Origin of the sequence: Vibrio sp. Vb1026, from assembly GCF_033338745.1 — a bacterium.
In the GTDB taxonomy this organism is placed as follows: Bacteria; Pseudomonadota; Gammaproteobacteria; order Enterobacterales; family Vibrionaceae; genus Vibrio; species Vibrio alginolyticus.
Genome location: NZ_JAWOTH010000001.1, coordinates 473,985 through 589,327, shown reverse-complemented (window position 1 = coordinate 589,327; position 115,343 = coordinate 473,985). Strand labels below are relative to the sequence as shown.

Here is a 115,343-nt window from a genome sequence, read left to right as displayed (position 1 = left end):
ACAATATGGAATAACGAGTCATTAAAGTAGCCAGCAAATAGAGATCCCATCGTAGCTGCCGTCGCTGCGAATAAAAGGTTAACGTCAGGAATATTTACTAAAACTGGGGCAGATATAGAAGCAGCGGTTATCATGGAGACTGTACCAGAGCCCTGAATAATACGAACTAACGTCGCAATAATAAATGGAATCATAACCGCAGAAATAGGAAGCCCTGCAACTTGGTTAGCAATCTCTGCGCCCGCACCCGTTTCACGCAATACGGCACCTAACGCGCCACCAGCTCCTGTTACTAACAAAATGATGCCACAAGTGGAGATTCCTTGTTCCATCTTTTCATTCGCTTCTTCTTTGGTAAGGTTATTACCCAATGTGTAAACCGCTAATAACGTCGCTATTGATAGTGCAATAGTAGGGCTGCCGATAAAAGCGATAAATTGACCAAATGTTGTTGCAGTCAGCCCTTCGAAACCGAAAGTCCCCTCTAATAAACCCATCACTGATTTCGCAAGTATAAGTAAAATAGGGATAATAATTGGAGCGATAGATTTACTTAAAGATGGTAGGTCTTTCGCTTCTTTACTTGCAATGTACTCTTTGTGATCATTAATCAGTTGCTCACTAGACTTCGAGAAATGTTCGGTTGGAATGAATTCAGGAAACTGCTTTTCTAACCATCTTGCATACCAAACAATACCCATGACACAAGGCGCTGCGATCATCAAACCAAAACCTAACATGCTGGCGAGATCGACACCAAAGATACCAGCAACGCCCAAAGGCCCTGGAGTCGGCGGAATAGCGTGATGTGCTACGACCAAGCCGCCCGCCAGAGCAACCGTAAGCGTTAAAATCGAGCGATTGGACGTTTTTGACAAAGACTTCGCAATTGGATAAAGAATGATAAGCGCGCTATCCACAAAGATTGGGATGCTAACAATATAGCCAGTTACAGCAAGAGCGGCCTCTTCTTTCTTTTTTCCTAACCACTTTATAAAATTATAGGCAATACTTTCTCCTGCTCCAGAAGCCTCTAAAATAGCCCCCATCATAACGCCGAGACCGATGACAATCCCTATACCGCCTAATGTTCCACCAAATCCTTTGCTAACGGTCGCAATCGTGTCGTCAACACTTAACCCACCAATAATACCTGCGATACATGCCGCAATTAACATCGCAATTAACACATGTACTTTTGTACGTAATACAAGAAAAACAAGGACTGATACGGCTACTATTAGTCCAATTACTGAGGTTGGTAACATTAGACAATCTCCATATTGTTAACAGAAATAAATTGTTGTAATACATCCTTGAAATTACTGTCTGCTTTAAATCCAAGCTCCAGTTCTTTAGTACAATCAATTTTTTGTGGCCAACTACTCACAATACGATCAATACCCGCATCATGCTCATAAGTAATATAATTAGAAAGTTGTTTACCCATTAGAGTGTCCATTGTTTGAATCATCTCAGCTGGTGTAGCTTGAATACCAGGTAAATTAAGCGTTCTATAGGACAGATTATTTAACTGCTCATAAGGCATTAGCCCTGCATATTGAATATTGTCCACCACTCTAGACGGACTCGATATCCAAAGTTTTAGCGTAGGGTCTACAGGACAATTTGATTCTTGAGCATTCAAAGGCTCACGAATAATTCCGCTTACGAAAGAGCTAGCGGCAAGGTTTGGTTTCCCAGGGCGAATACAAATAGTCGGTAAACGTACGGATACAGCTTTAACAAAGCCTTTACGGGCATAGTCGTTAACCAATAACTCACCTATGGCTTTTTGCGTCCCGTAGGATGACTGAGGATGAAGTGCTGTTATTGGTGTAATCGTTTCCGGAAGATCACCACCAAAGACAGCTAAAGATGAAGCAAACGTAAAACGAATATTAGGGTTTACTTTACGGCAACGCTCAAGCAATAACTGTGTGGTCGTCAGGTTTACAGCTACGCCTAAATCAAAATCTTGCTCAGCATGGCTCGATACAATTGCCGCTAAATGAAAAATGTGTGTCGTTTCGGCAGTAATAACTTGGTCTATATTTTCTCGCTTTGTCATATCCATGACTAAAGAAACGACTCGGTCATCAATGCCCTCTAAGCGCGACTTTTGAATGTCGACAATAGTAATACTTTCAGCTTTGTTTTCTTTTAGTAGTGATTTGGCAAGTAGGGTTCCGAGAAAACCCGCCCCTCCAGTTATGATAATATTCATAGTCACGACCCTTTGTTTTTGTAATTGGTTTCAAGTTATTTATGGATAGAAATTAAAATTGTTATAGGTATGGTTTAACCCAACTAAGGCCCAGCTGCGTGCTATGCCTTGGGTTGTATTCACAACCGATCCAGCCTTGGTAACCAGAGTCATCCAAAACATTGAATAGGTGTGGGTAATTCAGTTCGCCTTCCGATGGTTCGTGCCTTTCAGGCACAGAAGCAATTTGAATATGGCCTGTGTATGGCGCCACATCGCGAATCAACGTACTCAGATCACCGTCCATAATTTGTGCGTGATAGAGATCGAGCTGCAATTTCACGTTTGGACGAGCCACTTGTTTGATGAGTTCCACCGCTTCACGTTGATGTGCAACAAAGTAGTTCGGTACATCGCGATTGTTGAGTGGCTCAATCATCAGCTCAACACCATGTTCGGCAAACTTATCCGCTGCATAACGAATGTTTGAGATAAAGGTTTCAATATGCTGATCACGAGTGAAGCGTGAATCAACAATGCCAGACATAGCGTGAACCTTTTTACAGTTCAGTGCCTTGGCGTACATCAACGCAGTCTCGACGCTCGTTTTAAATTCATCCTCACGCCCCGGAATAGCTGCAAAACCTCGTTCACCTGCATCCCAATCACCTGGAGGCATGTTGAATAACGCTTGCTCAAAACCAAACTGCTGTATCTTGCTTGCTAGTTCTTGCGCTTCGAATGCGTATGGAAAAAGGTATTCCACCGCTTTGAAGCCCGCTTGGTGTGCTTTTTCGAAACGATCTAGAAAAGGAACTTCTGTGAATAACATTGTCAGATTTGCCGCGAATTTAGCCATTACTTACCTCTCCCTTTTAGGTCTTGAATCTCAGTATCCGTTAAATAGCGGATGTTGCTTTCTTTAAGAATGAACGCTAGCTTCGCTGTCTCTTCTAGCTCTTCTGCGTTATCCACTGCATCTTCAAAGTCCGTACCCGTGATCACTGGACCATGGTTCGCCAGGAGGAAAGCTCGGTAGTCACTAGCCCGCTGCGCAAGTTCTTCAGCAATCTGAGGGTCGCCCGGGCGCAGGTACGGAATCACTGGCAGTTCGCCAATGCGCATTACAAAGTAAGGTGTGAAAGCTTTGATGGCATTCTCGCGGTCTAGACCTTCAAGACAAGAAAGCGCCGTCAAGTAAGTAGAATGCAGATGCACAATCGCATTACACTTTGAGTTATTTCGATAAATCGCCAGATGAAAAGCCACTTCTTTTGATGGCTTTTCACCAGAGATATGGTTGCCATCAATATCCACAACCGAAAGCTCTTCAGCAATCAAGCGGCCGAACGAGGAACCAGTTGGCGTTGCCAGAAAGTGTCCATTAGGCAGCTTTAGAGAAAGGTTGCCAGCGCCGCCAGTCGCATAGCCACGTTCAAACATAGAGCGAGCCATAGTGACCATTTGCTCTCGCAGTTGTTGTTCTGTCATCAATTCTTTATTCATCACAACCTCACCTATTCAAAAAACGACTGTGCTTTGGCAAAGAAGTGTTCATCGCCGAAGTTGCCCGATTTCAGAGCCAAAGAAAGCTCGCCTTCAAGTGACTTCACCCAAGGTACACCTGGTGCGATTTGAGGACCGATATGAAAACCTTTTACGGCTAGGCTTTGGGTTACAACCCCTGAGGTTTCCCCACCCGCAACGATGAAATTTTTCACACCGTGCTGCTGAAGTTTGATTGCAAGTTGGCTAAAGAATTGTTCAACCGCGTGACTTGAAGAATGCGCGCCAAACTCTTGTTGAATCGCTTTTAACGCCGCTGCATCTGCGGTTGCGTAAACCAGTGGTGCGAACTCGCTTTCGATGTTGGTCATGACCCAATCAAACACTTGATTTGAGTAATCTTCTTCCGTCAGACACGCCTTCACATCAATAGCAAAGTGTGGCGCTTTTTCTTTGTAAACAGCGACCTGTTGGTTGGTCATGACAGAACAAGATCCAGATAACACAACGGTTGGTGCCTTTTTAGGGTTCCCCTCTTGCTTCGCATCACTTTGATCTTCAAGGTTCTCTATCCAGTTCTTAGCAATACCCGCAGCCAAACCAGAACCACCAGTTACCAGTTTTAGAGACTTCGCCGCTTGGCCAAGTGTGACAAGATGCTCTGCATTGAATGCATCAACCACTGCATAGCGGTTGCCTTGTACTTTTAGCTCTTCAAAGCGCTCAATTACCGCTTTTGGACCTTGTTCAATTATTTGGAAGTTCACCAGGCCAGATTTGCCTTGAGATTGAGCATCCATCATACGAACTAGGCTTGAATCAGTCATTGGGGTCACAGGGTGATTACGCATACCTGAGTCGCTTAGCAAGTCTTGGAATACAAATAGATGGCCGTTGTAAACTGTGCGACCATTCACTGGTAATGATGGGCATACAATGGTGAACGCTTCACCTAGCTCTGCAAGCAGTGCATCCGTTACAGGACCAATGTTACCTTCTGCTGTGCTGTCAAACGTTGAGCAGTACTTGAAGTAAAACTGCTGACAGCCATTTGCTTGCAGCCACTTAAGCGCAGCTACTGAATCCTCGATTGCCTCATCTACAGGACAAGAGCGAGATTTAAGACTGATCACGACCGCATCTGCGTTTACATCAATCTCTTCTTTTGGAATACCGTTAAGCTGAACTGTGCGCATGCCGTTTTCTACAAGAAAACCTGCGATGTCTGTTGCGCCAGTAAAGTCGTCTGCGATAACGCCTAATAACATCATTTTTTCTCCGTTTTACGTGCGCTTACTTCTGTTTGTTTTCTACACCTGGAAGCTCAATACCATCAAAAATCTTGATAACGGCACTGTCGTCTTCCTGGCCAAAACCAGCATTGCTTGCACTCAAAAACATGTTTAGTGCTGTGCTTGATAGAGGAAGTGGAAATTTGAGATCTTTTGCTGTGTCCGATACGAGGTTTAGATCTTTCACAAAGATGTCGACCATAGATTTAGGGGAGTAGTCACCATCAACTACATGCTTCATGCGGTTCTCAAACATCCAAGAGTTACCCGCTGCATTCGTCACCACGTCGTACATCAGGTCAAGAGGAATGTTTGCACGTGCCGCTAATGCCATTGCTTCAGCGCCAGCTGCGATATGAACACCTGCTAGCAATTGGTGGATAATCTTCACAGTTGCGCCTAGGCCAATCGCTTCGCCGATGTTGTAGACTTTAGCTGCCGTTGCGTTGAGTACTGGTTCAAGTGCATCAAATGTGCTTTGCGCTCCCGACGCCATAATAGTCATCTCACCTAATTCTGCTTTTGCAGCACCACCAGATACCGGTGCATCAAGCATCACAAGATTGTGTTCTGCCAATTTCGCTTCAATTTGTTTTGCGTCTTCTGCTGAGATGGTTGCTGAAACCATTACTGGCGTATTCGGCTTAAGCGCTGTAGCAAGACCGGTTTTGAACAAGACCGTGTTAACTTGAGCTACGTTCACAACAAGAACTAGAACCGAATCAAGCTTATCTGCAAACTCAACTGCATTTGTAGAAACAGCTTTTGCACCGAATGAACCTAACTCTTCAAGCGCTTGAGAATTTAAATCGAAACCATAGACATCTAGGCCTGCACGCACACATGACTTTGCGGCGCCCATTCCCATAGAGCCTAAACCGATAACACCTACAGATTGAACTTCACTCATAAAAACAATGCCTTCTGGTCTATTAAACTTTGTTAATTCTTGTTTGGTTGATGTGATTATATGTGAAGATTAATACTAAGACCTCGCTTTGAATCACATTTTTTCACACAAATTAACAATGTCGTGATATATACCTCTTTATGGGCAGAGATATTCCGAGCAGTTAACACAAGCGAAGGCTGTTCTTACAACGTTGAGAACATAATTCACAGATATTCACAACAAATGAAAAGATTGGTAGGATACTGAAAAACAAGAATATAGAAGTGAAACTATGATCCCAGCAGAACGTCAAAGAACCATATTATCCCTGTTATCACATCAAGAAGTGTTAAGCATTTCAGATTTAACCGACCACCTTGGCGTATCACATATGACCATTCGTCGTGATATCGTGAAGCTTGAATCCTCAGGTAAAGTCGTTTCTGTTTCTGGTGGAGTGCAACTCGCTCAAGCTCTACATTCCGAACTTTCCCATGATGCGAAGGTCGAGCAACAAGCGGATGAAAAAATTCAAATTGGTAAGCTGGCGGCTACGTTAATTGGTCAAGACGCTACGATTTACTTGGATGCGGGAACAACCTCTCTAGAAATCGCCCATCAAATAGCAAATCGTAATGATCTTTTAGTGATCACCAATGACTTCTCTATTGCTGCTTTCCTTATGACGCACAGTGAATGTGAGCTTTACCACACTGGGGGAAAAATTGACCGCGAGAACCAATCCACCATTGGAGGAAAAGTCGCAGAGTTCTTGAATGGGCTAAATATTGATATCGCCTTTATTTCGACTTCATCTTGGAGCTTGAAAGGCTTATCAACACCTAATGAAAATAAAGTCCTCGTTAAAAAAGCAATCATCAAGGCGGCACAAACCAATTATCTGATCTCAGACTCAACTAAATACGGTCAGATAGCGAGCTTTCATGCATTAGACATCGAGCAATTGGACGGAATTATTACCGATCGAAACCTATCCGAAGTGGTCACTAAAGAATTAACGGATAAAGGATTACGTGTGTATAAAGAGTAACACTACCTAAACATCTGAGTTCGCGTAACTTTTATACTCGTTAATTTATAGGTGCTTCCAATATACATAGACCGTGCTGTGTACTTTCTGGCAGAAAACACATCCTCTTGTTTTCTAAATTACCAAATTACTGATTACATCTGGGATATGGAAGCTCACTTCACTTTATCGCTGCTCGTCACTTGTCATCAAAAATCAAATTCACCGCAATTGCCATCAAAACTAAGCCTGAAATTGGCAGCAAAACACCTAATGGTGAGCGCTCTATGTAAGGCAAGTTTTCCGCAATCAATAAGCCCCACTCAGGTTCTGGCGGCTTAACGCCAAGTCCGATAAAACTCAGAGACGTCAGGCTGAGCGTAATGTATGGCAAACGCAGAAACGCGTGACGAATCAATGGCGGCAGCACATAAGGCAACAAGTAGTAACGGAGTACTCGCCACTGACTGGTTCCCCAAATGGGCGCAAGATGCGTGTAAGGCTGCGCTTTGGCTTCCATCAACAAACTTGCACAGTGCGCCGCTAATGGTGCCCATGACACCATAACAATCGCAATCAAGGCACTGTTTGGGTTCATCCCCGTTAGACCAGCAATCAGCAGACCCGCCACAATGTATGGCACACCTTTGGTGATCTCAATTAAGCCTTGGCTATAACGAGTCACGAAGCCGAGCAACAAACCAATCACCAAACTTAGGAACGTTGCGATGATGCCCATTTTGATTGTCGACATCATACCGCCGCCAACGCGAGCAAGCAGATCTCGCCCGACCGCATCGGCACCAAACGGTGCTGCTAAGCTTGGCGATTCAAGGCGGGTAAATTGGATAGTGTAAGGATCGCGCATTAACGCCCATCCCGCACAACCAATCAGCAAGGCAAAGATTGTCGCACTGACAATACGTTTGGTGGTGCTTTGGGTAAAACGGAACGTGCTGTGACTGCTGATCAGCTTGCCACTTGTGACACTGTGCCCGAGTAACCAACGTTGCAATAAGATGCTCGCACTGCTGATCAACATCGAGAACACCAGCAACACCAACAAGCCACCTTGCAGCATCGGCAGATCTTGTGACTTCGCCGCGCCTAAAATTAGTCGTCCGATACCTGGAATGGAGAACACCTGTTCCACAGCAACCGCACCGCCGGTTAAACCAATCACCGTCATTGCGATTTGAGGAATCAAGTTACTAACGGCACGCCACAAGGCAAAGCGTAAGATTTGAAACTGACTGACGTTCGCCGATAGCCAAGTGATCACCCAAGGCTCATCTAGTACACGCTTGAGGCTGTCATTGAGCAAGCGCCCGAACAAGCCAGCAGCAGGCAATGCCATTGCCAAACTGGGTAGCCAGAGGTTTTGCACACCTTGCCAACCATAAGGCGGGAACCAGCCCAACCAGATGGAAAACACCATGATCAGCAACGAAGCAATCACGTATTCAGGCAATGAAACCAACACCGAACTGAGCGTGTCATGATGCTTATCTAAACGATTCTGTTGCCAACGACGCACAGTGTAAAGCACACTCGCCATGCACATTACAAATGCCATGCCTAGCGCTGTAAGCATCAGTAATAGCGACGTTTTTGCGGTTTGTTGAACGCTCTCCATGACGGATGCCCCGCTCACCCAAGAGACACCTAAGTCACCTTGCATGGCAAGCGTCAACCAATCCCACAGTCGCTCAGCAGCGCTGCGGTCAAGTTGAAGATCTTCTCGAATTGCTTGCAGAGCTTCCGCCGTCAGCAATTGTTGAGCACCCGCACGGGCACGCAGGATTGATTGGCTTGGGTCAATACCTGCAATATCCGGCATCAAACCCACCAGCACAACCACTACCCCGAGTGACAGGAAGCGCGACAAAAAACGCGTAAACCATTCAGGCATACAAGCGCTCCAACGAGAGCGCATGTTGGCAACAGACGACATCGAGTTAGTTCACCTCAGTAAACTGGTCGATCAGGCGACGCTCACGTGGGTCACGTTGTGCATTCTTCACGCGATCACTCTCACCTTGGATTACACGCTCGTGAAGCAGTGGAATCACAGCGTATTGCTCAAGGATTTTGCTTTCTGCTTCGATGATCGCTTGTTGGCGTTTCTCACCCAATGGTTGACGGTCAGCGTGTTTCAATGCTGCGTCCACTTCTTCAGAGCAGAACTGACCTAGGTTGTAAGAACCTTTACAGCTAAAGTCACTTTGCATGTACGCCACTGGGTCACCAGAATCCAACACTGTTGCACGTGACAACAAGAACGCATCGAACTTACCTGCTAGTGCATCGTTTTCGATTTGTGCGTATTCACGAACGTCTAGTTCAACCACAAAGCCAGCCGCTTCAAGTTGTTGCTTTAGCAGCACCGCTACTTCTGGCAACTCAGCACGGTCGGTAAATGTACCGATGGTGATCTTCTCACCGTTCGCGTGGCGCATTTCCATGGTTTCCATACGAGGGTTCGCGTCACGAATTGGTTGAGCCCATGCCAATGCTGGACCTAACAGACCTTTCGCTGAATCGGCGTGGTTCTCGTAAACCGTTTTGATGATTTGCTCACGGTTAACCGCTTGAGCCGCTGCTTTACGCAAACCGAACTGGCTAAACACATCTGATTTGTTGTTTAGGTAAAGCGTATTGGTACGTGGCATTGCAACTTCGTGCAGCTGTGAAGATTCCATCATCGCGATTTGCGAAACAGGAACCGCTTCAACGACATCCGCCTCACCGGTACGCAGCGCTGCAGCACGAGCAAAACCGTTTGGTACGTATTCAGCAAAGATACTGTCTACTTTTGCTTTTTCGCCCCAGTAACCGTCAAAACGCTTCAATTTAGCGCTGGTTGTACCGTTGATTTCTGTCAGAACGAATGGACCGGTACCCGCATTAATTGGCACAACGCGACCGTTTTCTTGATATGCAGCACCAGAAAGAATCGCTAGCTGTGGGCTAGATAGACGGCTTGGCAACAATGGATCGTTAAAGGTCGTTTTGATTTCAACAGTGAAGTCGTCCAGTGCGCTAACTTGCGATTCGATACCATCCAAAATGCGTGGTTTTGGTGCAGCATCTAATGCTTTTTGTAGAGAGTTCACAACCGCATTGGCATCAAGGTCAGAACCATCGTGGAATTTCACGCCTTTACGTACCGTAAACTGCCACGTCATCGGGTCAACTTGTTCCCACTCTGTTGCCAGCATAGGTTCTGCTACCGACTGATCGTTTAGGTTCACTAGCGTTTCTGCTGTGCTCCAACGTGACAGTTTGAACGCGTCATCTGAAAGTGGTGACAAACCTGTGCGTGGTGGTTGCATCATCGCAACGCGAATTTCCGCTGCTTGCGGTGCAGCTGCTTTTTCCGCTTCTGGCTTGCTTTCGCCAGAGTCAAAACAACCCGTCAGCAGTGCGCTTAAAGCCAGCGACAAAGCTAACTTGGGAGTACTAAGGTGCATAAGAAACCTCTCCAATGGTTTTTGTGAATTCATTACTTTTGTGTTGAGCGCTCATCAAGGCTCTCGTGATCAAGTGTGATGGGTTATTTGTCACGTTCTGTGCTGTGCCGTGCTCGACAACACGTCCTTTGTCTAACACTAGGATTTCATCGCATAGGGTTTGTGCCGCATCGAGGTCATGCGTCACCAAAATCAGGCGCATCTGACGACTCTTTTGAATGCCTGCCAACAGGTCAAGAACCTGTTTACGACTGACGGGGTCTAGGCTGCTGGTTGGCTCATCGGCAACCAACACACAAGGCTCGACAATCAAAGCTCTAGCGATAGCCACACGTTGGGCTTGCCCAACTGATAATTGCTGCGGGTTACGATCTAACAATGTGAGATCCAAACCGACATCCGCCAAAACCTTTTCCACCTTCTCGTTAAGCTCTTGCGTTAAACCAATATTGCTTAGCGGCTCCAGTAAGATCTGGCGAACGGTGTAGTACGGATTCAAGCTCGATTGCGGCTCTTGTGGGATCAGCTGAATGTGCTGACACAACTCTTGTCGCTGCTTAGCCGAGCTACGCGATAACGGATAACCACACACATACACTTCACCAGATGTGGGTTTACGAAGACCAAACAGAAGCTCAATCAAAGTCGATTTACCCGCACCAGAAGGACCAACAATCGCAATGTTCTTTGTGTCGATGGCAAGATCCAATTGTTCGAGCGCTTTGAACGGTTTGCCCCCTAACCAACTTGGTTTGGAGTAATAGTGAACACTGGCTTGCTCAAAGCGAACTTCCGCCGATTTAGGCTGTGTGTGCCCGCTCAAGTTGTGCTTAGTCAAAATAGGCTCCAGAGATGAGGTTAAGGCAGCAGTTGCGCAAGTTGTTGGCAGAAAGGATGCGAACTTTGCTGAATGGCTTGCCACGGTGCGCCATAAGCCACCATGGTGTTGTCCGCAATCACCAAGACTTTGTCACACGCCAAAGCCGCAGACAGATCGTGCGTGATCAACAAACTACTGATGCTGCGTTGCTGAACACTGCAGCGGAACAACTCAAGGATCTCCGCTTCGGTGATTGGATCGAGCGCACTGGTGGGCTCATCAGCGATGATCAAGTTGGCACTACCAAGCAATGCAATGGCAATACAAATACGCTGACGTTGACCACCAGATAGCTGACTTGGATGCTGCGCTAATGCTGCTTTTGGATCCGCAAATCCGAGTTGAGACAACAAGGTCGTCACCGTTTCTCGGTTTGCTGAAGACAAGCGTGTTTTGTTGCCCGTCAATGCCAAACACAGTTGTTGTTCGACAGACGCCAATGGATTCAGCGCTTTAAGTGCATCTTGGAAAATGACCGCGGGACGCTGTGATTGACTCCGTTGCAGCATGGCAGTTTGTGCGACTTCACTGCTGTTAAGCTGGATACTTCCGTCTACCCAAATATCAGACGGCAAAAAACCTGCGACCGCTTTCGACAACATGGATTTACCAATGCCGGAAGGTCCCATAATGGCAAGAGCTTCACCTTGAAACAGCTCAAAAGAAATGTCTTTGAAGAGTGTGCGTTCTGAGTCTGTAAGGCTGAGATTATTAACGGAGAGTACTGGTTGAGAAATCACGGCATCAAACTAAATGTAATAATATAACATCACAAATAATATCATGCGGGTTAAAGCAAGGAAACCAGTCGGAGGGGTTATTTCATCACCTTTTTCAGATTTATCAACAAGGGCAGATGGCTCCACCCTTGTTATAAGAACATCTAAATTAGGTCGTTTGTGACAGTGTGAATTACTGACACTTTTGTTTGACTTGTTCGAGGTATGGGAACAAGAAGACAAAGCGCCCAACGTAGAACAGAGTGAATGCCAGCCATAAACCGTGGTTGCCCCAATATTGCACCGCAATAAATTGAGTCACTAAGAACAACACCATGGTTAGAAAGGTAGAGTTACGCACTGGTCGCGTCGTCCCTGTACCGGTAAAGATGCCGTAAAACGTAAGACCAAAACCAGCAACCAACGGGAATGCCAATAACCAAGGGCTCATGTCTAGATACAGTTCAACAAGGTTTGGCAAGGTGGTAAACAACATCACCACTTGGTGTTTGAACAGCACTAACAGCAAGGTCAAGACAACAACAAACGCCGCGGTCCATTGCGTGTTTAGCTTAATCACGTTATCAAGCAATGTCGGATTCTTCTGCCCTACCGCTTTACCGGCAAAGACGCTCGACGCATTCGCCACACCGTCGAACATGTAGCTGACGATAAAGGTCACTTGCATCAAGATTGCGTTCGCAGCAAGCACATCAGAACCAAGCTGAGAGCCTACACGCGCCATCATGTTGAAGAACACCAATAGACACACAGTACGAAGCAGCAGATCCATATTGGAAGACGCAATGACTTTGAGATCTTTACGCGTCATTTTTGCGGTCTGAATGTGATCAAACAGCGGGAAGCGACAGATTTTCAACACCAGCACCGCACCAATAACAAACGTCGAGATTTGCGCGATAAGTGTCGCCACCGAAACACCAGCAATGCCCATATCAAAGTACAACACAAAGACGATATCCAGCACGATGTTCAGAACGTTACCAAACACTTGCGTGAACAAGGTTGCTTTAGCTTTCGCTTGCCCCATCAACCAACCAATCACGGTGTAGTTCAGCAGTACAAACGGCGCACCAAAGATCATGATATCGAAGTAAGTCTTAGCGTTTTCTGCCACGACTGCATCAGGGGAGATAATCAGCTCTGCCCCCATCCAAATCACGGACTGCAACGCAATGAAAATCAAGCCAAGGCAGAGCGAAAGCACGAAAGGACGGAATAAGCTGCTCGCTTGATCTTCCGGGCTATTTTTACCTAATGCGATTGCACTTTGCCCAGTAGTACTGACGCGGAAAAAGCCAAACAGCCAATACAAGGTATTCATGATGACGGTGCCTATCGCTACACCACCAATCATCTCAGCCACACCGAGTTTACCGATCACCGCGGTGTCCACCGCCCCCAATAATGGTTGGGTAACAATAGAAACGATGAAAGGAAATGCGATTTTAAAATAGTCTTTATGAGTCAGGGACATCTTAAATTATGAACAGGATTAATTTTTATAAGGTCGCTATCATATGCGAATGGCGCCCGAACATGAACCAAAGTTCGCCAGCAAGGAATAGCATTGATAATTGATACAACCAGCAAACGTATTCTCATACCAAAGCTTGAAATAGGATAACGACTTATGAGAAAAGCCAAGTTAACTGCATATAAATGAGTTTCTAGTTTGGAAAGATTAGCGTTTGGTTGAGCATGGCAGATCAGAATGTATCTGCCATGTCATGACGGTAGTGATTGGTGAAAAGAGACCGTACAGATGATATTCAATGCTTGTGGGTTTCATCTGACAATGTTTAGGTAGATACCAAGCCTTATGTTCTGTAAAGCACCTTTACAACATGCCAACCGAACTTGGTTTTAACTAAATGCGGCGTTAACACTTCGCCAGAAAAGCACACTTTGTCGAATTGAGGTACCATTTGACCACGGCGGAATTCACCAAGGTCACCACCGCGTTTGCCTGACGGGCAAGTTGAATACTTCTTCGCTAATGTCTGAAACTTTGCGCCTTTTTTCAGTTGCTTGATTATGTCTTCCGCTTGCTCTTTTTGCTTCACAAGAATATGTAATGCGGCTGCTGTATTTGCCATTGATCTATCTCTCACTATTCTGGTCGCGCAAGTGTACCCAATCCTTTTTAACAGACCAAACATTTCTTAATAATAGCTCAGCGGTAAAGGCCCCAATACACGAGGAATATAAAATCGTCTACATAATGAGTTTAAAATACAAACAAGTTTTGCTCAGTTAATCACTATGTCTCTAAAAGATTGTCTAAAAAGCTCACATTTGTCTCTCCGATGGTTGAAGCCTTCGTCTGATAAGATTAGATTAGACACAATTCGGTGGTGTTTATAAGGTTATTTTCATGGCAAAAGTCATTAGCAAAGCGAATCAATCTCAGGGCATGTTGATGTTTAAGCTCACCCTGCAACAGAGTTTCGCTATCGGTACGCTAAAAGTCCGTGAAATCGTCCCGTACATGCCAACGACAAAGATCCCTTACTCGCATCATCACGTCATTGGAACCGTTACGATACGTAACTTAACAGTACCAGTGATCGATATGTCAGCGGCTGTTGGCTTTCGTCCTATAAGTGAAGAAGAATATAAAAGCTGCTACTTGATCGTGACAGATTGCTTGCGAACCGTGGTTGCTTTTATGGTTCGTAGTATAGAGAAGATCATTGAGTGCGATTGGAAAGCTATTGAAACGCCACCTCCGAGCGCTGGAAAAAATATTTTCGTGACTGGAATTACTCGCTACGAGGACAAAACTGTTCAAATGCTGGATGTGGAACTGCTACTTTCCAAAATTTATCCGCAGTACGAGAATTCAAAGATCCCAATGCTGACAGATATTGAGCGAGAACGCCTAAAAGCACTCAGTATTCTATTGGTGGATGACTCTTCCATCGCTCGTAAACAGCTGTGTGACGCACTCGATAGCATCAATATTGGGTATCAAATCTGTAAAAATGGTTTAGATGCATTGGAACTGATGAAAAGTGACGCTGCGGCTCATCGCCCAATTGATATTCTGGTCAGCGATATTGAAATGCCCGGATTAGACGGTTATGAATTAGCATTTGAAGTTCAGAATAATTCCTCTCTGAACCATTCATACCGCATTTTACATACATCGTTATCGAGCGAAATCTGTGTAGACAGAGCTCACCAAGTTGGCGCGCATGAGGCACTTGAGAAATTCAATGCAGGAGAACTAATCGAAGCGATGCTTCGCGGAGCAAAAGAGCTAGAAGCCAAAGCTATGACTTCTTAACTCTTATTGGACGAGTTGATTTGAGAATATAATGCAGTACTTGTCCTATCCCTGATGCTCACATCCGCTAATTTCTCAGCTCACTTCTTTGGCATCGCGTAACTACGAGAAACGAATTCCGTCTCTTTGACTTGGTGAGCATGATTAATATAAGAAGCTAGGCTGTAAAGTACATTCGCTAATAAGTTCGCGTAACGAAACAAAATAGGTGCGGGCTGCTTCTTACCTGTATGTTCAACGGCAACTAATGCTCGTACCGTTTTTTTAGCTTGGCAACGGCACAAATGCAATTGACTGGCTGCCGGGAGCCCTCCGGGTAGAACAAAGCCTTTGAAGCCGCCATCAATACGTTGCTTGAGCAAAGCATAATCAGCCTTTAACTCTTCAACTTCCGTCTCTGTAATCGCTAATTTTCCGCGAACCGAACCATTTAGATGATAAACATTAGGCTGCATTCTTGTCAGTATATCGCGGCTAAACTCGTCCAACTCCATAGCGAGAACAAGGCCAATACGACTACAAAGTTCATCTGCTGTAATTTCAAAGTCACAAACCGGACTGTCCTCGTAAATAAACGGATAGCAAATCTCGCTCAATTCCTTTCTTACAGGTTTCATGCTTTTGTTCCAATATAAAAAAGGGAGTCAGTATAACCTAACTCCCTTTAAACGTTCATTATGCCAAATGATCGACATTCATATGATCGGTTTACAATCAGGCACTTTCGACTTTCTTGTGACCTTCTTGAAGGTGAACAAAATCTACTAAATCATCACCAGACACTTGATACGCCTGACCAAAACCTTTAACAAATAGCCCCGATTCTGGCTTTAAGTTAAACAAAACGAAATCCTCTAGCTGGCTTAGACCATCAATAATCTCACCAAAACGCTCTTTCATTTGTTCAACAACTTGTTGCCACATCTCTGTGTCTCGCTCAACTACATTTGCTACCGCATCAAAAGTTAAGCGCTTACGAGCAAACAGCTGCTTTGAAGACTCTTCATCTTCGATCATCATCAATGAAACATTTGGATTTTCTAAAAGGTTACGGGCATGACGAGCGATTTTAGAAATGAGAACGAAATAACCTTCCTGGTTTTGGACATAAGGCGCGTAGCTTACATTCGGGCGACCTTCTGCATCGACAGTTGCAAGCTGAAGTGTACGACGCTCCTGACGGAACTCTTTGATCTCTGGCCCTAAACGACCTTGCAAACGCTCTTGTTTAACTTGTTGATCCATATTGATACCTGACTTTACTAATTAGTATTCGAGTTAAGCCTCGATTATGTTTGTGATTACTTTTTTAATTCGGCTTGTAGGGCGCGAAATGCGGTGACTTGCTCTTCAATCAACTCGCGCTTTTCGTTACGGCCTAAATAAATCTTGAAAATATTGCTTCCGCACTCTGAGAAAAAACCAAAATAGTGACTCTCTCTACCCATAAACGGTTTACTGACTAATGCGACATTTTTAACGTTATCTAATTTAAGGTGGCCGTGCAGTTCACCTTCTCTACCCATTAAATTGTAATAGCCACGCGCCACTTTTCCTTTTGGAAACGGCGCTTTAACTTCAAAGATAGAACCAAAAGAGTGGACGATGGTCGTCACCGGGCCAAAACCAACCAAACTTTCTAAGATGCTTTGCGCTTGCTCTCCTGGTGCAATAGCCACCATTTCCTGAGGTAGAGCCGCAACAACCTCAAACTCGGAAATGCCAAGACGCTCTGCCATCGCAGCTGGCAATAATTGTGCTTCTTGCTCTAGTAATACTTCAACTTGTTGCTTGATTGATTCCATTGTGTCTTCCGTTTTTGTTCAATTTGTTTTCATTAATTATTGGATGCTTTCGGTACGGTTTCGTGCATCTCTGACGTGAGTACCTGAATACAACTTTGAGCCAGTGACACTGCCCAGAAGCTGCCTGCAAGAGTAAGGATTGCGCTACGTTCATGTAGTTGTACTAAGCCTTTCGCTTGCCACACTTTAAATAGAGGCAATAAAAACCCGAACGCGTCCTCTCCCATAAATGATGGAAGTTGATTTGCTTGAACAATGCCACGGTCAAACGCAGATTTGAGTGCAGAAAAAAGTGGTTCTAGAGGGCTTTGCTTCATCATCATCGCGATGGTGCTTTGACCTTCTTTGACCGCTTTAATATAGGTCTCTAGTGTGCGGTGTTGCATCATCCCGTAGCCACCGATATTACCTCCAGCACCACAGCCAATTGGCAATACCTCTGCATAAGTCTTGGCTAAACTATTGTATAAACTACGCTCGCGGTTATCGATTGCCCAATGGTTCACACTCAGTTGCTTCATATGGTGTTTGGCCATAAAGTTCACACCGAGCTCATACATTCCCGCTTTTTCTGGTGTGGTCGCAGGTGGCGGGATTTTTCCCTTTTCTACGAGGTTGAGCATGGGAGCTGACCCGCCAACCACTAACTGATACAAATCCAGTCCGTGTGCGCCAGTCGAGAGGAAATCATTTAAATCTTGCTCTAACACTTCTTTGGTTTGATAAGGTAAGCCATAGAGTAAATCGATAATGACCGGAATTTTGTCTTCTTTGGCGATCTCGCTCACTCGTTTGAGGACATCTTCCCTATCATCTAAACGTTTTGCGCTGCGGCGCACTTGTGTATTAAAACTTTGCACACCAAAAGAGAAACGATTAAACCCACCGTCTAAAGCGCCTTGATACAACTCATCAGAAAAACGATTGATGCGACCTTCTAAGGTGATTTCGCAGTCTGCGGCCAAAGGAAAGTGGTCTCGGATAGCCTGGCCTAACACACGAACCTGTATTGGAGATAAATCCGTTGGCGTTCCGCCCCCGATATATACGGCGTGAAAAATACCATTTTGTGTCCAAGGTAATGCCGCTTTCTCTCTAAGCTCCTGCATTAATGCTTCAAAGTACTCATCAACCAGTGTGCGACTTGCAGCATTTTGAAAGAAGTTACAAAAAGTGCAACGAACGCGACAAAACGGAACATGAATATAAAGACAGCGCTTATTGGTCGCTTTAATTGAGTTAGCCGTAATACTCGAAAAAATCGCCTGTTGTTGAGACGAGGGCACAGGTACGCTCGCTCCCCCGGCATGTGCAGAATGCTTCTTAACAAAAGCAAATCGCAATGGATCAGGACTATCACTGCCCAACACTGATTCATCAAGCTTATCGATATCGACGCTCATATATACTCGCTTAACTCCCATCATGTAAGGGATGGAAGCTGATCTTAAAAATTCTGCAAGAATCATAATTTGAGCGTAATGATAATGCAATTGATAATTGATCTTATTTCCATTGTAAGTAATAATCTTCCCAAGTTTTCATAGTTTCCCGAGATATTCCGTGAACGTACAAAGATATGTCATTGCAGGAGGTGCTTCCCTTGTCATCCATGCCGCACTTCTTTTTGTTTCTCAAGAGACAAAGGTGTTCGCGATGCCGGCTGGAAACCCAGCAAGTTCGGTAAGTCTAAATCTTGTGTCTGCTCCTCCCGCTGTCGAAAAATCTACACCAGAAAATGTAGCGCCATCAAAAGAGCAGCAGCCTCAAGACCAACCTGAACCAGAAAAGAAAATTGTAAAAAAACAGGTCGTCAAGAAAGACGCTGTTAAGAAGAAGGTAGTAGAGAAAAAACCTGAACCGGTTAAACAATCTAAACCTAAAGCGGTCGAGCCCACCAAAACCGTAACAAAGCAAAAGGTTCAGCCCGAAGCGAAACCAAAGAAAAAAACGGAACCAGTGAAGAAAGAGACGGTAGCTCAACAATCCGCACCTGCGAGCCAATCCAAAGGGGCAACGTCTCAGCCTGTCTTGGTCGACAAACCAACGTTTGTGAGTCAACCAACACAACCCCGTTACCCAAGATCTGCACAAAGACGCGGTATTGAGGGTGTAGCCTTGTATGAGATATGGCTAGATGAGAATGGTAACCAGATTAAACAGGTTTTGATTGAGTCTTCCGGCACAGAGTCGCTAGATGCCTCAGCACTTCGTGCGATCAAACAGTGGCAATTTACACCACATATTTCAGGTGGGCTAAAAGTCGCTCACCGAGTACAAGTACCTGTTCGTTTTAAGTTGGATGGATAATGGAACAACTACAAGAATTACAAACTCAATTTGGGCTGATGACATGGCCTTTGATCATTTGCTCAGCTCTAACGGTGATGATCATCGCCGAGCGATTATTCCATGTGTTAATTAGCCTTGGTGTAGGAAAGCGAGCCATTCGCCAAAAGCTCACAGGATTAGACCCAACAAATGGGAGCGAGCTTGAAGCACTTGCTGAAGAGTTGTCGAATAAGCGGCCGCTTCTGTACCGTGGTGTTGCGATGTTGCTTGCTCATCATTCTTTCTCGAAATCTTTAAGAGAGGATGCCGCAGGTATTTGGCTGCAAGAAAAACGCCATCAGCTGCATTCCGGCCTTCGTTTGCTGACGCTGATTGGCGTCATCAGCCCTTTAATTGGCTTGCTTGGTACGGTACTTGGCTTAATTGACATGTTTAAAGGCATCGCGGTTTCAACGGGGAATATCACTCCGAATGATTTGGCTGACGGCCTAGGTCTTGCTATGCGCACCACTGCCGCGGGTCTCATTATCGCACTTCCTGCCATTTCAGGAGCGCAGATCATTGGTTTGTGGGCGGATCGTGTAATCGCCAAGCTTGAGCACACTTTAAACTACGTCAACTTATGGCTTGAAGGTATCTCGTTACAGCATGTCTCGCCAGACCACTCAAAAGTAACACTGCGCTCTTCTGAGAAGATTGAGGCTGCAACTCAATGATTAAAACACCACAAGAAAATAGTCGTAACGGTTTAACCCCCGATTTAACACCGCTGTTAGACATTATTTTTATCGTCATGGTTTTCCTGATGTTAACCGCAGCGGTCAAACTCGATTCATTAGACGTCAATTTACCGAGCACAGAATCTCAGGCTGTTGCAGATGTCGATAAGCAATCCATCACGGTAAATATTCTTAAAGACGAGCCTTACTGGGCTATTAACGGCAAGACATATATCGATTGGGACAACTTTACCCTCGCGCTGTTAGAAGAGAGTAAGTCAAGCGATAAACCGATTGTAATTGGAGCAGAAAAAACCGCGAATATTCAGTCGCTAGTACAACTTCTCGGCTTTTTACAAGAAAACGGAATTCAAGCAACTCAGTTACTCACTGAAGAGCCATCATAAAAATAAGTAAGATAGAGATCCTTTCAAAATGAAGAACACACGCATCACTATTCATGCTGTTGTCACGGCAGCTATTTCCCTACTTGCGAGTAGTCAACTTTTTGCCAATGAAACGCCATCCTCAGAGCGCATTGTTAGCGCAGGCAGCGCCGTCACTGAACTCTTGCTTGAACTCGACGCTAAAGATAGCTTGGTTGCTATCGACGTCACCAGTCAATTACCAAAAGAAATGGAACTGCCTAAAGTGGGCTACCATCGTCGTCTTTCAGCGGAGGGGTTGCTCGCCTTACGTCCGACAAAAGTCATTGGTTCTGATGAGATGGGGCCGAAAACAACATTGAACCAATTGAAATCGGCTGGCGTAGATGTAGAAATCGTTAATACTGATGCAAATGTCGAGGGCCTTTATCAACGTATTGATCAAATTGCGAACCTTATGGATCGCAAAGCTCAAGCTGAAAGCTTAAAGCAAGATGTCCAGGCGCAAGTACAAGCACTCAATGCAAACCAACCTGATCAAGCGAAGAAAAAGAAAGTGCTCTTTCTGCTGATCCATGAAGGGCGACCTGCAAATGTTGCGGGCTCACAAACAACACCCGATGCAATTATTCAACTCGCCGGCGGACAAAACCCAGCCGCTACACAACTCTCGTCTTACAAGCCTCTATCCACAGAAGCGATGGTAGAGATGCAGCCTGACGTGATTCTTGTTAGTGGTCGCAGCTATGAAACGTTGGGTGGTGCCGATGCAATTTTAAAAGCAATGCCGCTTCTTGCTGCAACACCCGCTGGAAAGAACAAAGACATCATAACGATTGATGGCCATGCTCTGGTAGGTGGTTTGGGCCTTAAAAGCCTTGCAGAAGCTAAACGCTTGAATGCACTGCTTTACCCATAGAGACATGACATGTTGTTAAGACGCATCCCCCTTTCAACGACGTTATCAGTGCTTAGTGGATTTTTAGCATTTATTGCTATCGCCTCTATTACCGTTGGCCCAATGAACATTAGCTTTGCTGACAGTTTGCGTAGCCTAACGGGAGGCAGTTCTGATCTCGCTCCTCACATTCAGTTGGTCATTAACGAAATCCGATTGCCTCGCACCATTTTGTGTATGTTCATCGGCGCCATTTTGGCAATTTGTGGTGTGGTTATGCAGGGCTTGTTCCGTAACCCATTAGCCGAGCCTGGTATCATTGGTGTGTCTGCTGGCGCTGCTCTTGGTGGTGCATTCGCTATTGTTGTATTTGCTGAATTTAGCCAAAACTATCCGCAACTAATGAACTTAGCGGCTCTGCCTCTTTTTGCTTTCCTTGGCGGTGCACTAACGACTATTCTCGTTTATAAACTCGGCACAAGTAAGTTTGGTACCTCAGTTACAATTATGTTGTTAGCCGGCGTTGCCATCAGCGCGCTCTCGGGTGCTGCGATTGGCTACATGAACTTTATCGCAGATGATCAGATGCTGCGAGACTTGACGCTTTGGTCGATGGGCTCATTAGCTGGTGCAAATTGGTCAGGGATTGCTCTATCTGCTGTAACACTCATCATCCTATTGCTCTGGTTTCAGAAGAAGTCGATGGCGCTGAATGCTCTGTTGTTAGGGGAATCAGAAGCAAGACACTTAGGAGTTCCGGTTCAAAAACTCAAACGTCAGCTTATTTTACTTTCTGCACTGGGTGTTGGTATTACGGTGAGCATCAGTGGTGCAATTGGCTTTATTGGGCTCGTGATTCCACACTTAGGGCGCATGCTCGCTGGGCCTGACCATCGAACGCTATTACCAATATCTGCCTTAATGGGAGCACTGCTTCTTACTGCCGCAGATATGTTTGCTCGTGTTGCCGTGGCACCAGCTGAATTACCAGTTGGAATCGTGACCGCATTGATTGGCGCGCCCTTTTTCATCTACTTATTGTTCCAGCAAAAAGGGAAGATTTTGTAATGAACCAGATCGTTTTATCGGGGAAAAACATTTCGATGACGTATGGCAACCGTGTGGTGCTCGATGACATCAACATTGATATCCGAGCTGGTGAAGTGACCGCCCTACTCGGCCCCAATGGCGCAGGTAAAAGTACTTTGCTCAAGCTTCTATGCGGTGAGATCTCTTCGAATCATCACATCACCTACTTCGGTAAACAAAAGCATGATTGGGAGCCTGAAAAAAGCGCCAAACATATTGCAATGCTCCCGCAGCACAGCACCTTAACCTTCCCATTTCTAGCCAGAGAAGTAGTAGAGCTGGGGGCAATACCGCTATCACTATCCAATAAAGAAACCACTAAACTGGCTTTACATTACATGGAACAAACCGACGTATTGCATTTAGCAGAAAGCCTGTACCCGTCTTTATCTGGTGGAGAAAAGCAACGACTGCATCTAGCACGAGTGATGACACAACTACATCAATCTGGCGAAAAACGAATCTTAATGCTTGATGAACCTACCTCAGCGTTGGATCTCGCCCATCAACACAACACGTTAAAAATTGCTCGTGAAACGGCAAAAGCACAGAACGCTGCGGTGGTTGTGGTGTTACATGACTTGAATCTAGCCTCTCAGTACGCAGACCGCCTTGTACTCTTGCATAACGGGAAACTAGTTTGTGATGACACGCCATGGAATGCACTAACGTCAGAGCGCATTGAGCAAGTTTATGGCTATCGCTCTATTGTGACAAAACATCCGACGCTAGACTTCCCTCAAGTGCATGCCGCAGCATAAAGCGTATCTCCTCTAAGCCGTCTCGAAAACACTTTGATACGACAAAGGCCCGCAATATGAGAGTTGCGGGCCTTTGCTTTTATATTGGCAGAATTTGTTGCTTTAAAGGCTATTACTTGCTCATTTGGATCAATGAACGACCAATCAACCACTCAAGCTCTTTGTCACCACCCGCACCAAACTGGCTTTCAACCATTTTGTATAAGCGGTCAATACCATTAGCAGCAAATTCTTGCGCATTTTCAGCGGTGACAATGTGATGGAATAGCAGTCGTAAAATCGCGAGGAACTCAGCATCTTCCAGCGCTTTAATCCAACTTTGTGAAAATGCATTTAATCCTTTATCAAACTCTAAGTGTTCAATAAACATTTTAAAGATACGGCCATCCAGTGCGGCGGTGAAGTCCGTTTTCTTAGGGAAGTGATGGCTAATACCGGTACGCGATATACCTGTCTGCTGGCTTAGCGTCGTGTACGACATTTTGTCGTAACCTAATCTGAGTAGCTGATCAATAACGGCATCCATGATCTTTTGGATAGTGATTTCGGTATCTTCTTTACTACGCTTTGGCATATTTTAAGCTCTTCTCTTTGTAAATCCATCTAACTCACTATTAAATGAGGCCAGAATGAAATCATTCTTAGCATTATACCCGGCTCGCCGATGCGGTTCGATTAGCGAAAACCTAGAAATCAGGTTGCTAAGCGCTGCACTTGAAAGCGCTTTGGGTATATGTATTGCGACTATTTAATATCATGTCGAGTTCCAAACCATAACGTCTTTACACTGCGTAATGTGTAATTTTCAGTTATGTTTTTGTCAATACATGCTACTCAAAATAAGGCGAAAAGTTAGTCTCATCAAAACCTTGCGCCAATTATTCATCGAAACTATTCAAAGACCAAGAATGATAATTATTAAAAATAATCAATCAAGAAATAGTCTTATAAATTAACCATTAGTTCAACTGGACTGAGCAAAATCTCGTCACTATGTTCGTTAATTGATTTTAAATGTTGATATATATCACATTAACGTTCTTGATGATTTAGTAATCCAATCTTTAACCCTTACTTAACAAGTGCCTATTCTGTTCCTTTTTTACGCAAAAGTCGTCATTTTTGTAGATACAGATCAAATACCTGATAGAATACCCTTAGTATTTACAAGAGGATTCGTTATGAGTGTCGAATTAGAAAAAAACCAAGTATGTGAGGCCTGCGGCTGTGCTGGCGAGATAGGCTTTATCATCAAAGAAGGTGACGAAGTTGCCGACGTAACGGTTTTCGCACAGACAAAAACAGAGCTAGAGTCTGAACTACAAAAATACATCGAGCTCGCTAAATCAGTATGTGCTGATGTTGAATACAATGTTTCAGAAATAACCGAAGAATCGAACCAAGCGACAGCTCGATTCAAATTTGAAGTAAGTGCTGAAAAACTTATCTTTGAATTAAAAACTCGCTCACTCGCGCGTTAATGAAAAAAGCGAGCATGATGCTCGCTTTTTATTTTTCCAATCTCTTAATCTTAAACCGCTCTAAATGAAACAGACAACTTCGGCGCGTTTATTTATCTTTTTTGAACACGACCCACTTTAACGAGCCATTGGTTTCAAAATCGTTCTCAGCGGTACACATCAGTAATACGCCTTCAACATTAATCACGGCCCCTGTGGTGTAGGCTTTATCATCGTAGTAACAGATACGCTGACCTACCTTACCGTCAGCAACTATTAGCGCTTTGTTTTCTGGTGTACTGTATGATTTAGCAAAAACGGAACCCGACAGCAGTACTGCAAAAACACCAGCGGTAAAAATAGATACACTTTTTAACTTCATGAAAATCTCCCTCAAACCTCAATAATACTAACAAGGACCCTTGTGAAGTTCTTGGAAGAATCTCATATTATTCAAATATCTACTGATATTTTTCTCACCTCTACACTTGGGTCTGCTTCACATTCAATCATTTAATTTATCTCATTTTAGTAAGCTTGAAGTTACTTAGCGCAGTAAAGAAGCGCACACTTTTAGCGTGCATCTCTAATTTGAATATTTAAGTTATGAATCAAAAACTGTAAGCAAAAAATGCATAATAGGTTTATTTAAGTATAAGATAAGTACCTGTTGATCTCGGTATTTAACTAAATCTTTGACTATGCGTTTTGTTTCCCTATGCCTTACTTCAATCCTGCTCTGCTCGTCTCCTTTGGCATATGAGCTAGATTACTATTCTAAGTTTGGTCACATCGATAATTACGGCAATCTTGATCTTAGAAACAAGCCTTACACCCAACTACCCTCTGGCCTAGTGGTAAAGGGCAACTTAAACATCTCACAAACCCCTATCAAAGCCTTGCCTAAAGGGCTTGATGTTGAAGGCAGTCTGGAAGCAACTAACAGCGCACTCAAATTTATTCGCTCAGGAACAAAGATAAAAGGCTATGCAAACCTACTAGGTAGTAAGATCGAAAACTGGCCTAAAGGTATCAAACTAGGCGGTTACCTAAATCTGACGGATACACCGTTAAAATCGCTTCCAGCTAAACTTCGAGTAAAAGGTGATCTAAGTGTTATTCGCACTCCCATTTCTGATCTTCCTGAAGGATTGGTGGTTGATGGTAATCTCTATATTGGAGGATCAGCGCTGAAAGTATTTCCAGACACAATGACGGTGAAAGGGAATATCTATTTAGGTGGTAACAGGATCACAAAATGGCCCAGCAATTTAACCCTTGTTGGCGCCGTCGCACCTTAAAGAGCAGATAAACAAAAGCCCCGGCAGACCGAGGCTTTAAGGCATTCTGAATCAACGAGTTCAGTGACGAAGATTACTCTTGGTTATTCACAGGATTAGCATAGCTCGCCACCAAATAAGGTCTTGCGCCTTCAGGTAGCTGATCCAACTTATCCGCGAGATGACGCTTAACCGCTTCCGTAATGATGCTCGAATCTTCATGCCCAGCAGCTAACAAGTTGATTGGGTACAACTTGTAGTTGTTGTGAATTTGGCGGTCGATTTCACCAGCAAGAGATTCCGGCGTTTCAAACTCTTGCTCAATCACATCACCAAACGCAACATGTACACGGCCTTTATAGCCAACGATACCTTGAATGATGCTTTCGATATCTTCAAATTCGCCTTTTTCATAGCGGCCATTTTCTGCTTTTTCGTACAGCTCTTTTGCTTTGGCAATGTCACATGGATCATTTTCATAGGCAATCGAGACAGGAACGATTTTCAGAGAACGCGTGTACTCACCAAAGCTGATCTTTTGTTTACGACCTTCAACATGGAACATTTTTAAAATCGCAGGATCAGTAAAGTCGTTTCCATCTTTAGCACGGCCTTCCTTTTGGGCAATCCAAATTGAATTGCCAGTATCAAGCGAATGTTTGATATAGCTTGACAGTTGTCCCAATGCTTTCATCATTTCTCTAGGCGCTTTAGCAGAGCGCTTAACGATGAAGCTCTTATTGAGTCGCATCAATTCTGTCGCACATGGCTTCTTCAGCAGGTTATCGCCAATCGCTATACGAACTGTACGGTGCCCACTTTGGTACAAGCCATAGTTTACGAGCGCAGGGTCCATCGCAATATCACGGTGGTTAGAAACGAATAGGTATGACGTGTTTTTATCCAGCTTATCCAAACCAGAAAAAGTGACGCCATCCGTTGTCTTATTCAATGTATCTTTCAGATACTTCTTCACTTCAATCTGAATTGCTTCGACAGAATCAAGCTTGCTCCACTTGGCTTTCAGGTAGATGCGCAGGATCGGGCTCATTAGCGTTTTGAACCACGCTGCTTTATTAGCAAAGCGATGTTCTAGGATAGCAGTGATAAATTCATCATCTTGGATTAGACGATCCAGCGCTGCTGGAATTTCTTCGTCGTTGTAAGGACGAATTTCAATATAAGGATCGGTATTGGCTGTCATTGTTCATTACATATCAAAAAAAGCTGGCACATTTTACGCATAGTTTTGCTGACAAGCAGCATTTCAACCCATACTTTTAACATGGTCATACCAGTTAAGCCACCATTTATCATGCTAAAAAATTCTCTCAGCAGGTTGGAATCGTATGGGTTTAACGTTACCCTTAGCGCCAAAAAACACTGGTACTCATAATGAACTACGCAATTGAATTTCACGACGCTAAATACCCCTTTCTTGATGTAGCTGCGCGTAAAAAAGCACTGAAGCACAGTCTATTGTCTGTGATCGAAGGGTTAGCCGTCATTAAATTGGGTAAGCAGGAGTATGCCATTGAACCAGGCCAATATTTTTGGATTCCTCAAGGATGTTTGAGCTCCCTCACCTTTTTACCTAATTCTCGTGTATATCGTTGTGATTTTTCTGTGCGTTTAAATGACGACTTCTCACAACAGGCGGGCTTTGTGAAGCCTTCACCGCTACTAAAAGCGCTCGTCGAGAAGCTAGCAACAACAGCCGAACGCTCGGATCTGCAAACCGATCTACTGACAGTATTAAGGCATGAAGTATTGACGCTGTCTCCTAAACTAGCGCACTCAACATTAACAAGAACCATCAATCAGTGGACACCTGGCTGTGACATGAATATTTCTAAAGAGCTTTGCTTGGTACTAACACTACGTGAAGCAAGAAAAATGAAACTGTCGGGGAAGAAGGAAGAGCAGATTGTTGACTCTCTTTTTGCTGGTAACACCGAAGAATATGAACAGCTTTGCTTTTTAGTCTTTGGAGAAGCGCTATAACTTGCTCTTTAACAAGCTACGTTTTCAGCATTACGTAGAGTTACGGATACAGAAAGTAGAGATTCAAGTAAAAACAAAAAGGGCGTACATTGATAATGTACGCCCTTTTTTCATTTGCTTGAGGTGTCTAGAAAGGTACTTCTATCTGCATCATCCAGTCAGCGTCATAATATTCGTGCCAACGATAATCAAACCGCATTCTTGGCTGTCCGTCGGATTTATCACCAAAACCAACGCTGAACATCAACCCGTGACTACGAAGCCACTCTTCTGTATCCATTTTACTCTCTTCGTCTCGGAGCTCTTCCGGCATCCAAAAACCAAGACCAAAGTAATTCTTTTCTAAGTTTTGAGTTAGAAGTGGGGTGTCTTCCGGCTTAATCGCCCACTCCTCCCAATAGTTTTCTGTTGGTCCTTCAAGCTTCGCTTCCGCTGCATACCAAATCAATGCTTCAGTACTTAACACGCCGATGGAATCTAAAATTTCTTCACAGATTGGAAGCGTGTTATCTTCAAACACCACGGAACGATCAGAAAAATAGTTACACGCGGAATGAGCTTGTGTCACCACAAGCAGCGCACATGCACTAAATAAAACGACTCTGACCATGAAAATCTGACCTCTCAGTTCCCAGACAATGTTTCTCTGTATAAGCCTTTACTAAGTAATAAATCACGTACGGAAGGTGTTGTATAGGCGCCGATATCTTCACCCTCGGCCAATGCTTTGCGAATATCTGTGCTTCTGACTTTTACTTTTTCAGGACATGCCATAACAGTCCAACGTTCCGTAATCTCTTCAGCTCTACTAAATTTAGCAAATTTGAAGAAATTATCAGGACCAATGACAAAAGTTATATCGGCAGTTGGGTAGATTTCTTGAATTTTTTCTAACAACGCATAGGTCGTCACACTTTGTCCAGGTTGGTATAAAGCTTGCTCTGCATCAGAACGCTGAACATTAGAAAGCCCCATATCCTTGATGAACACATCAACCATTTTGCACCGAGTTGGGTAATCAAGCATGTTCTTGCCCCAAGCGTGTGCAATGCTTGGCTCAAGTAGCACAAGATCAAAGTGGCTCAAAGACTCAATAACACTTTTATGCCCTAAACTAGGTGGGTTAAATGCACTACCAAAAATGGCGATTTTTTTCATATCCGGTGATTACCTGGTTGAAGAGAGTTTTCTAATCTGATGATTTCGGTATGATACTACTAATCTTTACAGCTTTTGACCCTAAAGTCGCGTTTAATGAGCCTCAACTGTATGGTTTATCACCATTTGAGCAAATGTGCTTTAGAGTCTGAAATATTTGCAGGAAAAGGAACCCTAAATGGAACAATCCATCCGTGACGAAATGCGCGTACTCCCTTCAATTGATCCGCATTTTGAAATTGAACGCCGTGTCGCTTTTATTAAGCGTAAATTGCAAGAAGCGGGCTGTAAGTCTCTTGTTCTTGGCATCAGCGGTGGCGTTGACTCAACGACATGTGGTCGTTTAGCTCAGTTGGCTGTAGACCAGCTGAACGAAGAAGCGGGCAACAATAGCTACCAATTTATCGCAGTTCGCCTGCCTTATGGGGAGCAAAAAGATGAAGATGAGGCTCAGCTCGCTCTGTCTTTTATCCAGCCAACCCATTCTGTATCGGTGAACATCAAAGCAGGTGTTGACGGGCTTCATTCGGCTTCTCACGTTGCATTAGAAGGCACAGTTCTTCTACCAACTGATGCAGCAAAAGTCGACTTCGTAAAAGGCAATGTAAAAGCGCGTGCTCGCATGGTTGCTCAATACGAGATCGCGGGCTACGTAGGCGGCCTTGTTCTTGGTACTGATCACTCAGCAGAAAACATCACTGGTTTCTACACTAAATTTGGTGATGGCGCTTGTGACATGGCACCATTGTTCGGATTAAGTAAGCGCCAAGTTCGTGAAGTGGCTGCTACATTGGGTGCACCTGAGCAACTAGTGAAGAAAGTGCCAACAGCAGACTTAGAAGAGCTTGCTCCACAAAAAGCAGATGAAGATGCCCTAAGCCTAACTTACGAGCAAATCGACGACTTCTTAGAGGGCAAACCTGTTCCACAGCAAGTTAGTGACCGTCTGGTAGCGATTTACAAAGCAACGCAGCACAAACGCCAGCCAATCCCGACGATTTACGACTAAGCGATATTTTCAGCTCTCTTTAAAACTCAAAACGCTGCTAAAAATAGCAGCGTTTTTTGTCTAGGAACAGTTTTTGTCGAAGGACAAAAGGGCTCTCGCCTAGTTGGTTACTGTTACATCCGTCTCTGGCACAGCACAACACGCCAATACGATTCCCATTGCACGTTCCTCATCAGTCAACGCGGGCACGTCCGGATGATGTACTTGACCCGACGTAAGCTGAACCTTACACGCGCCGCATAAGCCAGCACGACAGCTATTACTAACAACCTTCCCTGCATCTTCGAGCTGATCTAACAATGTTTTTTGGTTGTTGCCTACGACTTTAGTTCCATTAAAGTCAATAGCGAGACTTTTCTCTGGCTTTGACGTAAGAGAAGAAACTCCAAACGCTTCTTGATGGTAGTTTTCCTCTGGCAGCCCTTTTCTTAGTAGAAGACTTTTTGCTTTATCCATAAAGCCATCCGGGCCACACACAAACACCTGCCGCTGTTCAACATCTTTGATTTGCTTAATGTGTGACAAACTTAAACGCCCTTTCAAACCAAACCAATCAACAGCAGGTTGCGTTAAACAGACTTTTACTTCTAGCCCTGGGTGCTCACGCTTTAACTGCTCCAACTCTGAGCGACAAGGAATATCATTCTCGGTGCGACATTGATGGTAGAAAACCACATTATCCAACTGATTGTGATCCGCTAAGTAACGCACCATTGATAACATTGGTGTTACTCCGCTACCCGCAGAGAGTAACAGCAGAGGCTGCGCTTCATGCGTTTTAAGGTGGAACTGACCGTCAGGTTGTTCTGCCTCTAAAACATCACCGACTTGTAAGTTGTCTAAGAGTGAGTTAGAGACTCTTCCACCCGCGATACGCTTTACAGAAATAGCATAACGACCCGGGCGAGAAGGACTGGATGATAAGGTATAGCGTCGACCCACTTTCTTACCATCAATATTCACCTCTATTGGCAGGTGTTGTCCTGGCAAGTAATTAGGCAACGAACCTTTGTTTGGCTCTAACCATAAGGTCACAAAGTCTTGGGCAATTTCTTCACGCTCAACACATGTAAGCTTCATGCGCACTGGCGAGTTATCTGCGTAAAACTCCGGCTCTTTGTACTCCAATACTTCAACTTTATCGCCTTGACGAATAATGCCTTCATTTCGCGCGACAAGATTCTGGCCAAAGAACACACCACCGACATCGTTTGCACGGAACTGTTGCAAGGTTTTGAGCGGCTCTTTGCTCTCACGGAATGTGCCTCTTTGGGTATTCACCGTAGTCAGGATACAGCGCTCGCAAGGTTTGAGAGACTCAAACTCTACCTCACCAATTCGTATGCGCTTCCATGAATCTTCTTCAAATGGCTTAGTATCAGAGACAACTAAGTTAGTACGAAACTGATCCATTGAGTGTAGCTCTGAACTTCTTCGGTTCAGCTCATCAAGTGAAGCTTGGCTGATCACTAAAACCGGATAACCATCAGCAAAACTGACGTTTTGACCTAGCTTTTCACGGACACGATTCGATTGCTCACCACTAAACAACAACTCAACGCGCTGCCCCAACACACGACTAAACCAGTCATCTGCATCATCTGTCGTGGTATAGGCAGTAAACGTATCTTTCCAAACCGTTGCAGGTGTCTCCTGCATTTTGAAATCTTGGTAACGGACTTTAAGTGGCTCCATACCCAAACTACTAAACACCACTCCATCGGACAATAAGGCAGACTTAATGGTTACCATTTGCGGATACTTTCGCGCAGTGATCATCGAGCCATCAGCTTTCGCAATCATAAAGCGACGATCGAAGCTCAATCCTTGCTTCTCAACCCATACGGACGACAGCGATAATCCGCCAACTGACTTAACCGGAAAAACATTAATTTGGGATAAAACGGGTTGCGACATAGCCTTCTTCCTACGGGTGTTTTTTATTTGTTGCGGTATTGTATACTCAAATCACATTAAGTTGCAGAGTCTGCTGCCTCTTCATCCATTTCAACTTTCTCGAAACCATATTCTTATAAATTTGGTTTTAGTGACAAGTATTTACTACACTCAATATTCGCGTTTTTTAACACCGTTCTGACCAAATACCGTTTGATAAAGTGTGATACGACACACATAATTCACCCAAGTTATCACTACTCCCATTTATCGATTTGGAGCTTAATTATGGATACAAGAAAACTGGTTCTGATTTTGTTATGTATCTTTCTTCCGCCTGTCGCGGTGTTTATGGAGAAAGGTCTAAATAAAGACTTTTTGATTAATCTAATATTGACGTGTTTCTTCTTTCTACCAGGTACGATCCATGCGCTTTGGTTAACAATGAAGTAACCACTTACACTCTCACTCTTTATAAAATTGAAAAATGGGATGAAATATGAGGGCAATTCCTCTATCATCCTGTCGCCTAAGCGCAAGCGTTTGCTCAAAAGCAAATACGGCGCTTAGGCTCCAATCAGACAACTTTTCAATGGTGGGAGCAATTAATGACAACACTGACTATCACTCGTCCTGACGACTGGCACGTTCACTTACGCGATGGGGAAGCTCTTAAAGACACCGTTCGCGACATCAGCCGCTACAATGGCCGTGCGCTGATTATGCCAAATACCGTCCCACCTGTTACTACAACTGAGCTCGCCCTAGCCTACCGTGACCGAATTCTCAAAGAGCAACATGGCGAACAGTTTGAGCCTTTAATGGCGCTTTACCTTACAGATAACACGACACCAGACGAAATACGTAAGGCTAAAGCAACCGGACACATTGTTGCTGCCAAGCTCTATCCTGCTGGCGCCACAACAAACTCAGATTCCGGTGTGACCAATGCGAAAAACATTTATCACGTTTTAGAAGCAATGGAAGAAGTAGGAATGTTACTTTTGGTTCATGGGGAGGTAACACATCACGATGTTGATATATTCGACCGAGAAAAAGAATTCCTTGATACCGTCCTCGCTCCTATCGTCAATGATTTCCCTAATCTTAAAATCGTACTAGAACATATCACCACCGCCGACGCAGCAAACTTCGTTAGCAACGCCTCAGACAACGTAGCGGCTACCATCACTGCCCACCACCTTCTTTTCAACCGTAACCACATGCTTGTGGGTGGTATTAAACCTCATTTCTACTGTTTGCCAATTCTTAAGCGCGGAACCCACCAGCAAGCGCTGATCGAAGCAGCAACTAGTGGTAGCAAGAAGTTTTTCCTAGGTACAGACTCAGCGCCACATGCGAAAGGGGCAAAAGAATCGGCTTGCGGTTGTGCTGGTTCTTACACTGCACACGCAGCGCTAGAGCTTTATGCAGAAGTCTTCGAAAAAGAAGGCAAGTTGGAAAACTTGGAAGCTTTCGCAAGCTTCAACGGTCCTGATTTTTACGGCATTGCACGTAACAAAGATACGGTAACGTTAGAAAAATCCGCTTGGGATGTGCCAGAAACGATGCCATTTGGCAATGATATCGTTGTGCCTATTCGAGCAAATGAACAGATCGAGTGGAAAGTGAAGTAAGTACTTTACTGACGTTTCACCCATAAAACAGGGTCATGCTTTTTGTAAAAAGAAGTCATGACCCTTGTTATTATCGTCTCATGTTTTAGATGTGATTATTGACCACGAAGCTTTTCAACCATCGTCCATACCGCAACCACAACCAACCCCGCCACAAAGCCAATAATACCGTTCAGTAAAATAGGCAAAATGGCTGTAGCAACCGAATGACCACTAAAGTTCATAATAATCGGCTCTACAAAGTGATGAATGGCTGGCACGTTGTGCACCACAATTCCTCCACCCACCAAAAACATCGCAGCAGTTCCTACAATGGTTAACAACTTCATCAACTTTGGTGCAAAAGCGACCAAGGCCCCTCCGACTTTCGCCACCCAACCTTTACCGTTTGAGCGACTTTCAAGGTAAAGGCCTAAATCATCTAGCTTCACAATCCCAGCGACTAGTCCATAAACTCCAACCGTCATAATCACTGCAATTAAACTGACAACTAAAATTTGCGTAACAAGACTGGCTCCTGTCACGGTACCTAACGCAATCACGATGATTTCTGCTGAAAGGATAAAGTCTGTCCGAATCGCACCAGAAACTTTACGCTTTTCATACTCTTCTATCGACTCGCCAGTATTAACTAGCTCCTCTTTTTCTTCGTGCGGATGCGAGTGAGGAAACACTTTCTCAAGTACTTTCTCTGCCCCTTCAAAGCAGAGAAATAAGCCGCCAATTAGCAATAATGGCATAATAAGCCATGGAATAATCGCGCTAATAAGTAAAGCTGAAGGAACTAAAATCAATTTATTTTTGAATGAGCCTTTTGCAACCGCCCAAACCACTGGAATCTCTCGCTCAGATGCAACACCAGACACTTGTTGAGCGTTTAACGCTAGATCATCTCCCAACACACCTGCGGTTTTCTTTGCCGCCATTTTTGACATTAAGGCGACATCATCAAGCACCGTGGCAATATCGTCCAGCAGTGTGAGTAAACTTGCTCCAGCCATTTTTTGTCTCTTATATGAAATTGAGTAAGTAACAAAATGTAACACCAATGAATCACTCATCAAAGTGATGATTTTGCAAAGAATACCACCCCAAATGGTGTTTTATATTGCTGTAAAGATAAGACAGGTCTAGTCTTGTGATACCTTTCAGCAGTCAAAAGAAAAAGTATAGATGAAAAGTGGATACATTTACCCGATCGGTACTCCTGGCCAACCTTGGAACGAAGAAGAACGTAAAGCTTGGTTAGCAACGCAAGAAGTAAAACGTAGCTACCAAGATGAAGTCGTCAGTAAAATCGATGCCCTACGCGAGCGTTTTGATGTTGAACAATATGGTGCGCTCTCATACAACGAGGCACGCTTCCCTCTGTTTTGTATCAAAACACGCAATTGGGATTCAACTAAGCCTGTTGTGTTGGTCACAGGCGGCGTGCACGGTTACGAAACCAGCGGTGTACATGGCGCATTAAAGTTTGTAGAAACAGAAGCAGAACGCTATGCAGAGCATTTCAATATTGTCGTTGCACCCTGCGTAAGCCCTTGGGGTTACGAGGTGATCAACCGCTGGAATCCAAACGCGATTGATCCAAACCGCTCTTTCTATAAGGATAGCCCTGCCGAAGAGTCCGCTAACCTCATAAAGCTAGTTGCAACTTTAGGCGATGTGTTAATGCACATTGATCTACATGAAACGACAGATTCTGACGAAACTGAGTTCCGTCCAGCCTTAGCTGCTCGTGATGGTATTGAGTACATTGAAGGTATGATCCCAGATGGATTTTACACGGTGGGAGATAGTGAAAACCCTCAGCCTGACTTCCAAAAAGCGGTCATTGAGTCAGTTGCAAAAGTGACTCACATTGCACCAGCAGATGAAAACGGCGAAATCATTGGTTCACCCGTCGTACAGTTTGGCGTTATCAACTACCCAATGGTAAAACTGGGCCTGTGTGGCGGCGTAACAAATTGCGTTTACGGCACGACAACGGAAGTGTACCCAGACAGCCCAACGGTGACCGACGAAGAATGCAACGATGCACAGGTTGCAGCCGTAGTTGGTGGTTTGAATTACGTACTAAGTAAGCTCGAATAACACAGGTTAACAATAAAGCAACTGACGATGTCTTTGAATTGTGAATCAGCTTTACTTTGCTCCAAAAGCAAGTTGAGACATTAATCCGCTAGTTTATTAGAAATTACCGCATTAACATCGCTAACACTGAAGATGCGAAGCATCACGACTTTATGACGCTATTTTAATGCGGTATCTAATAAATCCTAAAATACAAACGACATCTAGACATCATCGTCACTACTAACTCCTCTTCCTGAACAAACTATCGTCATACCATTTAAATCAAACCTCAACCAACGAGCTTCTGAAGCGAAAAACATCCTTAAACAATAAGAAAGCTTAATGCTCTTTGGCTTTATTTTTTAATCACTTACCCAAAAGCACATGCATTAGCCATTGCCTTGTTTTTTATACGCGATTGATCTTTTTAGAGAAACACATATGAACTTCATTGCTTAACCGAAAAAACAAAGATATAATGAAAATAATTATCATTTGTATTTTAATATTAAATCGAGAACCTCTTTCTCTTTGCATTGAAAGCGGCACTTTTCTTTTGCTAGTTAATCCAGTTTTAAAGCCAAATCAGCACGTTGAATTTTTAGGTATGGCCTAGTGATACTTTGAGGGCTGGATTGTGACCTTAATGTTTATAAAAAATAACTTGGTTATGTTTTGTTGGAATTTAGAACCTATATGCGAATAGATATTCATTATTCGTATTCCATCCCCAAGTCATAAGTTAAGAGAAACTCACTTTATTTTGGGGCAGATTCTGTATGAGTATTCACGTAGTAAGCCTGTTTTTTATACTGTGCTTAACTTCAATTTTCGTCGGCGCAAACCAACTAGATTGGTCGTTATTGCTGACCATGGATGACAAAGCTTGGCTACCGATTACTGCTAGCAGATTACCAAGGCTAATCGCACTAATTCTTACCGGATCTGGTCTCGCAATATGTGGTGTTATTCTTCAACATATTGTTAGAAATCGTTTTGTTGAGCCGGGCACCACAGGCGGTATCGATGCGGCAAAGCTCGGTATTTTGGTATCTATCGTCATGCTTCCATCCTCAGACAAGCTTGAACGTATGCTCTTCGCCGTACTATTTTGCTTCGCCGCTGGCCTTATCTACATTGCCATCGTACGAAAAATTAAATTCAGTAACTCTGCGTTAATACCTGTGATTGGGCTTATGTTTGGTAGTGTACTAAGTGCTATAGCGGAGTTTTATGCTTATCAAAACAACATCTTACAGAGTATGTCCGGTTGGTTAATGGGAGATTTCTCCAAAGTGGTCCAAGAACACTATGAAATAATTTTCTTGATTTTACCCATCACCCTACTGACTTACTTATATGCACATAAGTTTACTGTGATGGGAATGGGCGAAGATGTTGCGTCCAACTTAGGAATTAATATTGCGTTCACTGCCGCCTTGGGTCTAATGCTAGTTTCCGTGACAGTTGCTATAACAGTGGTGACCGTAGGTGCCATTCATTTTATCGGTTTAGTCATACCTAACCTAGTCGCACTAAAATATGGCGATCACCTTAAAAACACCCTACCAATCGTTGCACTAGGCGGCGCTTCGTTACTTATTTTTTGCGATGTCATAGGCAGAGTTGTTGCCTTTCCTTTTGAAGTCCCAATTGGATTAACAGCCAGTGCTATCGGGGGAGTCATGTTTCTTGTGTTTCTTTTGAAAGGAGCACGAGTATGAGATCACATTACTCAAACATGCGAGTGAGCATTATACTCGTTTGCATACTGTCTATCGCCTTTATCTTTACAAGCTCTGGGTGGGATTTTGATTACGTCATCCCTAAGAGGCTGATTAAACTTGGTGCCATAGTTATTGGGGGCAGCTGCGTGGCCATCTCTGCTGTTATTTTCCAAGCTTTAGCTGGTAATCGTATTCTTACGCCATCCATTATGGGATATGAGTCGGTTTATCTGGTTTGGCAAACCCTACTCTTATTACTAGGGGGCACTTCTGGCATTGCTACATTAGGTGTTGTCGGTAATTTCGCTGTCTCTGCAATACTCATTCTGTTGTATTCCTTAGCGATTCAATCTTGGGTACTCAATAGATTTAAACATGACATGCACCAAGTTCTGCTGATTGGCTTTGTTTTGACAATGGTGCTGACAACTCTTGCTCAATTTATCCAGCTCAGAATAAGCCCTGGAGAATTCTCTATCCTTCAAGGGCTCAGCTATACCTCGTTTGAGCGAGCGAAACCTTCTACGTTACTTTTTTCCAGTATTGCGTTAAGCGTTTTGGCACTCTTTGCTAACAGATGGTCACGCGAGCTAGATGTGATAGGTCTAGGTCGAGACCAAGCGATGTCATTAGGACTAAATGATAAGCAATATGTACCAAAGTTCTTTGCTGTAATCGCCATTTTAGTAGCAATTTCGACGAGCTTGATTGGCCCAACGGCTTTTATGGGAATTTTTATTGCCAATATTGCTTATTCCGTTACTAGCGCACCGAACTACAGACACATATTGCTCGTTGCTTGTGCTATTGCAATTGTCATGTTCTTGTCTGGTCAACTTCTGGTAGAGCACTTATTTAACTTTAAAACCACCGTCTCTATTTTGGTGAATGTCCTTTGTGGGGGATATTTCCTAGCCATCACGATAAGAACAAGAAGCCAAATATGAAAACTGTTACTCGCCTGTTTAAAGACAACTCACTGACAAAAAGGAAATACCCCATGTTTAAGAGCCCCCTACGTTTGAGTATCGCGCTTGCTTGCTGCGCTCTAGGAACCTTATCAGGTTGCGAGCCGGAAATAACTAAAATTGAAGATACTCAGCCATTAGAAAAGCTCATCGTGATTGAACACAATCTCGGAGCAACTACTATTTCTCATCGCCCTCAACGAGTGGCAGCATTAGATATGAACGAAGTGGACTTTTTAGATCAGCTAAATGTTCCAATCTCAGGAATGGTGAAAGACTTTGTTCCTCACTTTCTAGCGAAATACAAAGACACACCTGAGATAGCGGATCTTGGTGCGATAGTTCAGCCTAATATGGAAAAGATCTATGCCCTAAAACCAGATCTCGTATTGATGACTCCGCTACATGCTAATCAGTATGAAGAACTCTCTCAACTCGCTCCGACTTTACATTTTGACATCAACTACCGTAATAGTCGTGACCATCACGTCGATACCATTAAGAAACACCTTGTAGAGCTTGGTGAGATCTTTGAAAAGCAGGAGCTAGCCCAACAGAAAGTTGCCGAAATCGATGCAAAAGTCGCAGAAGTGCGCGCTGTTACGAAAGAGCGTTCTGAAAAAGCTTTGGTTGTCATGCATAACAATGGTGCTTTCAGCTCATTTGGCGTTGAGTCTCGTTATGGCTTCGTTTTCGATGTTCTGGGGGTAAAACCAGCGAGTGAAAAAGTGGAGACAGGTTTGCATGGTCAGCCAATTTCTAGCGAGTTCATTAGCCAAGCTGATCCAGACATTCTTTACATCATTGATCGAACAGCAGTAATGGAAGGAAAGCCTGTCATTGATGCGGAACACTTAGCAAACCCACTACTCCGTCAAACCAAAGCATGGAAAAACGACAACGTCGTTTTTGTTGATGCCGATGCTTGGTACATCACTTCAGCAAGCATCACATCTCTGAAAATCATAATTGAAGACATCCTAAAAGGTTACCAAAGCTAAATCTAATAACAATGAGTTGGATCTTAAGTAATTCAACACTCAATCGACGTCAGAACGGATGTGAGCTAGCCCAAACAAAGAAAAGGAATCTATAATGACTCATGACTATCATCAGATAGCGATGGACTCTTCACAGAAAAACAAACCAAGCCCATGTCATATCGCCCTCTTTATTTCACTTCAATTTAGTACTTTTGTCGTACCAATTAGTATCGCTCAAGCTGAAGAAGTCGTAGATGAATCAATGACAGTTTATGGTGAAGCAAACAGAGTTTATGCCGCTGGCAAAGTTTCTCACGCGAGTAATATAGGAATGCTTGGCGACAAAAACTTCATGGAAACGCCTTTCAATACGATTGGATACACAGAAAAACACATTCAAGACCAACAAGCACGCGATATCTCAGATGTAATCTCAGCTTCTGATCCCTCTGTTTTCACCAGCGGTGAAACCGGCTTAAACAAAGAAAGTTTCAAAATAAGAGGTTTCAACTCAGACATTAGCGACGTTATGCTTAATGGATTGTATGGTATCGCTCCTTATTACCGAACCTCTCCTGAAATGTATCAACGTATTGATGTACTTAAAGGTCCTGCTTCTTTGCTCAACGGTATGCCACCGAATGGATCTGTTGGTGGCACCATCAACTTAGTGACAAAAAGAGCACAAGAAACACCAATCACATCTTTCACCGGCAGCTACTTATCGGACACTCAATTCGGAGGACATATCGATATTGGACGTCGCTTTGGTACAAATGAAGAATTTGGTATTCGTTTCAACGGTGCATTTAAAGATGGAGACACCGCGATAAACAACCAAAGCAACAAAACTCAACTTGCATCATTAAGCCTTGATTGGCGTAATGACATTGCTTTCCTTGAAGCAGATTTTTACTACAGTACAGAGCGAGTTGAAGGTGCAAACCGTGGGTTAAGCATCGCTTCTGGTCTCAAAATCCCATCACCTCCTCCATCTGACACATTATTGACGCCAAGTTGGGCCTACAATGATAGCGAAGATAAAGGGATGATGATTCGCGGGGAGCTAAGCGTTAGTGACTCTGTAACTGTATACAGCGCATTGGGTGGTAGCCGTACAGATTTTCATTCAAATGTACCGCAACGAATCAAAATCATCGATAACGAGGGTAACCTAGAGGTATCTCTCGGATCAGTTAAGCTTGAGAACAAACGGACTTCAGGTGAGATAGGTGTTCGTAGCAACTTTGACACTGGCCCAGTAGAACACCACCTTGTACTGAATAGTACTTACTTTAGAGAAGATAAAAATGATTCTCCAACAGGTAATAATAATCCAGCCCCTTGGAACTCGAATATTTATGATCCTGTTTGGGGACCAGAAAATTCAGTTTACGACAACTACTATGGTTTACCTGTCGATTCAACTCAGGTCAGCTATGGCATTGCCGATACGTTATCTTTTGTTGATGGGAAATATCAAATCACGCTCGGCTTGCGTTACCAGAGCATTGATTATGAATCTGGAATAATAATGAACGGAATGTCGCTTCCTACCACCAAGTTTAAGGAAAGTACTTACACTCCCGCACTTGCAGCATTATACAAAGTTTCGAGCTCAGTTTCGCTTTATGGTAACTACACCGAAGGCTTAACGAATGGGAAAACAGCAGGCTCTAGCGCCGCAAACGCAGGAGAGGCTTTTGAACCCCAAAAAACCAAACAGACTGAAGCAGGCTTGAAGCTTGACCTGGACGGCTTTGCTCATACGTTCAGTTTATTTGAGATTAAAAAGCCAAATGGGTACCAAGATCCGGATACCAACATTTTTTCTTTCGGTGGTGAACAGCGCAATCGCGGTATTGAATGGGGGTTCTACGGCACACTATCAAAGGACTATACACTCATCGGTGGTATCGCCTATACAGATGCAGAGATTACAAAAGCAACAGATGTGACAGAGGAGGGGAAACAAGCAACTAAGCTACCCGATTTACAAGCTAAACTCGCATTAGAATGGAACCTCCCTGCGATGCGTGATCTCACGCTTATCGGCCAAGCGAACTATATGTCTGAACAATACATTGATGCACAAAACACTCAGGCATTACCTGCACAGACTATTCTTGATCTTGGCGCACGCTACAACTCAAAAATTGCTGAAACAAGCGTGGTTTGGCGCCTTAGCGTAAACAATGTACTGGATGAAGATTACTGGACAACCACCCACTATGCGGACCTAGCTCTTGGCGCACCACGTACAGTGATGCTGTCAGCTACTGCGGATTTCTAATCCCTCCACCTCCCCTTTAGCCTACCTTCTAAGGGGGACTTACTCCCATTTGGCTGTTCATGAAAATTCACAACAAATCAAAGGAAGTACTCATCTTCAACATTCAAGCAGACAAAGAGCTCGCAACACCTACGGCCAAAGTTAATTCAAAACATAATCCATCAACGTCCACTTCCATAGGCTTTATATGAAAAACGATAAGAGCTCAATATGCTCTACCACGTTCTCCTTATTTTCGCTTGATAGGCTAGATAGGCTAGATAAGGTGACAATATGATAAGTAAGATCAGCCAACATTACGTTACGCCTAGCTTAATGCCAGCCTTAAAGCCATCGATTAAGAAGCTTGCTTTGGGAACGTTTTGTGAAGCACTTGCCGCTGTGGCAAAAGTTGGTGCACTGCTATGCTTGATAAACCTTATCGATAAATTTGCAAACCAATGGATTTACGGTGCCATAGGACTTTGGGCGGCTAGCGCACTTGCCTCATCAGTGGGCTCGTGGTTAGTTCATGATGCCGAGTCGCAGTTTTCCACTCGATTACGTCGCCAAGTTGCTCAGCACTTGACGCGCTTGCCAAGCAAGACCATCTCTCAATATGGTGATAATCAACTGCGTCGCATAGTTTCCGAAGACATCAGCACGCTTCACCACATGGTTGCGCATTTGCCTTCAGAACTCGTGACATTCATTGTCGTACCCGCAACTTCTATTTTTATCATGTTGAATCTCACAGGTCCGGTAGCGATGCTTACTCTGCTCCCTGGCCTAATTGCATCATTGTACTACCTACTCTTTTTACCTAGGTTCGCCGCTAAACATGGCAAAGAGCGCATGACAATAATGGGTGATATCGTTACCGCAGTAAACGACTACACAAGAGGTATCCGAGTAAATCGAATTTACGGCACGCAAGCAGGAGCACTCGACAGCTATAATGATGCCACAAGACGCTTTACTCACGGCATAGTGAAATGGGTTGGTAGCGTTGCCCTTCCAGCAGCAATTGCTACCGCATTACTTCAAGCGGTTTCGACTTTCGCAATGGCCTATACCATTGGCTATGAATTAAGTCCCGTGGCAATGGCGTCGCTATTCTTTTTTGGTTTGGCCGTCGTATCACCCGCACTGAAGCTTGGCCATGGATTGGACTACGTTAACTCAGGAAAGAATGCTGCAAAGAACATCAGCGACTTTTTACAGCAACCACAAATAGAAAGTGGCAGTTTGAGCGCGGGAGAAAAACCGCTATCACTACAAGCATCAAATATCGTAGTGGCTAATGGAACTGTTAATATTATTGATAACTTCTCCCACTACTTCCCAAGGGGTTCATTTACAGCCATCATGGGGCCTAGCGGAGCAGGCAAAAGTACGTTACTACGTCTATTAGCAGGTCAAGAAACACCTCTTTCAGGCTTCGTTACCTTAGGAGGCAATCAACTGTCTAAACTCTCTGAGATATCCCGATACTCCGCCATACGCTATGTACCTCAAGATATCGGTGTACTCAAAACTACCATTAGGCAGAATTTGAAACTATCAACGCCAAGTTCAAGTGACGACGAGCTGAACCAAGCTTTGCAACAAGCTCAATTAAAGATTGACCTCAATTCTGATGCAAGCGTGCTTTCAGGAGGCGAGCAACAACGTGTCGCAATAGCTAACACATTTCTAACTCAAGCCAACGTTCTATTACTGGATGAACCAACCAGTGCTCTCGATAAAAATACGGCCTTCACTGTGATCAGAAATCTCGCGAAGTTTGCGAAAACACAAGACAAGATATTGATCATAATTACTCACGACTCAGAACTCGCGAAACTTGCAGACACTACATTGATGCTCAACAGAAAGGCTCAACGACAGGATGAAGAAGTATGACGGCTCACAATACCCTCTATTCCAATTCGACAATTCCACAAAGTGCAAAGCACCGTCTATATCGAGTCGCTATAGGTTGGGGACTAGTTGCATTATTTGAGGCAACGGCTTACACATTTCTTGCAATATCTATTGTCGAACAAGCTTCACCATTGAACGTCATAATAGCTGCTGTTCTAACTGTGATAGTTACCGTTATTGTAACTCGTTCTGGATTTCTCTCTGGTGCGAAACTGGCTGGGGATCTTTATTCATCAGTAGGTCATTCGCTCAGTAAAGCAAAGTTAGCTTGGTTTAATGATCAGCATAGAACTCAGCTCACTCAACTAGCAGAACGAGGAATACCTGGCTTTATGGCCATTCCTGCTCATCAGCTACAAACATTTTTGCACGCTCCAATGTTACCCATATTTTTAATTATCGGTATTGGGGTCGTTGGAGGAGGTGAAATTGCACTACTCAGTGCCGTATTGTTACTAGTTGCACTGCTCGTTCAGTACAAGGCGCAAAGATACCTAAGTCGCTCAGATAGCGACCGACATGACGCAGAGCTTCAAGCGACTAAATCAACACTTGAGCTCATAGATCACCTTGAGTTACTTCGCTCAACAGCGGGGCCTGAGCGCTCAATCGAGCGTATTGAACAGAGTTGGCACGCACAAGAAGAAGCTCATTCAACTATTAATCGTAACGCTTCTATCGCAACCTTAGTATCAGGATTGGCAACGATTTTACCCCTTGCAGGTATCGCCATCTATCTCGTCTTAGAGCCGATTACTCAACCCTTATTAGCCTTGGCTTTATTGATATTGATTACCCGTGCAGCTGCACCTTTGGGTGAACTCGCGTTGGCAGGCTTTGCGATTAACGACGTAAAATCCTCAATTAAAAATTACGCTCAGTTAACGAATGTCCCTGTTCTGCCTGAGCCTAATCCTCAATTTGCAACCTCCCCCAAAAACCATAAGTTCGAACTGAACCTTGTGGGCCATTTAGATCTCTTTGAAGATGCTAGCACGGAGATCAAACAAGGTGATACCGTCGTCATCAATGGAGTCAGTGGCAGTGGGAAAAGCACTTTACTGGGCCTGTTTCTAAGGTTTGATGATCCTGACCAAGGTCTTATTTCGCTCGGAGGGATAGATCTAAAGAATATCCCTTATGACGTGCTCACCCAGCATATAGCCTATGTTGCTCAGGAACCGGTCATTTTTACTGGCACATTGGCGGATAACATTCGGTTAGGTAATCCCAATGCAAGTGATTATGAAGTTGAGAGCTTTGCAAGACACGCACAATTGGACAAACTTATTGACACATCTCCTAAAGGAATACATCAAACAGTAGGACAAAGAGGCTCAGGGTTGTCAGGAGGTGAAAGACAGAGAGTTGCAATTGCGCGAGCTCTCATTAAAAAGGCGCCAATCCTCATTTTCGACGAAGCGACGGCAGCATTAGACGAAGCAACCGAAAAAAGTATTGCTCAACATATTCAAACATTGAACTCGACCGTGATTATTGTGACGCATCGAGATCAGAATATATGGTCACCCACATTGGAACTCACGATTGAGGGTAGAAGAGTTATAGTTGCACAGTACAACTCTACTTCCTTGAAAAGTAGGGACAAATTGGCGGCTGAAGAAACTAATAACAATCAATACTTAAATCTAAGCGGTGTCAATTGAGTTTTTTGTCACTTTAGCACATTGTATCATCTAAAGAATCTTACAGGCATGTTGTAAAGCAATAATAATAAAGCGAATTCTCAAGGTTATAATTCTGACTCAATCTGACACAAGATAGACGTAGGTCTTTCCAATACCATCAGCTTTTCGAGTCGGTCATCATACAGCGCATTGTCAATTTTTTTAAAATAGACTCTACACTTTTACAACAATCGATTCTTGTATTGCTCCGGTGTCATGCCGGAGTATTTCTTGAACATCGCGATAAAAGGGCTAGCTTGGTTATAACCTAACGTCAGAGCGACTTCTTTCACAGTCTGCCCTTTACGCAGCAACTCCATAGAATGTAAATATCGCACACGTAAGCGCCACTCAGTAAAGCTCATGCCCAACTCACTCTGGCAATGTCTCGCTAACGTGCGTTCTGTGGTATGCACTTTTGCCGCCCACTCCGCCAAACTGATCTCATCCGTCGGCGATTCTTCTACTGCTTTTAAAATCGGTTCAAGATACTTATTGTCGGTAGTCGGTAAAAAGTGATGTTCGACTTCTTGCTTTGCAAGCTGGTCCAATAACACTTGTACCAAGCGCTTGTCTTCATCAGTTTGCGCCACGTTAATGTCTCGCTGACGAAAGTCCTCAATAATAGATGACACGATTGGAGTCACTTTGATCAAGCTCGTTTTAGTTGGAAAATGCGCCGTCAATTCAGGGGCAATGTTCAAAGAACAATATTCGATTGGCTTACGGTTGTAGCTCGTGTGACGGATTCCGGCGGGAACCCAAATAGCAAGATGTGGAGGTGCTAGAAATCTTGTGTCTTCTGCATCCATCTCCAGAATCCCACCGCTGATCAGTTGCACTTGCCCCCAAGGGTGGCTATGAATTCGTGTTTCTGTATTAGAGAGAAACGCTTCGAAATTCATAAATACATCTGATGGCGCACGATCGATTGATAAGGAGGGGTGAAGATTTCTGGCGCTCTTTTTCAAAATTGTCTTCCTATCGCTTACGATGTCTTTTAAGAGATACTTTTTATTATAAAGACCTGCCAGACTAGCGCCATCAATAATTGTGCTATAGGGTTCTCATGATTTATTTACTTCCGTTTTTCACCGTTATGATTTGGGGTGGTAACTCAATTGTGAACAAGATGGCAGCAAGCGCCATTGAACCAAGTGCGATGAGTTTCTACCGTTGGTTTGTCGCAATGGTACTCCTAACGCCATTTTGCCTGCCTGCAATCATCAAACAACGACACATTATTCGACCTTACTTAGCTAAGTTGGCGTTTCTTGCGTTACTTGGTATGGTTCTCAACCAGTCACTTGGATACTATGCCGGTTTAACAACAACGGCCTCTAATATGGCCCTGATCACCTCTTTAGTTCCTTTGATCAGTGTGTTTTTAAGTGTCCCATTGCTCGGTAAATCTATATCAATGTTAAGTATCGTCGGTGGTGTCATTTCGCTCGGCGGCTTGGCATTTATGCTTGGTCACGGTGATATCACTTACTTTTTACATCAAGACTTAACGCAAGGTGACAGCTTAATGCTCGTTGCTGCCATGGTATACGCGGCTTATTGTGTTCTGCTAAAACGCTGGAAAATGCCATTCAGTAGTTTGACTCTGGTTTACATGCAGGGCTTCTTTTCTGTTTTGATGCTCACGCCACTTTGGCTCTCTAGTGAGCAACTGTTACCAAGCCAAGACGCGCTACCATTAATCGCTTATGCTGGTATTGCTGCTTCCATTTTCGCGCCGCTGATGTGGGTCAAAGCGATTGATTCAATTGGTGCTGATTCAAGTGCTATGTTCATGAACCTAATGCCTGTGGTTTCCGTCATACTTGCTTCAACACTAATTGGTGAGAAAATTTACGCTTACCATATTATTGGTGGGTTGTTAGTCATCTCTGGCGTTATCCTGTCGCAAATAAAAGTAAGACAGAGAAAACCATTGTCCAATTCTGAGATTGCCTCTACCGCCAATTAACATCTACACCCCAAGCCACAGAACTACGCTGTGGCTTGTCACTTCCAGCGTTCGAATAAAAGTTAATATTTTGTTTCATTCGCTATTCCCGAAAATTCATCTTGCTGCTAAATTGGGAAAACAATAACCCATCAAGGAAAGACAGATGAGCAGTGGTCAAAGAGACATTACCCTTCGCTTTTTAGCAGAACCCAGCGACGTAAATTTTGGCGGAAAAGTGCACGGCGGCGCCGTAATGAAATGGATCGACTTGGCAGCGTACGCCTGTTCTGCAGCGTGGAGTGGTAAATATTGCATTACCGCATATGCTGGCGGCATTCGGTTTGTTGCTCCGATTCATGTCGGCAACTTAGTCGAAGTTAGCGCGAAAGTCATTTATACCGGACGAAGCTCAATGCACATTGCGATTGACGTGCAAGCCAGTGATCCAAAGCAAATGAAAAACAGACTCACCACTCACTGTATCGTTATCATGGTTGCTGTAGATGAAAACGGAAAACCAACCGATGTACCGAAATGGATTCCAGAGTCAGATGAAGACAAAGCCTTAGAGCAATCCGCTATCCGTCTTATGAACATGCGTAAAGAGATTGGGGAAGAAATGGAAGCACACGTTAAATATCTCAAGTAACTGGCATCCGTTAAGAACGCTATTAAGTACCTCAACGTTACCTAGACCCAGAGTGTGGAGCAACATCATGGTTTTGCCATTTGTTTCACGCTCGCCCTTCTCTGTCATAAATCCTTCACCTAGCTTTGCTTAAATCCATCCATTATTTTAGAGTTGGATAGAGTTTGGATCTTGAGACTAAAAGAAACGACCTTAAGTGAAGAGACGTTGACCAATTTAAAAGCGGTCGAGTACCAGTGGGTGAGAACCATGTACGTCGAGGGGTATAACGAAACAGAAATTAATCATTACATTCAAACTTGCTTTGGCGGTGACGTTACCTTTGCTAATCTATTTCGTCGCGTCGCACTGCAGCAAGAAAGTTTGTACACGCTGCTTCAATACGTTGGATGCGCACCTTCCAGCCGAGAGTTTTAATCTCTTCCTTCCCTACCTCAATTTAGCTTTTTACTAAGCTCTAGTTATTTATGTGAAGTGCTACGCAGGGCATTATTCAAGCCCTGTGTAATCCATTGCAAAGCCGCTAATCTCTATCTACTTATTGCAAAATTGCCTTTAGCAGGCATAAAAAAACCTGAGTCTAAACTCAGGTTATGGTTACAAAAACTGTTAGTGATTGAATCGTAAGGAACTAAGCTAACAGCCAGCTATGCGTAACGCCAATAAAAGCCAAGATATTACTGATCGGCGGCCAAACCAAAATTGTAATATCCGTGCTAAGTATAAGGGCGACCATGTGGTCGCCCTTTTCTAGTTATTCTTATCAATCTCAGACCACAAGAGATTATCCTTTCACGCCACCAGCGGTTAGACCACCAACCAACCAGCGCTGCGCAAGTAAGAATACGGCAGTGATTGGCACTGCTGAAAGTACAGCAGCTGCGGCAAAGTCACCCCACAAGTAGTTTTGTGGATATAGGTATTGCTGCATACCCACTGCAAGTGTGTACGAGTCTACATCAGAAAGCAGTAGTGACGCTACAGGAACTTCACCAATTACCATGATGAACGACAATATGAAGACTACCGCTAGGATTGGCACAGACAGTGGCAGCAATACCAAACGGAATGCTTGCCATGGTGTAGCACCATCAAGAGCCGCTGCTTCTTCTAGAGACGAGTCAATACTTTCGAAGTAGCCTTTAATGGTCCAAACGTGCAGTGCGATACCGCCTAAGTAAGCGAAGATCAGACCGCCATGCGTGTTCAGACCAAGGAAAGGAATGTACTGACCCAGTTTGTCGAACAACGCGTACAGAGCAACCAGTGCCAACACCGCAGGGAACATCTGGAAGATCATCATCGCTTTAAGAATGGTGTTCTTACCTTTGAACTTCATACGAGCAAACGCGTAAGCCGATGTGGTTGATAGCGCCACGATTAGGATTGCAGAAATACCACCCACTTTTACCGAGTTCCACAACCATGTCATTACTGGGAATGGTGGCGGTGTAACTGTACCGTCTGGATTAGTCACCGAGAAACCTAATGCCAATTTCCAGTGATCAAGTGTTGGGTTGTCTGGGATCAGGCTACCCGTTGCAAAGTTACCTTCACGGAATGAAATCGCGATGATCATCAGTAAAGGGAAAATAATCAGTGCCAAGAATGCCCACATCGCAATATGAGTAGCCCAAACACGATACTTTAATGACTTACCTTGTACCATTGCCATTGTAATTTCTCCTTAGTCCTGAGCTACTTTAGTTACGCGTAGGTTGATAAGTGCCAATGCGCCAACCAATAGGAAGATAAGCGTTGCTACCGCACTTGCTAGACCGAAGTCTTGACCGCCAGCACCTTCGAATGCGATTCGGTAGGTGTAACTTACTAGCAGGTCGGTGTAACCCGCAGGCTCTGATGTACCAATCATGTTTGGACCACCGCCAGTCAACAACTGGATAAGTACGAAGTTGTTGAAGTTAAATGCAAAACTCGCGATCAACAATGGTGTTAACGGCTTCAACATCATTGGTAGTGTGATACGTGTGAAGTTCGTGACAAAGTTCGCACCATCAATTGCTGATGCTTCATATAAATCGTCTGGAATCGCTTTTAGTAAGCCCATACACAAAATCATCATGTAAGGGAAACCAAGCCAAGTGTTAACAATTAAGATCATGGTTTTCGCCATGAACGGATCAGAGAACCAAGCCGGGCTAATGCCGAATAAGCCTTCCAACAACATGTTGATCTCACCAAAGCTTTGGTTAAACAAACCTTTAAAGATCAAGATAGAAATAAACGCCGGAACTGCATAAGGCAGGATTAGCAACAAACGGTAAACTGAGCGACCTTTAAGTGCTTCCCACTGAACCACACTGGCAAGGACAAGACCAATAACAAGCGTAAATAATACGGTTAGCGCAGAGAAAACAATGGTCCAGATAAAGATACTGATAAACGGCTCTTTGATACCATCATCTTTCCAAACACGCTCAAAGTTGTGGGTACCAATGTTCACCACGAAACCTGGTGACACTGTGCTACCAACAAATTGACCGTTTTCATCGACAGGCTGGTAGTAACCTACTTCCATATTTGGACGTAGCGTTTCTTCAGTCCGGTTGTTGTAAAGCGTTTCACCATCTTCTTGTAATGTGTACAAAGGTACAACTGCAGCAAATTTGCGCAGCCCACTCATGCGGATATCATCACCACTTGGCAAATGTAAATCGACACTGCTCAACGCACTGCGGTTCTTAACAATCGCCTTGATTGATTCTTTTTCACCCGTTACTTCTTCAATTGGTGAAAGATCAAACTCCGATGCTGAAAGGTTATCAAGCTGAAAAGTCGAGCTTGCAAGTAGCTCACCATCTTTTTCAACCACAAGTTGATGGCCTTGCTCCGTTTTATACAAAGTGAACGGGTAGCTATCACCACTTTGGTAAGTTCGGTCCAAAAGTACGTTCTGAGCGCGATCAAAAGAGAGTTGGTTCTTCGCGCTATAGTTGGTAAACGCCAAACCTATGGTGTACGCCAAAGGAAAAAGAATGAAAAGGATCATCCCTGCTATACCAGGGTAGATGTAACGGTGTGCGTACGTCTTTTTACTACCAAAGATGAACAACGCTAAAGCGGTAAGAATGAGCGTAAGTAGTGCAAACGCAATCTCACCGCGAGAATACATAAGGATTGTTGCGTAGCCATTGATGATGCCGACTGTGCCTAAAAGTGACCATTTCATGAACACTTTTTTGCTGCTCGGAAGGCTGGCTTCTGGTGCTGTCATAGCATTTGTACCTTGAACTGACTGCATAGGGAACCTGCTAGCGAATATAGAATAAATATAGAAAAGTAAGGAGGAGTTGCCTCCTCCTTAAAAAGGTCTTACTTAATTATTTAGTCATTTGTTTTTCTGCATCTGCAAGAGCTGCATCGACAGTTTGACGACCGTCAACTACGTTGATGATTGCGTTCTTAGCCGCACCCCAGAATGCGTTCATTTGAGGGATATTTGGCATGATTTCGCCGTTCATCGCATTGTCCATTGTTGCTGCGATACGAGTATCTGAATCTAGTTCACGTTGGAACGAGTTAAGCGCTACCGCACCTAGAGGCTTATCGTTGTTAACCATGCGTAGGCCGTCGTTTGTTAGTAGGTAGTTCTCAATGAACTCAACCGCTAGGTCTTTGTTTGGAGACGCAGTGCTGATACCAGCCGTTAGAACACCAACGAATGGCTTAGAAGATTGACCTTGGAACTTAGGTAGCGTAGTCACGCCGTAGTTAACGCCAGACTTCTCAATGTTGCCCCAAGACCATGGACCGTTGATCGTCATCGCTGTTTTGCCTTGGTTGAACGCAGACTCAGACACTGAGTAATCCATATCCGCAGAGATTACGCCTTTATCAACTAAGCCTTTTACGAAGCTCATTGCGTCTTTAACGCCTTCTTTCGCGATACCAGCGTCTTTAACATCGTAACCTTCAGAAGTGTATTTGAACGCGTAGCCGCCATCAGCCGCCATTAATGGCCAAGTGAAGTACGGTTCTTTTAGGTTCCACATGATTGCAGACTTGCCGTCTTTTTTAAGTTTTGCATCTAATGCTGCAACCTCTTCCCAAGACTTTGGTGGGTTTGGAACTAGGTCTTTGTTGTAGATTAGAGATAGAGACTCAACCGCAACTGGATAGCCGATCAATTTGCCGTCGTAACGTACTGCATCCCAAGCGAAATCAACGATACCTTCTTGAATATTCTTAGAAGGTTTAATTTCTGCTAGCAGGCCAGCTTCTGCGTAACCACCGAAACGGTCGTGAGCCCAGAATACGATATCAGGACCGTCGCCAGTCGCTGCAGTTTGAGGGAATTTGTCTTGAAGGCCATCTGGGTGAGCCACAGTCACTTTAATGCCTGTGTCTTCTTCAAATTTCTTACCAACTTCAGCAAGGCCGTTGTAGCCTTTATCACCGTTGATCCAGATAGTAAGTTGTCCTTCTTCGATGGCAGCATTAGCACCAAAAGAACCCAAAGCAACAAGAGTACCTAGTGCTACAGCGCTTAACTTTTTCATGTTCGTATCCTTTTTATATTTTTGATGTAGGGCTAGTCCATTGAGGTTCAGCCGTATTTCGACATATATCATCTGAAATAATCCAATATGTCTCATCCTCCTAATCCCTACGCCCTTACAATTATGACGTATTTTCGTGATCTAAATCGCCAAGGGTAAGAGACTCAAATCACAAAATGGATAGTTCCTGTGATCGGTTTCAACTTTAGGTGGTGCAATAATGTGATTTCCGACCAACTGCTTTCTTCCTCCTCCTTTTTTACTCCTCCCTTTCTACTCCCCCTACAATTATTTCTATTAGGAGGATGTCGCACTACGCACAATCTTAGAAACTGCAGTCATCCAAGAGTGGATGGTAAGAACCCTTTCCCAGCAGTGCCTACGTATTAGGAAAAAGATTTGCTGGTTTTGCATTGCCAGACGAGTGGAATGTCATTATTAGTGTTGTTTGTGGTAATTATTTCACGGGGGAGACAATACGAATAATGTGGGGGAGAGAAACTCGTACTTGGCTATGATGGGTAGCACTTCTATTCAGGACATTTTATTGAAGTGCTACCCTACTTTTCTTACCAACCGCAAGAACTTACCGATTCCTACTGTTACTGCTCGCTAGATAATTCATATAATGATGAGCGGTGAATAATAAAAAATTGATCGAGGACGAGCTACATGGCGAGTGTCACGTTAAAAAATGTTTGTAAAGCGTATGGCGACGTACTGATTTCTAAGAACGTAGACCTAACAATCAACGAAGGTGAATTTGTTGTTTTCGTAGGTCCATCAGGTTGTGGTAAATCTACCCTTTTACGTTGTATTGCCGGTCTTGAAGACATTACTTCAGGTGATTTGTATATTGGTGACCAGCGCATGAATGACGTCGAACCATCCAAACGTGGTGTTGGTATGGTATTCCAGTCTTACGCTCTTTACCCGCACCTTAACTTATATGACAACATGTCATTTGGCTTGAAACTAGCAAAAGCAGACAAGGCAGAAATCGACAAGCGTGTTGAACAAGCAGCAGAAATCCTACAACTAGGCCACTTGCTTGAGCGCCAACCAAAAGCACTTTCTGGTGGACAGCGTCAACGTGTGGCGATTGGCCGAACATTGGTATCGCAGCCAAATGTATTCCTTCTAGACGAGCCACTATCAAACTTGGATGCGGCACTGCGTGTAAACATGCGTGCACAAATTACTAAGCTACAACGCCAACTTGGTTGTACCATGATCTACGTAACGCACGATCAGGTAGAAGCGATGACAATGGCAGATAAAATCGTTGTACTAGACGGCGGTTATGTATCGCAAGTTGGTAAGCCGCTTGAGCTTTACCATTACCCACAAAACCGCTTTGTAGCTGGCTTTATCGGCTCTCCGAAAATGAACTTCATGAGCGTGTTCATTGATGAAGTAGAAGCAGAGCGCGTCAAAGTTCAACTATCTAACGGCGTATCTTTCTGGATTCCAGTGGATGGTACAACAGTTAACCGCGGCGACCGAATGTCTTTAGGCATTCGCCCTGAGCACCTATTATCCGCTTCTGAAGCTGATGCAAGTATTCACGGTGAAGTGATGATTGTTGAGAAGCTAGGTAACGAAACTCAAGTATACCTAAATCTAGAAGGCGCGGACGCCGACGTTATTTTCCGTCAGCCGGACACGCTTGCAGTCGACACTGGCGATAAAATCGAGATCGGTATTCCAGCTCATCGTTGTCACCTGTTCCACAGTGATGGTCGCGCATGCCGCCGCCTATACAAAGAAAACGGCGTAGAAGTCGAATAGTTCATTCGTCCTTACTCAAAAATCCCTCTCACTTGAGAGGGATTTTTTTATCTTAATAAATATCAGCAATTCGATACTAAATCATTAATCGTTAACGAATCAAATCACCCGTTTCTTCTACCCTCACATAAACCATTGTCTTTGTACTGATACTTCATTTTTAATACTTTTCCTCATTCCTCATAAGTAAGTACCAGCTTTTTCCTAACCCGCCAAACTTAGCCAAAGGGCTAAATATCATTCTTATTTCCACTTACCTCAACAACGCAAATTTTTACACTTATCAACGAAATTACACGTGACAAAAAACTCAGCAGCATTCCACAGAATGCTCTGTGCACTAACTACTAATAACGTTCACGACACGGCAATTGGGGAAGACACCCAAGGGCGGTAGCGTGTCAGAAGGGAAACTGAGTCATGAAACAAAAAGGACTTATCCGCTCTCATGAGATGGAGTTCGCTTTTTTATATCGCATCTCAGATCTTGCTGTCATCGTCTCTTTTATGCTGCTTTTAGTGTTCAAAGACATGAATACTGCGATGGGGAAAGATTACGTCATATTGGCTTTCGTTGGAGGCATCTCTTTTCTATTTATGGCAGAAAGCGGCAATCTGTATCGCTCTTGGCGAACCAGTTCGTTTAAAGAGCAGATGTTTATTGTCTGTGTTTCTTGGGCGGTGACTTCTGCACTTATCTTTATTGTGCTGTATTTTTCTGAAGTCCATACCTTATTTGATAACACAATTTTAGCGCTGTGGTTTGCGATTACGCCCGCTCTGCTTTTAGCATGGCGAGTAACATTCCGTACCGGATTAGCCTATTTGAGAAAAAAAGGATTCAACACTCGCACTGCGATCATCATCGGCCAAACTCCTCACGGCATTACCCTAGCTAACGAAATTCAAAACCACACAGAACACGGCGTGCTTTTTGATGGCTTTTACGACGAACGATCTTCCGACAGATTGCCAAATTCTGATTATCCTATTAAAGGAGCTGTTGACCACGCCCTTGAGCGAGCTAAAAAAGGGGAAGTAGATTACGTCTATATCGCGATGCCAATGCACGCAAAAGAGCGCATTGCGTCACTTCTTAACCAATTCTCAGATACCACCGCAAATACGTATCTGATTCCCGACTTCTTCACTTATAACCTTTTACATTCTCGTTGGGCGCAGATCGGCCAAGTTCAAACACTAAGTGTCTTTGATACACCTTTTGCTGGAATTTCTTCTTGGGTAAAACGGTTTGAAGACATCTTGTTTTCGAGCATTATTTTGGTCTTAATCGCCCCTATTCTATTCGTCATTGCGATTGGCATTAAGGCAACTTCTAAAGGCCCTGTCATCTTTAAACAACATCGTTACGGTCTTGATGGACGCAAGATTGAAGTCTGGAAGTTCCGTTCAATGACAACCATGGATCAAGGTTCCAACGTGAAACAGGCGACAAAGAACGATCCTCGTATTACGCCTTTTGGCGGATTTCTACGTCGCACCTCTTTGGACGAACTACCTCAATTTATCAATGTACTGCAAGGGACCATGTCTATTGTCGGCCCACGCCCTCATGCCGTGGCACACAATGAAGAATACCGTCAGATCGTGGATCGCTACATGCTACGTCACAAAGTAAAACCAGGCATTACTGGCTGGGCGCAGATTAATGGTTATCGCGGCGAAACCGACACCTTAGAAAAAATGGAAAAGAGAGTCGAATTTGATTTGGATTACATCCACCACTGGTCGGTTTGGATGGACATCAAAATCATCTTTATGACCGTTTTCAAAGGCTTCACTGGTGCTAACGCTTACTAAGGTTGAGATTATGAAGAAACTGACAATGGCAATAGCATTGAGTCTGTTTTCTACTGACTTGCTCGCAGAACCGATGGCTTACCAAACCGAGTCTGGTATAGAGTTGATTCCCCTCGTAAAAACTTTCTACGAGGGAGATGACAACATCAATAAAGCGGAAAAATCCGGCAATGTAGAATCGGTCAATATTTGGGGTATAGAACCAAACTTACTAGCACGTATAGAACGGAATCGCTATCGCGCAGATATTTTATATAAGTTAAAAGCTGGCTTTTCATCTGACGATCGCAACGACTTCGACGACCACACTTTTCAGTTTTCCAACTTTTTCGAATTTAATCATCGTCATCGTTTAGTGGTTGATTACCGTTTTCGCGCCCAGCATGAAGTTCGAGGAGAAGATATTACCGAAGGTAATGGTAGCGCAATCGACTCACCAATAGAGTTCAACCGTAACGATGTAAAAACCAATTATGTCTTTGGATCTAACGGTGCCAAAGGCAGACTCGAATTCGGTTTAGGCTATAGTGATAAAACCTATCAAAACTATCGTGACGGCTTGCCTGGGCGCCCAAACGCTAAAACTAAATACAACGATTTTCGAGCTCCCAATGCACATTTGGAGTTCTATTTAAGAGCGACGCCAAGAACCTATTGGTTAGTCGGAACAAACCAAATCGTAACCGAGTATCAGCACCGAAATTCTGCGCAGCCATCGAAAGATAACAACACCAGTTTCTATTACACCGGTGCCGAATGGGAAGTCACAGGAAAAACCAAAGGCATCGCTCGACTCGGTTATCAAATCAAAGATTTTGACAGCGCTCAACGAGAGACATTTAAAGGCTTTAGTTGGGATATCGGCTTTGAATGGTTGCCTCAAGAACAAACTCTAGTCAGCGTGAAAACCACTCAAGCGGCCGTTAACCCCGATCAAGATGGCGATTACAACCTACAAACTCGTTACCGACTGAACCTGAAGCACGATTGGAATAGTTACCTTGCAACTCGCTTAGGTGCTGTTTATCAACAAGATGATTACACGGGAATCTCCAGAAACGACGATCGGTACACTCTATCTTTTGGTATCGATTATCAGATCAAACGTTGGATACAGCTGCAAGCCGATTGGCAATACCAAGATAAAAACTCTAGCCGATCGGATTATAGCTTCGAACAAAATATTTGGACTGTAAGCGCACAGTTTTCTCTGTAAAAAGGATTATTAATGAAGGCATTCATCAAATTCATGAGTGTAGCGTTGTTGCTATTTAGCACTTTGGTCAACGCTGACTCAAACGAGGAAGATTACTTACTCGATACTGGCGATACCATTTCCGTGCAGGTCTATGGTGAAGAAGATCTTACGATTAAAAATATTCTAATAACGTCAGATGGCTATTTTGATTACCCCTACCTTGGCCGAATTAAAGCAATCAAAAAAACACCAAAACAACTCAAGTACGAAATAGAAACGGGCTTAAAAGGCGATTATCTCATCAATCCAAAAGTGATGGTCACCATCAATAACTTTCGTCTGTTTTACGTTAATGGAGAAGTCAGGAAACCTGGTGGATTTGAGTACCGTCCAGGGTTAACCATAGAGAAGGCCATCGCTCTAGCAGGTGGCTTGACCGACAGAGCCTCACGCAAAGGCATTAACCTCACCAAGCATAAAACAGGTCAAACGATGGAGGGGGTCAGTATGCACCGCAACGTTGAACCTGGTGACATTGTATTTATTGACCAGAGCTTCTTTTAAGTGACAGGGAATCAAATGAACGGGACTCATCCAAATAATCTCCAGATGAACAAAGTAGAACTGATTCGTTTTGGCCATCACTTCAAAGCGATTAAAAAGAATTGGCTAAGCATCGCAGCATTCACGCTTCTGTTCTCATTAACTTGTACTTGGTATATCTACTCCAAAGCATCGATATACCAAGCTACAGCTACGCTACTCATCCAAGAGGAGCAAAAAAGCGCCCTTTCAATCGAGGAAGTATATGGCGTCGACACGACAAAAAAAGAGTACTTTCAAACGCAAATCGCCATTTTAAAATCGAATCATATTGCAGATAAGGTCATTAGAGAGCTGAACCTTACCCAATTACCTGAATTCACAAGCTCAGGGGGGTTAAATAAAAAAATCGACCAAATAAAGTCGATTCCTTTTGTTCAAGACCTACTGAATGTGGCACCAAGCCCAAAAGAAACCGCGCAGTTTTCAGAGTCCTATTATCAGGCACTTCAAGCTTTCAGAAGTAAACTCGATATTGAGCCAGTACGTAACACCCAATTAGTCAGAATTCGCTTTCGTTCTACCGATCCTAAGCTTGCTACGACAATCGCCAACGCGGTCGGCCAAGCCTATATTGACGCAAATTTTGAAGCCAAATTGGTCGTTACACAAAATGCGGCTACTTGGTTGACAAATAACTCTCAAAAATTGGAGGAGCGATTACGTAACTCGGAGCAAGCGCTGCAAGAATTCTTGTTAAAAGAAGGGTTGATCGATATAAACGGTATTGATGAAATTTACGCAAATGAGCTAGAAGAACTCACTCGCAAGCTGAATATCGCTGTTAATAAGCGTATTGAAGCGCAGACGTTAATCCAACTGTTACGACGTAAATCTTCGCAAAGTTTAGACAGCTTGTTGTCAATTGATGAATTCGCTAATCAAGCGCAAATCCGCGATCTAAAATTGTCGGAAGCACAGGCAGCCAAAAGTCTCTCTGAACTGGCACAGCGCTACGGACCTAAACATGATCGAATGATTCAGGCGAAAGCACAGCTTGCTGAAATTCAATCAAGAACCCAGCAACTCATCCGTGACATTTCCTTCAGTAAGCAACAAGACCTTCTTGCTGCAAAAGCGCAAGAGGACATGCTTCGAGCAGAACTCGATAACAAAAAGTCAGACTTCCAATCGTTAGGGTCACAAAAAGCGCGTTACGAACAGTTAAAACGCGAGGTTGAATCTAATAAGGCACTCTATGAAGCGTTCTTAAATCGTGAGAAAGAGACCAACGCCACCAGCGACTACAAGAATGTCACTGCTCGCTTTACTGATAAAGCCATCATTCCTCTATTCCCGGTGGCACCACAACGAATCAAACTGGTACTAATTGCCACCTTTTTTGGCTTTGCCATTGCTTGCGCTCTAGTCATCATCTTAGAAACGATGCGAGAAGTTATCCGAAGCACAGCCGATGTGCAGGAAAAACTTGGTGTTACGTGTTTAGGTGTGATTCCTATGGTCAAAAAACGCAATTTGCGTAAAAACGGCGTCAGTTATACCGCGTATTTAGATGATGAAGAAAAGCTATTTAGTGAAGCTTGCCGCTCCGTCAGAACCTCGCTTCTGCTCAGATTAACCAACACGAAGCAAAAGATATTGCCCTTTACCTCTGCTATTCCAGAAGAAGGAAAAACATCGACCAGTATCAATATGGCGGTGTCGTTTTCAAAAATGGAAAAGGTGTTGATCATCGACTGCGATTTACGTCGACCTTCCATCGCAAAGCGATTCGGTATTGCTGAATCAAGCCCTGGCTTAACGCATATCCTGACGATGGATACGCCAATCAAAGATTGTGTTACACATATAAAAGAAGCCAACTTAGATGTATTACCGGCCGGCCTAATTCCGCCAAACCCACAGGAATTACTGGCTTCTGATCGCTTTAAAAAGTTGCTCGAACATTTTCAAAATAAGTATGACCGGATCATTATCGATACACCACCCCTACTGTCAGTGAGTGACGCACTTATTCTTGGTCAGTATGCCAATGGTCTGATCACCGTCATTCGCTCAGAATCAACAAAATCATCACTGGTTAACCTTGCGTTATCTAAACAAATACAACACTCAGTTCCATCTCTTGGCGTCTTAATCACACAAGCCAAGGCCAAGGAAGGAGAGACGCTTTATGTCCAGAAATACGCCTACTAACGTAAACCTATCTTGGTACCAAACGTTGAAAAGCCAAGAACAGCCGGTATTGATCTATCAAATGGGCAAAGTAGGTTCGAGTGCATTAGAGCATTCCATTCCTGACTCGATTCACTTGCACGACCTTATGACCGTCGATGCGCAAAAACAAATATCCCCCGTTAGAGCGCAATTGCATAAGCCTCAGATCAATGCGTTAAAGCGACGACTAAAGCGTATAACGATGAGCCAAATGTTAAAGCGCAAGAAAAAAGTTCGAATTATCTCGCTGGTGCGTGAACCGATCGGACGAAATGTCTCAATGTTCTTTCAAGCACTTCCTTTTTGGATGGCGGACAAATATCTAAAGGATGACAGCGCAATACGTACCGAACGACCGCAATTACTCCAAGAAGCATTTGATAAGCACATGAATCATCAATATGCGCTGCAGTGGTTTGACAACGAGATCAAACAACTAACAGGGATTGATGTGTTTAACGAGTCTTTTAATCACGAAGTAGGCTATCAAACATACCATAACAATAACTTCTCACTGTTGGTCATTCGAAGTGACAAGCTAACGAAGGCTAACTCCGCAGTTGAAGACTTTTTAGGTTACCCCGTGGATGTTGTTTATGAAAATCAATCAGACAACAAATGGTACTCGCCACTAATGAAAGAATTCAAAACGCAATTTCAACCTACACCCGAGTACGTTGAAGAAATGCTGAATTCTAAATTGACGAAGCACTTTTTCTCAAATGCAGAAATCACCGACCTTAAACAGCAATATCTGACCAATTAATCATGAAAACCAAGATTCTACATATTATTAATGATCTTTCTCAGAACGGCGGTGCTCAGAAGTTCTTAGTCGACCTTGTTTTAGAACATAAGCCTGAATTCGAAATCAAAATTTTGGTCTTGTGTGATGAAAATGATTACTTACCAATGCTATCCGCCCAAGGGATAGAGTGTTTTAACTGGCGCACTTTGTCATTGAGTGAGAAATTCTCTTTGCTGCGTTGGCCGGATGTCGTTCACGGGCACCTCTACCCTTCCATTTACCTAGCGCTATTGGCGGTAGGTAAAAAACGAATCCAGACTGAGCACTGTTCTTATAACCGTCGACGTGACTATCCGCTGTTTAAGTTCATGGAATACGTCTTATATTGGGGCCACGACTTGACAGTCAGTATTAGTGAAAAAGTACAAGATGAACTGGTGAAGTTCATGCCTCGCTACCAACACAAATATCACGTGGTGCACAATGGCGTTGATTTAAAAAGGTTTTCTATGACGCCAAGATGCGCCAGCCACCTAATCGACAAACCAGTTATCAAGATTGGAATGGTGGGCCGACTTCACCAACATAAAGATCATGAAACGCTTATCCAAGCACTTATCCATTTACCAAGACGATACGAACTCCACCTTGCGGGAGATGGAGAAAAAAAATCGTCACTGCAAGAATTGGCAACAAAAATCAACGTCGCGCAACGTGTTCACTTTCATGGCGTAGTTTCTGACGTTCCAGCCTTTTTGAACGACATGGATATTTACGTGCAATCGTCGCACGTCGAAGGCTTTGGCTTGGCGGCGGTTGAGGCCATGGCAGCAGGCTTACCCGTATTATCATCGGACGTACCTGGTTTGGATGACGTCACCGGACGTGCCGAATATTTATTTCAAGTTGGTAACGCCACTGAACTGAGCCAAAAAGTTCTCCAGCTGTGTGAAAGTGTTGAGCGGTATGACGCTGCAAGTCAATACTCAGTCAATAGGGCCTCTCTCTACACCATCGATAAATTTCGTGAAGGTTACTATGGAATCTACCAGCAGCTTTGCGCCAACAAATAGTTCCGTGCCATCGAGCCATCGCGCCTCATTGCTTGCAGCATGCCTATTAGCATTGTTCTTTATTCCTATGAAGTTTCGTGCTGGAGGAATAGCGCTAGCCCCATCTGACATCGCAAGCCTTTTGTCCATTGGTTTTACTGCATTATTGGTATTGGAAGGAAAAGCTGAAAAACTCATGCATCCCTGTATGGGGTTCCTCATATTGTTCACTGGGTATGTGTTCATAAATGGTCTGCTAAATCGCGTCCCTTTAATGCCGCTAGTTATAGAAACTGTGCAATGGTTAGCGATTTTGTGCCTACTGAGCCTAATGTACGCCTATGGCGTGTTTGATGACGAACGGGTAATGGTTTATTTCACGTATCTGTTGTTTTTCATCTGTACGCTCGTTGCCTTATGGCACTTTGCTCAGGGCTATCAAAGCGGGTTTAAGTTACTCGGGGTAAGTAAATACGGGTTCGGTGTACTGTGCTCGCTACTGTACCTTTATCGAGATAAAATTCGCGCTTTCCACCTTTTGATGCTCGTAGCTTTAGTATTACTGGTGTTGTCACAAGAAAGAAAAGCGCTACTTGGTTTTTGTCTGCTTTTCTTCTTTGACCAACTGCTCGTAAAAAACTTAATGAGAAAATCGCTCAGCGAAACGTACACGTGGACAATTTTATTCGCTTTGAGCTTCATTGTGTTTACTGCCGTCACAACCACACTCTACGTTGGGTTTGAAACGCTAGCAGACACATTGGAAATAACCCAAGAAGACGTCTTATTTGCCAACCAAAGTGAAGCCCGCTGGGTATCGAATCTTCATAGAAAACTTTTACTTGCCAATGGGCTAGATATTTTACTTCAACACCCGGTGTTAGGTGTCGGCGCGAAAATGTTACCCAACTTTATGATCAGTTACTTTAACTATGATGAGCTGGCGATCTACACACACAACTTTGTGTTAGATACCGCAATTGAATACGGATTGCTTGGTATCGGTCTGCTGTTTGGTGGTTATTTTCTTTTTATTCGCTTTTGCTTCCGCAGCCTTAATGAAAACAGAAAAAGCCTATTACTTGCGATATACGCCCTCATCATGGTGTTTTTCGTTGCGGTAAACACCACCATAATTTTAATACTCTTGTTACCCGTCATGATCAGCATGAGCAACGACTCACGGGCCATTGCTCATACTTTTCCGGTAAACCATCACCACGAATATGAATAATCAAGGATAGGATAGATGAAGTATTCAATCTCTCGACAATTTGAAAAGAACCGAGAACTCCAAGCTGATAATTTTGTTTTAGTTTACCAAATGGGCAAAGTTGGCTCCTCATCAATTGAGCACACGCTAGGGGAGAAAAATATCCCGAGCTATCACATCCACACCTTTGATGATCACGAAGAATTTCACATGTATCACAATAAAAAAGACGTGAGTAAATTCTTCGACTTCCGAAACCGCGCACTCTATCGCTTAGTGCTCAAGCAGCGAAAACGTATCTTACAAAAACGAGAACAGATTAAAATCGTTACGCTGGTCCGCGATCCAATCGCAACTGTCTTTTCTCGCTTCTTTCAAGATCTCCATTTGCAATTTATCGAAGGCAAAAAGAACGATGCAATTCACCGAGATATGGAAGTCACGTATCAGCACCTCGAGCATTGTTTTGATAACTATATCAATCTCAACTATTTTGCGGACTGGTTCGACAACGAGTTAAAGCGTAATTTCAATATCGATGTGATGCGCCAAGAGCTGGACAACACTCAACCTTTCTTCACATTCCAGAACGATCAGGCCAACGTCATGCTAATCAAATGCGAACAGCTCAGTTCTCTTGATAAAGAAATCGGTGAGTTTCTTGAGTTGCAAGACTTCGTGCTGAAAAACAGCAACGAAGCGAAAAACAAGTGGTACTCCAATATCCACCAACACTTTAAGAATCACTACGACTTCTCAAAACTGTTCTATATGTACGATCTTCCCTTGTATCGCCACGTTTATTCAGAGCAAGAGCGTGATGCTTTTAAACACAAATGGATGCAAACACCAGGGACAAAATCATCATGAAGAAAGTGCTCCATGTTACAGAAGCATTTGGAGGTGGCGTTCAAACTGCTCTCTATAGTTATGTTCACTCATCCAGAGACGAGCCTTATCAGCATTTCTTGCTAGCCAGAGCCCGAGAAAACGACTTGACCAATGAGAACAACCACCACATTTTCGTACAGACAAAGTGGGTAGAAGGCGGCTTGCTTCAATTTATTCGCGATGCAAACCACATGATTGCATCACTTGGTCCCGACGTCGTGCATTTGCACTCGAGTAAAGCAGGATTTCTCGGCCGATTTCTAAAGCTTGGCAAGGCACGCTTGGTTTACACACCGCACTGTTATGCCTTCGAACGTGAAGATATCTCAGAGCTTGCACGCCAGATCTATAAAGCACTAGAGAAAGTAAAACTGAGCAAAATTGATGTGGTTGCAGGCTGTAGCCAACGAGAGTGTGACCTAGCCATTAGCATTGGTGCGAAACGTGCCGAACTGCTCAACAACTACGTGTCTTATCAAAGTGAAGATCGTATAGAGCGAGACAAGCAAGAAGCGCTGAAGCTCATTGTACTTGGTCGTGTCGCGCCCCAAAAAGATCCTCAGTTTCTTATCAGCACATTGCAGTTCCTTAATCGGTATGCGCTTAACCGCCCGATAGAGATCACATGGATAGGTGGCGGTGACCAAGTACTCGAACAGAAATTACGTACTGAAAATGTGGATGTAACGGGTATGCTGCCTCGCGATGAGGTAGTTGAAAAGCTCAAAGGTTCAGACCTTTATCTACACACTGCAGCATGGGAAGGGATGCCGTTAACCATTCTAGAAGCATCCAAGTTACATCTTCCTATGGTTATTCGGACCATCGGCGCAACCAAAGATCTCAACTACCCGTTTTTAGCGCTCACACCTGAAGAAATGGCCAAGCAGATCGCGCATTGTGTCAATCATTATGAAGAGATCGATTTTCGCCAATATACAGCAGAATTAAACAATGCCTTCAGTGAAGAAAAACAGCGCCTAGCACTCAATAAACTATACGGTTAAATGCTCCTATGTTTCACACTGTTCAACAAAAATTACTGTTGATGCCCAGCGGTAAAAAAAGCTTGTTATCTACTGGATTAAAAACCGCAATCACGCGTGTGTTGAGTGCGCTATTTGCTTTTTTACTGACTCTGATTGTATCGAAGACCAGTGACGCTTCGACGGCCGGTCAATTCTTCTTTTTATTCAACCTAGTCTCGCTACTCACCATCGTTTCTCAGCTAGGTTTTGATGTCTCGTTAGTTCGTTACAATGCGATCGCTTTTAATAACAAAGAGAAGCTTGAACAAAGCCAAAACTATAAAACCGCACTTTATCGAAGTATGGCATTTTGCTTGCTCGCCATAGGCGTTTTGTTAGCAGGGTTTAATCTGTTTCCAGAACAGCTAAACCAGACTCAATCACCAATGTATGCGATTACTTTATGCTTGCTTTGCATACCTTTCTTGGTGCTTGCGCAAACCAACAGTCGGGTGCTTCAAGCATGTAGAAAAGTTGTATCATCTCTGTTTGCGTTGCAGCTTGGGGTAAGCATGTTGATGGTCATTTTTGTCTTTGCCCTAGACTATATCGGTCAGCAAAATATCAACAATCTAATGACCGCACTGCTTTTAGCGAGCATAGGTGTCGCGGTCATATCTAGTGCCAATTGGCTTGGCTCAGATCAATATCAAACATCGGCTTTCGTACCAAACAAAAAAATGGTCGCTTCTGCCAAGCAAGTCTGGGTTGGCAGTATCTTCACGAATGTTCTTCAATGGGGAAGCCTTGTTATTGCGGGCTTTTTTATCTCAACAGCGGAAATCGGTTTGTTAGCCGCAGCCCAACGCACATCACTACTGATTGGCTTTGTGCTGATTACCATTAACTTTGTGGTCGCCCCGATGTTTGCATCTATCTACAAAGAGCGTCAAATGCTCAAACTGCAGAATCTGAGCCGCTTGGCGTGCCGAGCCAATGTTGGTTTAGCGATTGTACCCGTAATTATTTGTACCCTCTTCCCCGAGTTTGTAATGCAGTTTTTTGGTGAGGAGTTTCTCGCTGCGGCACCACTATTAGTCGTCCTTTCTCTGGGGCAGTTAGTCAATGTGGCAACTGGTTCGGTAGGTTTTTTATTATTAATGAGTGGTCATGAGAGAACCATGAAATACATTACAATTTCCTCCGGTACGGTGTCCATCTGCCTACTTGTTACGCTTTGCCAAATGTTTGGGGTGATTGGTGCAGCGTGGGCAATGGCAATTGGCATGGCTATCCAGAATTTAGCTGCACTGTACTTTGTAAAACGTTACTTAGGCTTCTTTCCAATAGGTTAATTATGGCTTTAATACTGGCACGCACGAGTTTTGTTTTAGTCCTGATGCTAACCGCTTCACTCTCTTTGTGGAAAAGCTCTGACCTACACCATACTGCTTACCTGCAAATGGAAACCTACTTAGGCGGATCGAGTACGCTTCACTTTACTTTCAGTTTATTGATCGGCTTTTTATCGGTCTTCACGTTCCCTTCTCTGGTGAGCTCGAATAAAACCGACGTTTTTGGGATTCGTCTTTTGCTACTGCTGTTGGCTATCGTTTCAATGGAAGAAATGAGCCAACTTTTTATTCCAAATCGATCATTTAGTTTTGATGATCTCAGCACCAACTGGATAGGCGTAATCTCAGGTTACTTTAGTGCCAAGTTAATTCGCTTCATCCGCACTCGATCGTTCTAGTAATACAGGAATCTCTGGGGGATTTGGGTATATAATTACGCCAAACAACCAGACTAACGAGTACATCATGCCATCTCATCCAACCAAGATTACTTTTTTTGAATTCTTAACCCCGTTGATCACGTCAGGCAAAAAGACGATAACGATTCGAGATGAATCAGAAAGCCATTACGTTCCCAATACAGAAGTCGAAGTTTTTACCTTAGAAACGGATCGTAAAGTCTGCGATATCAAGATACGTTCTGTAGAACCACTTCACTTTGAAGATATTAATGAGTTTCATGCAGAACAAGAATCCATCGAACTACCAAAACTCAAGCAGTTAATTCGAGAAATCTACCCAAATACCGACACGCTATTTGTTATTGAGTATGAGCTGATTAAATAACCCACAACAAAGGCTAGACGACTGGTCTAATTCATTCTATAGTACACTTCATGAACGCAAAGACGAATGACACACGCCAACATATTCTCGACGTCGGATACGAGTTGATCGTAAACCGAGGGTTCACGAGTGTTGGTCTTTCAGAGCTATTAAAAAAGGCCGCAGTGCCAAAAGGCTCGTTTTATCATTACTTCAAATCCAAAGAACAATTTGGTGAAGCGATGATTCAAGACTACTTTACTAAGTATTTTGAGCGTTTAAACGCACGCTTTACCAATACTGAACTGAGTGGCTACCAACGCCTAATGAGCTATTTCGAAGAAATGGTCAAAGTAGAAGACGACGTGTGTAATGCGAACAAATGTTTATTGGTTAAGTTAAGTGCAGAAGTCTCCGATCTCTCAGAGTCAATGCGCTTGGCATTACGCCAAGGAGCAGACAAAACCATTCAAGCGATAGCGGATTGCATTGACATCGGCATTCAAGATGGCTCAATCCCCAATGGTGACGGTGCGTTATTAGCAAGGCAGATATACTACCTTTGGAATGGCGCTAGCTTGCTGAACAAACTTTATCAAGATCAGGCAGCATTGACGCAAAGTCTGACCTATACTCAACACTTACTGCAGAATACGCGCACTTGCCCATAACGGGCGGCGTGGAAGCAGAATGAACACCCTACACACGTTTCACTGTCAGAAAAAGCGTCAGTGTTAACACAGTAAACCTTCCCGCTTTAAATAAGCGGGATATTTTGAAATAAATACTAGACGACCGGTCTAATCAACAAGTGAGATAGATATGACTAACGCAACAAATCGCAGAATCGTACTCGCGTCACGTCCCCATGGTGCACCGACACAAGAAAACTTTCGTTTAGAAGAGGTAACGAAACCGACTCCGAAAGAGGGTGAAATGCTATTGAGAACGGTTTATTTATCTCTAGATCCATACATGCGTGGTCGCATGAGTGATGCCGAATCATACGCTGACCCTGTTGCAATTGATGACGTAATGGTCGGTGGTACAGTTTGTCAGGTAGAAACATCAAACCACCCAGATTACGAAGCGGGTGAATGGGTTCTTGCCTACACCGTTGGCTGGCAAGACTACGCTATCTCAACTGGTGAGATGGTCATTAAACTTGGTAAAGAACCGCAAAATCCTTCTTACGCGCTAGGCGTTGCAGGTATGCCAGGATTTACCGCGTACATGGGTTTACTCGACATTGGTCAGCCAAAACCAGGGGAAACCATCGTGGTAGCAGCTGCTACGGGGCCTGTAGGCGCAACAGTTGGTCAAATTGGTAAAATCAAAGGTTGCCGAGTTGTTGGTATAGCAGGCGGAGAAGAAAAATGCCGTTACGCTAAAGAGGTGCTTGGTTTCGATGAGTGTATTGATCACAAAGCTGAAGACTTTGCAGAACAACTGAAAAATGCCTGTGACAAAGGTATCGATGTTTACTTCGAAAACGTAGGTGGCAAAGTATTCGAGGCTGTAATGCCACTTCTGAATACAAACGCGCGTATCCCCCTTTGTGGTTTGATTTCTCAGTACAACGCGACAGAGCTGCCTGAAGGTACCGACCACCTTCCATTACTAATGGGTAAGCTCCTGACCAAACGAATCAAGGTGCAAGGCTTCATCATTTTTGATGATTACGGACATCGTTACGGTGAATTTGCGCAAGATATTAATCAATGGTTGGCAGAAGGAAAGATCCAATACCGCGAACATCTAGTACAAGGACTGGATAATGCGCCAGAAGCATTCATCGGTCTGTTGGAAGGTAAGAATTTCGGCAAACTTGTAGTACAGATTAACGATCCATTATAAAAAGGGATATGTAAATGATTAAACTTCACCACCTCAATCAGTCTCGCTCAAAGCGCATCATTTGGTTACTTGAAGAGTTAGATGTAAATTACGAGATTGTACCCTATGTCCGTGATTCCGTGACCTTCATGGCACCGCCAGAACTAAAAAGTGTTCACCCATTAGGAAAGTCACCTGTTCTTGAAGATAACGGCGAGATTATCATTGAGTCGGGTGCAATGACCGAATATTTGATTGAGAAATACAGTGACGGAGCCTTTGCTCCTGAGCGTGGTACAAAAGCACACACAGAATATTTGCAATGGATGCACTTTGCAGAAAGCTCTGCAATTTTACCTATGTTGCTAAAAATCTTCGTAAGCAAAGAGCCAAATGAAACTCAGTTTTTATCAGGCTATGCCGACAAGGAAGCAATGAATGTACTAGGCTACTTCGAGCAATCCTTAGAAGGCAAAACTTACCTAGTAGAAGAGCGTCTGACTGGCGCAGACATCATGATGTCTTTCATTGTCGAATTGGTTCAAAAGTTTGGTTTAGTTAATCACTTCCCTAATATTGAACGTTATGGGAAACAGCTCGCGACACACCCAGCATTTGCAAAAGCTGAACAACTTGAAGTGAAGTACTCTTAATTACTTCCCCCCTTTCGCCCCTTTGATGACACGTAAAACTTCATTTAAGGGGCGATATTACTAGCATCGCAGACACGCTAACTGGATAGCGCTCCCCCCCAGTCAATCGCTTTCGATAACGTCGATTGTTATGTCAATCAAGCTAATGTAGTAAATTTCTGATTCTAATATAGTTTCGACCATAGTCACCATCTATTGAATTGATAAGCAATATCAGTTTTCTCCCCCAGCTTTTCCGTAATAACCTCCTCTACAGTTTCTAAGGTATTGAGCCCTGGAGGGGTAAAAAAAATGACAAACAAGAAATTGACTACAGCAGCAGGTTGCCCTGTCGCACATAACCAAAACGTTATGACTGCAGGTCCTCGTGGCCCTCAACTATTACAAGACGTTTGGTTCCTTGAAAAATTGGCACACTTTGACCGCGAAGTGATCCCAGAGCGTCGTATGCACGCAAAAGGTTCTGGTGCTTACGGTACGTTCACAGTAACGCACGACATCACAAAATACACTCGCGCTAAGATCTTCTCTGACATCGGCAAAAAAACAGAACTATTCGCTCGCTTCACTACTGTAGCTGGTGAGCGCGGTGCAGCAGACGCAGAACGCGACATCCGTGGTTTCGCACTAAAATTCTACACTGAAGAAGGTAACTGGGACTTGGTTGGTAACAACACACCAGTATTCTTCCTACGTGACCCACTAAAATTCCCAGACCTAAACCACGCAGTAAAACGCGACCCTCGCACTAACATGCGTAGCTCTACCAACAACTGGGATTTCTGGACATCACTACCAGAAGCATTCCACCAAGTGACTATCGTAATGAGTGACCGTGGTATCCCAGCTTCTTACCGTCATATGCATGGTTTTGGTAGCCACACATTCAGCTTCATCAACGCAGAAAACGAGCGTTACTGGGTGAAATTCCACTTCAAAACTCAGCAAGGCATCAAAAACCTAACTGACCAAGAAGCAGAAGCAATCGTAGGTAAAGACCGCGAAAGCCATCACCGTGACCTTTACGAAGCGATTGAGCGTCAAGACTTCCCTAAATGGAAGATGTACGTACAGATCATGCCTGAGCTAGAAGCGGATGAAGTCAACTTCAACCCATTCGACCTAACACGTGTATGGTCTCAAAAAGATTACCCACTGATCCCAGTTGGTGAGTTCGAACTGAACCGTAACCCAGAAAACTTCTACGCAGAAGTTGAGCAATCAGCGTTCAACCCAGCTGCAGTAGTACCTGGTATCGGCTTCTCTCCAGATAAAATGCTACAAGGTCGTCTGTTCGCTTACGGCGATGCTCAGCGTTACCGTCTAGGTGTGAACCACCATCAAATCCCAGTGAACGCACCTCGTTGCCCTGTTCACAGCTACCACCGCGATGGCGCAATGCGCGTTGATGGCAACTTTGGTTCAACACTGGGTTACGAGCCAAACTACAAACAAGAATGGGCAGAGCAACCAGATTACTCTGAGCCACCTCTACGCATCAATGGCAACGCTGATCACTACGATCATCGTGTAGACGAAGACTACTTCAGCCAAGCGGGTGACCTATTCCGTCTGATGAGCGAAGAGCAACGTCAAACTCTGCTCGATAACACAGCTCGCGCAATGGACGGTGTACCAGAGTTCATCCAACAGCGCCACGTTCAACACGCATACCAAGCGGACGAAGCGTACGGCAAAGGTCTTGAAATTGCACTAGGCTTAAACAAGTAAGCGAACGCTGCAATCATTACACTGTGTGATTTAAAGACGAAAAAAAGGAGGTGCTCTACAGCACCTCCTGATTTCAAATCACTAATCCTTAATCACAAGTCACAAACCATGCTCAAGGAGATTCATTATGATTAACTTAGATTTCTTTAAGCTCTTTGATACCAAAGAACTGTTTATCTATTACTGATTCATCAACTACTGATTTTTAGCTACCGCTTTGATCAGTACTGATGTATCCATGCGACCTAAACCATCACGTTGAAGGTCTGCGTATTGCTCATCCACTTTCTTAGTCAGTGGAAGTTCTAGACCCACTCGCTCAGCTTCTTGCAGACAGAAACCTAAGTCTTTGCGCATCCAATCAATAGCGAAGCCAAAATCGAACTTGTCTTCAGCCATCGTATTTGCGCGGTTTTCCATCTGCCAAGAACCTGCAGCGCCATGCTTAAGCGTTTCTACAACTTGAGCGATGTCCAAGCCTGATTTTTGTGCCAGCAACAAAGCTTCACTCAGCCCTTGTAAAACGCCACCAATACAGATTTGGTTTACCATCTTACAGCGTTGACCCTGACCGTTTTCACCCAGTAGCGTCATCTGCTTCGCGTACACATCCATCGCTGGAGACACACGGTCAAAAATGCTTTGTTCACCACCACACATGATGGTTAGAACACCATTTTCTGCGCCTGCTTGACCACCAGAAACTGGCGCATCAATGAAGTGATTACCATACTTAGCACACGCTTCAGCCAGCTCAACCGCTAGGTCTGCAGAAGTGGTCGTGTGATCGACTAACACTGCATCCGCTTTCAAACCGACCAGAATGCCTTCTTCACCGTAAACAACGCTACGAACGTCATCATCATTACCCACGCAGGTAAAAACGATGTCACAGCCTTCTGCCGCTTCACGTGGTGTTTCACAAGCTACGCCTTGGTATTCTTCAGCCCATTTGTCGGCTTTCGCTTTTGTGCGGTTGTATACTTTGGTTTCAAAGCCCGCTTTACTTAGGTAACCAGCCATTGGGTATCCCATCACTCCCAGACCAATAAATGCTACTCGTTGTTTTTCCATTGCACGCTTCCCTTAGTTCACCTGACTGAAATGTTTCGTAACATGCTACTAAAGAATTGAAATCATTACTCGTGATTTCTCTTTCCACGGTCTCGATGATCCAGTATTTCAGTTCGTTTATTGCGCCTTCTACACCCCTTTACTTGACGATTAGCATAACAGTCAAAGCACTTAAAAAGGTTTACTACTGCTTAGCATGGAACATCGCTTGCCCACTCTTGTCCTTGTTCGACCAGAAATTGATGTTGAACTGAGCATCATCGCTCATCTCAATGCGGTGCCAGTACTGCGGTGGACTTGTAGCAAACTGGCCTGCATTAATCACCACCACTACTTCTGCTTCTGTGGCATTTTCATCAGCAAAGCCGTAGTAAGTCACTTGCCCTTCCATGACGCAAAGCTGTCCAAACACTCCCTCAGCGGTATTGTGATGAGTCAGTAGCGCTGGTGGCACATTGTCTTTAGTGAAGAAAGGCGTTGAACGTTGAACAGTCCAGTCTTTAGGAATTCGTAGATGCGACATAATGATACCCTCTCTAATTACAATTCTTTTCGTTTAAATCGGTTAAGCCTGACCGGCTTGAGACAACTCTCGAAGTAATGGAAATGCTTGCGTAACTTGTTCTCCCGTCACGACGAAGCCCATGAGTCGGCTATTTTCATCCTCTGCTTTCGCGGCAATGCCAGTTTGAGAAATCTGCACGCTCCAATTCGTCACCGAACTAAAATCGCCTGCCAATTGAATTGGATAACTCGGTGTTTTGACCTTTACCATCATAGGCGGTAGTTTCAACTCTGCTTCTTGCCCTAGTAGCTGTTTGCCCAAAGCATTGGCACTTAGCACGATCGGTTGGAGATAAGGCATCATTCGACCTTGGATTTCAGCACAATCACCTAATGCGAACACATTGGCTGCTGATGTCTGTAATCGGGCATTCACCTCAATGCCTTTATTGACACTCAACCCACAAGCCTTCGCTAACCAAGTGTTAGCACGTAAACCCGCCGCTGAAATCACTACATCAGCTTCAATTGCTTTACCTTGGCTCAAGCTTGCCACCAGCGAATCATTTGAGTGATTAATCGCAGCAACTCCAGTCTCCAAGGCAAGTTGAATACCTTGCTGCTTAAGTTGGTTCTCCAACGGCAATGCGACGAATTCAGGAATCAAGTTAGCGAGCAAACGGGGATTTGGCTCAACCACCGTAACCGCTTTACCACTGGTTGCGAGATCCATGGCGATCTCGACGCCGATCAAACCACCACCCATTACTAGAATTCGTTCCGCGCGGCTAATTTGCTCTTCCGCTAATTGATATTCTTGTAGCGAGTTCAGCGTTATCACCTCAGGTGCTGCACCACCAGATATTGGCGGCACAAAGGCTTTCGCGCCTGTCGCAAACACCAGTTTTGAGTAAGGGTAGGCTTGACCATTGACTAACACTTGCTGAGCTTGCACGTCGACATGCTCAATCATGGTATGGGCGAACAGTTCGATGTTGTGTTCCTGTGCAAACGCCTCACCACTTTTAACTACCAAATCTTGGGCGGTTTGCTTGTTACTGAATACATGACTCAAATCGGGCTTGTTGTATTCCGCGCCATCATCAGCAGTAAACACTTGCAGCGGAATATGTGCGTCCATTCGACGCACTGTTTTCACCAATTGGTAAGCCGCAAAGCCGCTACCAATAATCACAATAGATGCTTGCATATTCTCCCCCTTACCCGTTGTATTCGACAAAGACGTCTTTACCCAAGTGGCATTCTGGGCACAAGAAGTAATCTGGCACTTCAGACCATGCCATGCCCGGTTCAACGCCTTGATTAGGCTCGCCTTTAGTTGGGTCGTATACCCAATTACAAACGGTGCAAACCATGCATTGACAACCTGCAGGATGCGCCTCAGTACTAGGGTTGCTAGAAGCAGCATCTACTGCCGCTTGTGTTGCTACTTGTGCAGCGGGTTGTGATTGAACTTGTGGTGCAGACGCAGCAATCGCCAGCGAAGTAACAGGACTTGTCAGGTCATGCTTTGCCCACAATTTCGCGATGTTTTGACCATGTTCGCGACATTCACGCATCGCTTTACCATCTGGTCGCCATTTGGTTTTCAAACTCACCGCGGTTTCAAAGCCTGCGTCAGTCAATCGAGCATGGATACGATCCACCGCACCACCGTTCCAACCGTAGCTACCGAACGCAGCGGCTTTCTTCGCCTTAAAGCGCAGACCGGTAATTTCTTCTAGCATGCCTGCGATCTTCGGCATCATGACGTTATTCATGGTAGAAGAACCAACCAAGATGCCTTTTGAGCGGAATACGTTGGCGAGAATTTCATTCTTATCATGCTTAGAGACATTAAAGACTTTGACCGCCACGCCAGGGTCGACATCGTGAATGCCTTGCGCAATGGCATCAGCCATCATTCGAGTGTTGTTTGACATAGAGTCGTAGAAAATCGTAATGCGATCTTCTTTATAATTGTCTGCCCATACCAAGTATTGCTCGATGATTTGAACCGGATTATCGCGCCATACAATACCGTGTGACGTAGCGATCATGTCGACAGGTAAATTAAAGCTCAGCACTTCTTTGATTTTAGCGGTTACCAAGTTGCTGAATGGCGTTAGGATATTTGAGTAGTAACGCAAACACTGTTCCATCAACTCATTTTGATCCACTTCATCATTGAATAAGCGTTCATCGCAGTAGTGCTGACCAAATGCGTCATTGCTGAATAACACTGCATCGCCAGTTAGGTAAGTCATCATGCTGTCTGGCCAATGCAGCATCGGCGCTTCCACGAACACCAATTGCTTACCGTTACCAATATCGATACTGTCGCCCGTTTTTACGGTTTTGAAGTTCCACTCAGGATGGTGATGATGACCCACAATTGAATCAATCGCCGCTTCTGTACAGTAAATTGGCGTGTTCGGAATTTTCTCCATCAATGCCGACAATGCGCCTGAGTGATCTTCTTCTGCATGGTTTACCACGATAAAGTCGATAGACTTAAGGTCGATTTCCATCTCTAAATTTTGGATGAATTGTTGACTGAATCGATGATCGACCGTATCAATCAATACGGTTTTCTCTTCACGAATTAGATAACTGTTGTAGCTGGTACCTTTTGTCATTTTGTATTCTGTACCGTGGAAGTCTTGAACTTCCCAATCGCGTTGACCTACCCAGTGGATGTTGTTTTTTACGTGAATTGTCATAATTACTACCTTGAATGACGGGATAAACAAAAATAATTTCTTCTTGTATTGCACTGGGCGTGCCAACTTTTAATTGCTATATATTTCAATATCTTAATTAAAACCCAACTCTAATAGCTGTCATTTAGACACAGTTGAAAATTGTCATTTAGACACTACAATAGTCATATTGACACAATCGGTATTGGCTATGACTTCTTTAATCGCGCAATGGCTACACATCACGCAAGACCTTAACTCGGCGCTCACTCAACAGGCTCGCTTCGAGACGTTGTTAACCACGATTCGGGAGGTATTGAAGTGTGACTCTTCTGCCCTTCTTTTGTATGAAGACCAGCACTTTAAACCTTTAGCAATCAATGGATTGGCGAAAGAAGTGCTTGGACGCCGTTTCTCCATTGAGCAGCACCCAAGATTAGAAGCCATTGCCCGAGCAGGTGATATCGTGCGCTTTCCCTCCGACAGCGACTTACCTGATCCATACGATGGCTTGATTCCAAACCACGATGACAAACTGCATGTTCATTCCTGCATTGGTTTACCTCTGCTGATCGACGATCAACTGATTGGTGCCATTACGATTGACGCCTTCGACCCCAACCAGTTTGATGGACTACGCAACCAAGAGCTACGTTTTGTCAGCGCATTAGCAGCTGGTGGCCTACACACTGCACTCCTACTAGAACAACTAGAGACACAAGCGAGCCTGCCACGCGACTCTTACGCCGAGAAACGCACTTTAAGTAATGAAATCATTGGCAACTCTCAGGGCATGAAGAATCTTCAAGAGCAGATTGATGCAGTCGCCGATACTGAATTGTCTGTGCTAGTGATGGGAGAAACGGGCGTGGGTAAAGAGTTGGTTGCGAGCGCTATTCACCATCGCTCTAGTCGCTCTAGCAATACTTTGGTTTACCTCAACTGTGCGGCGCTGCCGGAATCAGTCGCGGAAAGCGAGTTGTTCGGCCATATCAAAGGCGCATTCACAGGCGCAATCAGTAATCGTAAGGGTAAGTTCGAACAAGCCGACGGCGGCACACTGTTTTTGGATGAAGTCGGCGAACTGTCGTTAGAGCTGCAAGCCAAGTTACTTCGAGCCCTACAATACGGCGACATTCAACGTGTGGGTGATGACCGCCATATTCGAGTCAATACACGCATCGTCGCCGCCACCAACCGTATATTGCATGAAGAAGTAACCTCTGGGCGTTTTCGAGCCGACTTATATCATCGTCTAAGCGTCTTCCCGCTTCATGTTCCACCTCTTCGTGAACGTGAAGACGATGTGGTGTTACTCGCAGGCTTTTTTGCCGAGCGCTTAAGAAGCAAACTGGGACTGAACAGCATTCGTTTGTCCCCCACTTTAGTGCAAGCACTCAAAGACTATTCATGGCCAGGCAACGTACGAGAGCTTGAACATGTCATTAAACGTGCCGGTGTTTTGGCAAAATCGCGCGCTCACGCCATGGACATTGAGCTAGTTGAGCAAGATTTTGATATTCGAACGCCGAATCAGAACATCAAGAACGTTGAAGAAACGGAAAAAAAACGTCAGCTTGAGCTACCAGAAGGCGGATTAAAACCAGCCACAGACGCCTTCCAAAAAGCGATGATTGTTCGAGCTCTGGAAGAGAACCAAGGTAACTGGGCAGCAACCGCACGCCAGCTTGAAATAGATAACGGCAATTTGCACCGCTTAGCAAAACGCCTAGGGATAAAATAGACACTAACGAATATCACCTAATATGGATATTCATCGCCAAATAATGTGCCTGATGCCCAACCGCGCACTCAGCCCACCATAAGTAGTGGGCTGAGTGCTCAGATAGAATAGCCACCTAAGTTTGACGGTATTTTCTTCTAAATTTTATTGTCTTGAACCACCTCACAGATTTAATAACCCTTAACAATAAACACAATAATAGTTAAGGTATTTTTATGAGCTAGATCTAATAAAATTAAATATATAGTATTTATTTTAAGAATTTAAACTTTCAAAGTTCATCATAATAAATACAACCTCTATATATACACTTTACCTTCAAAAAACATCAAAATATAATCCCTTCGATAAAAAACACTTAAATGAATTTAACTGTATAAAAGTGAGGAGAATAAAATATGGGATATGGGGCGACAGTATATTCATTAGATACTGAAAAGGTTTTTAACGTACTAAAGAATGAGCGTAATCCAGAGCTAGAAAAAGCCATCATGGAAAGGTGTCAAGACTCCTTTAAGGCGATTAATGAAATGCTGGAAAGTAGTGGCGAAAGCATCCGAGCTGAAGAGCTTCTTATGCAAATGTTGTCTGAAGAGATAAAATACAGTCACTTGGGTTACGCCTATGCTTACTTGCTTGAAGCTATATGTAAGATAACTGGTTATTACTTATCCAATAACTCTTGGTATCCTTGCGATGTAAACGATTTCTGCGATATTCCATTCACTAATACCGATTATCCTATAAAATTCCCATTCCCTGACGATTTCCCTGTTGTTTTTATGATAAAAAATCAAGATATTCACCAAGATAACGTTGACTTCGGAGGCTTATCAGAGCAACAAATATCTGAAGTCAAGAGCTGGTACACTCATGCAGTCGTAAACAATCGTGACTTGGTATTATTTTATTATTAATAAATCATTCAATAGTTAAAATAACAATAGGATATTAATAAAACTCTAGCTTATATTAAGATAGAGTTTTATCTATTTAACTGAAATTTTTCTAATTTTAAAAACATTATATTTCACACCTAGTTTATAGACTCTGTGTATAGTGTGTTCAAAGGCAATGTGAACTCATAGGATCAAAATCAAGTTCTAATTTTTAGAAGAAAAACCGATCTGCTTGTGTCAAAATGCGCCATCCCAACCAAAAAGTCTTAATGTAATGAACTACCAAGCTGCTATTTTTGATATGGATGGTTTGCTCCTTGATACTGAGCGCGTCTGTATGCATATTTTCCAAGAAGCATGTGAAGCCCAGAACCTACCCTTCTATAAAGATGTTTATCTTTCAATCATTGGTCGCAATGCAGCGGGCATTGAAGTGATTTTTCGTAAAGCTTATGGGGATGATCTTGACCGCTTACACCAAGAGTGGCGCGACCGTTACGACGCTGTGGTTAAGCACCAAGCGATACCAGTAAAAGAAGGGGTGATTGAACTGCTTGAGTGGTTGAAAAGCCAAGGGTTGCCAATTGCAGTCGCCACTTCTACAGCAAAAGAAGTGGCACAGAAGAAGTTGGAATTAGCGGGCCTAAGCAAGTATTTCGACAACTTAACGACAGGCTGTGAAGTGTCACACGGCAAACCTGAGCCAGAGATCTACCTGCTTGCAGCAAGTCGTCTAAGCGTAGATCCAACCAAATGTCTCGCCTTTGAAGATTCAAATAATGGCGTGCGTGCTGCTGTAGCAGCGAACATGATCACTTATCAAATTCCTGATTTGGTTGAGCCTTGCAACGAAATAAAACAATTAGGCCATACCGTCGCACCTTCACTGCATGATGTGTTGCACACGTTAAAGCAAACTCGCTAGGTCTACTTGTCGTCTGTTCTCTAGAAGCTCAGCAATTTAGCTGAGCTTCTTTCTTGAAACCTCTCCAATACCGTAAAACCAAACAATTCTGCCACCCGTTTAGAGAGATTATTTTCACCTTAACTCTGGCTAATCACGACTTTTGATTTAACTCACGCAATCGCATGAAATAAGGCATTTGAGTGATCAAATAGCGGAACTGACCAGTACAAGCTTGCAACAAAACGTCAATATACCGATTGAAGCACGTTTTTGGAGTGAAAATTGGCTGATAATGAGAACTATTGGATAAGATCAATCCAAGTCAGCCTAAAATACAAAATGGAGAGTGTTATATGTCTTTACGTTTATTAGCAACAACCTTCGCATTAGTAGGAATGAGCTTTGGTGCCCAAGCCAGTGCCGAGTGTGAAGTGTCATTAGATGCTAACGATATGATGCAGTTTTCTACTAAAACATTGAGCGTACCAGCCACTTGTAAAGAGGTAAAACTAACGCTGAATCACACAGGTAAGATGCCAGCGCAATCGATGGGTCACAACGTGGTCATCTCTGACACAGCCAACCTACAAGCAGTCGGTACTGATGGCATGGCAGCTGGAGCAGAAAATAACTACGTAAAACCAAATGATGATCGCGTCTACGCTCACACAAAAGTAATTGGTGGCGGTGAAAGCACCAGCATTACGTTCAGTACTGAGAAAATGAAAGCCGGCGGTGACTATTCATTCTTCTGTTCGTTCCCGGGTCACTGGGCAATCATGCAGGGTAAATTTGAGCTAAAATAAAAGATTCAGCCAAGCCAAAAGAAGACTCATTATAGGGAAGCCAAGGCTTCCCTTTTTGATAGATAAAATAGCAATTGAGAAAGGTCTAACACGTCTGGAAACGTGACCAAGAAACATAGCAAGTAAGAAACCCTTGCTCCACTGAGATTAAGTTCTTTTACGAAAACTCATGGGTAAAAATCGGATTTTTGTTTTGCCTTTCCGAAACACTACTAAATGATAAAAGTCATTCAATACCATGTAACTCTTTCCAGTTTCCTGGATGAACCACATAGCCGAACAGAGCATGCCCACCATAAACCAATTCAGTCCCTTCCGGTATCCACAGCATCTGACCTGGGTGCACAAAATGTGTTTCACCATTTGCGGTCAGCTCGAAACAGCCTTCAATCACGAAAATAACCTCATCATAAAGCACTGTCCAAGCCACTTTAGCGCCTTCCCATTTAGCAAAGCCTACGCCTATGTTTGGTGAAATTTCTGGGCTTAACGCCCTGGCAACATACGCCATTCCCGGCGTATCACCACGAACATTGAAATCTAGACTTTTACTATCAACAAGTTTGACTGGCTTCATAATTCACTCCGGCTTTGCCATTTTGCTAATTGGATACGCGTTTTTACTCCCAAACCTAAAAAAGGCTCTGGCGGATTCAAACAAGGCATTCCTGTCACTTGCTGTATGTCATCCAATGATTTAGATGTCGCACCAACGACATAGTCAGCTAACAGTGTTCCAGAAATGGTTCCCCACGCAGCACCAACACCATTGTCACAAGCGCTGGCATAAACACCTTCATCTAATTGACCGAAAAAGTTAGTAAAGTTACGAGAGATTGCATACACCCCACCCCATGTGTGAGTAAATGGTACGTCGGCCAGCTCGGGATAACGCGCCAGAAAGACCTGACGATGATCGTCGCGAATTTGTTCTCTGACTTTATCGTTCATGCTTGAGCCATATTTCGGCACGTGTTTGTAAGTATTGCGGATCAAAATACGTCGATCGGCGGTCATACGTAACGTCGTTCCCGCATGATCAGCTGGAGTTAACCCCCAATTCAGCTCACCTCCGTATCGTTGCATTTCTGCGTCGGTTAATGGACGCGTCCAGCTTGCAAACGTCATCACTGGAAGTAGTCTGTTTTTAAGATAACCAAACTCCCGAGTAAAAATGCTGGTCCCAAGCAGCAGTTCAGGGGTTTCAACAGAGCCACTATCTCCATGTAATACCCAGCAACCGTTTTCTTTACTGAGCTTGCGGATTGGCGAGTTTTCTAACACCTCGACATTCTCTGGAAGGCTTTCCCCTAGCCCACGCACCAGAGCAGCAGGTTGCATTAAATAACCACCTGGCGTGTAAATTGCGCGGCTGTAGTAATTTGTCCCTAAGACTTTCGCAAGCTCACTGCCATTAACATGGAAGTATGGTTCGCCAAGGTCTTTCATTAGGTGCTCAAAGTGATCGAGATATGCTTCACCGCGCGCCCCTACGGCTCCTTGATATTTGCCCTTTGCTGACCACTGACAAGAAATACTGTGCTTCGACACTAAAGTGTTTAGCTGAGCAATCGCAGAACGGTTGAGTGATAATAACTTTTGCTTGTGCTCAGGGTCGGGATGCTCAAGTGAAAACTTATGAGGCAAATCGATAACAAAGCCCGAATTTCTTCCTGAAGCCCCTTGGCCGATACGTTGCGCATCAATCAGTATAATTCGTGCATTAGGCATAAGTTCAGCTAAACGTCTTGCCATAGCTAGGCCTGCGAAACCGGCACCTAACACGGCATAGTCAGCACTTTGTTTACCTTTTAACGCCGATTTTTCTGGAATACTTGGCAACGCATGGTACCAACCACACGCCACGTCATCATTGGGTAAATGAATCATCTTTTTTCTCCGCTACGCTGCTGACAGTTTCAGTGACAATTGATCTAGCCAAGGGCCGCGTAATGACTGTACTTTTCTTCCTAGCAACGCAAAACCGAGCATTGCTCCTTCTGGTGAATAAAACGCAGCGGTCAATTCATCTGCTTGGTTCTCGATGTACCATTGTCCCTGTTCTTCAGCGGCTACCGGGAAAATCGTGAGTGGAAGAATCGGCGTTTTTACAATCACTGGAGTTGGTGTTAACGAGATAGGGGCGACATCGCCTAGCAAGCTTTTCGCTACAGAAGGGATCATTTGATTAATCGGCGCAATATAGGGCTGCCAACCGTGATCAGTTTCAACACAATCACCTAGCGAGTAAATATTCTCATCACTCGTCTGGCCGAATTGATTCACTCTAATGCCTCGGCCTACTTCGAGCCCCGCGCGCTCAGCCAGAGAAACATTTGGTTTGAGTCCAACCGCGCTTAGCACTAGGTCTGCTTCAATCTGCTTGCCACTGTTCAGATGTAAAACCGCACTGGATTCGGACCTTGGCTCGATTCTGGCGATACTGTCTTGTAGAGCCCATTGCACGCCTCGTTCGGCAAGTGCACTTTGTAATGATTCACCCAACTGTTGCGGGATCAAACGCTCCATTGGCCATTGACCTAACCCGATTACTGTCACTTCATAACCGCTTTCGATCAGGTCATTCGCGAACTCACAGCCAATTAAGCCATCACCGAGGATCGCGATGCGCTTTTTGTTCTGTAGCTCCGCTCTGAAACGGCGGTAATCAACTAAGTCGTTCACACTCATAACACAAGAGCGATCACCCTCAATCGGGATTTCAATCGGTGATGCACCTGTTGCCAGTACCAAGCGACTGTAGGCGTATTTACCGATGGAGGTATGTAGCGTTGAATTGGCACGATAGATATGTTCAACGCGGGTATGCGGGTAAACGCGGATATTGAGACGGCTTTCCCACTCCAACGCGCTTTCACTTTGTAGCGCGTCGCCATCTTTCTTCATGACCAGTGCATTAGACAATGCTGGTTTGCTGTACAAAGCGCCATCATCAGCGGTAAAGACAGTGATCGGAACCGTCTCAGATTGCGCTCTAAGTGCCGCCGCCAACTGGTAACCACTGTGGCCACTACCGATGATAACGATAGGGTCATTTGAGAATACAGGTTGAGTAACTTCAGATGGAAGAGGCTGAGCCGTATTTGGCTGAACAGACGCTTCTACCGACACCGAAGACACAGCTGCAACCTCTTCTAGTGGCGCATCGTCGGTGATTTCGATCATTTCAAAATCGGCCTTACCCACTAAACAGTCAGGACATAACCAGTCATCCGGTACATCTTCCCATGCTGTTCCTGGTGCAATGCCATCGGATGGCCAACCTTGTGCTTCATCATAGATTAAGCCGCAAATAATACAGAGCCACTTTCTCATCGCTTATACTCCAACTACCTTGTTCAGAATTTCCGTGTTTACAAACCGTTGTCAGATTTGTTGTGATTCCATCAACCTCGCCCTAGCTTGTGGTCTGAAATCCAAGCCGGTACGAGGTGATGAAAATACAGTTACACGGTAGCTATACGTTGCTGTCTTGCTGCAAACGAATGGCAATATTGCGTGTCTGGACATAGCTATAAATCGCTTCTTGTCCTTTTTCTCGCCCAAAACCGGACAAGCCCACGCCACCAAATGGTGTTTCGATACCACCAGCAAACCATTCATTGATGAACACTTGCCCACCACGCAGTTGCTGCGCCACACGCAATGTTTGGTTTAGGCTTTCACCAAAGACACCAGCAACCAGGCCAAAATCGGTGCCATTCGCGATTTCAACGGCCTCTTGCTCGGTTTCAAACGGTGTAATTACCAGTACAGGACCAAACACTTCTTCTTGAGCAATACGCATATCTGGTGAGGCTTCAATCACCGTCGGTGCCACAAAGTAACCCGACAAATCAGGGGCGTATCCACCCGTTAGGATGTTCGCGCCGTCGGCTTTTGCTTGTTCTATCATTTCAAGCACGCGCGCTTGTTGATCAGCCGATACCAACGGTGTTATATCCGGCTGGCTTTCACCTTGACCAATGGTTAGGTCTTGTGCCATTTTCACTACCGCCGCTTTTACTTCTTCATAACGCTCTTTTTGAATTAGCAAACGAGACATTGCCGAACACACTTGACCAGCGTTAAAGAAAATACCGACTTGAACGCTTTGTAAAAGCGTTTCGAGACTCACATCTTTCAGTGCGATAGCGGCCGATTTACCACCCAGCTCCATCACAGATGGTGTGGCGCGTTGCGCTGAATCTTTCAGTATGCGTTGGCCGGTCGGCACAGAACCTGTAAAGACAATTTGATCAACGTCTTGATGCTGCACCAAGTGGCTGCCAACTACGGAGCCTTTGCCACATAGCAAGTTAATCGCGCCTTTTGGGAAACCCGCTTTTTCAATCGCTTTAATCAACAACGTCATAGCGAGTGGGGAAATCTCTGGCGATTTGATCACCACTGCGTTACCAGCAGCTAATGCAGGTGCTAATGAGCGTGCACAAATAGAAACTGGGAAATTCCACGGCACAATCTGCACTGACACACCAAACGGCACATATTGGGTGAAATCGACATAATCTTTACCCAACGGAATTGACGTGCCTTCCAGCTTGTCGGCCATGCCAGCGTAGTATTCGAAGTAACGTGCCGATTCTAAAAACTCATCTTTGGCATCTTGCAAAGATTTCCCATTTTCACGGCAGGCAACTAACCCACCTTCATCAACCATTTCACGAATAGCCGCGGCGGCTTTTAACATCCACTCGGTTCTGACGGCTGGACGAACGTCCGAAAGAACGCCTTGATTGACCACTCGACGTGCCGCTGCCATTGCGCGATCTGCATCGGTGATAGTGACTTCTGCAATCGTCGCATACGCTTCGGCTGTGCCAGGGTTAATGACGGTCAGCGCTTGCTCTGAATCGCACCACTCACCATCAATATAATTAAGGTAATGCATCATATTACTGCTCCAGTGCCGCTTTCACTTGCTTTGCCAACCAGGTTTGGAAGAAATGCGTCGGAACATCCATTTCTGGTGAGAACACACCACCACCAAAGCCAGGTGAATAACGACCTTCCTGCATGCCCTCGACCGCTCCAATATCTTCGCCGAATACGACTCGCCATGACTCAACGGTAGCAGTACGGCACGCAGCGAACTCATCATTCGTTGCTTCATCACCCACATAGAAAACACGTAGGTGCTCAACACTCTTATTCGCAGTGATTGGTTCAATCATCATTGCAAAGGCATGATCGGCTTGAATACCAAGCAACACGTTTGGAAAGAGTGCAACATATTCTGCATGACGCAGTTTATCTTCTGGCCAGCTTGGAAATTTAGGTAAGTGTGTACCTGCAGTATCAGAGAGGTTGTATGCGAGACTACCTTGGCCAGCGAAACGCTCTGCAAACATGATGTTGTAGTGATCCTCTAGGCGAGAATAACTGTTCAAACTCGGATGCACCCAAGGTAAGTGGTAAGCTTCACAGTAGTTTTCTACGGCAAGCTTCCAGTTACTTTTCACTTCTATCTCTAAGTTGCCACCCATGTTCACGCGGCGAAGAAGCCCTAATCCTTCTTCACCTAAGAATTGCTGCCAACGTTGCTCTAGCGGCGCGATATGCTCTTCAAAGCTTTCAGCATTGCCCGATAAGTTGACGAATACCATGTCCATCCAAACGGCTGAACGAAGTGGCTTAAGGCCATGTTTTTCACACTTAAATCGGTCATCTTTGTGTTTTGCGATACCACCAATGTGTGGTGTGCCTTTTAGATTGCCGTCAAGATCGTACGTCCATGAATGGTAAGGACAGCGAATCATGCCTTGAACTTCGCCTGCCTCATGCACCAGCTTCATACCACGATGACTACATACGTTGTGGAAAACTTGGACTTCACCTTGGCGATTTCTCATCATGAGTAGTGGAAGATTCATGAAATCAAGTGGCATCACATAACCATTTTTAAGCAGGTCTGATGCAAAACCAATACATACCCAAGTGTTACCAAACACCTGATCACGCTCAAAAGTAAAATACTCTTCGCTGGTGTAGGCCTGATTCGGCATTCCTGTTGCTTCACTGATTGGGTTCAGTACATTATCAACAAGTTCAACAGGAATAATGGTTTGGTTGACATTGCTCATATTCTTATCTCCGAGAGTCGAGTTGCATCCAGTGCGTACAACATCGTGTTGTGTTAGTGGAGATGATTTTGATTAACAACCCGGCAACAAACAAACGACTTTTTCGCCGGGCTTGGATGAGTTTTTGTCATTCATGCATTGATCTCGAACAAAAAAATAACCTTTTAATTAACAATGATCTTCTTGTCATGATTAATACTCATTAACCGATGAGTATTAATCAGTTGAAACACAAAAGCCCTCTCTCTACTCTCTTTCAAAAATTAACAATAACGCAACAAACAATAACGCTAAAACAAACGCACTGTGAGGGATGCCTATGAGAGCAACATCTGGGATATTGAAAGGACTCAATCCGACTGTGACTATCGCATCAAAGATCGTCGTTATCGGTTTTGTACTTTTCTGCGCCATTCTCGCCAACCAAGCGGGCCAATACTTCGAAACGATTTCCGGCATTTTGCTGCAGAATATGAAGTGGTTTTACATCGGACTTGTTTCACTCGTTGTCGGTTTTCTTCTTTACCTTATGGTTAGTCGATATGGACATATTCGTTTGAGTAAAGATGACGAAAAACCAGAGTTTAGTTATTTGTCTTGGGTATCCATGCTTTTTTCCGGAGGCATGGGGATAGGCTTAATTTTCTGGTCGGTCGCCGAACCGATGTGGCATTACGCTGACAACCCATTTACTCAAGGCCTGACCAATGAAGCCGCAACAACATCAATGAAACTGACATTCTTTCACTGGGGTCTACATCCTTGGTCTGTCTTTATCATTGTTGCACTCGCATTAGCTTACTTTTCCTACCGTAAAGATCTGCCTTTTACCCTACGCTCTATCTTGTACCCTTTGATTGGTGATCGTATTTATGGGCCTATCGGACACACGGTTGATATCCTAACAGTCGCGGTGACTGCTTTCGGTATCTCTCAAACCTTGGGGATGGGAGTTATCCAAATAAACTCTGGTTTGAATCAAGCCTTTGGTCTAGATATTAGTTTGGGGATTCAACTCTTTATTATCGTTTCCCTTTGTACTTGTGCGGTTGCGTCGGTGATATCTGGTGTAGGAAAAGGTATTCGCCGTTTATCAGAATGGAACATGCTGCTCTCACTCGCACTCGTGCTAGTCGTACTTTACATTGGTCCAACTCGCTATATCTTAAATACGCTACTCGAAAGTACGGGGCTTTATGCACAAAACATTGTCGGTATGAGCTTATGGAGCGATGCACAGAATGACTCTGGCTGGCAAAACTGGTGGACGGCTTATTACTGGCCTTGGTGGATGACTTGGGCACCTTTCGTTGGCATGTTTGTGGCTCGTATCTCTAAAGGACGCACAATACGTGAACTTATCGGCGGTGCTCTCATCGTACCCACGCTGATCACGTTTTTATGGATTTCAGTATTTGGTGGTGCAGCGTTGAAGGTAGAGCAAGACGCTCGTGTTGCTCATCAAGAGCAAGTCACTGCGGCACAAGAAGCCAAACAGACACCACCTGCGGATTTTTCTGGCGGCCCGATTCTTGAAGCGACTAAAGCTGATACGACACGCGCTTTGTTTACGCTATTCGACAACCTAGATACAGGTATGTTTGGTAAACTCCTTAGCGTGCTTGCGTGTTTATTACTCGGTACTTATTTCATTACCTCCGCTGACTCAGGTACCTTAGTTCTATGTACCCTCGATGCCGCTGGACACAGTGAGCCTCCTACCTCTATACGCGTATTGTGGGGGATCATGATCGCCGCCATTGCGGGAGTGCTTCTATACGCCGGAGGGTTAAAAGCAATGCAAACGGCCTCCATTATTGCCGGTTTCCCTATCGCGATTTTTATCGCGGTGATGAGCTTAACGCTGTTCCATAGTATTCGACGCGAACCTAAGCCATGGGCAATGCTTCCTGAGCATGTTCACCCAGAGCAAGAGAAACTTGATGGTCCTGTTGAACCGCTTGTTGAAAGCAAAACAGTGGCTTCCGAGCCTATCGCTTCAAGATCCTCACAAAAAAGTGATTCCACACTCAATCAGGGACCAGTACTAAGTTAGTGCGTCGTTTCATCAATCAATTAAAACAAAGCGGGAACTGGTACTCCCGCTTTTTTAACATGACCAAACTCTGTTATTTTCTCTGCTTATTGATTTAGGCTAAACCTCGATCACCCACCTCATCTGGCAACTGTTGCAAAAGCCACTCTCTAAAACGCTTGACGCTTGCTGGGATTAAACCTCTATTTTTAGGTTCAAGCATAGAGAAATTGGAAGGTGTTGAAAGCACGTGTTCGACTGGCCTAACTAAAGCACCGCTTTGTAAATAGTCGTCCACTAATGATCCCCAGGCTAACGCGATTCCCTGACCATTAATTGCCGCTTGTAACAGCATTGGATAGTTATTGATGTTCATGCGATTACGAGGCGAAATATTTGGCAATCCTACACTCGCAAACCACTGCTCCCAATTCACCCAATCTCTTTGAGACTCCTCCAGATAGAGTAACGTTTTATTGAAGATTTCTTCTGGCTTACTAGGCTGGCCGATTTTCTCTAAATAAAGCGGGCTACACACAGGGAATACTTCTTCTGAAAATAGCGTTGTCACATCCATTTCCGCAGGTGGAGTGCGACAATAAAACAAGGCGAGATCGCAATCTAATCGGCGTAAGTCCAACACATTATCTGAGGCCAATATTCTTATATCGATGTCATCATGTTCATTTTGAAATTGAGCAACCTTAGGCAACAACCACAAGGCTGCCATTGCATTTGTCGTCGCAACCGTGATCTTTTGTTCGCCCTGCCACTTCTTCACTTCACCCGTGATTTGAGCAATATCGAGCAAAGATTGGCTGACAGCTTGATAATATTGAAGACCTGTAGGCGTTAAATTAATGCTTCGATTGGCTCGCGTGAACATAGCCTTGCCTAAGTATTCTTCTAATTGTCTAATTTGGCGACTGATAGCACCTTGGGTCACGTTTAGCTCGTCAGCGGCTAACGTAAAACTCAAGTGCCGCGCCGACGCTTCAAACGCAACGAGGCTATTTAAAGGTGGGAGGGGTTTGATTTTCATGTATCTTCCAGTAAGGCAGTATTGTAATTATTTTTATTCCCGGCAATCTTATGTTGCACGTGGATAATGCCATTCTGGACAACACCTCAAAAACGACAATTTATAAATGATAAAAAATAGAGATGAATCATAAATTGTTGTGAGAGAGACTGCCGTATACAGTTTCGTGGCTACAACGAGCACAAAAAGAGGAGCAGTTACTCCTCTTTTGTCTAGCCTTTTGCTCACTTTGTACGAGTTAGCCCATTTACCCTATTGCCAGTTTAGTACTCGCGTAACGCGCTTTTTTCTTTCTTGGACTGGCTAAGAAGTACGCTAATGTAAGAGGCCCTAATCGTCCCATAAACATCATGAAGATGATCACTAACTCACCCGGTTCGGACAAACTGCCCGTTAAGCCTCGCGATAACCCAACCGTACCCAGTGCCGAGACCGCTTCGAACATAATGTCTAACATAGACGCTTTCTCTGTCAGTAACAGCGTGAATATGGCAAACCAAGTCACCCCCACCGAGATCAGAGTCAGCGCCAATGCCTTGCTGATGGTCTCTTTGGGAATCTCGCGTTGAAAGGCATAGGTTGCTTCATCGCGACGCAAATAGCTGTAAGTTGCCAAGACCAATACCATAAATGTCACAACTTTAATGCCACTTGCCGTACTCAATGAACCACCGCCGATAAACATCAACACCAGAATGATCGCCGTTGTGGCATCTTCCAACTGATCGATAGCTAAAGTGTTGAACCCTGCCGTTCTTGGCGTCACCGCTTGAAACCACGATGCCCACCATTTCCCTGCTTCGCTCAACGGGGCAAGCGTGTTGGGGTTGTCATATTCAATCAGATAAATCGCGATAAGTGCCACCACGTTAATGATCATCGTGCCTAAGATCATCATTCGACTGTAAACGGTGAGTCGATGCCAACGGCGATTGCGTTTTAAGTCAATCCAAACCGAGAAGCCTAAACCACCAATAATGAACAAACTGGTAATGGTGAAGTTAACGACCGGGTCGTCCATGTAAGGCATTAAGCTATCGGCACTCAACGCAAAACCTGCATTGTTAAACGCACTGATGGTGTAGAAGAAACCATGGAACAAACTGGTTTCCCAGCCCAGCTCTTCACTCCAATAAACGCTCAAAATAGTGAAACCAATAAGTTCAACGAGCAGAGCGAACATCAATACAGATTTAGCAGTGGCAATGAGTGTCGACGAGTCAGTTTGGTTGAACGCCTCTCTCGCGACTGCTCGCTCCAAAAAGCCAATTTTTCCGCCCAGAGCCAGCAAGGTCACGATGGCAAACGTCATTAAACCTAGGCCACCACATTGAATCAGGAAAGCAATAACCACTTGCCCAAAAGGCGTAAACGCCGTGCCCGTGTCCACCACAACTAATCCCGTCACCGTAATGGCCGATGTCGCAGTAAACAGGCTTTGAATCCAAGTGATGGGCTCTGTGGTGGCAATCGGCAGTTTGAGTAAGATCGTGCCGAGCATGATCAAGCACGCAAAGCTGAGGCTAAGTATTAATGGCGGTGCGCCCAACAATTTTTTGCCCGCTTTGGGTTTTCGCTCGATGGGGATAATAGAGGGATGCCACAAAACCATGTTACACCAACCTTGGAGCGACGTATTTCAGCTCAGCGCGACTACCACAAAGCAACAGCGTGTCGAACTCATTAAGCACAAACTCATCATTGATATTGGTGTAGACGGCTTCTTCGCGCTTCACCAAGATAGGCTGAATGTTGTAACTGCCTCGGCTGATCAACTTAGAAAGCGGCGTATCGTGCAGATTGGATTTAACGTGGATTTCCACCACATACAAGCCATGCCCCATTTCCAAATAGTTGTTCACCATCGGATAGTTGAGTGCCTGCGCGACTCTTACGCCCATCTCCTCTTCCGGATGAATAATGCGTTGTACACCAAGCTTAGACACGATGGTGTGGTGTGCTTTGGTGCTCGCTTTGACCCAAATAGATTTCACACCCAGATTTTTCAGCGCCAGCGTACACAACAAACTGGCTTGCATGTCTTCGCCAATCGCCACCAACACCACATCACTGTTCGCTAGCGCTAACTCTCTGAGTGCACCTTCGTCTGTTGCGTCACATATGACCGCTTGCGTTAACTCTTCGACGTATTTTTCGACGATTTTCGGGTCGCTATCCACCCCCGTTACGGTGTGTCCAAGATGAATAAGTTCTAAGCTGGCGGCAACGCCAAATCGCCCTAGACCAATTACTGTAAAGTGAGCCATATCAATACCTAACTGTGTTTTATGTATAGAAAATGCTAATGCGTTAAGGGTTAGACTGATTTTCCGTCACGGAAAATAGGCAACACGAATCCTGTTCGAGTGCCGATAACCAGCACTAAACCTTGGCATTAACGTTGATTAAATTTGGAATTTAGTGGTGCTTGGACGCCTCTAGCACTAAACGATAACCCAACCCCGGCTCGGTTTTTAATAGCCGCTGTTCGTCAGCACTATCGTTCAGTTTTTTGCGTAGTTGACTCACTAACACACGTAAGTAGTGAGTATGTTCGACATGACTTTTTCCCCAAATCACCGCTAGCAAATGAGTTTGCTCAATGAGTTTTCCCGGCTTGAGAATCAACTGTTCAATGAAAGAAAACTCTTTCTTGGTGAGTGGAATTTCCCTCTGATCCAACCAAAATTGGTGAGTACTTTTGATGATTTTGACTCGGCCAGCCACCAGCTCATCAGCGACGGTTTGCTCATCCACCAAATCTCGAACCAGCACTTTGATGCGCGCGATGAGCTCTTTTACGCCAAAAGGCTTGCTCAAGTAATCATTCGCGCCTGCTTCTAAAAGGCGGATTTTTTCCTCTTCTTGATCGCGAGCTGTCAGCACTAGCACTGGCGTTTTATACGTCTGACGAAGCGTAGTGAGAAACTCCGCCCCATCGCCGTCGGGCAAGCCTAAATCTAGCAGAATGACGTGCGGCGAATACGCTTCGAAACACGCTTTGGCTTCTGCAATGGTACTCGCGCCAATGTAATCAAACCCTTCAGCAGACAGCGAAATTCGAATAAAGGTATGAATGCGAGGCTCATCGTCCACGACTAAAACTTTGTAACTCACGCCTGCTCTGCTCCTTGATTGAGTGGAAGTCGAATGCGGATCAGCGTCCCTTCTGATACTGGCATAGATTGAATATATCCTTGGTGTGCGGTGATGATGCCTTTGGCAACCGCGAGTCCCATTCCGGTGCCTGAATCGGCCGATTTGTTGTTCGCGCCGGAATAGAAAAGGTTGAATATTTTTTCCGCATCTTCAGCTTTGATGCCAATCCCCATGTCCCGAACATCAATCACGCACGACGAACCCTGCTTAGAAAGTGAAACCTCAACAGATTCATTCTCTGGCGAAAATCGCATGGCATTATCCAGCACATTAAAAATCGCTTGTTCGATGAGCGAACGACTTACTGACAAATAGCCAACGGCATCATCCATATTCATGGATACTTTCTCGGTGTAATTCGGCAAACGAGAAACCGCATCCCGCACAATATTCGCAATAGGCTCATCTTTTTTGGTAATTTTTAATGTGCCGTGCTGGAGCTTAGTCGCCTGTAAGAGGTTCTCGATATATTGATGCAAGCGATGGCTTTCTGAAGTCGCACTGTCGAGCAATTCTTTACGCTCTAAGTCATCGAGCTTGGGCATGTACTCGTTGAGTGTGGTCAGTGTTCCAATAATGGTTGCTAGCGGCGTGCGTAGGTCATGGGACACCGATAGCAGGATGCTGTTTTGCAGCTTGGTTTGTTTTAACTCTCCCTGCTGCCGACGATAAAGATCCGCAAAGGTGCTGGTGATAAAAGCCACCACCATAAACACGACTAAATTAAAAATGTCTTCCGGACGAAACATCTGCAAAGAGTAACGAGGCGTCGTGAAAAAGAAATTGAAGCTCAACGCTTCGATCACCGCCGCCGCATAAGCGAATCGCGAGTTGCATTGAAACGCCACTACCACGACCGCTAACTGTAAAATCAGCAGGACTGCGGCTGTAGAGCCAAACAGTTGGTCTAACAGCCATGAGACGACAACCGCACCAACAATCACGGTAGTAGAAAAGAGAGAGGTGTTATCTCGCCATTGAACAAACATAAAATACATCAACCAAAATTCGATGTAGAAAACTTTAGCAAAAGCCCATTCGGAGTTCGCGTAAAAAAAGCGTAAAAAATTCAATAACGACAGTGAGTTATAAACATAATCATCATTAAGTTGGCCTAACTCAATGAATAATCACAAGTTAACGTTGCCCATTAACGCCTACTTACTCGGTATAAACGACAGACACAAAAAAGAGGAGCATTTGCTCCTCTTTCGTGTAGCGTCATATTAGATGACTTGCAGTTGAGCATCACCTTGCTCAGACAAAAATCCGCCGGTTTGATGCTTCCACAACTGAGCGTAAACACCACCCAATTGCAGCAGCTCGTAATGCGAGCCTTGCTCAATGATTTTGCCGTCATCCATTACAATCAAACGATCCATCGCGGCAATCGTTGATAAACGGTGAGCAATCGCAATCACTGTTTTTCCTTCCATCAGAACTTCAAGGTTTTCTTGAATTGCCGATTCTACTTCTGAATCAAGTGCAGACGTTGCTTCATCCATGATCAAAATTGGCGCGTTTTTCAGCAGAACGCGAGCAATCGCCACACGTTGACGCTGACCACCAGACAGCTTCACACCGCGTTCACCCACTTCAACGTCATAGCCAACGTTACCTTGCTCGTCTCGTAGAGATTGAATGAAATCATGAGCATGTGCTTTCTCAGCAGCTGCGATAACGGCATCCATTGAAGCATCTGGATCACCGTAAAGAATGTTCTCTTTAATTGAACGATGCAGCAAAGAGGTGTCTTGCGTGATCATACCGATGTGTTGGCGAAGCGACTCTTGTTCGACTTGAGAAATGTCCTGTCCATCAATACAAATCTTACCGGTATTTACGTCGTAAAAACGCAGCAACAAGTTGACCAACGTGGATTTACCTGCCCCAGAACGACCGACAATGCCGACTTTTTCGCCCGGTTTGATAGTCAGGTTCAAGTTCTCAAATACCGCCTTCTCGTCACTGTAGTTAAAACCTACGTGATCAAAGCAGATCTCACCTTGGGAGATTTGCAAAGGCTTAGCATTTGGTACGTCTTTCACTTCAACATCGTTTGAAATCGTATTAATACCGTCTACTACTGTACCGATGTTTTCAAACAGTGCGCTAACTTCCCACATGATCCACTTCGACATACCTTGTACGCGCAATGCAATACTGATGGCAATCGCAATAGCACCAATTGTTACAGCGTGATCTAGCCATAGATAAACCGAAATGGCACTAATAGACATCAGCAGCAAATAGTTGATGGCATCCACACTAAACAGTAAACAAGTCACCATGCGCATTTGGCGGTAAACCGTCACCAAAAATTGCTTCATGCTGCTTTCTGCGTATTCCAACTCTCGTTGCGAGTGCGCGAATAGCTTTACGGTAGATATGTTGGTGTAAGAATCGACAATGCGCCCAGTCATTACAGAACGAGCATCCGCTTGCTCTGTCGCTACTTGTTTCATTTTAGGGATAAAGTAGAACTGGATAACCGCGTACATTCCTATCCAAATCACAATAGGTAGCATTAGCAAACCATCGGCTTCGCCCATCATCCAAAGCATCGAAAGAAAATAAACGCTGATATAAACCAGTACATCCACCAGCTTCATGACCGTTTCTCGTACCGCTAACGCACTTTGCATCACTTTGGTCGCAACTCGGCCTGCAAAGTCACGCTGGAAAAATCCAACCGCTTGTTTTAGCAAGTAACGGTGAATCAACCAACGGATAGACATCGGGTAGTTACCCAATAACGTTTGGTGCATCACCATTGAGTGGACAAAACCGAGAGCTGGCATCACAACCGCCACTAAGAACAGCATCATTAGCATGCGATCACCCTGGTCTTGCCAGAATGTTGCGCGATCTTGATTAGAGAGAATATCGACGAGCTCGCCCATATAACGCAACAGCGTCACCTCAGTAATGGCAATAAGCGCACTGAACACAGCCATAACGAGTAAAGGGGCTTCAAAGCCACGAGTGTAAAAACGACAAAAGCCAAATAGCGTCTTCGGTGGCTTTTCGGTTTCCATCTGGGGAAAGGGTTGGGTCAGCTTTTCAAACCAATTGAACATAACAATGACTTTAGGTACCGCGAATGAATTTGCGAACGTTTTACTATCTTTTGATACAAAAGTCAGTAAAATACCGAAACAAAAGCTCAAATGATAATAATTACAATTAAGCTTAGCGTTAATCATAATTATCGGGAATAGATTTATGCAAAAGAATAACTCACTGACCATCGCTATCCGCAACGCGTTGGTTTGTGCTTTAGCACCTACAGCAGTGGTTGCATTCACAGCACAAGCTCAAGAAGACGTCGTACAAGATGACGTGATTGCCATGGAGACCATAACGGTCACCGCGCAAGCACTTAAAGTAGAAACCCCGGCAGCAGAAACGCCGCGCAGCGTATCTATCATTTCTGAAGATGAACTTCGTGTTCGTGCACCGAAAAAGCTAGATGAAGCATTACGCTACACGTCTGGTGTAACCGCTCAGCCTTATGGCGCAGACAACGACACTGATTGGTTCAAAGTTCGTGGATTTGATGCAGCGACTTACCTAAACGGCAACCGCCTATTCCGCGATGGTTACTACACATGGTTGGTCGAACCTTACGGCCTAGAAAGTGTAGAAGTCGTTAAAGGTCCATCGGCTATTCTGTTTGGTGAATCGGCACCAGGCGGTATCGTGAATGCTGTTCAGAAAAAACCAACGTTTACGCCTCAAGGCGAAGTAAAAGTCGAAGTTGGCAACAACCAACACCAATCCGTAGGTTTTGACATTGCTGACGAAGCAAACGACGCAGGCACTGTGCGCTATCGTTTGGTTGGCTTGATGACAAGCCAAGATGGTGAACTGGACGGCACAAATAACGAGCGTTTCTACCTAGCGCCAAGTGTCGAGTTCGACATTTCTGACCGTACAATGCTGACCGTTTTGGCAACTTACCTTCATGATGACGGTGTACCAACTAACCCATTCTTCCCGGCAGCAGGTACTCTGATTGGTTCTAACTTTGGCAAAATCGATCCTTCGACTAACCTTGGTCAGCCAAACTACGATAAATACGAACGCACGCAGTTTTCTCTAGGTTACTTACTAGAGCACGACATCAATGACACGTGGTCACTCTCGCAAAACCTCAACTACGGTTCGAATGAGTTGTACTTGCGCAGCTCTTACGCGTTCTCAAACAACGATCCAGCGAAAGAAGAGTTAACGCAAGGCATCGTATTCCGTGACGGAAAAAACCAGAGCATCACGTTCGATAACAATGCTGTCGGCAACTGGATGACAGACAACGCAGAGCACACAGTGCTTATCGGTATGGATCTGCAATTCCACAAAACCGATGGCGACGAGCAAGACAACTATGCATTTGGCACTATCAACCCGTGGAACCCAGTTTACGGCAACTTCACCCCTCTTGATCCTGCCAACAACGTGAAACGTGAGATTGAGAAATCTCAAGCAAGTCTCTATTCACAATACCAATTGAAACTGCATGAACAGTGGATTGGTAACATAGGTGCTCGTTACGACTGGGTGAAAACAGAAAACTCTGGCAAAGGCGCTACCGTTGATCAAAGTGAATCTCGTGATGATGGTCAGCTCTCTCTAAGTGCGGGTGTGATGTACCTTGCAAACAATGGCCTGTCACCTTACGCAAACTACTCTCAGTCGTTTGAAGTGATCAGTACTATTGATGCGGCAACCAATGAACTTTACAAACCGCTGGAAGGCGAGCAAGTAGAAGTGGGTGTAAAGTATGAGCCAAGCTTTATGGATGGCTTTATCAACCTTGCATGGTTCGACATCACGCAAAAGAACGCGTTGGTCACTAACCCATCAACATGGATTGCGACACAAACAGGTGAAGTGACATCTCAAGGTATTGAGCTAGAAAGCACGGCGCAGCTAACCGACGATCTAAAACTGATGGCAAGCTACACCTACACTAAAGCGAAAACAGATGAGAGCTTTGGCCAAGGTAAAAAACAAGCCGCACTTATTCCTGAGCATCAAGCGTCTGCATGGGTAGACTACAGCGCCTACAGCCTGATTCCAGGCCTCAATATCGGTACTGGTGTGCGCTACGTAGGTGAGTCAAAAGATAACCCTAAGAGCTCGAACCTAACGGTTCCTTCTGTCACTCTTTGGGATGCGTCAGTCACTTACGACATCACTTCACAGTGGCAAGCACAGCTAAACGTGAACAACATCCTAGATAAAGAGTTTGTTTCAGGTTGCGATTACTGGTGTTACTACGGCCAGTCTCGCTCTGTTATGCTAAACGCAAACTACCGCTGGTAATTGTACTTCTACTCCCCTCTATTGAGGGGAGTTTTCTCCTAAGAGCCATCCATGTTTCAACTGTCTAATATTGAGATCGTGCGAGGTGGACGTCAGATCCTCGGCATCGAACAACTTAACATCCCAACAAATGAGCTAACGGTCGTTTTAGGCCATAACGGTTCAGGTAAGTCGACACTGGTGAACCTGCTTTCTGGTCAAATGCCACCAGATAAAGGCACGGTAACACTAAACGATACTTCCCTTTCATCACTCAAAACCAAAGAGTTGGCAAAACAGATCGCCTATTTGCCACAAAAGCTGCCCTCTTCGGCTGGTTTAACGGTAGAAGAGCTAGTGCGCTTAGGTCGCTTTCCGTGGCGTGGGGCACTTGGTCGTTGGAAAGCTGAAGACAAACAGATCATCACGCAGGCTATGGAACGAACAGGGGTTACACCTTTTGCTCAAGCTTTGGCGGATGACTTATCGGGCGGCGAGCGCCAACGTGCTTGGGTGTCTATGCTACTGGCTCAACAATCGCCAATTTTAATTCTCGATGAGCCAACCTCGGCGCTCGATGTTCACCATCAGTTTCAACTAATGGCGCTGCTGGCAGAACTGAATCGAACCGAGAATGTAGGCATTATCGTGATCCTGCACGATCTGAACTTAGCACTGCGCTACGCCACCCACATTGTTGCGCTCAAAAAAGGTAAGATTGCCTTTGAAGGCAACGCCGACATGTTGTTAGACGAGGCACGCCTTTCTAAACTATATGAGTCACCAATTAAGCTGATTGAACACCCAAGCCCGGCTAACACATTAGCGAGCCAAAAGGTGGCTGTTGTATGCGCATAATAGCTCGTTTACGTACTGTGGTTACACAATCTGCTTTTCTCCTCGCATTTTTTATGACCAATGCACATGCAGTCATCACCGTTACCGATGAATATGGCGAGCATAGTTTTGAGCAAGCGCCTCAACGCGTTGTAGCCTTAAACTGGGACATCTTAGAACAAGTTTTGGCGCTAAACGTAGAACCAATCGCAGCCCCAAATTTACCAGGCTACCGCCAATGGGTCGTCAATCCAACTGCACCAGAGTCAATTGAAGATATTGGAACCCGAGCAGAACCCAACTTAGAAAAAATAGCCAGTTTGAAACCAGATGTCATCCTTGCTGCGTCTCCACAGCAAGACTTGATTCCGTTACTCAAACAAATTGCTCCGGTAATCTATTTACCTAATTTTTCTGAAAATGAGGCCGCAGCTGAAACGGCCATTCGTCACTTTCGTACGCTCAGCAAGCTATTCAATAAAGAGACACTTGCTGAACAGAAACTGGCAGAATTAGATGCTTCATTTGCGCAGATGCGCCAGCGAATTCGCCACTATTACTCTGCTCCACTCAGCGTTCTTGTGATGCGATTTTCAACCCCGAATACTGTATTACTTGCAACCGAAAACTCCACCACTGACTACGTGGTTAGAAAACTGGGATTACAGGCTCCAATTAAAGAGGCCCCACGTGCGTGGGGAGTAAAGCAAGATCGAATCAATCGGCTTCAGAGCCTTCAAAACAGCTACGTTCTCTACGTACAACCTTTCCCAGAAGAACGAAAACTGAAAGAGTCGCCACTTTGGCAAGCGATGCCGTTTGTGAAAAAGCAGCGGGTAAATTCAGTCAGAGCAGTGTGGGCGTATGGCGGTGCCATGTCTTTGCAATACACCGCTGAAGCGATTACCGACAGTCTAATAGAGTTGGCACCAGAACAATGAGAACGAAACATTATATTGGTTATCTGGCGCTGATTACGTTACTTAGCGTCTTTAGCCTACAAATTGATACTAATTTATCACTTTTCGAACAATGGCAATTATTAACAAAACCAGAGGTAGCAACCGAGTTTCGTGACGTATTCTTTACGCAAGCGCAGCTTCCTAGGTTAAGTATGACCCTGCTTGTTGGTGCCATGCTTGGTCTCACCGGCAGCTTAATGCAGCAATTAACGCAGAATAACCTCACCTCGCCGTTGACTCTTGGCACCTCTTCTGGTGCTTGGCTTGCATTAGTCGTGGTAAACATTTGGTTCGTCGATTGGGTAGCCGATTACTCTGCATTAGCCGCAATGGTGGGGGCTTTAGTGGCGTTTGGCCTGATCGTATCAATTGCAGGCGTGCGTAATATGACAGGTTTGCCGTTGGTCGTTTCGGGGATGGTTATCAATATCTTGCTTGGTTCTATCGCCACAGCCATTATTATTTTAAACGCCCAGTTCGCACAGAATATTTTTATGTGGGGAGCCGGAGACCTTTCTCAATACAGCTGGGATTGGTTTGAGTGGTTATTGCCTCGCTGCGCTATCGCAATCGTAATTTTGATCGTCGCACCACGTATTCTGACCTTAATGAAACTAGGACAAGAAGGCGCAGCAGCCCGAGGCTTAGCGGTATTACCCGCGTTTGGTGCGTTAATGGTGATGGGTATTTGGCTAGTATCTGCCTCAATCACCGCAGTTGGCATTATCAGCTTCATCGGATTACTGACACCCAATATTGCCAGAGCGATGGGGGCAAGAACACCGCGCGACGAATTGATCAGCAGCATGCTTTTGGGCGCAATGCTACTAATCATCACAGACTCTGCCGCTATCTCGCTGAGCTTATGGTTAGAGGAAACCATTCCTAGCGGCGTAGCGGCTGCAGCTATTGGCGCTCCCGCTTTAATTTGGTTTACTCGTAAAAAGCTGACGGCAACCGATCAACTTAACCTTTCAATGAGCCAAGGAAAAACGGCGCTTTCTAAACGCGCGGTATGCAGCATTGCGCTATTCAGTCTGGTTGGGATTCTAGCTTACTCATTCGTTACCCATGGTATAAACGGAATTCAATGGTCTGTGCCAGGTGAGTTCCAATGGCAATTGCGTTGGCCGCGAATGTTAACCGCACTTTCTGTCGGTATTGCGCTATCCGTTGCCGGAATCATTTTGCAACGCATTGTTTATAACCCTCTGGCAAGTCCCGATATTCTCGGTGTGTCTTCCGGAGCCACGTTTGCCATTATTACGACAGGAGTCATCGCTGGGTCGCTTCTCTCCGCATTTAGCTGGGGTATCGCTTTTTTCGGAAGTATGTCCGTATTGATGTTATTGCTGATTATCGGTAAACGAAGCCATTTTAATCCATCTAACTTCGTGTTGTCCGGCATCGCACTAACGGCACTACTAGAAGCTCTTGTTCAATTTTCGCTAGCTCAAGGTTCTGGTGACAGTTACAAAATTTTATTGTGGTTAACTGGTTCAATTTATCGAGTCACAGCCGACACCGCACTGATGTTATGTTTGGCCATAATAGTTCTGCTTGCCGCTGTATTCTCGATTTCTCGTTGGCTAACACTAATTTCCATCGGGCGACAATTCTCAAATGCACGAGGGCTTAACCCTACCGTAGCCAATACGCTTATGCTCACCATCGTTGCTTTGTTATGCGCCTTTTCTACGGCTACAGTTGGTCCAATATCTTTTGTTGGCTTGGTCGCTCCCCATATGGCGATGATGTTAGGAGCAAGAAAAGTGAAAGAGCAACTGTGTGTCGGTGCCTTAATTGGCGCAACCCTAATGTTGTGGGCAGATTGGCTAGGACAAATCGCTATTTATCCAAGTCAGGTCGCAGCTGGCACGTTGGTCGCTATTATAGGCAGCACTTACTTCCTATTTTTAATGCTGAAGAGTAAATTCAGCTAAGTTGGGAATATTGTTACAGCCTAAAAATACGCTAAGAAAAACAAACCCCGCTATTTTGATAGCGGGGTTTGAAATTAAAGGCGAAGTACGATGCTCTATTCTTCTCGCACTACAGGAAAACGTTGCTCATAAAGTTCCATAAAGTCCTTACGAATTAAGTGCTCTAAGTGGTTCGCTTTATCGGTTGGGCAGAAAATCATCACGTGCAGAATTTGTTCACCATTAATGTTGCTAGAAATATGCATATGTGGCTCAGAACCAGGAAGGTCAACACCGGCATGTTTTTCAATCATCGCATTGTAACGATGTGCAACATCAGCAAAGTAACTGCAATGTTCTTCAATTTTATCAGTTAAAATCGGTAGCAGTGGATACAAATTGACGAAGTCTTTCACCACTACAGAAAAGTTGTGATAAACGTACCGCTTCATGAAGTTGAGGTTCTTTACTGGATAGGTAAAGAACATACTATTAGGCAATGTCGCTGTTTTGCCGGTGTAATGATATTGCCCATGATGCAGGTCGATCTCTTGAATCACCGTCGCCATCATATTGTGCTCAATCACTTCACCGCATAACTTCCCGACCTCAATCCAGTCCCCAACGCGAAAAGAACGTGAACTTGCTCTTTGAATCGAACCCGTAAAACACAAAATGATTTCTTTGGATGCCACTACAATGGCAACGGCAATCGCCGTTACACTCAGAGCAAACTCGTTAATTTCTGATTGCCATAAAATAAATAAAATCAGTAATGTAACAGCAAAGGTGCCATTTTTAGTTCTGGACATCCAACTACGCTGATCTTCTGAGAGAAAAGCGTGATCACCACGAATCATCGATAAAATTGCACGACGAATTAACCACATAATCGCAAAGATCAGTGCGGTAAAAATCAATTTATGAGTGAGAAGAAAATCGACAACTAACTGCACTTTCTCCATTCCACGGCTCCCTCGAATAAAAATACGGCCCAGTAACAGCTAACGATAACAAATTATTTTGTCTGTTGTCCGTGCTCACTCAAGTCTTTTTGAAATTACTCCTCTCTGAAGGCGCGATTCATGCTTTCTGTAATTGGCTTTATTAGGTAGCTCAATGGCGTTCGTGGCTCAGATAAAATAAGCACTTCGGCATTCATGCCTGAGGTTAAACGATGTTTTGTCACATCTTCCGGTGAAATTGCAATTCTAGCGAGATAAAAATCTTCTTGGTTTTCTTGCGAGAGCTTATCGGCAGAAATCGTCAGCACAGTACCGTCTAAAGGTGCCAACGTCCGTGCATTCAGAGCGGTCAGACGAACATGCGCTTGCTGGCCTGGATTCACTAAATCAATATCCTGAGGATTAACACGAGCCTCGACTAACAACTTATCGTCTTGCGGGACCAGTTCTAGTAACGTTTCACCCGAGCCAATCACACCTTTTTCGGTAAACACTTGCATGTTGACTACGCGACCAGAAATAGGTGCGTTGATCGTTGTTCTTGCGACAATATCTTGAGCGGAGCGATATTCTTCCCGAATTGCGACAATTTCCGTTTTGGTATTTCGTAGTTCCTCGACAATCTCATTCAGCCTTTCAAGCTTCAACTCTTCAATTTGCGCTAGGTTCTCATCTAACCTTTTTCTAACGGTGAGCGACTGCCTATCTAACTGGCTTAAGGTACTTCTCACCTCCGCTGCTAAGCGCTTGAGTTGAAGTAAAGTAGATTTTCCCGAGAAACCTTTTTGCACCAAGGCTTGGTTGCTGTCTATTTCTTCAGCAATAAAGTTGAGCCGTTCCGTCTCAATCACTTTGGTTTGCTGAAGGTTTTCAAGCTCTAAATTTGCTCCAGAAATACTCTGCTCAATGATACTCAGTTTACTATCAAAGAATCGCTTTCTCGCTTCAAAGATCTTGTTTTGAACCAGTTGTGCTTCTTGGACGATATCGACACGGGGAATGTTCTCAAGATCATCAGACCATACAATCGTTGGAAGCTCATCAAGCTCCGCACTTAAACGGTTTTCCTTTGCTAGAGTATGGATAAAACGACCACTTAACGAATCCAACTTAGCCATAGCTTGACGCTTAGAAAGTTGAATTAATAACTGACCTTTTTCGACTAAATCCCCTTCCTGTACATATAGCTTTTCAATAATACCGCCTTCTAAATGCTGAATTTCTTGTCGCTTAGTGAGAACTGACAAATCACCATAAGCAATCGCTGCACTTTCTAATTTGGCTGTTGCAGCCCAGTAGCCAAGACCTCCAAGAAAAACACTTAAGGTCACCACACCGAGTAAAATTGGTTTTCGAAAGCTTAGTCTCGCTTTGGGGCTAAAACGATATACGATCTCGGTAGAACTCTGATTAACGGTTGGCAGTTGATTGCTCATTTCTTACCCTTGGGATATCTGTTCTTTCTTCGCCCATCAAACGTTTTAATACTTCATCTTTAGCGCCGTATAACTTGACTCGGCCGTCAGCCAAATACAACAGCCTATCCATTTGTCGTAACGTACTCGGATTGTGGGCAATGACGATAATCGTTGTACTCTGTGCTTTTAAATGGGCAATCAAACGTTGATACGCAGCCTCTCCCTCACCATCGAGGTTGGCATTCGCTTCATCGAAAATCACAATAGATGGGTCGCCATAAACGGCTCTTGCAAGAGCGATTCTCTGCCTTTCCCCCCCAGATAAACCACGGCCATTTTCACCAATAATGCAATCATAGCCTTTGTTTTTCTTGAGTATTAATTCATGACATCCTGCTAGTTGCGCCGCCTTGATGACTTTAGCGGGGTCTTCTTCTTTAAAGCGCGCGATGTTCTCTCGAATTGTGCCAGGAAATAACTCCACTTCTTGAGCGAGATACCCAAAATGTACGCCGCGATCTTCAGATGCCCATACGGAGACTTCCATACCGTCAAGAGTCACTTTACCCGCTAATGGCTTAACCGTACCTAATAACAGCCGAGCAAACGTCGATTTACCCGTACCAGAAGGGCCAATCACCCCAACAGCAACACCCGGAGGAATCGATAAGCTGATCGATGAGAGCACTGGTTCGGTTGCTCCAAGATGGCGATAGGCCAGTCCGGTAAGCTCATAGTGTCCTTTTGGTTTAGGCAGTGGCATATCTGATTCATCTTGGCGCACGATCGCATCGATTTCTTTCAACCTTTTATAGGCGCCTTTAGCAGACATCGCGCTTCGCCACGTGCCTATCGCCTGCTCCATCGGCGATAATGCCCGACTCATTAATATGGAGCTCGCGATCATCGCCCCTGCCGTTATCTCATGTTGGATAACTAACCATGCACCACCTCCCAGTAAAAATATCTGTAATGAGCCACGCACAAACTTAGAAAAGTTAGCCATGTAGATAGACTTACCTGCAACTCGCTCTTCAAGCACATTCACTTCGCTCACGCGCGACTGCCACTTCTCTAAAAATGCATTCATCATCCCCATTGCGAGAATTGAATTGGAGTTTTGCGTGGCTAATTCTGCGTTGTTGATATGAGAAATCGCCCTGACTTCGCTCTCTTGCATTGTTTTACGCGTCATCAGCTCATTGAGTAGACCTAGGCTAAACAATACGATAGATCCAAGTAACGCGATGTGACCTAGTATCGGGTGCAATAAATACACAAATAAAATAAACAGCGGTGTCCAGGGCGCATCCAACAGTGGATAAGGTGCTTGACTGCTCAAAAAGCTTTTGATGTTCTGAATGTCTCTCAGAGTTTGCGAGGTATAACTCTTCCCAGTATGTGATTGATATTGAATCGTGCGCTTGAGCATGAAAGCGGAGAGTTTTGTGTCCATCCAATAACCAAAAGATTTACTCATTTGTGCTCGTGCAATGTCGATGATGGACATGGTTAACAGCGCGACAATTACGATGACAGTGAGCAAGAATAAAGTATCGATTGAGTAGGAGGATATCACTCGGTTGTACACTTGAAGCATGTACAGCGGAATCGAGAGAACCAATAAGTTGATAAAAAGGCTAAAAACGATCAGCAAGCCCGCAAGCGTGCATAGTTTTTGTTTCACTTCTTTGAAAACCGTTTTTTGCACGACTACTTCCGTTTAATGTGAAAATTGTAGGCGCCAGAAATACTAGCGCCTAACTTAAGGTAACCTCAAATCGCTCTAGAGTGTCCGATTAGTTCACCTCAGCATGGCAGAGCCACGCAAACTAATTCCCATCCAGAGTTATTTTCAGTCGTTTAGATTACGAACAGATCAGCACCATAGGTGTTGATGTCAGTTTCAGTCACGCCAATAAGTTTCACTGTTAGATCAGCCCCATCGGTAAACACTGCATTCCCAACTGCATCGTAGCTAAAGCTTAAATCACCAAAGTCTGTGACAGAGTCGCTAATGATGTGCAAAGAGTCTTCACCAATGGTGAAGTCAACAACTTTGGCTTCGCCATGGCCACCAAACTTATCCGTGAACACAAACTTATCGCCATTGCTGCCGCCAACTAAAACGTTGTCACCAGAACCAGCAACAAGAATATCTTCACCGACACCACCATTTAATTTATTGTCGCCCAGCAAACCCAACAGCAAGTCATTACCGGTACCACCGCCGAGGTAGTCGTTTCCTGTACCAGCCCTAAGGATGTCATCTCCAGCACCACCAGTTAGGCGATCATCGCCGTCGCCGCCGATCACATAATCATTACCGCCACCGCCAACAAACGAGTCATTACCACCAAAACCGATAAACAAATCATCGCCGCCATCGAAATCAGCAAATTGGTTATTTACACCTGCATCGCCTAAATACGTGTCATTGTCACTTGCGCTCATTTTTATTCCCTCTTAGCTTATTAATTGAATAGACCTTCTGTTCCACGTCTGACTAGATTCGTCACGACATGAGAAGTCTAATAGTCAACTGAATAGGAATAAGTTTGAATATGGGATGATATTTCAGACTGACATTTTAATAATAAATATAAAATTTAGTACTTTATAGAGTATTTTCTTTTTATTACAGCAAGTTAATACTAGTACTACAGGTTTCTCTTAGCCCAACTTGTAGCTTGCGTACGGTTCTTTACTTCTAACTTTCTAAAAATATTGTATAGATGTGATTTAATAGTATGCTCGCTGATAAATAAAGAATCAGCGATTTCCATATTTGAACCACCTTCTTTCAACATTTTTAAAACCTGAACTTCACGCCGAGTAAGCTCAACCTCAATAGCAGGTTCGATAATGCTATTTGCTTCTCTACCTCGATAATAATTTACTAGCTGATCAAGTAATCTTCGAGACAGCCAGTTATCCCCTTTTATTATTGCTTTTAATCCCTGACAAACCTTGTCCATTGAATCTCCTGGACCAAATATACCTTTTACATGAGGCCAAGAAGCGAGTTCTTCTGTGTCTAAGTCATAACCTAGATTAAGCATTATGGTTCCTAGCACTTTATTACTATCTTTTAAATAAACTAAAGTTTCGGAAGGAATCTCAACTGAAAAATCAACAAGCAAAAAGTAGCGTTCCGGAATGAGTTCATGATAGCTAGGGTTTTTAGTATCAATGATCGTTATTTTAGTTTCTGTATTTTTAGAAAGCATTTCCTTAAAGTTTTCACTCTGTAAACTTTGTTGAGTGAGCATTAGGATTTCAGGCTTTTCCATATACTGTTCCATAATGTTTCTCATACTTTCAGTGACTTAACATTCTTAAATTAGTAGTTAATCGTCAGCACTTAGTTTGATATGTAAGTGCTAGTTCACAGAGTAAAGTTATTTGCTACTTTTTTAAATTCTAAAGTTATTAAAAAGAGAATCAAAAAAAGTGTTTCTCATAAAAGAAACACTTTTAACACATTCAGGTCACAGAAATTATTAAGAGTTTACTAAATTAGGCAACCTAATATTGCAATAGCATTACACCATTAACGAGTTGTCTGAAATATTTTCCTTTGCCCAAATAAGTGCTTGAACTCTATTTTTCACATCAATCTTCTTGAAAATATTATGTAAATGCGTTTTTACCGTATTCTCGCTGACAAATAATTGTTCAGCGATTTGTTGATTGGACGCCCCCATGGAAAGAAAGGTAATTATTTGTTGCTCTCGTTTGGTCAGAATAGCGGAAACATTCTTATTTATAGGTTTGCAATGTCGACGAAGGTAAGTAATGTACTGCTGAGAAAACTTACGGCTGAACCACATATCTCCTTGAAGCACCTTACCAATACCAACTTGCAACGTTTTTATATCATCAGAGGTATAGAAAATACCGGCCAAAGTACGCCAAGCAAAGAGATCTTCTGTCGATATGGATTGCTCACAATTAATTAAGATTTCAAGCGTGTCTTTCTGCTTGGCCGCTTTAAACTCCGCATAACGGCGAAAAATTTCATCCGTGATCACGCTGCAATCAACAATAATGGCTGATGCAAGAGATTCATGTAACACTCCGTGAATCAGATTATCTGGCGTGATTAGAGCAACACTAATACCGAGTTTGGTCTCCAATACATCTTTCAACAGAGATGACTGTAGACTTCCCTCCGTGATTAAAATAACGTTTCTTTTTTTTTGCTGCTCCATCCTGATCGCATTCCCTTGGTCGTTTTTATTGAAATACGCAATAGATTTAGATAGAGCGGTAGTATTGTCAAGTATGAAAATCACTAGTACTAATTAATAACTCATTGAAGTGTCAATAATTTTTAAGTGGCAAGTATATGAGAGGTATTAGCATTTTTCAGACATTAAAAAAGGGAGTATAAACTCCCTTTTTGTGTTTGAGCAGGTGATTTAATCACGCACGTTAGAGGCAAAACACCACCTAACTTAGTGGATTGGAACTGCGTTTTTTTGGTTAAACTTACCAAAGTGTTGTTCTAACACTTCTGGCGTCAGCTTACCTTCCGCTTCCAGCTTTTTCAGCTCAGCGACGATCGCTTTTTGCTCTTCTAGCGACGGCAGTTTTACTTCTGGCTCCTGAGCGGTTTCTTGAGAAATTTGCTCTAGTTCTTTTTCGAAGTCATTCATAGTACTTACCTAAAATTAATGATTGAACTTTTAAACTTCGCCTATTCTATCCAACTCTATAACTTGAAGCTACCAACCATCTTGTCCAAACGAGAAGAGAGCGCTTGAAGATCGCGACTTGCATCCGCCAACTCTTCTGCTGTCGCGGTTGTCATTTCATTTATCGCGTTGATTTCTTCGATATTTTGATTAATGGTATGCACCACCGTGGATTGCTCTTCCGTCGCCGTTGCAACCTGTGTATTACGATCAGAGATGTCGGTGATTCGTTCAGAAATACTGATTAATACCTCGACTGCTTCATCGGTAGAAGTAACCCCTTCTATGGTGACCGCTTTGCCCGCTTCCATAGCACTTACCGCGTCTTGTGCGTCACTTTGAAGCTGATTGATCATGCGCTGAATCTCTTCTGTAGAATCAGCCGTGCGTGAAGCTAGGTTTCTTACCTCATCAGCAACAACCGCAAAACCACGTCCCTGCTCACCAGCACGAGCAGCCTCAATTGCAGCGTTTAGCGCAAGTAAATTCGTTTGCTCAGAGATGTCACGAATTACACCCAGAATCGAGCCAATATCTTTGGTTGTCGATGCCAACTGCGTAACAACAATATTGGTTGTTTCAACATCATCGGCTAGGCGGCTGATCACCTCTTTTGCTTTCATCACAACTTCTCGACCAGTTTGAGTGTTATCTGAAGCCTGATTTGCCGTATCAGCAGCGGTAGCAGCGTTCGATGCAATTTCACTGATGGTCGCACCCATTTGGTTGATAGCTGCAACTACTTGAATGGTTTGATCACGCTGCTCTTGGCTGTTGTCGTGTGTGGATGTTGCTTTCGTTGACACACTTTCTGCCGCTTGACTTAATGAGCCACTGGTTAAAGCAACCTCTTTCATCGTGGCATGAATCTTCTCAATAAATCCATTAAAGCCTTTTGAAAGCTGAGCAATTTCATCATTACCCTTAATTTCAATACGCTGCGCCAAATCGCCTTCACCTTGCCCAAGGTCGGTAAAACGATCGGCAATCAGTCGGATTGGTTTCGTAATGCTGTTTGCTAACCATACGCCCATGAGGATGAATACAACGGCAACAATGATGGTCGTAAACAGCATTTTTTTAGCTGTCGCATTCAGGTCAGCGAATACTTCATCAACGGGAACCACGCCAATAACAAACCAGTTCATTGAAGGAACATACAAACTAGAAATAAAAGTATCCTGCCCTTCAAACTCCACATTAATTAGGTTGAAGCTATTTTTGTTCAACAGCGCACTTGCGTCACTACCAAATAGTTTAGTGATAGAAGTTTGGTTCTTACCTCGTTGACGGTGTATTTGAATCTGGCCTTGTTCATTAGTGAGGAACACGTAACCCGTATCTTCAATTTTAAACCCGTTGAGCAAAGTAATCATGTCTCCCATAGATTTAGAGAGACCTGACATTGATGTACCATTAAGATCTTGGAAATTGGCAAACATTTTCACTTCGCCATTTGCCTCTTGGAACACACTCACGGACGTTTCTTGACCAGACGACGTAAATCCAAAGAACCAAGCATCTTGCGTTCGGTTAAGTTGACGTAAGAATCCGTTTTGGTTCCAGTAATATGCCGTTTGACGATTCGCTACCGACGCATCATTAAGACCATACTGTGATTTAACATTATTGAGCTGCTGAACCAACTGAACTTCTACTGACGGATCACGGTCTGTATTAGATAGGGCTTCAACAATAAATTCGTTTGTAGCCAGCTGTTTTGCCGCTTGTTGCATTTCGACAACTTCGCGGTCAATTTCGGTATTGATTTGCTGCAACATCGCAGGTAGCTCGATGTCAATAAGACGATGGCTCAATACATCTCTCGCATGACGCTGAGCCATAACACCAACAATCATTGTTGATGCTAGAACAGCAAACGTAATGCCAAGTACAACCTTCTGTTTGATGCTCAAGGAATGAAGTTTCAACATATTCGGACCTTTTAAAAGAATCACTTGTTATTGGCCCCACAAGGGGAATCAGGTGCATATCTCATGACACGCACACCACGGAATCTTTATCGGCTCATATGTACAAAACTAGAGGCATTTCTCATTATATTATGAAAAATAAATGTAACACACTGTCAAATAAGCACTTTCAGAGATAGCACGTACTTGCAATTCTCTGTAGCGTCCCAATATTGAAAAGATAAATTGCAATAGAGCATTGGAACTTTTTTCACATGGAAAATGACCAATACTCAACACGAAAATCACATGGATACCGAGAGTCCAAAGCATGCATAAATCTAACTTCGAAACTCTTCAGCAATACTTAGAGTCGCAGATCATCGGACAGCAAGATCTGGTAAAGCAACTGCTTGTTGCGCTTCTTGCGGATGGGCATATTTTAGTTGAAGGCCCTCCTGGGTTAGCAAAAACCCGTGCAGTAAAATCACTCTCAGACTGTGTTGAAGGCGACTTCCACCGCATTCAGTTCACCCCTGACTTGCTGCCAGCCGATTTAACCGGCACCGATATCTTCCGTCCCGAAACCGGAGAATTCACTTTCCAGTCAGGTCCTATCTTCAACTCGCTTATTCTTGCGGATGAGATAAACCGTGCACCGGCCAAAGTACAAGCGGCAATGCTTGAAGCAATGGCAGAGAAACAAGTCACAGCAGGTCGTCATACCTACCCGCTGCCAGAGTTGTTTTTGGTTATGGCAACTCAAAACCCGATAGAGCAAGAAGGGACCTACCCCCTTCCTGAAGCGCAGCTAGACCGCTTTTTATTGCATTTAGAAGTGGAATACCCAGATGCGGAGCATGAGCTATCTATCTTGCGTATTAACCGCGGAGAAGCAAAAGGCGAAGCAAAGGTTGAACGCCCAATGTTAAGCCAACAAGATATATTCACCGCACGTAAAGAAGTGTTGGATATTCATATGGCGGAAACGATAGAGCAGTACATCGTCCGTTTAGTTATGGCGACACGTCAAGCCAACAAATATGACACTGAGTTGGACAAGTGGTTGTCAATGGGTGTGAGTCCGCGTGCTACCATCGCTCTTGATCGCTGTGCACGTGCGCACGCTTGGCTTGCTGGTCGTGATTTTGTCTCTCCGGAAGATGTTCAAACCATGGCTTATCCGGTACTGCGCCACCGTTTATTATTGAGTTACCACGCTCAAGCTGAAGGCATTACGGCAAACCAGGTCATCGATAAACTGCTAAACCTTGTTGGCAGTGCATAAACGAGTGAGTGATATGTCCGCTACACATTCATTACCACCTCATGCGAATGGGGTGACATTAACCCTTGAAGAGCTGCTCCAATATCGCACTCAATCTGTACGTTGGTTACCACCAGCACAGAGTCTCTGGTCGCAGATGAGTGGTAACCATACCAGTCGCCAAAAAGGGCGAGGTATGGATTTTATGGAGGTGCGCCAATATCAACCTGGCGACGATATTCGCAGCATTGATTGGCGAGTCACCGCTAGGACCGGTAAAGCACATACGAAGTTGTTTGCAGAAGATAAAGAGCAAGCGGTCATTCTTTATCTTGATCTAAGTTCTAGTCTACATTTTGGATCTAAGTATGTACTCAAATCCGTTCAATTGGCCCACTTTGCCAGTGTTCTAATTTGGCTAACTCTAGCTAAAAAAAATCGCATCGGCGCAGTGATTGATGACGGACATCAATGTCTTGAATTTCGCCCCTCTTCTTTACAAAGACAAGGGCTGCGGATTCTTAACGCCATAGTCGACATACATAATGCGCAAGTAACTCGTACTGCAAGCAACGACACTCGTACACTGCCGTATGCACAAGTATTGGAGACACTTCATACGCTCACCCCAAAAGGTAGCGAATTGATTATGCTCAGTGATTTTGCCCACGTAATACCAACGGAACTGGCACAACTACGTCGACTCAAACAACACAATAGCGTAAGGGCTGTTCAATTTTATGATCCGTTAGAAAGAGGCGAAACAGACTTTAGAGGTCAAGTGAAAGCTTCGGATGGGCTGCATAGTCAATGGTTTAACTTTGGCTCTAAAGGACAACGAAGAGAACTCGAAAGCCACTTTACCCAACATCAAGAAACCATTAAGCAGCAGTGCCATTCGATAGCAATTCCATTTAACACGCTATCAAGTGGCTGGCCCTTAATTTCACAATTAAGCTAACAAACTGACAAGCAGTATTTATTAAGCAGTAATAATAATGACAACAAACAACCAAAGCCTAGACCTTGAACCTTTGATTTTGCCAAACGCACCGGATTGGTTTCCGCTCGCTTGGGGATGGTGGGTGGTGCTTGCAGCCACCTTGCTCTTCGTTTTCGGCATTTGTCTTTATGTGAGATGGCGTAAAAAACACTTACGCGCAAAAAAGACAGCATTAACACTTTTAACTCAACCTACCGCGCCTCATACCCCCTCTTCTGCTCTGGAAATATTGCGCCAGGCAGCATTGAGTTACTTTCCGCGTGAAGAGATCGCACCATTAACCGGAATCGCTTGGTATGAATTTCTCGATAGCCATACCAAAGAGAGTCGATTCGTAGACAAACAACATCAGTGGCAAGAAGCGTTGTATCAGAATTCCTCCCAAGGGCATCATCAAAGCTTGGTAGACGATTGTGTCTTTTGGATAACCTACGCTTTGCCACCAAAGAAAAAGGCAAATAACCGTGACTGAGCAAACACTCATAACCGATCTTGCCCAATGGCTAAACATTGAATTTGTCTGGTGGTGGGCACTGTTTTTGTTGCCCATCCCCTGGCTGGTATACAAGTTCCTGCCACAAGAATCTCAACAAGCCGAGATCAAATTGGCGTACTTACCAACCAATGAGAATCGCAGCAAGCCTAAGCAAGCGCTGCAAAAAGCGCTTTCAATCGCGATCTGGGGCTTTCTTGTCGTCGCTTGTGCACGTCCAGTTTGGTTTGGTGATCCCGTTGAATTCCAACCCAAATATCGGGACTTGATGTTAGTCGTCGATCTGTCCGGTTCGATGCAGCAGGAAGACATGGAACTCAACGGCGAATATATCGATCGCCTCACAGCAGTCAAACAAGTTCTATCTGATTTCGTAGCAAAGAGAAAAGGTGACCGTCTCGGAGTTGTTTTGTTTGGCGACCATGCTTATTTGCAAACACCACTCACTGCAGACCGCAAAAGCGTCATGCAACAGATTAATCAAACCGTCATCGGCTTGGTTGGTCAACGAACCGCCATTGGTGATGGTATTGGGTTAGGCACAAAAACCTTTGTAGACAGTGATGCTCCCCAACGAGTCATGATTTTGCTCAGTGACGGCAGCAATACTGCAGGGGTCCTCGAGCCGCTAGAAGCAGCGGAAATTGCGAAAAAATACAACGCCACTATTTACACCGTGGGCGTGGGCGCTGGTGAAATGATGGTGAAAGAGTTTTTCATGACTCGCAAAGTCAACACCGCAGCCGACTTAGATGAACAAACACTGACTAAAGTGGCAGAGGTGACAGGTGGACAATATTTTCGAGCGCGAGATACGGAAGAGCTCGAAAAGATTTATGACACCATCAACCAGCTAGAACCCGTATCTAGCGACACACAAACTTGGCGCCCACAGTCTGAATGGTTTCCATATCCATTAAGCGCTGCATTTGTATTATCGGTATTGTTATTCCTATTAAGGAGAAAACATGGCTGAGTTTATTTTCCTCAATCCTTATTGGCTTTTGGGGCTCATCGTGATCCCTATTGCACTCTTGCTTAATCACAAATTTAGAGCCCAAAAGTCCACACTGATTGCCCCTCACCTATCGCGGATGCTCGGACAAAACACGCAGTCTAAGCATTACTTCACTCTATGGGGTTTAGCTTGGGCAATAACTTGCATTTCATTAGCGGGGCCAAGCTGGCGGTCCAATGCTCGACCAAGCTTTGAGTTAAACCAAAACCGTATCTTGGTGCTTGATATGTCTCGCTCTATGTTTGCTACAGACATCAAACCCAATCGGCTAGCACAAACACGTTATAAGGCGCTCGATTTGCTGCCTAAATGGAAAGAGGGAGCCACTGGACTTATTGCTTACGCTGGCGATGCCTATAACTTAAGTCCACTGACAACTGATTCCAGCACGCTTGCGGGGATTATCGAAAATTTGTCACCAGAGCTGATGCCTTTTCAAGGAGCAAACCTGCCTGCCGCGATTGAACTTGCGATCAACCAGTTTTCTCAAGCCGGCACGCAACAAGGCGATATCATCGTGTTAGCGGATGATCTTGATACGTCAGAGCTGTCTCGCGCGTTAGATTTAGTCCAAGGTACAAAGTTTCGCATTTCTGTTCTTGCCGTCGGGACTCCTAACGGTGCGCCTATCGCGCTGCCCGATGGCTCTCTGCTAAAAACGGCACAAGGCACAACCGTCGTAGCGAAAACAAACCTGAAAAACCTACAGACGCTAGCGAATAAAACTGGCGGTCTATTTATTCCTATTCAGCACACCAACCGTGATGTTGAAAATATCGCGGCCTTTACTAATAACATTGGTAGCCAGCTTTCTGCGACCCAAAGCGAAGAAGTTAAAACTGATTCTCGTCTCAACAGTGGCTTTTGGTTACTGCCGTTGTTACTTCTTCCTGCGGCTTTACTGTTTCGACGCGGCCTGATTTGGATGGTAGTTGCGACTGTAGTCCCAGTAACGTGGGCACCGCATGCAGAAGCTAATCCGTTCTTAAATGCCGACCAACAAGGAGCGGAACTCTACAAGCAAGGTGAGTATGAACAGGCGCAAAACCTATTTACAAACCCAAGCTGGAAAGGAGCCGCCAGTTATCAAAAAGGTGACTACGAAGCCGCTATCGAAGCATTTTCTCATGATGCCTCCCTTAACGGCCGCTATAACCTCGCCAACTCGCTCGCTCAAAATGGTCAATTAGAAGATGCGGCTGATTTGTATAAAAAGCTGCTAGAGGAAAAGCCTAACTTTGAAGCCGCGAAGAAAAACCTATCGGTTGTAGAAGAAAAGCTAAAACAG

The 115,343-nt window shown here is 44.3% G+C and carries 105 protein-coding genes and 1 pseudogene (1 of these 106 only partly in view); 55 read left to right on the top strand and 51 right to left on the bottom strand.

Going from position 1 to position 115,343, the window contains the following annotated elements; translation table 11 throughout:
- The 6 genes from R7E47_RS02730 to ltnD all read right to left on the bottom strand — a co-directional run.
- Positions 1-1,268, bottom strand: the 5' portion of a protein-coding gene (locus tag R7E47_RS02730; protein WP_005375369.1) for a GntP family permease. The gene continues 226 nt to the left of window position 1, outside the view; only the first 1,268 of its 1,494 coding nucleotides appear in the window; it begins with the start codon at positions 1,266-1,268; the stop codon falls past the left edge of the window.
- Positions 1,268-2,227 (bottom strand): D-erythronate dehydrogenase, encoded by a 960-nt coding sequence (gene denD / locus R7E47_RS02725; protein WP_318083695.1) that lies wholly within the window; start codon positions 2,225-2,227, stop codon positions 1,268-1,270. Before denD ends, R7E47_RS02730 begins: the two co-directional genes overlap by 1 nt.
- 61 nt (positions 2,228-2,288) lie before the next feature.
- Complete coding sequence (gene otnI / locus R7E47_RS02720) at positions 2,289-3,065, bottom strand: 2-oxo-tetronate isomerase (RefSeq protein WP_005375365.1); 777 nt, start codon at positions 3,063-3,065, stop codon at positions 2,289-2,291.
- Positions 3,065-3,712 carry an aldolase gene (locus tag R7E47_RS02715; RefSeq protein ID WP_195723059.1) on the bottom strand — a complete coding sequence of 216 codons (648 nt, stop codon included), beginning with the start codon at positions 3,710-3,712 and terminating at the stop codon, positions 3,065-3,067. The genes otnI and R7E47_RS02715 overlap by 1 nt, the downstream gene beginning before the upstream one ends.
- Before the next feature lie 11 nt (positions 3,713-3,723).
- Positions 3,724-4,980, bottom strand: coding sequence for a 3-oxo-tetronate kinase (otnK, locus tag R7E47_RS02710; protein WP_158173499.1), 1,257 nt, complete (start codon positions 4,978-4,980; stop codon positions 3,724-3,726).
- A gap of 25 nt (positions 4,981-5,005) precedes the next feature.
- Positions 5,006-5,914: an L-threonate dehydrogenase gene (gene ltnD, locus R7E47_RS02705; protein ID WP_033906788.1), complete on the bottom strand. Its 909-nt coding sequence runs from the start codon at positions 5,912-5,914 to the stop codon at positions 5,006-5,008.
- 274 nt (positions 5,915-6,188) lie between these two features.
- Here ltnD and R7E47_RS02700 point away from each other — a divergent pair, with 274 nt between their 5' ends.
- A complete protein-coding gene (locus R7E47_RS02700) occupies positions 6,189-6,947 on the top strand; it encodes a DeoR/GlpR family DNA-binding transcription regulator (protein ID WP_033906787.1) in 759 nt (252 codons plus the stop codon).
- 178 nt (positions 6,948-7,125) lie between these two features.
- Here the strand turns inward: R7E47_RS02700 and R7E47_RS02695 are convergent, their stop codons facing one another.
- The 6 genes from R7E47_RS02695 to ppiC form a co-directional block, all read right to left on the bottom strand.
- Positions 7,126-8,880, bottom strand: a complete 1,755-nt coding sequence (locus R7E47_RS02695) for an ABC transporter permease subunit (protein WP_081107500.1) — start codon at positions 8,878-8,880, stop codon at positions 7,126-7,128.
- Between the two features lie 4 nt (positions 8,881-8,884).
- Entirely contained in the window at positions 8,885-10,399 is a 1,515-nt protein-coding gene (locus R7E47_RS02690) for an ABC transporter substrate-binding protein (protein WP_318083694.1), read from the bottom strand.
- Positions 10,389-11,237 (bottom strand): ABC transporter ATP-binding protein, encoded by an 849-nt coding sequence (locus R7E47_RS02685; protein WP_054577077.1) that lies wholly within the window; start codon positions 11,235-11,237, stop codon positions 10,389-10,391. The genes R7E47_RS02690 and R7E47_RS02685 overlap by 11 nt, the downstream gene beginning before the upstream one ends.
- Before the next feature lie 20 nt (positions 11,238-11,257).
- On the bottom strand, positions 11,258-12,019 hold the full coding sequence (locus R7E47_RS02680) for an ATP-binding cassette domain-containing protein (RefSeq protein ID WP_318083693.1): 762 nt from the start codon (positions 12,017-12,019) through the stop codon (positions 11,258-11,260).
- A gap of 172 nt (positions 12,020-12,191) precedes the next feature.
- Positions 12,192-13,496 carry an MATE family efflux transporter gene (locus R7E47_RS02675; protein WP_318083692.1) on the bottom strand — a complete coding sequence of 435 codons (1,305 nt, stop codon included), beginning with the start codon at positions 13,494-13,496 and terminating at the stop codon, positions 12,192-12,194.
- A 343-nt stretch (positions 13,497-13,839) separates the two neighbouring features.
- On the bottom strand, positions 13,840-14,181 hold the full coding sequence (gene ppiC / locus R7E47_RS02670) for a peptidylprolyl isomerase PpiC (RefSeq protein ID WP_081008359.1): 342 nt from the start codon (positions 14,179-14,181) through the stop codon (positions 13,840-13,842).
- 215 nt (positions 14,182-14,396) lie between these two features.
- Here ppiC and R7E47_RS02665 point away from each other — a divergent pair, with 215 nt between their 5' ends.
- The gene (locus R7E47_RS02665) at positions 14,397-15,311 is read left to right on the top strand and encodes a chemotaxis protein (RefSeq protein WP_033906782.1); all 915 of its coding nucleotides are present in this window, start codon (positions 14,397-14,399) and stop codon (positions 15,309-15,311) included.
- 80 nt (positions 15,312-15,391) lie between these two features.
- Here the strand turns inward: R7E47_RS02665 and R7E47_RS02660 are convergent, their stop codons facing one another.
- From R7E47_RS02660 to hutW, 4 genes are all read right to left on the bottom strand, one after another.
- Positions 15,392-15,928, bottom strand: a complete 537-nt coding sequence (locus tag R7E47_RS02660; RefSeq protein WP_318083691.1) for an ATP:cob(I)alamin adenosyltransferase — start codon at positions 15,926-15,928, stop codon at positions 15,392-15,394.
- A 97-nt stretch (positions 15,929-16,025) separates the two neighbouring features.
- On the bottom strand, positions 16,026-16,556 hold the full coding sequence (gene hutZ / locus R7E47_RS02655) for a heme utilization protein HutZ (protein ID WP_017635270.1): 531 nt from the start codon (positions 16,554-16,556) through the stop codon (positions 16,026-16,028).
- A 56-nt stretch (positions 16,557-16,612) separates the two neighbouring features.
- Positions 16,613-17,116 (bottom strand): heme utilization cystosolic carrier protein HutX, encoded by a 504-nt coding sequence (hutX, locus tag R7E47_RS02650; RefSeq protein WP_158155408.1) that lies wholly within the window; start codon positions 17,114-17,116, stop codon positions 16,613-16,615.
- Positions 17,117-17,148: 32 nt separating this feature from the next.
- Positions 17,149-18,519, bottom strand: coding sequence for a heme anaerobic degradation radical SAM methyltransferase ChuW/HutW (gene hutW / locus R7E47_RS02645; protein ID WP_225455762.1), 1,371 nt, complete (start codon positions 18,517-18,519; stop codon positions 17,149-17,151).
- A 160-nt stretch (positions 18,520-18,679) separates the two neighbouring features.
- On the opposite strand from hutW, the gene R7E47_RS02640 reads away from it, so the two are divergent.
- The 6 genes from R7E47_RS02640 to R7E47_RS02615 are packed head-to-tail and all read left to right on the top strand — an operon-like array spanning position 18,680 to position 23,261.
- Positions 18,680-19,426, top strand: coding sequence for an energy transducer TonB (locus tag R7E47_RS02640; protein ID WP_080773752.1), 747 nt, complete (start codon positions 18,680-18,682; stop codon positions 19,424-19,426).
- On the top strand, positions 19,426-20,124 hold the full coding sequence (locus R7E47_RS02635) for a MotA/TolQ/ExbB proton channel family protein (protein ID WP_005385044.1): 699 nt from the start codon (positions 19,426-19,428) through the stop codon (positions 20,122-20,124). The genes R7E47_RS02640 and R7E47_RS02635 overlap by 1 nt, the downstream gene beginning before the upstream one ends.
- Positions 20,121-20,534: an ExbD/TolR family protein gene (locus R7E47_RS02630; protein WP_005375322.1), complete on the top strand. Its 414-nt coding sequence runs from the start codon at positions 20,121-20,123 to the stop codon at positions 20,532-20,534. The genes R7E47_RS02635 and R7E47_RS02630 overlap by 4 nt, the downstream gene beginning before the upstream one ends.
- Positions 20,535-20,562: 28 nt before the next feature.
- Positions 20,563-21,432: a hemin ABC transporter substrate-binding protein gene (locus tag R7E47_RS02625; protein WP_318083690.1), complete on the top strand. Its 870-nt coding sequence runs from the start codon at positions 20,563-20,565 to the stop codon at positions 21,430-21,432.
- 9 nt (positions 21,433-21,441) lie between these two features.
- Positions 21,442-22,479, top strand: a complete 1,038-nt coding sequence (locus R7E47_RS02620; protein WP_318083689.1) for an iron ABC transporter permease — start codon at positions 21,442-21,444, stop codon at positions 22,477-22,479.
- Positions 22,479-23,261, top strand: a complete 783-nt coding sequence (locus R7E47_RS02615; RefSeq protein WP_005385036.1) for a heme ABC transporter ATP-binding protein — start codon at positions 22,479-22,481, stop codon at positions 23,259-23,261. The genes R7E47_RS02620 and R7E47_RS02615 overlap by 1 nt, the downstream gene beginning before the upstream one ends.
- Positions 23,262-23,373: 112 nt before the next feature.
- On the opposite strand, the gene R7E47_RS02610 is transcribed toward R7E47_RS02615, so the two are convergent.
- Positions 23,374-23,835, bottom strand: coding sequence for a TetR/AcrR family transcriptional regulator (locus R7E47_RS02610; RefSeq protein ID WP_005385033.1), 462 nt, complete (start codon positions 23,833-23,835; stop codon positions 23,374-23,376).
- 607 nt (positions 23,836-24,442) lie between these two features.
- Here R7E47_RS02610 and R7E47_RS02605 point away from each other — a divergent pair.
- On the top strand, positions 24,443-24,742 hold the full coding sequence (locus tag R7E47_RS02605) for a YfcZ/YiiS family protein (RefSeq protein WP_005375307.1): 300 nt from the start codon (positions 24,443-24,445) through the stop codon (positions 24,740-24,742).
- Positions 24,743-24,830: 88 nt separating this feature from the next.
- On the opposite strand, the gene R7E47_RS02600 is transcribed toward R7E47_RS02605, so the two are convergent.
- Complete coding sequence (locus R7E47_RS02600; RefSeq protein WP_005375306.1) at positions 24,831-25,103, bottom strand: YnjH family protein; 273 nt, start codon at positions 25,101-25,103, stop codon at positions 24,831-24,833.
- A 319-nt stretch (positions 25,104-25,422) separates the two neighbouring features.
- Between R7E47_RS02600 and R7E47_RS02595 the strand changes: the two genes are divergently transcribed.
- Entirely contained in the window at positions 25,423-26,022 is a 600-nt protein-coding gene (locus tag R7E47_RS02595; protein WP_158173193.1) for a hypothetical protein, read from the top strand.
- A 73-nt stretch (positions 26,023-26,095) separates the two neighbouring features.
- Here R7E47_RS02595 and R7E47_RS02590 read toward each other — a convergent pair whose 3' ends face one another.
- A complete protein-coding gene (locus R7E47_RS02590) occupies positions 26,096-27,205 on the bottom strand; it encodes a 1-acyl-sn-glycerol-3-phosphate acyltransferase (RefSeq protein ID WP_005385027.1) in 1,110 nt (369 codons plus the stop codon).
- 191 nt (positions 27,206-27,396) lie between these two features.
- Between R7E47_RS02590 and R7E47_RS02585 the strand changes: the two genes are divergently transcribed.
- Positions 27,397-28,005 (top strand): AraC family transcriptional regulator, encoded by a 609-nt coding sequence (locus tag R7E47_RS02585; RefSeq protein WP_085569331.1) that lies wholly within the window; start codon positions 27,397-27,399, stop codon positions 28,003-28,005.
- A 127-nt stretch (positions 28,006-28,132) separates the two neighbouring features.
- Here the strand turns inward: R7E47_RS02585 and R7E47_RS02580 are convergent, their stop codons facing one another.
- Together R7E47_RS02580 and R7E47_RS02575 are read right to left on the bottom strand one after the other, a co-directional pair.
- A complete protein-coding gene (locus R7E47_RS02580; RefSeq protein ID WP_017635276.1) occupies positions 28,133-28,615 on the bottom strand; it encodes a hypothetical protein in 483 nt (160 codons plus the stop codon).
- Positions 28,616-28,629: 14 nt separating this feature from the next.
- Entirely contained in the window at positions 28,630-29,163 is a 534-nt protein-coding gene (locus R7E47_RS02575; protein ID WP_053307875.1) for a nicotinate-nicotinamide nucleotide adenylyltransferase, read from the bottom strand.
- Between the two features lie 178 nt (positions 29,164-29,341).
- Between R7E47_RS02575 and nadE the strand changes: the two genes are divergently transcribed.
- Entirely contained in the window at positions 29,342-30,172 is an 831-nt protein-coding gene (gene nadE / locus R7E47_RS02570) for an ammonia-dependent NAD(+) synthetase (RefSeq protein ID WP_158173194.1), read from the top strand.
- Positions 30,173-30,271: 99 nt separating this feature from the next.
- Here nadE and R7E47_RS02565 read toward each other — a convergent pair whose 3' ends face one another.
- A complete protein-coding gene (locus R7E47_RS02565; RefSeq protein WP_318083688.1) occupies positions 30,272-32,089 on the bottom strand; it encodes a hybrid-cluster NAD(P)-dependent oxidoreductase in 1,818 nt (605 codons plus the stop codon).
- A gap of 267 nt (positions 32,090-32,356) precedes the next feature.
- Between R7E47_RS02565 and R7E47_RS02560 the strand changes: the two genes are divergently transcribed.
- A complete protein-coding gene (locus R7E47_RS02560) occupies positions 32,357-32,521 on the top strand; it encodes a YqaE/Pmp3 family membrane protein (RefSeq protein WP_005375297.1) in 165 nt (54 codons plus the stop codon).
- A gap of 155 nt (positions 32,522-32,676) precedes the next feature.
- Positions 32,677-33,705, top strand: coding sequence for a dihydroorotase (pyrC, locus tag R7E47_RS02555; protein WP_318083687.1), 1,029 nt, complete (start codon positions 32,677-32,679; stop codon positions 33,703-33,705).
- A gap of 95 nt (positions 33,706-33,800) precedes the next feature.
- Here the strand turns inward: pyrC and R7E47_RS02550 are convergent, their stop codons facing one another.
- Entirely contained in the window at positions 33,801-34,706 is a 906-nt protein-coding gene (locus tag R7E47_RS02550; RefSeq protein ID WP_017821242.1) for a DUF808 domain-containing protein, read from the bottom strand.
- 172 nt (positions 34,707-34,878) lie between these two features.
- Between R7E47_RS02550 and R7E47_RS02545 the strand changes: the two genes are divergently transcribed.
- The 7 genes from R7E47_RS02545 to R7E47_RS02515 all read left to right on the top strand — a co-directional run bounded on the left by R7E47_RS02545 (position 34,879) and on the right by R7E47_RS02515 (position 45,324).
- A complete protein-coding gene (locus R7E47_RS02545) occupies positions 34,879-35,799 on the top strand; it encodes a M14 family metallocarboxypeptidase (protein WP_005375292.1) in 921 nt (306 codons plus the stop codon).
- Positions 35,800-36,560: 761 nt separating this feature from the next.
- Complete coding sequence (locus R7E47_RS02540) at positions 36,561-37,505, top strand: ABC transporter permease (protein ID WP_033906772.1); 945 nt, start codon at positions 36,561-36,563, stop codon at positions 37,503-37,505.
- On the top strand, positions 37,502-38,455 hold the full coding sequence (locus R7E47_RS02535; protein ID WP_053307879.1) for an iron chelate uptake ABC transporter family permease subunit: 954 nt from the start codon (positions 37,502-37,504) through the stop codon (positions 38,453-38,455). The genes R7E47_RS02540 and R7E47_RS02535 overlap by 4 nt, the downstream gene beginning before the upstream one ends.
- 53 nt (positions 38,456-38,508) lie before the next feature.
- On the top strand, positions 38,509-39,477 hold the full coding sequence (locus tag R7E47_RS02530) for a siderophore ABC transporter substrate-binding protein (RefSeq protein WP_054701806.1): 969 nt from the start codon (positions 38,509-38,511) through the stop codon (positions 39,475-39,477).
- Positions 39,478-39,571: 94 nt separating this feature from the next.
- Positions 39,572-41,752, top strand: a complete 2,181-nt coding sequence (locus tag R7E47_RS02525; RefSeq protein WP_238970758.1) for a TonB-dependent receptor — start codon at positions 39,572-39,574, stop codon at positions 41,750-41,752.
- Between the two features lie 273 nt (positions 41,753-42,025).
- Positions 42,026-43,636, top strand: a complete 1,611-nt coding sequence (locus R7E47_RS02520) for an ABC transporter ATP-binding protein (protein ID WP_318083686.1) — start codon at positions 42,026-42,028, stop codon at positions 43,634-43,636.
- Positions 43,633-45,324 carry an ABC transporter ATP-binding protein gene (locus R7E47_RS02515; protein WP_318083685.1) on the top strand — a complete coding sequence of 564 codons (1,692 nt, stop codon included), beginning with the start codon at positions 43,633-43,635 and terminating at the stop codon, positions 45,322-45,324. Before R7E47_RS02520 ends, R7E47_RS02515 begins: the two co-directional genes overlap by 4 nt.
- Before the next feature lie 203 nt (positions 45,325-45,527).
- Here the strand turns inward: R7E47_RS02515 and R7E47_RS02510 are convergent, their stop codons facing one another.
- Positions 45,528-46,316, bottom strand: coding sequence for an AraC family transcriptional regulator (locus R7E47_RS02510; protein ID WP_005385013.1), 789 nt, complete (start codon positions 46,314-46,316; stop codon positions 45,528-45,530).
- A 98-nt stretch (positions 46,317-46,414) separates the two neighbouring features.
- Between R7E47_RS02510 and R7E47_RS02505 the strand changes: the two genes are divergently transcribed.
- The 3 genes from R7E47_RS02505 to R7E47_RS02495 all read left to right on the top strand — a co-directional run bounded on the left by R7E47_RS02505 (position 46,415) and on the right by R7E47_RS02495 (position 48,368).
- Entirely contained in the window at positions 46,415-47,320 is a 906-nt protein-coding gene (locus tag R7E47_RS02505) for a DMT family transporter (protein ID WP_017821248.1), read from the top strand.
- Between the two features lie 145 nt (positions 47,321-47,465).
- Positions 47,466-47,951, top strand: a complete 486-nt coding sequence (locus tag R7E47_RS02500; RefSeq protein ID WP_005375279.1) for an acyl-CoA thioesterase — start codon at positions 47,466-47,468, stop codon at positions 47,949-47,951.
- 171 nt (positions 47,952-48,122) lie between these two features.
- Complete coding sequence (locus R7E47_RS02495; RefSeq protein WP_005375277.1) at positions 48,123-48,368, top strand: hypothetical protein; 246 nt, start codon at positions 48,123-48,125, stop codon at positions 48,366-48,368.
- 367 nt (positions 48,369-48,735) lie between these two features.
- Here the strand turns inward: R7E47_RS02495 and malG are convergent, their stop codons facing one another.
- The 3 genes from malG to malE form a co-directional block, all read right to left on the bottom strand.
- Positions 48,736-49,626: a maltose ABC transporter permease MalG gene (malG, locus tag R7E47_RS02490; RefSeq protein WP_005375275.1), complete on the bottom strand. Its 891-nt coding sequence runs from the start codon at positions 49,624-49,626 to the stop codon at positions 48,736-48,738.
- 12 nt (positions 49,627-49,638) lie between these two features.
- Positions 49,639-51,213 carry a maltose ABC transporter permease MalF gene (malF, locus tag R7E47_RS02485; RefSeq protein ID WP_318083684.1) on the bottom strand — a complete coding sequence of 525 codons (1,575 nt, stop codon included), beginning with the start codon at positions 51,211-51,213 and terminating at the stop codon, positions 49,639-49,641.
- A 79-nt stretch (positions 51,214-51,292) separates the two neighbouring features.
- Positions 51,293-52,471 carry a maltose/maltodextrin ABC transporter substrate-binding protein MalE gene (gene malE, locus R7E47_RS02480; protein ID WP_005375272.1) on the bottom strand — a complete coding sequence of 393 codons (1,179 nt, stop codon included), beginning with the start codon at positions 52,469-52,471 and terminating at the stop codon, positions 51,293-51,295.
- A gap of 672 nt (positions 52,472-53,143) precedes the next feature.
- Between malE and malK the strand changes: the two genes are divergently transcribed.
- The 17 genes from malK to R7E47_RS02395 all read left to right on the top strand — a co-directional run bounded on the left by malK (position 53,144) and on the right by R7E47_RS02395 (position 71,274).
- A complete protein-coding gene (gene malK, locus R7E47_RS02475) occupies positions 53,144-54,262 on the top strand; it encodes a maltose/maltodextrin ABC transporter ATP-binding protein MalK (protein ID WP_005375271.1) in 1,119 nt (372 codons plus the stop codon).
- A gap of 420 nt (positions 54,263-54,682) precedes the next feature.
- Positions 54,683-56,083: an undecaprenyl-phosphate glucose phosphotransferase gene (locus R7E47_RS02470; RefSeq protein WP_017821251.1), complete on the top strand. Its 1,401-nt coding sequence runs from the start codon at positions 54,683-54,685 to the stop codon at positions 56,081-56,083.
- A gap of 10 nt (positions 56,084-56,093) precedes the next feature.
- Entirely contained in the window at positions 56,094-57,299 is a 1,206-nt protein-coding gene (locus tag R7E47_RS02465; protein ID WP_269334212.1) for an outer membrane beta-barrel protein, read from the top strand.
- A 12-nt stretch (positions 57,300-57,311) separates the two neighbouring features.
- Positions 57,312-57,845 carry a polysaccharide biosynthesis/export family protein gene (locus tag R7E47_RS02460; protein ID WP_005375265.1) on the top strand — a complete coding sequence of 178 codons (534 nt, stop codon included), beginning with the start codon at positions 57,312-57,314 and terminating at the stop codon, positions 57,843-57,845.
- Positions 57,846-57,860: 15 nt separating this feature from the next.
- Positions 57,861-60,041 (top strand): polysaccharide biosynthesis tyrosine autokinase, encoded by a 2,181-nt coding sequence (locus R7E47_RS02455; protein ID WP_318083683.1) that lies wholly within the window; start codon positions 57,861-57,863, stop codon positions 60,039-60,041.
- On the top strand, positions 60,019-60,828 hold the full coding sequence (locus R7E47_RS02450) for a putative capsular polysaccharide synthesis family protein (RefSeq protein ID WP_318083682.1): 810 nt from the start codon (positions 60,019-60,021) through the stop codon (positions 60,826-60,828). The genes R7E47_RS02455 and R7E47_RS02450 overlap by 23 nt, the downstream gene beginning before the upstream one ends.
- Positions 60,829-60,830: 2 nt before the next feature.
- Positions 60,831-61,883: a glycosyltransferase gene (locus tag R7E47_RS02445; protein ID WP_318083681.1), complete on the top strand. Its 1,053-nt coding sequence runs from the start codon at positions 60,831-60,833 to the stop codon at positions 61,881-61,883.
- Entirely contained in the window at positions 61,849-63,096 is a 1,248-nt protein-coding gene (locus tag R7E47_RS02440; protein WP_318083680.1) for an O-antigen ligase family protein, read from the top strand. The genes R7E47_RS02445 and R7E47_RS02440 overlap by 35 nt, the downstream gene beginning before the upstream one ends.
- 15 nt (positions 63,097-63,111) lie before the next feature.
- The gene (locus R7E47_RS02435) at positions 63,112-63,945 is read left to right on the top strand and encodes a putative capsular polysaccharide synthesis family protein (protein WP_005375258.1); all 834 of its coding nucleotides are present in this window, start codon (positions 63,112-63,114) and stop codon (positions 63,943-63,945) included.
- Entirely contained in the window at positions 63,942-64,973 is a 1,032-nt protein-coding gene (locus R7E47_RS02430; RefSeq protein ID WP_318083679.1) for a glycosyltransferase family 4 protein, read from the top strand. Before R7E47_RS02435 ends, R7E47_RS02430 begins: the two co-directional genes overlap by 4 nt.
- 8 nt (positions 64,974-64,981) lie before the next feature.
- Entirely contained in the window at positions 64,982-66,289 is a 1,308-nt protein-coding gene (locus R7E47_RS02425; RefSeq protein ID WP_005375249.1) for an oligosaccharide flippase family protein, read from the top strand.
- A 2-nt stretch (positions 66,290-66,291) separates the two neighbouring features.
- Positions 66,292-66,687: a VanZ family protein gene (locus tag R7E47_RS02420; protein ID WP_005375248.1), complete on the top strand. Its 396-nt coding sequence runs from the start codon at positions 66,292-66,294 to the stop codon at positions 66,685-66,687.
- Positions 66,688-66,754: 67 nt separating this feature from the next.
- Positions 66,755-67,075, top strand: coding sequence for a N(4)-acetylcytidine aminohydrolase (yqfB, locus tag R7E47_RS02415; protein ID WP_005375246.1), 321 nt, complete (start codon positions 66,755-66,757; stop codon positions 67,073-67,075).
- 50 nt (positions 67,076-67,125) lie between these two features.
- Positions 67,126-67,725 carry a TetR/AcrR family transcriptional regulator gene (locus R7E47_RS02410; protein WP_005375241.1) on the top strand — a complete coding sequence of 200 codons (600 nt, stop codon included), beginning with the start codon at positions 67,126-67,128 and terminating at the stop codon, positions 67,723-67,725.
- Positions 67,726-67,876: 151 nt separating this feature from the next.
- Complete coding sequence (locus tag R7E47_RS02405) at positions 67,877-68,911, top strand: NADP-dependent oxidoreductase (protein WP_005375239.1); 1,035 nt, start codon at positions 67,877-67,879, stop codon at positions 68,909-68,911.
- A gap of 14 nt (positions 68,912-68,925) precedes the next feature.
- Positions 68,926-69,543 (top strand): glutathione S-transferase family protein, encoded by a 618-nt coding sequence (locus R7E47_RS02400; RefSeq protein ID WP_005375238.1) that lies wholly within the window; start codon positions 68,926-68,928, stop codon positions 69,541-69,543.
- Positions 69,544-69,834: 291 nt separating this feature from the next.
- A complete protein-coding gene (locus tag R7E47_RS02395) occupies positions 69,835-71,274 on the top strand; it encodes a catalase (RefSeq protein ID WP_033906756.1) in 1,440 nt (479 codons plus the stop codon).
- A gap of 195 nt (positions 71,275-71,469) precedes the next feature.
- Here R7E47_RS02395 and R7E47_RS02390 read toward each other — a convergent pair whose 3' ends face one another.
- The 4 genes from R7E47_RS02390 to norV all read right to left on the bottom strand — a co-directional run bounded on the left by R7E47_RS02390 (position 71,470) and on the right by norV (position 75,575).
- A complete protein-coding gene (locus R7E47_RS02390; RefSeq protein WP_005375233.1) occupies positions 71,470-72,348 on the bottom strand; it encodes an NAD(P)-dependent oxidoreductase in 879 nt (292 codons plus the stop codon).
- Between the two features lie 184 nt (positions 72,349-72,532).
- A complete protein-coding gene (locus tag R7E47_RS02385) occupies positions 72,533-72,871 on the bottom strand; it encodes a DUF1971 domain-containing protein (RefSeq protein WP_005375231.1) in 339 nt (112 codons plus the stop codon).
- A 42-nt stretch (positions 72,872-72,913) separates the two neighbouring features.
- Positions 72,914-74,062, bottom strand: coding sequence for an NADH:flavorubredoxin reductase NorW (gene norW / locus R7E47_RS02380; protein ID WP_005375228.1), 1,149 nt, complete (start codon positions 74,060-74,062; stop codon positions 72,914-72,916).
- Between the two features lie 10 nt (positions 74,063-74,072).
- Positions 74,073-75,575, bottom strand: a complete 1,503-nt coding sequence (norV, locus tag R7E47_RS02375; protein ID WP_318083678.1) for an anaerobic nitric oxide reductase flavorubredoxin — start codon at positions 75,573-75,575, stop codon at positions 74,073-74,075.
- 190 nt (positions 75,576-75,765) lie between these two features.
- Between norV and norR the strand changes: the two genes are divergently transcribed.
- The 4 genes from norR to azu all read left to right on the top strand — a co-directional run bounded on the left by norR (position 75,766) and on the right by azu (position 79,910).
- On the top strand, positions 75,766-77,298 hold the full coding sequence (gene norR, locus R7E47_RS02370; RefSeq protein ID WP_318083677.1) for a nitric oxide reductase transcriptional regulator NorR: 1,533 nt from the start codon (positions 75,766-75,768) through the stop codon (positions 77,296-77,298).
- 398 nt (positions 77,299-77,696) lie between these two features.
- Positions 77,697-78,215: a hypothetical protein gene (locus R7E47_RS02365; protein ID WP_054578641.1), complete on the top strand. Its 519-nt coding sequence runs from the start codon at positions 77,697-77,699 to the stop codon at positions 78,213-78,215.
- A 256-nt stretch (positions 78,216-78,471) separates the two neighbouring features.
- Positions 78,472-79,122: an HAD family hydrolase gene (locus tag R7E47_RS02360; protein WP_054578640.1), complete on the top strand. Its 651-nt coding sequence runs from the start codon at positions 78,472-78,474 to the stop codon at positions 79,120-79,122.
- A gap of 335 nt (positions 79,123-79,457) precedes the next feature.
- Positions 79,458-79,910 (top strand): azurin, encoded by a 453-nt coding sequence (gene azu, locus R7E47_RS02355; protein WP_005375211.1) that lies wholly within the window; start codon positions 79,458-79,460, stop codon positions 79,908-79,910.
- A 226-nt stretch (positions 79,911-80,136) separates the two neighbouring features.
- Here azu and R7E47_RS02350 read toward each other — a convergent pair whose 3' ends face one another.
- The 6 genes and pseudogenes from R7E47_RS02350 to R7E47_RS02325 all read right to left on the bottom strand — a co-directional run bounded on the left by R7E47_RS02350 (position 80,137) and on the right by R7E47_RS02325 (position 86,014).
- Positions 80,137-80,487 carry an ethanolamine utilization protein EutQ gene (locus R7E47_RS02350; RefSeq protein WP_017635301.1) on the bottom strand — a complete coding sequence of 117 codons (351 nt, stop codon included), beginning with the start codon at positions 80,485-80,487 and terminating at the stop codon, positions 80,137-80,139.
- Positions 80,484-81,800 (bottom strand): NAD(P)/FAD-dependent oxidoreductase, encoded by a 1,317-nt coding sequence (locus R7E47_RS02345; RefSeq protein ID WP_213885208.1) that lies wholly within the window; start codon positions 81,798-81,800, stop codon positions 80,484-80,486. The genes R7E47_RS02350 and R7E47_RS02345 overlap by 4 nt, the downstream gene beginning before the upstream one ends.
- A 12-nt stretch (positions 81,801-81,812) precedes the next feature.
- Positions 81,813-83,096: an NAD(P)/FAD-dependent oxidoreductase gene (locus tag R7E47_RS02340; protein WP_250156844.1), complete on the bottom strand. Its 1,284-nt coding sequence runs from the start codon at positions 83,094-83,096 to the stop codon at positions 81,813-81,815.
- Positions 83,085-83,246 (bottom strand): annotated as a pseudogene (locus tag R7E47_RS02335) (rubredoxin); the annotation flags it as partial. The pseudogene R7E47_RS02335 and the gene R7E47_RS02340, both read right to left, overlap by 12 nt.
- Positions 83,247-83,388: 142 nt before the next feature.
- Entirely contained in the window at positions 83,389-84,825 is a 1,437-nt protein-coding gene (locus tag R7E47_RS02330) for an aldehyde dehydrogenase family protein (RefSeq protein ID WP_213885209.1), read from the bottom strand.
- Between the two features lies 1 nt (position 84,826).
- Positions 84,827-86,014: an aromatic ring-hydroxylating oxygenase subunit alpha gene (locus tag R7E47_RS02325; RefSeq protein ID WP_025768534.1), complete on the bottom strand. Its 1,188-nt coding sequence runs from the start codon at positions 86,012-86,014 to the stop codon at positions 84,827-84,829.
- 319 nt (positions 86,015-86,333) lie between these two features.
- Here R7E47_RS02325 and R7E47_RS02320 point away from each other — a divergent pair, with 319 nt between their 5' ends.
- Positions 86,334-88,070, top strand: coding sequence for a BCCT family transporter (locus R7E47_RS02320; RefSeq protein WP_230238204.1), 1,737 nt, complete (start codon positions 86,334-86,336; stop codon positions 88,068-88,070).
- 94 nt (positions 88,071-88,164) lie between these two features.
- On the opposite strand, the gene R7E47_RS02315 is transcribed toward R7E47_RS02320, so the two are convergent.
- From R7E47_RS02315 to R7E47_RS02290, 6 genes are all read right to left on the bottom strand, one after another.
- Entirely contained in the window at positions 88,165-89,091 is a 927-nt protein-coding gene (locus R7E47_RS02315; protein WP_115386780.1) for a LysR substrate-binding domain-containing protein, read from the bottom strand.
- A 247-nt stretch (positions 89,092-89,338) separates the two neighbouring features.
- On the bottom strand, positions 89,339-90,703 hold the full coding sequence (locus R7E47_RS02310; protein ID WP_230238205.1) for a TrkH family potassium uptake protein: 1,365 nt from the start codon (positions 90,701-90,703) through the stop codon (positions 89,339-89,341).
- 1 nt (position 90,704) lies between these two features.
- A complete protein-coding gene (locus tag R7E47_RS02305) occupies positions 90,705-91,358 on the bottom strand; it encodes a potassium channel family protein (RefSeq protein WP_005375180.1) in 654 nt (217 codons plus the stop codon).
- Between the two features lie 151 nt (positions 91,359-91,509).
- Positions 91,510-92,208, bottom strand: coding sequence for a response regulator transcription factor (locus R7E47_RS02300; protein ID WP_318083676.1), 699 nt, complete (start codon positions 92,206-92,208; stop codon positions 91,510-91,512).
- Entirely contained in the window at positions 92,205-93,248 is a 1,044-nt protein-coding gene (locus R7E47_RS02295; protein WP_230850624.1) for a DUF4118 domain-containing protein, read from the bottom strand. The genes R7E47_RS02300 and R7E47_RS02295 overlap by 4 nt, the downstream gene beginning before the upstream one ends.
- 228 nt (positions 93,249-93,476) lie before the next feature.
- Entirely contained in the window at positions 93,477-95,330 is a 1,854-nt protein-coding gene (locus tag R7E47_RS02290; protein WP_033906862.1) for an ABC transporter ATP-binding protein, read from the bottom strand.
- A gap of 145 nt (positions 95,331-95,475) precedes the next feature.
- Between R7E47_RS02290 and R7E47_RS02285 the strand changes: the two genes are divergently transcribed.
- Genes R7E47_RS02285 through fhuB form a run of 4 tightly spaced genes read left to right on the top strand, consistent with a single transcriptional unit; the run spans position 95,476 to position 101,299 of the window.
- Complete coding sequence (locus tag R7E47_RS02285) at positions 95,476-97,578, top strand: TonB-dependent siderophore receptor (protein WP_025768541.1); 2,103 nt, start codon at positions 95,476-95,478, stop codon at positions 97,576-97,578.
- A gap of 51 nt (positions 97,579-97,629) precedes the next feature.
- The gene (locus R7E47_RS02280) at positions 97,630-98,415 is read left to right on the top strand and encodes an ABC transporter ATP-binding protein (RefSeq protein WP_017635311.1); all 786 of its coding nucleotides are present in this window, start codon (positions 97,630-97,632) and stop codon (positions 98,413-98,415) included.
- Positions 98,406-99,335, top strand: a complete 930-nt coding sequence (locus R7E47_RS02275) for an iron-siderophore ABC transporter substrate-binding protein (RefSeq protein WP_318083675.1) — start codon at positions 98,406-98,408, stop codon at positions 99,333-99,335. The genes R7E47_RS02280 and R7E47_RS02275 overlap by 10 nt, the downstream gene beginning before the upstream one ends.
- Positions 99,332-101,299: a Fe(3+)-hydroxamate ABC transporter permease FhuB gene (fhuB, locus tag R7E47_RS02270; RefSeq protein WP_047103935.1), complete on the top strand. Its 1,968-nt coding sequence runs from the start codon at positions 99,332-99,334 to the stop codon at positions 101,297-101,299. The genes R7E47_RS02275 and fhuB overlap by 4 nt, the downstream gene beginning before the upstream one ends.
- 95 nt (positions 101,300-101,394) lie before the next feature.
- Here fhuB and R7E47_RS02265 read toward each other — a convergent pair whose 3' ends face one another.
- The 8 genes from R7E47_RS02265 to R7E47_RS02230 form a co-directional block, all read right to left on the bottom strand.
- Positions 101,395-102,243, bottom strand: coding sequence for a mechanosensitive ion channel family protein (locus R7E47_RS02265; RefSeq protein ID WP_005375171.1), 849 nt, complete (start codon positions 102,241-102,243; stop codon positions 101,395-101,397).
- A 95-nt stretch (positions 102,244-102,338) separates the two neighbouring features.
- Positions 102,339-103,679, bottom strand: a complete 1,341-nt coding sequence (locus R7E47_RS02260; RefSeq protein WP_085569361.1) for an HlyD family type I secretion periplasmic adaptor subunit — start codon at positions 103,677-103,679, stop codon at positions 102,339-102,341.
- The gene (locus R7E47_RS02255; RefSeq protein ID WP_213891112.1) at positions 103,654-105,372 is read right to left on the bottom strand and encodes a type I secretion system permease/ATPase; all 1,719 of its coding nucleotides are present in this window, start codon (positions 105,370-105,372) and stop codon (positions 103,654-103,656) included. The genes R7E47_RS02260 and R7E47_RS02255 overlap by 26 nt, the downstream gene beginning before the upstream one ends.
- A gap of 152 nt (positions 105,373-105,524) precedes the next feature.
- Positions 105,525-106,115 carry a calcium-binding protein gene (locus R7E47_RS02250; protein ID WP_005375168.1) on the bottom strand — a complete coding sequence of 197 codons (591 nt, stop codon included), beginning with the start codon at positions 106,113-106,115 and terminating at the stop codon, positions 105,525-105,527.
- Between the two features lie 206 nt (positions 106,116-106,321).
- A complete protein-coding gene (locus tag R7E47_RS02245) occupies positions 106,322-106,978 on the bottom strand; it encodes a LuxR C-terminal-related transcriptional regulator (RefSeq protein ID WP_170893380.1) in 657 nt (218 codons plus the stop codon).
- A gap of 228 nt (positions 106,979-107,206) precedes the next feature.
- Positions 107,207-107,875, bottom strand: a complete 669-nt coding sequence (locus R7E47_RS02240; protein ID WP_005375166.1) for a LuxR C-terminal-related transcriptional regulator — start codon at positions 107,873-107,875, stop codon at positions 107,207-107,209.
- Positions 107,876-108,121: 246 nt separating this feature from the next.
- Positions 108,122-108,322 carry a restriction endonuclease subunit S gene (locus R7E47_RS02235; RefSeq protein WP_005375165.1) on the bottom strand — a complete coding sequence of 67 codons (201 nt, stop codon included), beginning with the start codon at positions 108,320-108,322 and terminating at the stop codon, positions 108,122-108,124.
- A gap of 56 nt (positions 108,323-108,378) precedes the next feature.
- The gene (locus tag R7E47_RS02230; RefSeq protein ID WP_262652874.1) at positions 108,379-110,295 is read right to left on the bottom strand and encodes a methyl-accepting chemotaxis protein; all 1,917 of its coding nucleotides are present in this window, start codon (positions 110,293-110,295) and stop codon (positions 108,379-108,381) included.
- 310 nt (positions 110,296-110,605) lie between these two features.
- Between R7E47_RS02230 and R7E47_RS02225 the strand changes: the two genes are divergently transcribed.
- From R7E47_RS02225 to R7E47_RS02205, 5 genes are all read left to right on the top strand, one after another.
- A complete protein-coding gene (locus R7E47_RS02225; protein WP_017635415.1) occupies positions 110,606-111,562 on the top strand; it encodes an AAA family ATPase in 957 nt (318 codons plus the stop codon).
- 13 nt (positions 111,563-111,575) lie between these two features.
- Entirely contained in the window at positions 111,576-112,502 is a 927-nt protein-coding gene (locus R7E47_RS02220; RefSeq protein ID WP_262671047.1) for a DUF58 domain-containing protein, read from the top strand.
- 37 nt (positions 112,503-112,539) lie between these two features.
- A complete protein-coding gene (locus R7E47_RS02215) occupies positions 112,540-113,016 on the top strand; it encodes a DUF4381 domain-containing protein (RefSeq protein WP_005375161.1) in 477 nt (158 codons plus the stop codon).
- Complete coding sequence (locus tag R7E47_RS02210) at positions 113,009-114,013, top strand: vWA domain-containing protein (protein WP_005383916.1); 1,005 nt, start codon at positions 113,009-113,011, stop codon at positions 114,011-114,013. The genes R7E47_RS02215 and R7E47_RS02210 overlap by 8 nt, the downstream gene beginning before the upstream one ends.
- On the top strand, positions 114,006-115,343 hold a 1,338-nt coding region (locus tag R7E47_RS02205; protein WP_318083674.1), incomplete at its 3' end, for a VWA domain-containing protein. The genes R7E47_RS02210 and R7E47_RS02205, both read left to right, overlap by 8 nt.

What these genes read in the sequence shown, in the direction of transcription:
- fhuB (WP_047103935.1), top strand. Translation starts at nt 99,332, where the DNA reads ATGAGAACGAAACATTATATTGGTTATCTGGCGCTGATTACGTTACTT.
- R7E47_RS02320 (WP_230238204.1), top strand. Translation starts at nt 86,334, where the DNA reads ATGAGAGCAACATCTGGGATATTGAAAGGACTCAATCCGACTGTGACT.
- R7E47_RS02505 (WP_017821248.1), top strand. Translation starts at nt 46,415, where the DNA reads ATGATTTATTTACTTCCGTTTTTCACCGTTATGATTTGGGGTGGTAAC.
- R7E47_RS02620 (WP_318083689.1), top strand. Translation starts at nt 21,442, where the DNA reads ATGTTGTTAAGACGCATCCCCCTTTCAACGACGTTATCAGTGCTTAGT.
- R7E47_RS02565 (WP_318083688.1), bottom strand. Translation starts at nt 32,089, where the DNA reads ATGTCGCAACCCGTTTTATCCCAAATTAATGTTTTTCCGGTTAAGTCA.
- R7E47_RS02400 (WP_005375238.1), top strand. Translation starts at nt 68,926, where the DNA reads ATGATTAAACTTCACCACCTCAATCAGTCTCGCTCAAAGCGCATCATT.
- R7E47_RS02605 (WP_005375307.1), top strand. Translation starts at nt 24,443, where the DNA reads ATGAGTGTCGAATTAGAAAAAAACCAAGTATGTGAGGCCTGCGGCTGT.
- R7E47_RS02600 (WP_005375306.1), bottom strand. Translation starts at nt 25,103, where the DNA reads ATGAAGTTAAAAAGTGTATCTATTTTTACCGCTGGTGTTTTTGCAGTA.
- R7E47_RS02435 (WP_005375258.1), top strand. Translation starts at nt 63,112, where the DNA reads ATGAAGTATTCAATCTCTCGACAATTTGAAAAGAACCGAGAACTCCAA.
- R7E47_RS02440 (WP_318083680.1), top strand. Translation starts at nt 61,849, where the DNA reads ATGGAATCTACCAGCAGCTTTGCGCCAACAAATAGTTCCGTGCCATCG.
- norW (WP_005375228.1), bottom strand. Translation starts at nt 74,062, where the DNA reads ATGCAAGCATCTATTGTGATTATTGGTAGCGGCTTTGCGGCTTACCAA.
- R7E47_RS02520 (WP_318083686.1), top strand. Translation starts at nt 42,026, where the DNA reads ATGATAAGTAAGATCAGCCAACATTACGTTACGCCTAGCTTAATGCCA.
- malF (WP_318083684.1), bottom strand. Translation starts at nt 51,213, where the DNA reads ATGCAGTCAGTTCAAGGTACAAATGCTATGACAGCACCAGAAGCCAGC.
- ltnD (WP_033906788.1), bottom strand. Translation starts at nt 5,914, where the DNA reads ATGAGTGAAGTTCAATCTGTAGGTGTTATCGGTTTAGGCTCTATGGGA.
- R7E47_RS02460 (WP_005375265.1), top strand. Translation starts at nt 57,312, where the DNA reads ATGAAGGCATTCATCAAATTCATGAGTGTAGCGTTGTTGCTATTTAGC.
- R7E47_RS02610 (WP_005385033.1), bottom strand. Translation starts at nt 23,835, where the DNA reads ATGCCAAAGCGTAGTAAAGAAGATACCGAAATCACTATCCAAAAGATC.
- R7E47_RS02315 (WP_115386780.1), bottom strand. Translation starts at nt 89,091, where the DNA reads ATGAAAATCAAACCCCTCCCACCTTTAAATAGCCTCGTTGCGTTTGAA.
- R7E47_RS02310 (WP_230238205.1), bottom strand. Translation starts at nt 90,703, where the DNA reads ATGGTTTTGTGGCATCCCTCTATTATCCCCATCGAGCGAAAACCCAAA.
- R7E47_RS02630 (WP_005375322.1), top strand. Translation starts at nt 20,121, where the DNA reads ATGATTAAAACACCACAAGAAAATAGTCGTAACGGTTTAACCCCCGAT.
- R7E47_RS02580 (WP_017635276.1), bottom strand. Translation starts at nt 28,615, where the DNA reads ATGGTCAGAGTCGTTTTATTTAGTGCATGTGCGCTGCTTGTGGTGACA.
- R7E47_RS02470 (WP_017821251.1), top strand. Translation starts at nt 54,683, where the DNA reads ATGAAACAAAAAGGACTTATCCGCTCTCATGAGATGGAGTTCGCTTTT.
- R7E47_RS02675 (WP_318083692.1), bottom strand. Translation starts at nt 13,496, where the DNA reads ATGTCCCTGACTCATAAAGACTATTTTAAAATCGCATTTCCTTTCATC.
- R7E47_RS02665 (WP_033906782.1), top strand. Translation starts at nt 14,397, where the DNA reads ATGGCAAAAGTCATTAGCAAAGCGAATCAATCTCAGGGCATGTTGATG.
- R7E47_RS02530 (WP_054701806.1), top strand. Translation starts at nt 38,509, where the DNA reads ATGTTTAAGAGCCCCCTACGTTTGAGTATCGCGCTTGCTTGCTGCGCT.
- norR (WP_318083677.1), top strand. Translation starts at nt 75,766, where the DNA reads ATGACTTCTTTAATCGCGCAATGGCTACACATCACGCAAGACCTTAAC.
- R7E47_RS02500 (WP_005375279.1), top strand. Translation starts at nt 47,466, where the DNA reads ATGAGCAGTGGTCAAAGAGACATTACCCTTCGCTTTTTAGCAGAACCC.
- R7E47_RS02585 (WP_085569331.1), top strand. Translation starts at nt 27,397, where the DNA reads ATGAACTACGCAATTGAATTTCACGACGCTAAATACCCCTTTCTTGAT.
- R7E47_RS02295 (WP_230850624.1), bottom strand. Translation starts at nt 93,248, where the DNA reads ATGTATTTTATGTTTGTTCAATGGCGAGATAACACCTCTCTCTTTTCT.
- R7E47_RS02265 (WP_005375171.1), bottom strand. Translation starts at nt 102,243, where the DNA reads ATGGAGAAAGTGCAGTTAGTTGTCGATTTTCTTCTCACTCATAAATTG.
- R7E47_RS02540 (WP_033906772.1), top strand. Translation starts at nt 36,561, where the DNA reads ATGAGTATTCACGTAGTAAGCCTGTTTTTTATACTGTGCTTAACTTCA.
- yqfB (WP_005375246.1), top strand. Translation starts at nt 66,755, where the DNA reads ATGCCATCTCATCCAACCAAGATTACTTTTTTTGAATTCTTAACCCCG.
- R7E47_RS02230 (WP_262652874.1), bottom strand. Translation starts at nt 110,295, where the DNA reads ATGTTGAAACTTCATTCCTTGAGCATCAAACAGAAGGTTGTACTTGGC.
- R7E47_RS02215 (WP_005375161.1), top strand. Translation starts at nt 112,540, where the DNA reads ATGACAACAAACAACCAAAGCCTAGACCTTGAACCTTTGATTTTGCCA.
- R7E47_RS02595 (WP_158173193.1), top strand. Translation starts at nt 25,423, where the DNA reads ATGCGTTTTGTTTCCCTATGCCTTACTTCAATCCTGCTCTGCTCGTCT.
- R7E47_RS02450 (WP_318083682.1), top strand. Translation starts at nt 60,019, where the DNA reads ATGTCCAGAAATACGCCTACTAACGTAAACCTATCTTGGTACCAAACG.
- R7E47_RS02225 (WP_017635415.1), top strand. Translation starts at nt 110,606, where the DNA reads ATGCATAAATCTAACTTCGAAACTCTTCAGCAATACTTAGAGTCGCAG.
- R7E47_RS02700 (WP_033906787.1), top strand. Translation starts at nt 6,189, where the DNA reads ATGATCCCAGCAGAACGTCAAAGAACCATATTATCCCTGTTATCACAT.
- R7E47_RS02545 (WP_005375292.1), top strand. Translation starts at nt 34,879, where the DNA reads ATGAAAAGTGGATACATTTACCCGATCGGTACTCCTGGCCAACCTTGG.
- R7E47_RS02410 (WP_005375241.1), top strand. Translation starts at nt 67,126, where the DNA reads ATGAACGCAAAGACGAATGACACACGCCAACATATTCTCGACGTCGGA.
- R7E47_RS02625 (WP_318083690.1), top strand. Translation starts at nt 20,563, where the DNA reads ATGAAGAACACACGCATCACTATTCATGCTGTTGTCACGGCAGCTATT.
- hutZ (WP_017635270.1), bottom strand. Translation starts at nt 16,556, where the DNA reads ATGGATCAACAAGTTAAACAAGAGCGTTTGCAAGGTCGTTTAGGGCCA.
- nadE (WP_158173194.1), top strand. Translation starts at nt 29,342, where the DNA reads ATGGAACAATCCATCCGTGACGAAATGCGCGTACTCCCTTCAATTGAT.
- R7E47_RS02660 (WP_318083691.1), bottom strand. Translation starts at nt 15,928, where the DNA reads ATGAAACCTGTAAGAAAGGAATTGAGCGAGATTTGCTATCCGTTTATT.
- R7E47_RS02560 (WP_005375297.1), top strand. Translation starts at nt 32,357, where the DNA reads ATGGATACAAGAAAACTGGTTCTGATTTTGTTATGTATCTTTCTTCCG.
- R7E47_RS02235 (WP_005375165.1), bottom strand. Translation starts at nt 108,322, where the DNA reads ATGAATGACTTCGAAAAAGAACTAGAGCAAATTTCTCAAGAAACCGCT.
- R7E47_RS02445 (WP_318083681.1), top strand. Translation starts at nt 60,831, where the DNA reads ATGAAAACCAAGATTCTACATATTATTAATGATCTTTCTCAGAACGGC.
- R7E47_RS02275 (WP_318083675.1), top strand. Translation starts at nt 98,406, where the DNA reads ATGCGCATAATAGCTCGTTTACGTACTGTGGTTACACAATCTGCTTTT.
- R7E47_RS02340 (WP_250156844.1), bottom strand. Translation starts at nt 83,096, where the DNA reads ATGATCGAAATCACCGACGATGCGCCACTAGAAGAGGTTGCAGCTGTG.
- otnK (WP_158173499.1), bottom strand. Translation starts at nt 4,980, where the DNA reads ATGTTATTAGGCGTTATCGCAGACGACTTTACTGGCGCAACAGACATC.
- R7E47_RS02365 (WP_054578641.1), top strand. Translation starts at nt 77,697, where the DNA reads ATGGGATATGGGGCGACAGTATATTCATTAGATACTGAAAAGGTTTTT.
- R7E47_RS02390 (WP_005375233.1), bottom strand. Translation starts at nt 72,348, where the DNA reads ATGGAAAAACAACGAGTAGCATTTATTGGTCTGGGAGTGATGGGATAC.
- norV (WP_318083678.1), bottom strand. Translation starts at nt 75,575, where the DNA reads ATGACAATTCACGTAAAAAACAACATCCACTGGGTAGGTCAACGCGAT.
- R7E47_RS02360 (WP_054578640.1), top strand. Translation starts at nt 78,472, where the DNA reads ATGAACTACCAAGCTGCTATTTTTGATATGGATGGTTTGCTCCTTGAT.
- R7E47_RS02430 (WP_318083679.1), top strand. Translation starts at nt 63,942, where the DNA reads ATGAAGAAAGTGCTCCATGTTACAGAAGCATTTGGAGGTGGCGTTCAA.
- R7E47_RS02635 (WP_005385044.1), top strand. Translation starts at nt 19,426, where the DNA reads ATGGAACAACTACAAGAATTACAAACTCAATTTGGGCTGATGACATGG.
- R7E47_RS02350 (WP_017635301.1), bottom strand. Translation starts at nt 80,487, where the DNA reads ATGAAGCCAGTCAAACTTGTTGATAGTAAAAGTCTAGATTTCAATGTT.
- hutX (WP_158155408.1), bottom strand. Translation starts at nt 17,116, where the DNA reads ATGGAATCAATCAAGCAACAAGTTGAAGTATTACTAGAGCAAGAAGCA.
- R7E47_RS02290 (WP_033906862.1), bottom strand. Translation starts at nt 95,330, where the DNA reads ATGTTCAATTGGTTTGAAAAGCTGACCCAACCCTTTCCCCAGATGGAA.
- hutW (WP_225455762.1), bottom strand. Translation starts at nt 18,519, where the DNA reads ATGAGCGTCGATATCGATAAGCTTGATGAATCAGTGTTGGGCAGTGAT.
- ppiC (WP_081008359.1), bottom strand. Translation starts at nt 14,181, where the DNA reads ATGTTTGGTCTGTTAAAAAGGATTGGGTACACTTGCGCGACCAGAATA.
- R7E47_RS02395 (WP_033906756.1), top strand. Translation starts at nt 69,835, where the DNA reads ATGACAAACAAGAAATTGACTACAGCAGCAGGTTGCCCTGTCGCACAT.
- otnI (WP_005375365.1), bottom strand. Translation starts at nt 3,065, where the DNA reads ATGGCTAAATTCGCGGCAAATCTGACAATGTTATTCACAGAAGTTCCT.
- R7E47_RS02690 (WP_318083694.1), bottom strand. Translation starts at nt 10,399, where the DNA reads ATGCACCTTAGTACTCCCAAGTTAGCTTTGTCGCTGGCTTTAAGCGCA.
- R7E47_RS02405 (WP_005375239.1), top strand. Translation starts at nt 67,877, where the DNA reads ATGACTAACGCAACAAATCGCAGAATCGTACTCGCGTCACGTCCCCAT.
- R7E47_RS02575 (WP_053307875.1), bottom strand. Translation starts at nt 29,163, where the DNA reads ATGAAAAAAATCGCCATTTTTGGTAGTGCATTTAACCCACCTAGTTTA.
- R7E47_RS02420 (WP_005375248.1), top strand. Translation starts at nt 66,292, where the DNA reads ATGGCTTTAATACTGGCACGCACGAGTTTTGTTTTAGTCCTGATGCTA.
- R7E47_RS02385 (WP_005375231.1), bottom strand. Translation starts at nt 72,871, where the DNA reads ATGTCGCATCTACGAATTCCTAAAGACTGGACTGTTCAACGTTCAACG.
- R7E47_RS02250 (WP_005375168.1), bottom strand. Translation starts at nt 106,115, where the DNA reads ATGAGCGCAAGTGACAATGACACGTATTTAGGCGATGCAGGTGTAAAT.
- R7E47_RS02305 (WP_005375180.1), bottom strand. Translation starts at nt 91,358, where the DNA reads ATGGCTCACTTTACAGTAATTGGTCTAGGGCGATTTGGCGTTGCCGCC.
- R7E47_RS02280 (WP_017635311.1), top strand. Translation starts at nt 97,630, where the DNA reads ATGTTTCAACTGTCTAATATTGAGATCGTGCGAGGTGGACGTCAGATC.
- R7E47_RS02285 (WP_025768541.1), top strand. Translation starts at nt 95,476, where the DNA reads ATGCAAAAGAATAACTCACTGACCATCGCTATCCGCAACGCGTTGGTT.
- R7E47_RS02535 (WP_053307879.1), top strand. Translation starts at nt 37,502, where the DNA reads ATGAGATCACATTACTCAAACATGCGAGTGAGCATTATACTCGTTTGC.
- R7E47_RS02525 (WP_238970758.1), top strand. Translation starts at nt 39,572, where the DNA reads ATGACTCATGACTATCATCAGATAGCGATGGACTCTTCACAGAAAAAC.
- R7E47_RS02515 (WP_318083685.1), top strand. Translation starts at nt 43,633, where the DNA reads ATGACGGCTCACAATACCCTCTATTCCAATTCGACAATTCCACAAAGT.
- R7E47_RS02245 (WP_170893380.1), bottom strand. Translation starts at nt 106,978, where the DNA reads ATGAGAAACATTATGGAACAGTATATGGAAAAGCCTGAAATCCTAATG.
- denD (WP_318083695.1), bottom strand. Translation starts at nt 2,227, where the DNA reads ATGAATATTATCATAACTGGAGGGGCGGGTTTTCTCGGAACCCTACTT.
- R7E47_RS02465 (WP_269334212.1), top strand. Translation starts at nt 56,094, where the DNA reads ATGAAGAAACTGACAATGGCAATAGCATTGAGTCTGTTTTCTACTGAC.
- R7E47_RS02715 (WP_195723059.1), bottom strand. Translation starts at nt 3,712, where the DNA reads ATGAATAAAGAATTGATGACAGAACAACAACTGCGAGAGCAAATGGTC.
- R7E47_RS02425 (WP_005375249.1), top strand. Translation starts at nt 64,982, where the DNA reads ATGTTTCACACTGTTCAACAAAAATTACTGTTGATGCCCAGCGGTAAA.
- pyrC (WP_318083687.1), top strand. Translation starts at nt 32,677, where the DNA reads ATGACAACACTGACTATCACTCGTCCTGACGACTGGCACGTTCACTTA.
- malE (WP_005375272.1), bottom strand. Translation starts at nt 52,471, where the DNA reads ATGAAAAAGTTAAGCGCTGTAGCACTAGGTACTCTTGTTGCTTTGGGT.
- R7E47_RS02260 (WP_085569361.1), bottom strand. Translation starts at nt 103,679, where the DNA reads ATGAGCAATCAACTGCCAACCGTTAATCAGAGTTCTACCGAGATCGTA.
- azu (WP_005375211.1), top strand. Translation starts at nt 79,458, where the DNA reads ATGTCTTTACGTTTATTAGCAACAACCTTCGCATTAGTAGGAATGAGC.
- R7E47_RS02240 (WP_005375166.1), bottom strand. Translation starts at nt 107,875, where the DNA reads ATGGAGCAGCAAAAAAAAAGAAACGTTATTTTAATCACGGAGGGAAGT.
- R7E47_RS02695 (WP_081107500.1), bottom strand. Translation starts at nt 8,880, where the DNA reads ATGTCGTCTGTTGCCAACATGCGCTCTCGTTGGAGCGCTTGTATGCCT.
- malG (WP_005375275.1), bottom strand. Translation starts at nt 49,626, where the DNA reads ATGGCAATGGTACAAGGTAAGTCATTAAAGTATCGTGTTTGGGCTACT.
- R7E47_RS02455 (WP_318083683.1), top strand. Translation starts at nt 57,861, where the DNA reads ATGAACGGGACTCATCCAAATAATCTCCAGATGAACAAAGTAGAACTG.
- malK (WP_005375271.1), top strand. Translation starts at nt 53,144, where the DNA reads ATGGCGAGTGTCACGTTAAAAAATGTTTGTAAAGCGTATGGCGACGTA.
- R7E47_RS02615 (WP_005385036.1), top strand. Translation starts at nt 22,479, where the DNA reads ATGAACCAGATCGTTTTATCGGGGAAAAACATTTCGATGACGTATGGC.
- R7E47_RS02550 (WP_017821242.1), bottom strand. Translation starts at nt 34,706, where the DNA reads ATGGCTGGAGCAAGTTTACTCACACTGCTGGACGATATTGCCACGGTG.
- R7E47_RS02345 (WP_213885208.1), bottom strand. Translation starts at nt 81,800, where the DNA reads ATGATTCATTTACCCAATGATGACGTGGCGTGTGGTTGGTACCATGCG.
- R7E47_RS02590 (WP_005385027.1), bottom strand. Translation starts at nt 27,205, where the DNA reads ATGACAGCCAATACCGATCCTTATATTGAAATTCGTCCTTACAACGAC.
- R7E47_RS02325 (WP_025768534.1), bottom strand. Translation starts at nt 86,014, where the DNA reads ATGAGCAATGTCAACCAAACCATTATTCCTGTTGAACTTGTTGATAAT.
- R7E47_RS02220 (WP_262671047.1), top strand. Translation starts at nt 111,576, where the DNA reads ATGTCCGCTACACATTCATTACCACCTCATGCGAATGGGGTGACATTA.
- R7E47_RS02330 (WP_213885209.1), bottom strand. Translation starts at nt 84,825, where the DNA reads ATGATGCATTACCTTAATTATATTGATGGTGAGTGGTGCGATTCAGAG.